This is a genomic window from Tateyamaria sp. 7Alg 36 (genome assembly GCF_059882455.1).
The window spans coordinates 170,999-283,262 of the sequence record NZ_CM187613.1 but is presented as its reverse complement, the minus strand read 5'-3'; the positions used below and the strand labels follow the sequence as shown (position 1 = coordinate 283,262).

The following is a 112,264-nucleotide window of genomic DNA, read 5'->3' as shown; positions in this document are numbered from 1 at the left end:
GATGGCGCTGCTCGGGAATTTTCAGATCACGCATGGGGGCCTGCCAAATAAATTCGCTTCATGTTCACCGTAACATAAGCAGATGCACAATGAACACCATGGGACGCAAGGCAGCTATGCGCCGCACACCCTTCTTTTGGCCATAAATACTGCGGGGGAGTCCGAAGGACGGGGGCAGCGCCCCCTCATAAAAGCCCTCGCCCCATTCGCCACATACAAAAATGGCGCCGCGAGGGAGGGACCGCAGCGCCATTTCATCGCAACCGGAAAGGTTCAGCCGATGAGCCCGCCCCCCGGTCCCGTTGTCTCGTCATAATGTTGCTTCAGACGCATCAATGCGATGCGCAGCACGATCTTGCCCGACCGCGCCGACCAGCCCAGCCGCTTTTCGGCTGACTCAAGCCCCTCAAGGTAACAGCAACACCGCAGCACCACGTCCGACAGACCGGGCCCAAGGTCTTTGAGCGCGTCCGCCACACGGGCGCGGGCGCGTTCGGGGCCATTGCCCACGCCGCTGTCCTTGTTGAACCCGCCACGCCCACCGGCGGTCAGGAACCGGTCCCAGTTCTGCGCGACACGCGGTCCCATCTGGGCCAGTTCGAAATCCTCGCGCAATCGCTCGCCCGCGCTGACCAGATCGTCGGTCAGGAACACCGCACCATCCTTGTCGCGCCGGCGCGCAAGAGCAGTCAGCGGCGATTCCGCGAGGTTATAGCGTACTTTGCGCGGCTGCCCCGTCTCGTTGTCGCGCACAGTGCGTTCGCCCCAGACGCGGTGCTGGTCACCAAAGGCGGCGGGGGCTTCGGCCATACCGCGTGCGCCCTTCTCCTCTCCGGCCATCATGTCGCCAAGGGCCGTGCGCCCCGCTGCCGTAATCCGGTATCGCGTGATCCGCCCCGAGGTTTCGGCGCTGATCCAGTCCTGAAGGGCCATCGCCTCGGCCACCTTACGGTCCACCACGGCGGTGCGGGTGCTGGTGCCGGACACGCCATCGCGCACCACCACCGCCTTTTCCATATCGACCGCAACAGCCAGCACCGCACCGGTCTCGCACAGGCGGCGCAGAACGCGACGCGCATCTCGCGTCAAAGTGGATGTGTCGGGGCCATGATCCTTGATCGCAAATTGCATCGGATCGTCTTCCTTCTGTTGTTCAGGTCCAGCCGACGACCCTTTTCGAACCACAGATGCGCCCAGTTTGCGCAGAACCGCATCAATTAGCGGATCATCGCGGCGCGTTTCGAACCTGCGTATCTGACGCAGCACAGTTGACGCGTGACATCCTGACTTGCGGGCCAGTTCCCGAATGGGCAGGCCCGCCTCGGTATGGGCCAGATAGTGCACAGCAGCATCCGGCACCCAGCCGGGAAGCCCCGCGAGCACGGGAGGTGTTCTGTCAATCTGGCACATGGTCTGGTTTGTCCTCGCTGTCTGTGTGGAGAGGTCTCGGGCCCCGTTATCCACAATTTATCCACATCATATCCACACAACCTATGCGTGCATTAGTTCCCTGTTCGTTAACAATCGTCGGCATACGCAGCATTGTTTCTAAAAGATAAACAGTTGCTAAACGAACGAACGGCCCCCTTTGGCGCGGCGCAACACCCGCAAAAGTTGTGCAATGCTGAACCTGTCAGAACGATGGGGATCGGACTGGCACCCCTCAAAGGAGTACCGAAAATGCAAGATATACTGTCGATGCTGAACGCGCTGCACCGCCCGCGCCTTTTAATCCGCGCCGCACGGATCGGAGCCGAGGATTACCGCCGCACCGCCCATCTGCCCCGCCTTCTGGGCTATGGGAACCTGCCGCGCCACGGCAATGCGCTGATGCGCCTGATGGAGATCGAGGGGGAGTTGAACGAACTGCGGCTGGCCGAGGATTCAGCCTATAACCTGCTGCGCCACATTGACGTTCTGATCGCGATTGTCGGCGAAAGCCGCATCATGCGGGCGGCCCAGACCGCGCCAGAACCAGCGCCCGCCTGAAACCGCCTGCCAAGCCCCGGCCCTACAGGAAACTGTCGGGCTCGGCCTCTTTCTTCTGTGCCACATAGGCGTCCAGCGCCTCACGCGTGGCAGGGTCCATGGCGGGTTGCTGGTAATCGCCCAGCATCTTTGCCACCCGAGCCGTTGCAAGCGCCTGCGTGTCCCGCGCGCCTTCATCCGCCCATGTCTCAAAGGGTTTGTAGTCCAGCAGATCCGACTTCCAGAACGCATCCTTGAAGTTGGCCTGCGTGTGCGCGCATCCAAGGTAGTGGCCACCCGGACCGACTTCGCGGATCGCATCCATGGCTTGGGCGTTCTCGTCGATCTGCACCCCAGCCGCCAGATGGTGCAACGTGCCCAACTGATCCGCATCCATCACGAACTTCTCATAGGAACTGACCAGCCCGCCTTCGAGCCAGCCACAGGCGTGCAGCATAAAGTTCACCCCCGACAGCAGCCCCATATTCAGCGAATTCGACGTCTCGTAAGCCGCCTGCGCATCCGGCAGCTTCGAGCCGCAGAACGACCCCGCCGACCGGAAGGGCAAGCCCAAGCGCCGCGCAAGCTGCCCTGCCCCATAAGTAATGTGCGCCGCTTCCGGCGTGCCAAAGGTAGGCGCGCCCGAATTCATGTCGATCGAGGTCACAAAGGCACCAAAGATGACCGGCGCACCGGCACGGCACAGCTGGGAATAGGCGATGCCGGCCAGAACTTCGGCCATCACTTGCGTCAACGTACCCGCTACTGACACAGGTGCCATCGCCCCGCCCACGATAAACGGCGAGATGATGCAGGCCTGTCCGGCTTGGGCATAGACCTCAAGCGATCCCATCATTACGTCGTCAAACGTCATCGGCGAGTTGATGTTGATAAGGCTGGTCATCACCGTGTTCTCGGCGACAAACTCTTTGCCGAACAGGATCTCCGACATCTCGACCGAATCGCGCGCCCGCGACGGCTCGGTCACCGACCCCATATAGGGCTTGTCCGACAGGGTCATATGCGCGTGCAGCATGTCCAGATGGCGCTTGTTCACCGCAATATCTGTCGGCTCGCAAACCGTACCGCCCGAATGGTGCAGCCACTTGGACATATAGCCGAGCTTAACGAAATTGCGGAAATCCTCCATCGTGGCATAGCGGCGACCGCCATCGGCATCGCGCACAAAGGGCGGCCCGTAGACAGGGGCCAACACAAGGTTATTGCCACCCACAACCACATTGCGCTCCGGATTGCGCGCATGCTGGGTATAGCTTGACGGGGCCGTGGCACACAGTTTGCGCGCCAGACCGCGTGGAATACGCACCCGCTCGCCCTCGATATCTGCGCCCGCATCGGCCCAGCGTTTTAACGCCGCCGGATTGTCGGGAAAGTTCACGCCGATCTCTTCCAGAATCACCTCGGCATTGTGCTCGATCAGCTCCAGCGCCTCTTCGGTCAGAACCTCGTAATTCGGGATATTGCGCTCGATATAGCGCGCTGTTTCAAAAGAAACGGCCGTGCGCGCAGCCCGACGCGCCGCGCCGCCTCCACCACGGGCCCGTCTTGTCGGTGCGGTTGCGTCGGCCATGGCTCGTCCCCTTAAACTTCTAACTTGCGTAAGGCTGATTACCCGATTGCGCCCGCACAGGTGCGCAATAAGCGCCCCACATGGGAAAAAAGCGACATAGAACCTTCTCTGTTCCAAAAAATCCCGGGGGTTCGGGGGCTGGCCCCCGTCCGACGCTTGCCTCTGGCACGCGGCGCGCATATTGCACGTTCATGACAGACCTGAACCACGACCGCCTCCTCATCATCGACTTCGGCAGCCAGGTGACGCAGCTTATCGCGCGCCGCCTGCGCGAACTGGATGTCTATTGCGAAATCCACCCCTACCAAAACGTGACGCTCGACTTTGTCACCGACATGGACCCGCGTGCGGTGATCCTGTCCGGTGGCCCCGACAGCGTGACACGCGAAGGATCGCCAAGGGTGCCCGAAGGTCTGTTCGACCTCGGCCTGCCGATCCTTGGCATCTGCTATGGCCAGCAGGTCATGATGCAGCAACTGGGCGGCATGGTGCATGGCGGCAAGATTTCCGGCGGCGGCGGCACAGCCGAATTCGGGCGCGCTTTCGTGACCCCTGCAGGGCCGCTTGATCTGCTGGACGGCTGGTTCGCCACCGGCCCCGAACAGGTCTGGATGAGCCACGGCGACCACGTCGCCAAACTCGCCCCCGGTTTCGAAGTGTACGGCACCTCACCCAATGCGCCTTTTGCCATCACGGCGGACACAGAACGCAAGTTCTACGCGGTGCAGTTCCACCCCGAGGTGCACCACACCCCTCAAGGGGCCAAACTGTTTGAAAACTTTGTGAAAATCGCAGGTTTCACCGGCGATTGGACCATGGGTGCCTACCGCGAGGAAGCGATCCAGAAACTGCGAGATCAGGTCGGCGACAAGAAGGTGATCTGCGCCCTGTCCGGCGGCGTCGACAGTTCGGTCGCGGCGGCACTGCTGCACGAGGCAATTGGCGATCAGCTTACCTGCGTCTTTGTCGATCACGGCCTGCTGCGCAAGAACGAGGCCGAAGAGGTCGTCGGCATGTTCCGCGACCACATGAACCTGTCGGTGATCCACGCGGACGAAGCGGACCTGTTTCTTGGCGAACTCGACGGCGTGAGCGATCCTGAAACCAAACGCAAAATCATTGGCCGTTTGTTCATCGACGTCTTCCAGAAATACGCCGACGAGATCGAAGGCGCAGAGTTCCTTGCCCAAGGCACACTTTATCCCGACGTGATCGAATCGGTCTCCTTCTCGGGCGGCCCGTCGGTCACGATCAAATCGCACCACAATGTGGGCGGCCTGCCTGAAAAGATGGGTCTGAAACTGGTCGAACCGCTGCGCGAGTTGTTCAAGGACGAGGTCCGCGCCTTGGGTCACGAACTGGGCCTGCCCGCCAGCTTTATCGGACGCCACCCCTTCCCCGGTCCCGGCCTTGCCATCCGCTGCCCCGGAGAGATCACGCGCGCCAAGCTGGAAATCCTGCGCGAAGCGGACGCGGTCTATATCGACCAGATTCGCAAGCACGGTCTCTATGACGATATCTGGCAGGCCTTCGTAGCGATCCTGCCCGTGCGCACCGTTGGTGTGATGGGCGACGGGCGCACCTATGATTACGCCTGTGCCCTGCGCGCGGTGACATCCGTAGACGGGATGACGGCGGATTATTATCCCTTCACCCACGAATTCCTTGGCGAGACCGCGACGCGGATCATCAACGAAGTGGCCGGTATCAACCGCGTGACCTACGACATTACCTCGAAACCTCCGGGCACCATCGAGTGGGAATGATCTGCGCAGCCCCAAGGGCCGACACCGCACAGCAGTAACCAAACGCGCCGGTCTCACCCTTCGGCGCGTTTTGCGTTTGGCGCTTGCAGCTTTCCGCGCGCGCCATGTGTTGCGGTTTAGCGTCGCACGCGCCAATGTCGCGCCACGGGCGCCACATCCGCGCCGCCGTCAAGTTCAGGAACGCCTCATGTCACACACTGCCGACGCCACCCCCGCCACAGGCGCGGATATTCTGAAGGCCGCGCTGTGGATGTCAGGCTCCATCGGTTCGTTCTCCTTGATGGCCGTGGCGGGGCGCGAGGTTGCCTATCGCCTCGATACGTTCGAGATCATGATGTATCGCAGTGTGGTCGGCGTGCTGATCGTCTGCCTGCTGGCCGGACTGACGGGCGCGTGGCGGCAGATCAAAACCGAACGCCTATCCACCCACCTGTTCCGCAACGTGGCGCATTTCACGGGGCAAAACCTGTGGTTTTATGCGGTCACGGTGATTCCGCTGGCACAGGTCTTCGCGCTCGAATTCACCTCGCCCATTTGGGTCATCGTACTGTCGCCCCTGATCCTTGGCGAACGGCTGACGCTGGTGCGCGGCGTTGCCGCCCTGATGGGCTTTGCCGGTATCCTGATCGTGGCACGGCCCGACATGGCCGGATTGAACGCGGGGGTTATCAGTGCTGCGTCCTGCGCCATCTTCTTTGCCCTGACCATCATGCTGACCAAACGCCTGACGCGGTCCGAGGGAATCACCTCGATCCTGTTCTGGCTGACAACGATGCAACTGGTGATGGGGCTGATCATGGCGGGATATGACGGCGATATCACCCTGCCCGACCTGCATACCGGCCCGTGGATCTTTCTGATCGGCTGTGCCGGACTGATGGCGCATTTCTGCCTGACCAACGCCCTGTCCATCGCGCCCGCGACCGTCGTGGTGCCCATCGACTTTATCCGCCTGCCCACTATCGCTGTGGTGGGAATGCTCGCCTATGGCGAGGTTGTGGACATCTGGGTCTTTGTCGGCGCGCTGGTGATTTTCGCAGGCAATTACCTCAATATCTGGACCGAAACGCGACGTCGCGCGGGTACCTGACCCGAACGGCCCCAAAACGGCTGACGGCCAAATGTGGTCGCAGATCGCCCCCCGACCCCACAGGCACAAATCCGCCTGTGACACCAAAGTCACAAAACAGTGACGCTCCGTCACATGATTTCAGATGCCCTAGGGTCAATATTGACGCATGCCCCTTGAAAGTCGCTTATTTAACCCCAAGGCGCGGGCGTTACTCATTTCCGACCGCGCATTCTGGGAGGAAGAAAAATGTACAATCGCGCGCTTGCCGCGGCTCTGGCCGTTGTCGTCGCACCAACCGCACATGCGGCTGGTCTCGACCGCTCCGGTCAACCGACGACTTTCATGTTCGACGAGTCCGAAACTCTGAGCTTTTCGATCGCCACCGTTAAACCGAGCGTCACAGGGACGGATGCACTGGGGGCGCAGTATGACGTCGCCCAATCCTACCAAAGCGCCGTTCTGGCCTACAAGATGGACTTGAACGACAAGTTCTCCTTCGGCTTCAGCGCCGACCAGCCTTACGGCGTCGACGTCCGCTATGGCACCAACCCGTTTGCCAGCACGCTAGGTGGCACTGCGGCCGACCTGTCGAGCGAGGCATATTCGCTGCTGGGCAAATACCAGTTCACCCCACGCGTCAGCGTCTATGGCGGGCTCAAGGCCCAGACCGTGCGCGCCAGCGTGAACCTGAACGGTCTGGCCTATCGCACCGCCATTCCGGCGGCAGGTGTGGTCCGCGTGTTCAACGCCGGTCTGCCCACAGGCGCCCCACCGCTGAGCACCGCCCTTCTGGGCGCGGCAGCCAACCCGAACCCCGCTGTGGCCGGTCCCGCAGCCGCCGCAATCGACGGCACCTATGGCGCAGGAACAACTGCTGCACTCGGCGCACAGGTGGCCGGTCTGCAAACACAGTTTGACGCCGATGGCGGCTATGCGTTCAACATGGATGCCTCCAGCGATTATGGCTGGATCCTCGGTGCCGCTTACGAAATCCCCGACATCGCGCTGCGTCTGGCCGTAACCTACCATTCCGAGATCGAGCACACATCCTCGACCACCGAACAGATCCTTGGCAACGCCGTGCCCGGATCGGTCACCTACGTGACCCCACAAGCGATCAACGTCGACTTCCAGACCGGTATCGCGAAAGACACGCTGCTTCTGGCCAGCTACCGCTGGGCGGAATACTCGGCCACCGACGTTGTGCCAACGGCGCTTGGTTCCGATCTGGTGAACCTCGACGATGCACAGCGTTTCACGCTGGGTGTCGGTCGCCGCTTCTCCGACACGTTCTCCGGCTCGCTCATCCTGTCTTACGAGCCCAAGGGCGATGACGACCTCGTGTCGCCACTGGGGCCGACCGACGGGCTGATCGGCATCTCGCTGGGCGGTCGCTATGCCAAGGACAACATCGTTGTCTCGGGCGGCATCAACTACTCCAAGCTGGGCGACGCGCGTCCCGAAGTGGGCGGCCAGCCGGTTGCATCCTTCTCGGGCAACTCCTCGGTCGCAATTGGCTTCAAGGTCGCGATCACTTTCTGATCCCGCAGCCTTTAGCACCTGACATGAACCCCGCCCCCTCAACTGGGCGGGGTTTTTCGTTTGCGCAACAAACGGGTGGCACGCCCCTGCCCGCCCTGCCATTGGTTTTCCCATGACCGATACGACCCTGATGCAGAAAACCATGTCCAGCCGTGCATGGGCCGAGATGATCCTGCTGGCCACCATCTGGGGCGGCTCCTTTCTCGCGATCCGCACGGCGCTGGATGAAATATCGCCCCTGACCTCGGTGGCGCATCGCACCTTCTGGGCGATGATCGTGCTGTGGGGCGTCGTCGCGCTGATGCGCCTGCCCGTGCCACGCGATCCCCGCATCTGGCTGGCCTTTCTGGGAATGGGGGTGCTTAACAACGTGATCCCCTTCGCGTTGATGGCATGGGGGCAGCTTTATGCGGAAACCGGCCTGACCTCGATCCTCAACGCCTCCACAGCCGTCTTCGGTGTCATCGCTGCCGCCCTGTTCCTCGCTGATGAGCGTATGACATGGCGCAAAAGCATCGGCGTCACCGTGGGCTTTATCGGTGTCGCAACGGCCATCGGCCTCGACAAGGTGCGCAGCTTTGATCTGCGCAGCCTCGCACAGTTGGCGATCATCGCGGGCACGCTGTCCTACGCGCTTGCTGGTGTCTGGGCGCGCCGCTTTCTTGGCGGGCTGGCCCCACAGGTGGCGGCGGCGGGTATGCTGACGGGGGCGACACTGGTTGCGGTTCCACTGGCGTGGCACGTTGACGGTCCGATCAGCTTCGATTTGCAGGGCACGACAATCGCCGCCATCGCCTACTACGCAATCGTGGCCACGGCAGGGGCTTATCTCCTTTATTACCGCGTGCTGGCGATGGCCGGATCGGGCAATCTGATGCTCGTTACCCTGCTGATCGCGCCCGTCGCCATCACACTCGGCGCGCTGGTGCGTAGTGAGGCACTCGCCCCCAATGCGTTCGCCGGATTTGCCCTGCTGGCCCTCGGTCTGGCGATCCTCGACGGACGGATATGGCGCGCCCTGCGGCCCAAGCGTTGACCGGAACCGCCGCCAAGGCTAGGAAACCCCTCAGGATTTCGCCCAACGCGACTTCGCCCCAAAGACCACGCAATGACAGGACCCAACGGGATGCTTTACCGCGACGCCAGCGACTGGCGCAAAGCCGCACAAAAACGGGTTCTCGTCTATGGCATGTCCGGACTGGGAAAAACCCACATGTCCACCCTGCTGCGCGGGTCTGGCCACTGGTTCCACTACTCGATCGATTACCGGATCGGCACGCGCTATATGGGCGAACTGATCGCCGACAATGCCAAGGCCGAGGCGATGAAAGTGCCGTTTCTGCGCGAACTTCTCATGTCCGACAGCATCTATATCGGCTCCAACATCACTTTCGACAACCTCACGCCGGTCTCGACCTATCTCGGCAAGCCGGGCGATCCGGAACGCGGCGGCGTGCCGATTGATGAATACCGCCGCCGTCAGGAACAGTTCCGCCAATCCGAACTCGCCGCCCTGCGCGACACCGCCCATTTCGCGGACCGCGCACAGCGCCTCTATGGCTATCCGCATTTCATCTGCGACACAGGCGGGTCGATCTGCGAATGGGTCGATGCCGAAGACGACACAGACCCTCTGATGTCGGACCTGTCGGCCACCTGCCTGCCAATCTGGATCAAGGGCAGCGACGCCCACACCCAGAAACTCATCGCCCGCTTTGACAAAGCGCCCAAACCCATGGCCTACCAGCCGCAATTCCTGCTCGACTGCTGGTCGCAATACCTTGCCGAAACCGGCCAAAGCGATGCAGACGTCGACCCCGACGCCTTCGTGCGCTGGACCTATGCGCGCGCCCTTGCCCACCGCCAGCCGCGCTATCAGGCCATGTCCCGCTGGGGCGTGACCGTCACCGCTGACGAGGTCGCTGCCCTCGGTAACGAAAGCGATTTCATAGATCTTATCGCCACCGCCCTTGAGAGACGCACCCCCTAAGGCTATCTGACACACCCTAACGCATCATTGTTCTTCAAATATGCACATGCGACGGCTCGCAACGGGCCGCGCGACCGGAAAGACGCACATGCCGATCAAATTGCCCAGCACCCTGCCCGCCTATGCCACCCTCACCAAAGAGGGCGTGATGGTGATGGACGAGGAACTGGCCGCCCATCAGGACATCCGCCCGCTGAAAATCGGTCTGCTGAACCTGATGCCGAAAAAGATCCAGACCGAGACGCAGTTCGCCCGCCTGATCGGGGCAACGCCCTTGCAGATCGAACTGTCGCTGATCCGCATGTCCGACCACACGACCAAGAACACCGCCGCCGAACATATGGAAAGCTTCTATCGCCCGTTTTCCGAGGTGATGGACGAAAAGTTCGACGGTTTGATCATCACCGGCGCGCCCATCGAACATCTGGATTTCGAGGATGTGAGTTACTGGGACGAACTCAAGACCGTGATGGACTGGACGCAAACCAATGTGCACTCCACCTTTGGCGTGTGCTGGGGCGGCATGGCGATGCTGCACCATTTCCATGGCGTGCCCAAACATCTGCTCTCCGAAAAGCTGTTCGGCACCTACCGCCACAGCAATCTGGCCCCTGCCTCGCCCTATCTCCGCGGTTTTTCGGATGATTGCGTGGTGCCTGTCAGCCGCTGGACCGAAGTGCGCCGCGACGAGGTCGAGGCGGCGGGCCTGCCTGTTCTGCTCGGCTCGGACGTGACCGGCCCCTGTCTGATCGAGGATCCGGATCATCGCGCGCTCTATATCCTGAACCATTTCGAATATGACAGCGACACGCTGAAACAGGAATATGACCGCGATCTGGCCAGCGTGCAGGTGCAAGGGGCCAAGATCGCGCTGCCTGTGGGCTATTTCCCCGACAACGACCCCACACAGCGCCCGCTAAACCGCTGGCGCGGCCATGCGCATCTTCTCTATGGAAACTGGCTTTCCGAGATTTATCTGACTACCCCATACGAGATGGACCGGATCGGACAGGACCGGACCGACCTGCGGGGATAGAAGATGAAAACCACGTTGCTTGTGATCCTGTGCCTTGCGCTTGTCTGCGTGGGACTGGTCCAGCTGTTTGCCTATAAACGCGAACGTCACGCCGCCGAACATTACCCCCCTGCGGGCCAGTTTCTGGATGTGGACGGTGTGCGGGTGCATGCGCTGCAGATGGGGCAAGGCCCCGATCTGGTGCTGCTGCACGGCGCGTCCGGCAACACGCGCGATTTCACCTTCGCCTTTGCCGACATGCTTAAGGACCGCTACCGGATCACCCTGCTTGACCGTCCCGGACTGGGGTGGAGCGAACAGATCGACCCGTCGCACAAACGCGCCTTTTCCACCAAACATGCCAGCCCGCGCCAGCAGGCGCGCCTGTTGCACGCGGCGGCCACCCAACTGGGTGTGAATACGCCCATCGTGGCAGGCCATTCCTTTGGCGGGATCGTCGCCTTCGCTTGGGCCCTTGAATTTCCCGACACGGCCGGAATCGTGTCGATTGCAGGCGTCGCCAACCCGTGGCCCGGTGATCTGGGCTGGACCTATACGGTGAATGGCTCGGCTTGGGGGGGCGCACTGGTGGTGCCTGTGCTGTCGGCCTTTGTGCCGCAAACCTATATCGACAACGCCGTGGCCAGCATTTTCGAGCCGCAAAGCGCCCCCGAGGGCTATCTTGACCATATCGGCCCCGAACTTTCCCTGCGCCGCAACACGATGCGCGCCAACGCCCGTCAGGTGAACTGGCTGCGCCCCTATGTGGTCGAGATGTCGGAACAATACGGCACGATCAAGATGCCGGTCGAGGTCGTGCACGGCACCGCCGACACCATCGTGCCCGCCACGGTGCACTCGTTGAAGCTGCCCGACCAGATCGAAGGCGCGAATGTCACCCTGCTGGACGGCATCGGACACATGCCCCAGCACGCCGCCCCGCAGGCCGTGATCGACGCCATCGACCGCGTGTCACAGCGCGCGCAATTGCGTTGATCCGCATCCTCCCCCATATAGGATGTTAACAGCAGTAACTTGGAAATCCCTATGACCCTCCCCTTTGACGGCGCGATCACGGCTTTTTTCGAGAACGAAGCCCCTGCCGACATCCGCAACGCGATCAAGCGTGCGGACAAGGATGACATCCTCTCCGACAGCTATCCCCATGACGAACGCATGAAGGGCAAGCAGTATGACCGCGACATGGAGGCGTTGCAGATCGAACTGGTCAAGATGCAGGCATGGGTGAACGAGACCGGCGCGCGGATTGCTTGCGTGTTCGAAGGGCGCGATGCCGCCGGCAAAGGCGGCACAATCAAGCGCTTCCGCGAGAACCTGAACCCGCGTGGCGCGCGCGTTGTGGCCCTGCCCAAACCGACCGAGACCGAAAGCACCGAGTGGTATTTCCAGCGCTATATCCGGCAGTTGCCCGCAGGCGGCCAGATCGCCCTGTTCGACCGCAGCTGGTACAATCGCGGCGTGGTCGAACATGTTTTCGGCTTTTGCACGCCCGAGGAACGCACGCATTTCTTTGCCCAAGTGAACCCGTTCGAACAGATGCTGGTCGATGACGGTATCCATGTGTTCAAGTTCTGGCTGAATGTGGGGCGCGCCGAACAATTGCGCCGCATCATGGCTCGTGAACGCGATCCGCTGAAGCAATGGAAACTCAGCTGGATCGACGTGGAAGGCTTGCAGAAATGGGACGCCTATAGCGACGCGATCCGCGAGACGCTTGCCACCACCCATACCGCCCACGCGCCATGGACCATCGTGCGCTCGGATGACAAGAAACGCGCCCGTCTGAACGCGATCCGCACTGTGCTGCACGGGCTGGATTATACAAACAAAGACCCCAAGGCGATTGGCAAGATCGACACGGATATCTGTGGCGGGCCGGACATCTGGGATGCCTAAACGGGGCTATCACCACGGCAACCTGCGGCAGGCGCTGATCGAAGCCGCGCTTGTCCTGATCGAGGATAAGGGCCCCACAGGCTTTACCCTGTCCGAGGCGGCCAAGCAGGCGGGTGTCACCCCTGCCGCCGTGTACCGTCATTACGAGGGGCGCGAGGATCTAATCGCGGAATGCGCGCGCCAAGGCTATGGCATCTTTGCCGACCTGATGGAGCACGCGTATCAATCCGGTCAGCCATCCGCACTGGCGGCGTTCGAGGCAACGGGCCGCGCCTATCTTGCCTTTGCCCGCCGCTTTCCGGGCCACTATATCGCGATGTTCGAAAGCGGCATTTCCGTCAACCGCACGCCGGAACTGGCCGAGGTGGCAAACCGCGCCAACGGGGTGCTGGAACGCGCCGCAGGCGATCTGAGCCAGCATATTCCCGAAGACAAACGCCCGCCCGCCTCCATGTTCTCGGCCCATATCTGGGCGATGAGCCATGGTGTCGTGGAACTGTTTGCGCGCAATTCACCCGGGCGGGCGTCGCCCTTCCCGCCCGAGGATCTGCTGGAAACCGGTATCGGCATCTATCTGCGCGGTCTGGGCCTGATTGCGCCGGACAGCTGAGCCGCCTTAGTCGGGCGTGGTCATGCGCGCCGTGATCCCCACTGCCACGCGCGCCGTCAGCGCGGCTACCGAACTACGCTCAAGCACCATCGGCCCCTCAAGGCTTGCAGGGGGGAACAACAGCCATGTCTCGTCCGCCTCGTTGGTCATGACGCTGATAGGCTCAACATCCTGCACGGCGTTCATGGCGCAGTAAAACACGTTGAGCACACCCGCCTTGGCAGGGGCCGACAGCGCCTGCATGGCCGATTGCGCCGCGCCATCCTCCAGCCCCAGTTTAGTCAGGGCCGCAACCACGTCAACCGGGCGCGCCTCGGCGGCATTGAACAGCGTTTCCAGTACCTTATGCGTGGTATCCACCCGCGCCTCGGTCTCAAGACGTGCAAAGCTTGCCCCCAGAAATCCGGCGCAGGCACCGGCGGCTGCGGTCAGATCGGCATAGCGCGTAAGGACAAACAGCCCGTCCGCCCCGCGGATCAGCCCCACAAACCGCGCGCCTGTCGCATGCACCGTCAATTTGCGCACGCCCGCGCCATCCTTGCGTTCGGCCATCAGCACCACATTGGGATCGACCAGTGTCAGGATGTCCGCCGTCACCTCGGGCGTGAAATCCAGCCCCGCCTCCGGTGTACCGGTCAGACGGCCCGCTGCGCGCAAGCGGCGCTCGCCCTCGGCGTACAAGCCCGCCGGATCGTTGGCATAGGCGTCCGATGGTTCGAACGGCGCTTTGCCCCAGCCGATGATCTCGTCGACTTTGGCATAGGCCATCGCATAGGCCAGTTCGCAGGCATGCATCTCAATTCCGGCCATTCATCGTCTCCAGATAAACTTGGACATGGCGTCCATCTTTTTGCCTGCCTCTTCGGACAGCGTGTCGGTCACAGCGTCGCTGGCCGTATCGTAGGCTTCGGTCGTGGCGTCCTTGGCCTTGTTGGCCGCATCTGCGATGGCTTCGGCCACATCCAGTTCCTTGTCGCCCGCCTCAATCACGTTGTCGCCCTGACCGGCTTTGGACAGGAATTCGGCGAGCATGTTGTCGATCACGCCGGTGACTGCGTCGCGCACGGATTTCAGCGCCTTTTCGACTTCGATCACGGCCGCATCGACGCGTGTGACCACATATTCCGGCCCTGCCTGCGCGGTCCAATAGGCGATGCCGCTGATCTGACCGGCCAGCGGGTTGTTCGTGCCGAACGGTTCGACCCAACTGTCGCGGTAGTTATAGCCGGGCCCCTCTTCGTGATAGTTCAGCATATAGCCCGCCGCGTCATGCACGGTGCCGTGCAGCGCGATCGGGTTGTCCGCAGACAGGTGGAACGCGTCAATCGGCCCTGCGAACTTATTCCCCGGCCCGACCAGCCCGCCCGTCGGACTAAGCAGCGAGGCAAAGACCTCGTGGATGCCGAACGCATCGCCCAGCACCTTGCCGAACATCAACTGCCCGCGCGAGGCCATGAAGTCCGGATGCTTGTCCTCGTCCAGCGGCGGCACCTCTTCGCAATCCTTGCCAATCGCCTCTTGCTGTTTGCGCACCACGAGAAAACGTTCGTAATCCACCTCAAGACGTTCGGCAGTGGGCGGGATGCCGACAATGCCCGCCAGTCCGATCATGGTTTGGGTACATTCCGCGCCCGCAACGCCTTTGACGATGACGCGCATCAGATCCTTCAGCTTGGGATCGCCCTCGCCCCTGAACTCGGCGGTTCTGAGGCCCTGCATATAGTCGTGTTTGAACAAGTCTTTGACGTCGCACTGGGTCAGCTTGGTCGTGGCAAGCTCTTCCGCGCTCAACGCTGCTAGTCGCGCGTTTTCCTCTGGTGTTACGGGCACAACACGCGGCGCGCCGTCGTCAGGCGGGACCGGCGGGGTACCAAGGAAAGATGTCAGGAAATCCGATTGCTGCGCCGTCAGTTGTGGCAAAGGTCATCTCCGAAAACAGTCTTTAATCTCAACGCCCTGAATTGCTAGCACGCTGTGGCGCAAAGCCGAAGCACTACCTGCCCGCGCCCGCCCGGAAATTGCGCGCGTGTTCCCGCGCCCAGTCGACGGCCCCAGAAACGCGAAAAGGCCGCCCGTGTTCTGGGCGGCCTTTTGCATGGATATGGTGTGCAGCTTAACGCTTGGAGAACTGGAAGCTCTTACGCGCTTTGGCTTTACCGTATTTCTTACGTTCCACAACGCGGCTGTCGCGGGTCAGGAAGCCTGCGGCTTTCAATGCGCCACGCAAGGACGGATCGTAGAGTTGCAGCGCCTTGGACACGCCGTGCTTGACCGCACCGGCTTGACCGGACAGACCGCCGCCCTTGACGGTGGCAACCACGTCGAACTGGCCTTCGACACCGGCAACCGTGAACGGCTGTGCCAGAATCATTTGCAGCACGGGGCGGGCAAAATAGGTGTTCATCTCTTTGCCGTTGACAGTGACCTTGCCCGAACCGGGTTTGATCCAGACGCGGGCAACCGCATCTTTACGTTTGCCAGTGGCATAGGCGCGGCCCAGTTCGTCACGGACAGGTTCGCGCGAGATGGTTTCAACAGCAGCGGGGGCGGCGTCGCCAGCCACAGCTTGCAGGTCTTCGAGTGTGTTGATTTCGTCGGACATACTCATGCGCTCCGCGTGTTTTTCTTGTTCATCGCCTTAAGGTCGAGAACTTCGGGGCTTTGCGCCTCGTGGGGGTGATCACCGCCTGCATAGACGCGCAGGTTGGTCATAATCTGACGGCTCAGCTTGTTGCCGGGCAGCATACGCTTGACCGCTTGGACCACAACGCGCTCGGGGTGCGCGCCCTCAAGGATTTGCTCCTTGGTGCGGCTCTTGATCCCGCCGGGGTGGCCGGTGTGCCAGTAGAAGTGCTCTTGGCGCTTGTTGCCCGTCATCTGGACCTTCTCGGCATTGATGATGATGACGTTGTCACCACAATCCATGTGAGGAGTGAAAGACGGCTTGTGCTTGCCACGCAGGCGCATGGCGACGATCGAGGCAAGACGGCCCAGCACGATGCCTTCGGCGTCGATGATGATCCATTTCTTGTCGATGTCCGCAGGTGTCGCGGTATAGGTTTTCATGTGTCGCATCCCTTAGGGGGCTCGAATTTCGGATTGGGCGGGTATAGGCGGGTCTCAAATGCAGGTCAACGGGCTTGATCAAGAATAAATCGTTCAAAATCAGCGGCTTGAAATTAAGGTATTATAATACCCCACAATTCCGAACTGTTCTGCCCTTGCATCTTGACCTGCATGTCCCTCAGGTGGGACCACATGCCATGAACAGACCTGTTTTACCACGATTTGAATGACCTTTGCCCTTATCATCCCGACCCTTGGCACCATGATCCCCCCTGCCCTCGCCACGCTGGCGCTGATTGCCCTGTCGACGGCCATCGGCATGGGCGCGGTGCGCAAGTTGATCGTGGTTTACGAGGCCAAGCACGAATTGCGCCGCGGCTCGACCGGTTTCCTGCGCAGCATTTCGGGCTGGTCGATGATTGCCTTCTGGCTGCTGGCCACGTGGTTTGTGGCCACTATCGTCGGGGATTGGGGGATGACGGGCGACCTTGACGGCGCGGTGGCGCGGTCTTGGAACCGGCTGCGCATCCTTTTGGAAATCGCCGCCGCCATTGCGGAGTCGGACAATTGATCGACGCCAGCGCCATTCAGTCCGAGTTGCAGTGCCCCTCTTGCGCTGGTCAGTGCCTTTATGATCCGGCGCAGCAGGCGCTGTGCTGTGACAGTTGCGGCAACGTCCAGCGGCTTGAGGGAGACGACGACGCGCAGGCGCGGGCCGAGTTTCCCTATGATCCCGACACGCCCGCACCCGAGGAGACATCGACCTTCAACGACCGTGTGCACCGCTGCGAGACTTGCGGCGGCACGGTGACGCTGGTCGCCAAATCCCTCAGCACGCGCTGCGCCTATTGCGACGGGCCGGTGGTGGCCGCCGCGTCGGACAACGCCTATGACCCGATGGCGCTGATCCCGTTCCGCATTCCCGAACGCGACGCGCAACGCTTTGCCCTGAACTGGGTGGGCAAACGGCTGGCCGCGCCCTCGGATCTTGCGGGGATTGTGGCGCGGGGGCGCGTGGCGGGCATCTATGTGCCGTTCTGGACCTTCGACAGCGAAGAGGCGGTGAACTATTGGGCCAAATACACGGTGCGCCGCAACAAGCGGAGCATTGTGAAGAAGGTGAAAGGTCATATGCGGATCAGCTTTGACGATATGCTTGCGCCCGCATCGCACCATGTGACGCCCCTGATCCGTGACGGCATCCTGCACGACTTCGACCCCGAGCGTCTGCGCCCCTATCGCGCGGGCTACCTGTCCGGCTTTGCCGCCGAACGCCACCACCAGACCGTGGCCGAGGGGCTGGAGGCGAACGAGGACGACAAGAGGTTGCTGATCCGCAACCACATCCGGCAAAAGATCGCGAAACGCGCGGTGCACGATATCGGCTATCGCACCGACACAACCGGAATCCATTACCGCCGCATCCTGCTGCCGGTCTGGATTTTGCACTACCAGTACAAGGGCACGCCGATGCGGGTTGTCGTCTGCGGTATTCAGGGGCGCACCTATGGGATGCGCCCGTTCTCGAACTGGAAACTGGCGGGATATGCCGCGCTTTTGTCCGCCCTCACCGTGGCCATCGGGCTGGTGTGGGGCGCCACGGGCATCTTCTAGACGCTGATTGACTCGGGCGGGTTGTCCAGCAGGTCGCGCAAACGCATCACCGCGTTTTCGAAACTGGCCAGCCCGACCCCTGCATTCACCGCGAAACGCACCGCGTGGGGCGCACGGGAATCGCGGCCCGCATATTCCTCGGCGGCGCGGATGCGCACGCCTTTCGCCTCTGCCGCCTGCACGAATGCACCGGCGCGCCACCCTTCGGGCAGGCGCAGCCACAGGAACGGCACATCAGTGCGCCATGTCAGGTCATAGCCGCCCAACACATTCACCGCGCTGTGCACATAGGTGCCGATCCCCTCGCGTGCCTTGGCCATGAGGTCGGGCAGATCGGGATGGACCAGCAGTTTCGCCGCCAGATCGGTCAGCGGTGTGGCCAGCCCGAAAAAGGAATATTCTGCCGTACGCCGAAGCAGCGCCGACCGCCCCTTGGGCGCGACCGCAATGCCAAAGCGCAAGGCAGGCGTGACCGATTTCGAGATGGAAGAGATGTACCAGCTGCGTTCGGGGGCGAGCATCCGGTAGCTGGGCGCCTGCGCCGCGCCAAGGCGGTAACAGTCGTCTTCGAGGATTTGCAGATCATGGCGGCGGATCACCTCGGCCACCGCGACACGGCGCGTTTCTGGGGTAAAGCCGCAGGTGGGATTGTGCACCTCGGGCGATGTGCAGAACACCTGCGCGTCATGGGCCTTGATCGCGTGTTCCAGCGCATCGGGCAGCACGCCATCGCGGTCCATCGCCACGGGGATCACATCGGCGCGCAACAACTCGGCAGCACGGCGGAACCCCGGATAGGCGAGTTCCTCGACCAGAATGGCCGGGCGCCGCCCGCGCAACAACGCCTGCAAGATCAACAGGATCGCGTTCTGTCCGCCATGGGACAGCTGGATATCCCCCTCGGTCACGGAACCGAGCGCGGTCGATTCCAGCCACTCTGCCGCTGCAACCCGCGCCGCCCGCGCCCCTGCCCGCGTCGGATAGTGCATCATGCCCGAGGGCGGATCCTGTGCCACTTCGGCCAGCAACTTGCGGATCAGCCCCGCTTGCCCGACCGATGGTAAATGCGGCGAGAACAGGTTGACCTGACGAGTCTGGTATTCGGCGTTATGGGTGGCGGAGTCTTCTTCGATCGGCACCTCGACCAGCAGCGGCGTTTTCACATCCGGCTTGGCAACAAAGGTGCCGCGCCCCACCTCGGCCTTGAGGGTGCCGTCATCGGTCAGCAGCGTATAGGCGCGCGCCACAGTACCCGGCGTAATGCCGAGCGACCATGCAAGATCACGTACCGGCGGCAGCTTGTCCCCAGCATCTAGGGTCCGGTCCGCAATCCGTTCGCGGATCAATTGCATTACCGCTTTGTACTTGGCGACGGTGCCGTCCAGCACCTCTGGCGTCCAAATTGTACTCATTACAATATTTCCATAGCGCGTCACAAACTCTCATTGTACCCTAACATCATGGCAAATACGTCATATTGTGTCAATACAATTACAGGAGATTCCCAATGACACTCCACCCGCAGACCCCCGTCCAACACCTCGCTTATCTGTCGGCGCAATCCGCCATGCCAGCGGCCTCGGTGATTGCGGTGCGCGTCGCGGTGGTGATGTCAAAATGGGCCACACGCCGCCGCACGCGGGCAGCACTCAAACAACTGACGAAGGATCAGTTGCGCGATGTGGGACTGACACCCGCCGAGGCTTTCACAGAAGCGCGGCGTGTGTTCTGGCGGGCGTAACATCCCCGTAATGACCGCCAGACCTCTTCCTTTACGGCCGGGTTCGCCCCGGCCGTTTTTTTGTGCGTGCCGTCAGATTTCGACGCCCTTGGGCGGTATGGCATAGGTCAGGCTGGCCCGCGCCACTGGTTTTTCCTGTCCTTCGGAATGTATCAATACATCTGATACGGACAGCTGCTTGCCCAACTTCAACAACCGTGTCTGCGCGATCAGATCGACGCCTGCTGCCGGTTTGCGCATGAAATCTATCGAACAATTCGTCGTCACGGCCAAGGCACGCGGCCCGATATGCGCCAGCGTCACCATATAGGCAGCCACATCGGCCAGCGCGAACATGGATGGCCCCGACACAGTACCACCCGGGCGCAGGTGCCGGTCCTGCACCAGTAACCGCACGGTCACCTCGCCCTCGCGCGCGGCCTCAACATGGAAATCTCCGGCAACTTCCTGAAATACCTGCACCAGAAACCCGTTCATCTGGTCGACGCTCATCACCAATGGCATACTTTTCCTCTCTCCCTCTTTCCCCTAGGCTTTGCGTCAAACGGGAGGGGACGCAAGATGGCAATTCTGGAACAAGAGGCGAAAGGCGCGGTGATGCATCTGCGCATGAACGCGCCCGAGCGGCTGAATGCGCTGAGTGACGAGATGATCGCGGCGCTGCACGGCGCGCTGGACGACATCGCGCAGGATCAAAGCGTACGTGCGGTGATCCTGTCCGGTGCGGGCAAGGCGTTTTGCGCGGGTCACGACCTGAAACAGATGACCGCAGGTCGCCAAAGCGCCGATGGCGGCAGCGCCTATTTCAAAGACCTTTTTGACCGCTGCGCCGCCCTGATGGCCCGCATCCAGTCCCTGCCCCAGCCCGTGATCGCCCAAGTGCACGGCATCGCCACCGCCGCTGGCTGCCAACTGGTGGCGACCTGCGATCTGGCCGTCGCCGCGCAGGGCACGCGGTTCGGGGTCAACGGCGTCAATATTGGGTTGTTCTGTTCGACCCCCATGGTCGCCCTCAGCCGCAATATCCCCCGCAAACAGGCGTTCGAGATGCTGACCACAGGCGACTTCATCGACGCCGAGCGCGCCACCGACCTTGGCCTGATCAATCGCGCCGTGGCCCCCGACGCCCTCGTCGCCGAGGCAGAGGCGCTGGCCACACAGATCGCATCCAAGCTGGGATCCGCCGTGCGCATCGGCAAAGAGGCATTTTACGAGCAACTTCAGATGCCTGTGGCGGACGCCTATGCCTATGCCGGAGAGGTCATGGTCAAAAATATGGCGCATCCCGACACAATTGAGGGCATCGATGCGTTCATCAAAAAGCGTGCGCCAGAGTGGTCGCAATAGGCCTAACCACTTGCATTCTAATTAAATTTTCTACTGTTTCCGAATAGGTGACGCATTATTTCCAAAGAAACACTGGCAACCGTTGCGCGAATAAGGCACAAATAAGACATCGGTACACACCGACAGACGATTTTGGGTCGCCGAATGGCGGAAGGTCCCTCCAGGTCAGATCTCTCTCCTGACCGACCATACCTGCCACGGCGACCCCAAAACGTTCCCCTTTCCCTGACATCCCACCCGACTGCGGCACATGCGCCCGACGCTTTGGCACGCTTGCGCGCTGGCTATGCGTGCACTACATCCGCGCCATGACAGAACAATTACACATCGTCGGCGGCGGCATGGCCGGATCCGAAGCAGCATGGCAAGCCGCCAATATGGGCGTGCAGGTTGTCATCCACGAAATGCGTCCCAAGGTCGGCACCTTTGCCCACCAGACCGGATTGCTGGGCGAGATGGTGTGTTCCAACTCGTTCCGCTCGGACGACAGTGAACAGAATGCCGTGGGGCTGCTGCATTGGGAAATGCGTGCGGCCAACGGGCTGATCATGCAGACGGCGGACAAACACCGCCTGCCTGCCGGTGGCGCACTGGCCGTGGACCGCGACCCCTTTGCCCAGTCGGTGACCGATACGCTGATGGCACACCCAAATATCACCGTCGAATACGGCGAGATCACCGCCCTGCCCGACGATGGCCACTGGATCATCGCAACCGGCCCGCTAACATCCTCTGCCTTGGGGCAGGCGATTGCCGCCGAAACCGGTGCCGAGGCGCTGGCCTTTTTCGACGCCATCGCGCCCATCGTCTATTTCGACAGCATCGACATGAGCAAGGCGTGGATGCAATCGCGCTATGACAAGGGCGAGACCGAGGAAGAGCGCACCGCCTACCTCAACTGCCCGATGGACCGCGACCAATACGAGGCGTTCATCGAAGCGCTGCTGGCTGCGGATAAAACCGAGTTCCACGAGGGCGAAACCGCAGGCTATTTCGACGGCTGCCTGCCGATCGAAGTGATGGCCGAACGAGGGCGCGAAACGCTGCGTTTTGGCCCGATGAAGCCGGTCGGCCTGACCAACCCGCATGCGCCTGACGTGAAACCCCATGCAGTGGTGCAGTTGCGCCGCGACAACAAGCTGGGCACGCTCTATAACATCGTCGGATTCCAAACCAAGATGAAGTATGGCGCGCAAGCTGATGTTTTCAAATCCATTCCTGGACTTGAAAATGCCCGCTTTGCACGTCTGGGTGGCATTCACCGCAACACATTCCTCAACTCGCCAACCCTGCTGACTGGCGACATGCGGCTCAAGTCCCGCCCCAATGTGCGCTTCGCGGGACAGATCACTGGCGTCGAAGGATATGTTGAATCCGCCGCGATGGGCCTGCTTGCGGGCCGGATGGCGGCGACCGAGATCTTGGGCGGCACGCTGGACACCCCACCCGACACCACCGCCATGGGCGCGCTTATCACGCACATCACCGGCGGCGCCGATGCCAAGACTTTCCAGCCCATGAATGTGAATTTCGGCTTGTTCCCTCCGGTCGAGGGCCTCAAGGGCGGACGGCGCGGGCGCAAGGATCGCTACAAAGCCTATACCGACCGCGCTAAGGGCGATTGGCAGGCATGGCTCGCCCCGCAAGCCACCGCCGCCTAAGCGCGCCTCTGGACGCGCGGGGCCACCCCGCGCTACCTTGGGGCCATGACGCAGTTTCTGGATAAGGTCTACAAGGCCCGCGATGCCGCCCAAACCCGCGCCCTCTATGACGATTGGGCAGGCAGCTACGATGCCGAGGTGGACGCCCAAGGTTATGTTACACCGCACCGCTGCGCCGAGGCGCTAAGGAAATACGCGGGCGATCTGACGCTGCCGGTGCTTGATTTCGGCTGCGGCACAGGACTGTCAGGGGTCGCTTTGAAACAGGCGGGTTTCGAGGTGATCGACGGCGTGGACCTTTCGACAGAAATGCTGGCACAAGCGCGCGACAAAGACGTCTATCGCCATCTCGACCGGATTGAGGCTGGCGGCCCGCTGCCCCGCCGCGACTACCGCTTGTGCGCGGCAATCGGTGTGATCGGCGCTGGCGCGGCACCGATCTCGGTCTTCCACGACCTGATGCGTGCCTTGCCCAAGGGCGGAAAGCTGGTGTTTTCCTTCAACGACCACGCCCTTGCCGACCCCGCGAACGAGGCTGCGCTCTCCGAATGGACCGACTGCGGCGCGGCGCATCTGCTGTTCCGCGAAAACGGGGAACACCTGCCAAAAATGAACATGAACGCCACCGTCTATGTGATTGAAAAAGCGTGACCTTCATAACACGCTTCGCGCCTTCCCCGACCGGCCCGCTGCATCTGGGCCACGCCTATTCCGCCGCGCTTGCCTACGACATGGCGCAGGCCGCAGGCGGCACCTTCCTGCTGCGGATCGAGGACATTGACCAAAGCCGCGCGCGCCCCGAATGGGAGGCGCAGATTTACGACGATCTGCTCTGGTTGGGCCTTACTTGGCCCACCCCCGTGCTGCGCCAGTCAGACAACATGAAGGTCTACGCCCAAGCCCTTGATAAATTGTGGAACCTCGGCGTTCTATATCCCTGCACCTGCACACGTCACGATATCAAATCTGCCCTCAGCGCGCCGCAGGAAGGGGCACCGCTACACGGCCCCGACGGGGTGATCTACCCCGGCACCTGTCGCCGCCTCCACCCGCGCACAGGCCCGCGCCCGCCAGACGCGGTGCTGCGCCTCGACATGCGCGCGGCCCTCGCCCTGTGCGTCCGACCGCTCAGCTATACGGAAACCGGCGTAGACCCCGGCCTGATGCACATCACCGACGCAGACACCACAATCGGCGACGTGGTGCTCGCACGCAAAACCATGGGCACGTCCTATCACCTGTCCGTGGTGCTCGACGACGCAGGCCAGAACATCACCCACGTGGTGCGCGGCGCCGACCTCTCGGACGCCACCGGCATTCACGTGATCCTGCAACAGCTGCTTGGCCTGCCCACACCGGTCTACCACCACCACAGGCTGATCCGCGACGGGGCAGGCAAGCGCCTTGCCAAACGCGACGACGCCCGCGCCATCGCCAAATACCGCGCCGAAGGGGTGACACCGGACGATATTCGCGCACGTGCCGGCCTTCCCCCTTCTCTGTTCCAGAAAAATCCTCGGGGGTGAGCGCGCCAGCGCGAGGGGGCAGACAGCCCCCTTACACCATCGGCGCCATCAGCTCGACCTCGGTCCCCTCGGTCACGTCCATATAAAAGCAACTGCGCCGTCCCGTGTGACAGGCCGGTCCGGTCTGGCGCACCTGCATCAGCAGACAATCGCGGTCACAATCGACGCGCAAGGACACCAGTTCCTGCACATGGCCCGAGGTTTCCCCCTTCACCCAATAGGACTGGCGCGAGCGGGACCAATATGTGACGCGCCCCGTTTCCAGCGTGCGTGCGACGGCCTGCGCGTTCATCCACGCCATCATCAGAACCTCGCCACTGTCGCAATCCTGCGCAATGGCGGGGATCAGACCCTGATCGTTATAGTGCAAAGTCGATGGATCAAACGGGGCAGTCATAACAAAACCTTTTTGCATCTTGGGCATGCAGGTTTATGTAAGTCACGAACGCACTCCACACCAGAGCGGAGGGGCCATGCCCGCCGATACCGACCTGATAAAGCTTTACTCGACGCGCATCCTCGCGCTGGCAGCGGACATGCCCCACACCACGCGCCTGTCCGATCCGGATGCCACGGTCAAAAAACGCTCGCCCCTGTGCGGATCAACCGTGACGGTGGATATTGCCGTGGATGACGGGCGCGTCTCGGCCTTCGGGCAGGATGTAAAGGCCTGCGCTTTGGGTCAGGCAGCTGCGGCCGTGACCGGCGATGCGATCATCGGGCGGACCCTCAGCGAAGTTACTCAGGCGCGCGATGCACTGACAGAAATGCTGAAATCCGACGGGCCGGTGCCTGCCGCGCCCTTTGACGGGTTCGAGGTTCTGGAACCCGCGCGCGCGTTCAAGAACCGCCATGCCTCGATCCTGCTGGCGATCGAAGCGACCGCCGAGGCGATGGAACAGGCGCTGCAATCGGATTGCGCATAGCCATTAAACTTTCCTGAAGTTTTCGGTTCTAGGGATAGGCAACCTTCCCTGTCGAAAGCCTCAACATGACGGTACTGCCCCAGTTTGCTGAAAAGCCGGAACTGAACGCGTTGGCGCGTGCGGCATCGAACCTTGGCTATGAAATCGTGGACATTGCCGGTTTTCTTGATCTGGTCGAGGCGCAGGCCCGCGACCAGCGTAACGCCTTGGCCAGCGTGGATCGCGGTGCGTGCGAGATCCAGACCGCCAGCGTAGCGGTACAAACCGCCGCTGCCGACCTTGGCCAAAGCGTCGAGCGTACGGCGCAGGATGTCGACCAGTCCGCCACCTTGGTGCGCGCGCTTGGCGAACAGTCCAACGGCGTGGCGACCTGGGTGCAGGCATTGTCCGAGCGCAGTGGCGAGATTGGCGAGACGCTGCGCGCGGTTAAGGACAACAACGCGCAGATCGCCGCTATTTCGATGCAGGTCAACACATTGGCCATCAATGCCAAAATCGAAGCCGCCCGCGCGGGGGATGCGGGGCGCGGCTTTGCCGTTGTCGCCGAGGCGATTAACGAACTGTCGCGCAAAACCAAGGACGCAGCCAGTCAGATTTCATCGAACATTCAGGCGCTTACCGACTGGATTTCCCTTATGGGGACCGAGGCGCAGGATGTGGCGCTGTCAGCGGCCAACCTGATCGCGCACAGCAAGGATACCGACGACGCCCTGCACCGGATGGAGGCGTCGATCACCCATACCAAGGCCCAAGCGGGCCGGATCACCACCCATTCCGGCACGGTCAGCAACGCAATCAAGGGGTTCACCCCCAGCGTCAAAGGCATCGAAACCAGTATCGAGGAAACGACAAGCGGTATCCAGCAGACGCACAAACGGATCGACCGGCTGATCGACACCTCGGAAACCATCGTGCAAAGCAGTGCAGCATTGGGCGGCATGACCGAGGACGCGCCCTTTATCGCCTATGCCCACGACCGCGCCGCCAGCATCGCCACCGCGATGGAACATGCCGTCGACAGGGGCCAGATCGGCATCGACGCGCTGTTCGACCGCAATTACGTGCCGGTCAAAGGCAGCAATCCGGAACAGTTCACCACCGCCTATTCCGACCTGCTGGACCGGCTGTTGCCGCCCTTGCAGGAACCGGCCCTGTCCTTTGATCCCAAAGTGGTGTTCTGCGCCTGTGTGGATGTGAACGGCTATCTGCCCACGCATAATTTGGTCTTTGCCCAACCGCAGGGGCGCGATCCGGTGTGGAACACGGCAAACTGCCGCAACAGACGGATTTTCAACGACCGTGTGGGCCTGAAGGCGGGACGCAACACTGCGCCTTTCCTCTTACAGGTTTACCGCCGCGACATGGGCGGCGGCGCGTTCAAAATGATGAAAGACATCTCTGCCCCCGTCGTGGTGCACGGGCGCCATTGGGGTGGCTTGCGACTAGCTTACGCGTTTTAGGGCGCAGCCAAAAAAAACGCCGCACATCCAAAAGGATGGCGGCGCAAGGGAACTGTATCTTGCTGGGGACAGACCCTGATCCCCCTAGGCAAAGGGGGCCGTGAGGCGGCAGGCAGAGCCGGTCACGAATGCGCCAATTGGGACGGGCGCGAGGCAGAGGGTCACAGCGAGATCGCAGGCAGAACTCAGATCAGGGCAGGCAGGTGAAGTCCGACAATCAACATCACCGCCAAAGCCGCAGCGCCCACCGCATCTTGAAGCAAGGTCGCTTCGGCGCGGGTGGCAATCGTTTTGATGGTGCGTAAGGTTGTCATCTTGTGTCCTTCCGTTCCTGAGTTGCCTCTTTGTTCTCATATTCTTTATGATCCGTAAAGAACTTTTTAAGAACATTTGTGAACTTATCGGAACAGAACCGCTAACCCACTGAAATCAAACGGATCGCCTCGTCCTGCCGCATGAGCCACAGAAGAACACGGGCGGCCTCGCCCCGCGGGGTGGTCAGGGCCGGATCGTCATTCAGCAGCTTGCGCGCATCACTCTGGGCAATGGCCATCAGGCTCGACTGCCGCTCAAGATCGGCGATGCGAAACCGCGGTACGCCGGATTGCGCCGTGCCGATCAGATCGCCATAGCCGCGCATCTGCAAATCCGTCTCGGCGATGACAAACCCGTCTTCGGTTTCGCGCAGCACCTCAAGCCGCTTCTGACCCGTTTCCGACAGCGGCGCCTGATACATCAGCAAACAGGTCGAGGCCGCATCCCCGCGCCCGACCCGCCCGCGCAACTGGTGCAATTGCGCAAGACCAAAGGTCTCCGCCCGCTCGATCACCATGATCGTGGCGTTGGGCACGTTCACCCCGACTTCGATCACGGTTGTCGCCACCAGCACGCCAGTCTCGCCCGCCTGAAACCGCGCCATCGCGGCGTCCTTTTCCGCCGGTGGCATCTGCCCGTGCACCAGCCCGACGCGCCCCTCGCCCAGCACGGCGCGCAACCGTTTGAACCTGTCCTCGGCTGCCGTCAGATCGACCGCCTCGCTTTCCTCGACCAAGGGGCACACCCAATAGCACTGCCGCCCCTCGTCCATCACAGCGCGCAACCGCGCGACCACCTCGTCCATCCGCCCCGTGCTGACCAGTGCGGTTTTGATCGGTTTCCGACCTGGCGGCTTTTCGTCCAGCACGGACACATCCATGTCGCCATATTGCGCAAGGGCAAGGCTGCGCGGGATCGGCGTGGCGGTCATCACCAGCACATCCGCCGCCGCCCCTTTCTTGCCCAAGGCCATACGCTGCCGCACGCCAAAGCGGTGCTGTTCATCCACGATGGCGAGGCGCAGATCGTGGAATTGCACATCGTCCTGAAACACCGCATGGGTGCCGACCAGAATTTGAATGTCACCACGGGCCAGCGCGGCGAGTTTCGCGCGCCGCTCGGCCCCCTTGTCACGTCCAGTCAACAGTTCCAGCACAACGCCCGCGCTTTCGGCCAAGGGCTGCAACCCTTCCAAATGCTGGCGCGCCAGAATTTCCGTGGGCGCCATCATCACGCCCTGCCCGCCTGCCTCAACCGCGACCAGCAAGGCCATGAACGCGACCAGTGTTTTGCCCGCCCCTACATCGCCCTGCAACAGCCGGTTCATCCGGCGCGGGCGCGCCATATCCGCCGCAATCTCGGCAATGGCACGGTCCTGCGCGCCGGTCGGCTGATAGGGCAAACCGGCGCGCACCTTGGCCTGCAGCAGGCCCGTCGCAACCGACTCGCGCCCTGCCGTTTGCCGTTCGGACGCGCGCGCCAAGGCCAGCGTTAACTGATGCGCTAGAAGTTCATCATACGCCAGCCGCGTGCGCGCCGCGCTGGTTGCGGCCAGATCCTGCTGCCCCTCGGGGGCGTGCGCCTGCGCCATCGCATCGGCAAAACCCGGCCATTCAGCCTGCGCCATCTGGTTCGGATCAATCCATTCGGCACAATCGGGCACACGGGTCAGGGCCGAGCGGGTCGCCTTGAACATCGTCTTCTGCGTGACCCCGCCGGTCAACGGATAAACGGGTTCAAACGGCGGGATCTGGTCGGCATCCTCGACCGGCAGGATATGATCGGGATGGACCATGTTGGCGATGCCATCGAACAGCTCGACCCGCCCCGACACCACCCGTTCGGCCCCCGTTGGCAACACTTTGTTCAGGTAGTCACTGCGCCCGTGAAAGAACACGAGCTGGAACGAGGTCGCGCTGTCCTCCACATGAATGCGGTAGGCCCCGCCCCGCGAGCGTGCGGGATGATGCGCACCGACCGTGATCCGGACCGTGACCGTCGCAGGCAGAGCGGCCCCGTCAATCGTGTCGCGCAAGGTCCGGTCGATGCCGGTATGGGGCAGCGTGTACAGCAGATCGCGCGGCGTGGTGACGCCGATCTGGCCCAGATTCTGCGCTGTTTTCGGGCCGACGCCATCCAGCGTTTCTAGGTCGGCAAACAGCGGAAACAGGATTTCCGGCCGGCTCATGACGCGCCGATCAGGTCCAGCCAGCCATCCTCATCCAGTGTTTCGATGCCCAGCTCGGCCGCCTTTTTGGCTTTGGACCCCGCGCCGGGACCGGCGATCAGGATGTCGGTCTTGGCACTGACCGAGCCGGAGACTTTTGCCCCCAAGGCTTCGGCGCGCGCCTTGGCTTCGGCGCGGGTCATTTTTTCGAGCGTGCCGGTGAACACCACCGTCTTGCCCGCGACGGGGCTGTCAGACGTGTCGGGCGCGGCCACCTCTTCGATGTCGAGATGCGCGACCAGCCGGTCGATGCCGTCGATTTCGCGCGATTGGTTAAACGTGGTTGCGAGCGAGCGCGCCATGACAGCCCCGACACCGTCGATGCCAGTCAGGTCATTCCACGCGGCGTTGCCTTCTTCGGCGGCGCGCATGGCGGTGCTGAACGCGTCCCAACTGCCGTAGTGGCCCGCCAAAAGGTTCGCGCCCGCTTCGCCCACGTGGCGGATGCCGAGGGCGAAAATGACGCGGCCAAGGCCGATGTTGCGGCGCTGGTCGATGGCATCAAACAGGTTGGCGGCGGATTTCTCGCCCCAGCCCTCGCGGTTTTTCAACTGCTGCATGCCGCTGCCGAACCGGTCGCGCAGGGTAAAAATGTCGGCAGGCTCTGCGATCCAGCCGTCGCCGTAGAATTGTTCGACCTGCTTTGCGCCAAGCCCGTCGATATCAAAGGCCGAGCGTCCGACAAAATATTTCAACTTCTCAACAGCTTGCGCGGGGCAAATCAGGCCGCCGGTACAGCGGCGCACTGCATCACCCGCCTCGCGCACTGCGTCGCTGCCGCATTCGGGGCATTCGCGGGGCATTTCGAACGGGACGGACCCTTCGGGGCGTTTGGTCAGATCGACATCCGCGACCTTCGGAATGACGTCGCCCGCACGATAGACCTGCACCCAGTCGCCGACGCGGATGTCCTTGCCGTCGCGGATCGCCTCGCCCTTGTTATCGCGCCCCGCGATGTAATCCTCGTTGTGCAAGGTGGCGTTCGACACCACCACGCCGCCGACTGTCACCGGCGTCAGACGGGCCACTGGAGACAAGGCGCCGGTGCGGCCGACCTGAATGTCGATGGCTTCGAGGTGGGTCCATGCCAGTTCGGCGGGGAATTTATGCGCAATCGCCCATCGCGGCGTGGTCGATCGGAAGCCGAGACGTCCCTGCAGGGCAAGGTTGTTCACCTTGTAGACGACGCCGTCGATGTCATAGCCGAGGTCGGCGCGCTGCTGTTCGATGGTACGGTAATGAGCGACCATTTCTTCGGGTCCGTCGCACAGGCGGGTCAGCGGATTGGTCTGAAAGCCGAGCGTTTCCAGCCGGTTGATCGCGCCCATCTGCGTATCGGCCAGCGGCTCGGACAAGGCACCCCACGCATATGCGAAGAACCGCAGAGGACGTGCGCGGGTGATTTCGGCATCGAGTTGGCGCAGCGATCCCGCCGCCGCATTGCGCGGGTTGGCAAAGGGTTTCTGCCCATGCGCCTCTTGCCGCGCGTTCAGGGCGGCGAAATCGGCGTGGGACATGTAGACCTCGCCGCGCACTTCGAGGATCTCGGGCGCACCGGTAATGGTCTGAGGAATGTCGTCGATGGTGCGCGCGTTGGCGGTTACGTTCTCGCCCACCGCACCATCACCACGGGTGGCAGCCTGCACCAGCGTGCCGTTTTCATAGCGCAGGGACAGGGACAGCCCGTCAATCTTGGGCTCGGCCGTATAGTTCAGCGCGGCATCAGCGCCAAGGCCCAGATATTTGCGGATGCGCCCGTCGAAATCGGTGACATCCTCATCCGCGAACGCATTGGCCAACGACAGCATCGCGACCGCGTGGGTGGTTTTGGAAAACCCTTCGGCGGGTGCAGCGCCCACCTGATCGGACGGGCTGTCCTCGCGCTTGAGGTCTGGGAAGCGCGCTTCGATCTCGGCATTGCGCCGTTTGGCGGAGTCATAGTCCGCATCCGACATGTCGGGGGCATCGTCGGTGTGATAGGCGCGGTTTGCCCGCGCAAGCACCTCGGCCAGACGCTCAAGCTCTTTTGCCGCTTCGGCCGGTGACAAATCTGCAATGGCTGTATTGGCGCTCACGTTCATCCCCGTGTTGATCTGTCAAAGAGATAAAAGCGTACCCGCGCAGGGTCCACCCATAGATCGCATTGATGCGCGCAATGTTTGGTGACCGGACAGTAAAAAGCCGACGCGGCACAGGGCAGCGTCGGCTTTTTCAAAGTGGAGAGTATCAGGCCCGCTCAGGCGCCGATGGCCAGCCGTTCCGGATCGCTTTGCTGCATCGGTTCGGGATCGCGCAGCACATATCCCCGCCCCCAGACGGTTTCGATATGGTTCTGGCCGCCGGTGGCATTGCTAAGCTTTTTACGCAGCTTGCAGATAAATACATCGATGATTTTCAATTCGGGTTCGTCCATGCCGCCATAAAGATGGTTGAGGAACATTTCCTTTGTCAACGTGGTGCCTTTGCGCAGGGAAAGCAGTTCAAGCATCTGGTATTCCTTGCCCGTCAGATGCACCGTCTTTTTGTCAACGCTAACGGTTTTGGCATCCAGATTGACAGAAACCGAACCGGTATTGATGACCGATTGCGAATGCCCTTTTGACCGGCGGATGATTGCGTGGATGCGGGCCACCAGTTCCTCGCGATGGAACGGTTTGGTCAGGTAGTCGTCCGCGCCGAAACCGAAGCCCTTGATCTTGTTTTCAGTGTCATCCGCGCCAGAGAGGATCAGGATGGGCGTTTCCACCCGAGCCAGCCTCAATTGGCGCAGCACCTCGTGCCCGTTCATATCCGGCAGGTCGAGGTCCAGCAGGATCAGATCGTAATCATAGAGTTTCGCCAGATCGATGCCTTCTTCCCCCAAATCTGTCGCATATACGTTCAGATTCGCATGGGTCAGCATTAATTCGATACTTTTGGATGTCGTCGGATCGTCTTCTACAAGCAGCACACGCATTAAATCGCTCTCCACATTCAAATAGTCTGGTTAAATTAAACGTGAACGGAAAAGGTTAACCACACGTTACCCGTGACACTTTAATAGGTGAACAACCTAAAGTTGTCTATATCTTTGCACGGCTGTCGCCTTTAATGCGTCCTCTCCGTGATCGGAGACCGCCCGCGTCCATGCCAGAAACTCCTCTTCGCTTAACCCATAGCGGTCAAGCGCCTCTTCCTGCGACAGCAGGCCATATAGCACACCGCGCACCACTGCCGCCTTGCGCGAGGCGACCCACCTTCGCGTCGTGGCAGGCGGCAAATCGGCCCGCGTCAACACCGTGCCATCCGGCAAAGTGACCGCGCGCGGACCATCCACTTTCTTCAGATACATCGCACCGCTCTTCATATAGTTGCACGGTCAACATCGCTGGGGGCCTTTAATGACGGGTTAAACCGCCCCTTGAGACTATTTCGCATTTTCATATATATGCGTTGATCCTGCCATCGGAGATGCCCCCATGCTTGACCATTCCGGTCCGCTCAATTCGCTCGGCTTTGCAAAAGCCCCAGAAGACACACGCGTGGTCGTTGCCATGTCCGGCGGCGTCGACAGCTCGGTTGTGGCGGCCGAATTGAAGGCGCAAGGCTATGACGTGGTGGGCGTGACGCTCCAGCTCTATGACCACGGCGCGGCCTTGGCCAAAAAGGGCGCGTGCTGTGCGGGGATCGACATCCATGATGCGCGCCGCGTGGCCGAGGAAATGGGCTTTCCCCATTACGTCCTCGACTATGAAAATGTGTTCAAGGACGCGGTGATAGACGAATTTGCCGACAGCTATCTGGGGGGCGCGACCCCCGTGCCCTGCATCCGCTGCAACGAGCGGGTGAAGTTCAAGGATCTGCTTGAAACCGCCAAGGATCTTGAGGCGGATTGCATGGCCACGGGCCACTATATCCAGCGCAAGACCGGCGAATTCGGCCCTGAACTACACAGCGCCGCCGACGCCAACCGCGACCAGAGCTATTTCCTGTTCTCGACCACGCCGGACCAGCTGGACTATCTGCGATTCCCTCTGGGCCATTTGCCGTCCAAGGACGACACGCGCGCCCTCGCGGCGAAATACGGGCTGAGCGTGGCGGACAAGCCCGACAGTCAGGACATCTGCTTTGTGCCCAATGGCGATTATGCCGCCGTGATCCGCAAATTGCGCCCCGAGGCCGCGGCCCCCGGTGACATCGTGGACACCGAAGGGCGTGTGCTGGCGCAGCATGATGGCGTGATCAACTATACCATCGGGCAGCGGCGCGGGCTGGGCATCGGCGGGCTGGCCGATCCGCTCTATGTGGTCAAGCTGGACGCGGATGCGCGGCAGGTCATTGTCGGCCCCAAGGACATGCTGGCCACCCGCACCGTGCCGGTGCGCGAGGTTAACTGGCTGGGCGATGCCCCCTTCGACAGCCGTGACGAGTGGCATGTCGCGGTCAAGGTCCGCTCGACCCGCCCGCCGACCGACGCCGTGATTCGTCCGATCAGCGCGACCGAAGCCACGGTCGAACTGGTCGCTGCCGAGGCGGGCGTTTCCCCCGGACAGGCGTGCGTCTTTTATGACCGCGACAGCAGCCGCATCTATGGCGGCGGGTGGATCCACAAGGGGTAACCACCCCCGCCCACACGCCCTGCCCCGTGGCTGGTCCCGCGCCTTGCCATGCGCCGCGCCCTAGGCTTAGGTGTCGCGGAACAAAGCAATCGCACAGGGCCATACCAATGAAACTCAACACAACTCTAGCGGTCGTTACAGGCGCGGCCTCCGGCTTGGGCGAGGCAACGGCCCGCCATTTCGCGTCCCAAGGGGCGACGGTCACAATTCTGGACCGCGATGCGACACGCGGCCCGCAGGTTGCCGCCGAGATCGGCGGTCACTTTGCCGAAACGGACGTAACGGACGAGGCATCGGTACAGGCCGCCATCGACCTCGCGGTCGAGAAGATGGGCGGGATTAACGCGGCAGTTAACTGTGCAGGTATCGCGCTCGGCATCAAGACCGTGGGCCGCGACGGCCCGCACCCCCTGTCAGCGTTCCAAAAAACCATCGATATCAACCTTGTGGGCAGTTTCAACGTCGCACGCCTTGCCGCGGCGGCCATGGGCGCAAACGCCCCCGAACCCGATGGCGCACGCGGTGTCATCATCAACACGGCCTCGGTCGCAGCCTTTGACGGGCAAAAGGGGCAAGCGGCCTATGCAGCCTCCAAAGGCGGGATCGTGGGTATGACCCTGCCCATGGCCCGCGATCTGGCCAGCACCGGCGTGCGAGTCATGACCATCGCGCCCGGTATTTTCCGCACGCCGATGCTTGCGGGCCTGTCCGAAGAGATCCAAGCCCAACTGGCCGCAGATGTACCCAACCCGCCACGGCTTGGCGATCCTGACGAATACGCGCGCCTAGCGGGCTTCATCGTCGAGATGGGATATCTGAATGGCGAGGTTATCCGCCTCGACGGCGCGCTGCGCATGCGCTGAGTTTTGGGGTGATCCGCGCCGCTAGGAAAGCGCGCCGATCACCTCGTCCCACTGATCGACCATGCCGAAATGCGACCGCGCCGCGCAGGCATTGGCGAACTGGACCGCGTATTTCTTGCGGATTTCCGCCATCATCTCGTCATTGGCCGTGTAGAAATTTAGGAACATATTGGCGCGCATCATATCCGCCGTGTCCGCGCCGAACAGCCGCTCCAGATCGGGCGAGACGTCGTTGTCCAGATAGGTGATGGCCCCGCGATAATCGCCATAGTCTTCCACGTTGCCCATCTCGCCCGCATATTCGATGGGCTGCACCCCGACCGACGCGACGGCATAGCGCCCGACGCCGCGCTTTTCGATCCGGTCCGCTTCCTCCATCACATAGCGATAGGCGTGCAATTGTGTGGGCGACAGGTCTTGGATCCGCGCCACGATACGATCCACAATCTCGGTCTTGGCCGCATCACTTGCCCCGTCCCCGTCAAAGCGGATGCCGCCCACCTGAATGGTTTTCGCCGCCTGCGTCTTATCGGGTTTCGGTCGCGCGGTCTTGGCCTTGGGTGTCACGCGGCGCGGCGCGACCTTGGCACCGGAGATTGCGGTATCGACCACATTGTTCAACTGTTCTTCGAAAGACGCACGCCAGCCCTCAGTGTCCGACGCGATCTTCAGGTCGCGGATCAAAACGGCAGTGCCGCCATCGGACATCTTCGCGAAGAACACGGAATAGGACACCCCGTTCACCAGAACATGGGTCGAGGCCGCCGCTGCATCGGTCGCCTGTGCACCTTTGGCCACGCAATAGGATCGCGCCGCCTCGAAATACAACTCGGGGAACTTCGCGCTTTCCCGTCCCGCAGCCACCATCGCCGCCACACGGCTTTCCACCGCATCGGCGCGGCGGCTCTTGCGCGAGGCGATCAGATAGATCCCAAGCCCCAGCAGACCCAGCCACGCCACCGGAAAGATAAAGCCGACGATCAGCAGAATAACGGCAATGATAAGCATGGAAAAAACCTTAAGAAATCGGATGAAGCAGCGTGCCTACCCGCCCGCTTTTTCTTCAAGCGCGATCCATTCTTCTTCGGCATCATCCAGTCGGGCCTGCCGTTCAATCAGCGCATCGGTGGCTTTCTGGAACTTCACCGGATTCTCGGTGAACAGATCCGGATCGCTCATCAACTCCTGAAGCTTTACAATCTCCGCCTCAAGCCGTTCCATCACCGATGGAAGCTCTTCCAAACGGTGTTTTTCGGTAAATGACAGGCCAGTTTTGCTGTTGGACTGGGGCTTTGACTTCCCACTGGAAGCCTTTGATTTCGCAGCCTCTTCCTTCACCGAATCGGGACGGCGTTGGGATTGGTAATCGCTCCACCCGCCCGCATAGGCCGTGGCGCGCCCGTCACCTTCCATGGCGATGGTGGTCACGGTCACACGGTCCAGAAAGTCACGGTCGTGGCTCACCAGCATCACGGTCCCATCATACTGGTCGATCAGATCCTGCAACAGGTCCAGCGTTTCCACATCCAGATCGTTGGTCGGTTCGTCCAGCACCAGAAGGTTGGAAGGCTTGGCCATGATCTTGGCCAGCAGCAACCGCGCCTTTTCCCCGCCCGACAGCGACCGGATCGGCGCGCGCGCCTGCGCTTCGTCAAACAGGAATTCCTTGAGGTATCCGACAACATGTTTGGGCATGCCGCGCACCATGACCTGATCGGCCTTGCCGCTGACCCGCATGTCCGGATCGCCGGTCAGGCTGTCCCAAAGCGTCATGTCGGGATCAAGCTGCGCACGCGTCTGGTCAAACAGCGCGATTTCCAGATTGGTGCCAAGGGTCACGTTCCCACTATCCGGTGCCTCGCGCCCGATCAGCATGTTCAGCAGCGTCGTCTTGCCCACCCCGTTCGGCCCGACAAAGGCGATGCGGTCACCGCGCTGGATGGTCAGGGAAAACGGCTCGACAATCACCTTGTCGCCAAATGCCTTGGCGACGTCCTTGACCTCGATCACCTTGCGGCCCGATTTGGGCCCCTGCTCGAACGCCATGGCGGCAGTGCCCTGACGGCTGATTTGGGCCGAGCGTTCGGCGCGCAACTCTTGCAAAGCGCGCACGCGGCCTTGGTTGCGCTTGCGCCGTGCACTGATCCCCTCGACCGCCCAACGGGCCTCGGCCTTGATCTTGCGGTTCAGCTTGTGGCGCTGCATGTCCTCTTCGTCCCACGTGGCATCGCGCCACGCTTCGAAGGCCTCGAACCCCTTGTCCTGACGGCGCACCATGCCACGGTCGATCCACAAGGTCGCCCGCGCCAGCGCGCGCAAGAAGGCGCGGTCGTGGCTGATCAGCACAAAACCGGCACGGGTAGATTTCAACTCCGATTCCAGCCAGCCGATCGCCTCGATATCCAGATGGTTCGTCGGCTCGTCCAGCAACATCAGATCAGGTGCCTGCGCCATTAACCGCGCAAGGGCCGCACGGCGGCGCTCGCCGCCGGATGCGGTCGAAACAAGCCGCGCAGGATCGAATTTCAACCCCTCGCCCGCGCGCTCGACCTTGTACTGGTCCGACGCGTCCAACCCGTGCAGCGCGAAATCCCCAAGCGTCGCAAACCCCTTCATATCAGGGTCTTGCTCCATATAGCCGACGGACACACCCGGCCCCGCGACAACCTCGCCGCTGTCGGCCTCGACCAGTCCGGCCATCACCTTCATTAAGGTGGACTTGCCCGACCCGTTACGCCCCACAAGGGCCACGCGGTCGCTGGGCTGGACCACCAAAGACAGGTCGTCAAAAACAGGATCTCCCCCGAAGGTGAGGGAGATATCGGAAAGCTGCAAAAGGGGTATACGTGCCATGAACGCCAGCTATGCGCTTGCCCGCACGGCGTCAACTACGCGCGCTTGCCCCACCCTTCTTTTGGCTAAAAATACTGCGGGGAGCCCGAGGGGCTGGCCCCTCGGTCCCGTCCTATCCGGCCACGGCCCTGAGCAGCCGCTTGCGCGCTGGCGGAATGGCCCCGATCTCGACCCCCGTAAACACATGCAGCGTGTTCATCTGGGCATCCACCACCGCATGGTCGCTGACCCAGCCGCCCATCATCAGATAGGTGCGCAGCAGCGGCGGCATGCGCATCATGGCCTTCTTGGCATCCGGCTTGCGACGCAGGCGGGCGGCGAACTTGAACACATGGGGCGACTTGATCTGCGGCAACCAGCGTTTCGGCGCCAGATGGCGCGCCTTGAGCATGGCGAACGCGTCCAGATACTCGCGCGTTTCAGTCCCTGCGAAGGACGAACAGCCAAACAGTAATGCGACGTCGTTCTCGTCCACATAGGCGGTCATGGCCCCCCACGCGACACGCAGGATGTCGGGATCGCTAGCCTCGGGGTCCACGCAGAAACGGCCCATCTCGACCATATTGCCGTCATAGCCCGCCAGCGCATCAAGGGCGTAATACTGCGCGGAATAGCTGCGAGAAATCTCGCCCCCCGACAAGGGCATCATGCGAAAACAACACACCAGCACATCGTCATCGCGCCGGTGCACGAGGATATGATCGCATAAAGGGTCAAATGCATCCCCGTCACGGGATAGTCCGAAACAGCGTGCGCGCAGGCGCAGCGCTGTTTCGATATCTTCAGGTGTCTGGGCAACGCTGGCCCTGTACCGCCCGCGCTCAAGACCGATCATCTCAACATTCCTTGCACGGCGACGGGCCCTCTCGCACTGGAAACTGTCACAGCACTAGCACACCTGATGTGACGCGCCTGTGACGATCAACCGCCGCCAAAGTCGGGACCGATGCGCCCGATATTGCCCAACAGTTGCTTGAGGAAGCTCACATTGGCAACATTGCTGTCGGTGACACGACGCGACAGGGTTACAACGCGGCCATCTTCCAGCCCGAAGCTTTCGATGTTGCTCAGCACCCCTTGGCTGTCAAAGCTGATGGCCAGTACCTGACGGTCGATTACTTGCGGGCGACGCGGCCCAAAGCTTTTGACCACGCTGCGCACATAATAATAATCGCCACCTTCCAGCACACCACCGGCGGTGGGCGGGCCGACGACATCCTCGACGCTGGCGCGCGTATCGATTCCGACGACGAGTTCCTGTAGGTCTTCCTCGGGCGGGATATAGCCGTGATTGCGGAATGTCGGCGTACAGGCTGTCGCCGCAAAGGCGCAAAACGCCACGATTGTTAATGCCAAGGTCCGCATTCGGCCCCCCTTTTATGCGCCGCCCCTTGCTGTTGGAGCGTGGTGCTTTTATCTCGACTTACTCAAGGTTTGCCCTCGGTTCAAGAAACGAAAGCAAAAGCTATGTCCAAGACACGTCCCTCCCGATCCGCATTTCGGGTTGCCGACCTCGCTCAGAATGCGTCGACGGGCTTTGAAATAACGCCCGACCAGTCGACAATGCAGGCGATTGCGCAGGAACTCGACCTCACAGGGCTGCGCAAGTTGCGCTTTGTCGGAGAGGTGCGCGCCCATGGCCGCGCCGACTGGATCCTGCTCGGAGAGTTGGGCGCGACTGTGACCCAGCCGTGCAGCGTGACACTACAACCTGTCACCACGCGCATTGATGTGCCGGTGCGGCGCGTCTTTGTGCGCGATTTTGTGCAGGACTTTGACGAACCCGAGATCGAGATGCCCGAGGATGACGAGGTCGAACCGCTTGGCGCATGGATCGACCCCGACGCCGTGATGATCGAGGCGCTGTCGCTGGCCACGCCCGACTATCCCCGCGCCGAAGGCGTGTCGCTTGGCGAAACCGTGCTGACCGAACCGGGCAAGGCGGCAATGACCGCCGAGGCCGCCCGCCCCTTTGCAGGGCTTGCGGACCTCAAGCAAAAGCTCGAAGATGGGGATGACGATTAACAGCGGATGTGATTTGCGCTTGCGCAGCGAATTGTTTTGCGTATTTTGCCGCTTTCACGTCATTTTGGGTTGGACATAGCGCAGGCCATTGCCTAAACGCTCGTCACGCCCGATGCAGGACGATATCCACCTCGCCCTTTCCGGGTGATCCGAACACCGCCCGGCTGCCGGGCAACTTGAAACACGCATCCGCGCAAGAGCGCGGCCCTGCCCGAAACGCAAAGGCCCATTCTAATGGCTGTGCAACAGAATAAAGTGTCGAAATCGCGCCGCAACAACCGTCGCGCCCACGACAGCCTGACCGCCGCGAACCCTAACGAGTGCCCCAACTGTGGTGAGCTGAAACGCCCACACCACATCTGTGCGGCCTGCGGTCACTATGACGACAACGAAATCGTCGCCCTGACCGAAGAAGTCGATCTCGAAGACGACGCGGCATAAACCAACCGAAAAACGAAGGCGGCAGAGCTAGATAGCACCCTATGACGGCCCACACACCTGAACAGGCCGAAAAAGACGCCGCCCTCGCGTTTCCCATTGTACTATCTGTTGACGCCATGGGCGGGGACGAGGGCCCTGCCACTGTCATCGCAGGCTGCGCTGAATCAGCGAAGAAGAACCCCGATATCGGGTTCATCCTGCACGGACCGGCGGATCAGTTGGAAACTCTCGTCGCCCGCCGCAAGCAATTGCGCGGGCGATGTGTGATTCGTGACGCCCAAGGCGTCGTGACCATGGAAGACAAACCCAGCCACGTTGTCCGCAACGGCAAGGGCACGTCGATGTGGTCCACCGTCGAATCCGTCCGCAATGGCGAGGCCGAAGTGGCCGTAAGCTGCGGCAACACCGGCGCGCTGATGGCTGTGTCGATGATCCGCCTGCGCAAATTGCCCGGCGTGAATCGCCCCGCCATCGCTGTCCTGTGGCCCAGCCGCAATCCCCAAGGCTTTAACGTGATGCTCGACGTGGGTGCGGATGTGCGCGCCGATGCCGATGACCTGCTGCGCTTTGCGCTGATGGGCGCCTCTTATGCGCGCAACGGGATGGGCCTTGCCCGCCCCCGTATCGGCCTGCTGAACGTCGGCACCGAAGAACACAAGGGCCGCGCCGAACTGAAAGAGGCGTATGAGCTGATCGGTGACCACGCGGACGCGGCCGAATTCGACTTTGTCGGCTTTGTCGAAGGCGGCGATATTCCGGGCGATGTGGCGGATGTGATCGTCACAGACGGCTTTACCGGCAACGTCGCCATCAAGACAGGCGAAGGCACCGCAGGGCTGATCGGCGAATTGTTGCGCGAGGCATTCAAGTTCTCGCCCCTGTCGCGACTCGCCTATCTGCTGGCCTTTACCTCAATGAATCGCTTAAAAAAGCGGATTGATCCGCGCCGTGTGAACGGTGGCGTGTTTCTGGGCCTGAACGGCACGGTTGTGAAATCTCATGGCGGTGCGGACGCAACGGGTGTATCAGCAGCTATCAAGCTGGCCGCCCAACTGGCCGAGCTGCGCTTTGGCGACAAACTTGCCGCCCGCGTCGCTGCCGCGACCCTACACGCCGAGGAGAGCGAGAAATGACCACACGTGCCGTGATCAAAGGAGCAGGACACTACCTGCCCGCCCGCGTTGTGGAAAATGCCGAATTCGAAGCGACGCTGGACACCACGGACGAGTGGATCAAATCCCGTTCGGGGATCGAACGCCGCCACTTCGCCACCGAAGGCGACACAACCTCGACCATGGCGACAGCCGCCGCGCAGGCCGCACTCGATGATGCGGGCATGAAGGCGGATGATATCGACGCCATCGTGCTGGCCACATCCACCGCCGATTTCACGTTCCCGTCCGCCGCCACCATGGTGCAAAGCCAGTTGGGCATGACGCGCGGTTTTGCCTTTGATGTGCAGGCCGTTTGCGCGGGTTTCATCTATGCGCTCAGCAATGCCAACGCGCTGATCATTTCGGGTCAGGCCAAGCGCGTATTGGTCATCGGTGCCGAAACATTTTCCAAGATCATGGACTGGACCGACCGCAGCACCTGCGTGCTGTTCGGGGATGGCGCGGGCGCGATTGTGCTTGAGGCCGAGGAAGGTGACGGCACCGCCGCGGACCGCGGGATTCTCGCCACCGACCTCAATTCCGACGGGCGGCACCGCGAGTTGTTGTATGTCGATGGTGGCATCAGCACCGGCACCAGCGGTTATTTGCGCATGCAGGGCAATCAGGTGTTCCGCCACGCCGTCGAGAAACTGGCCGCCACGGCGACAACTGCGATGGATGCCGCTGGCGTGACCGCGCAGGATGTTGACTGGATCGTGCCCCATCAGGCCAATATCCGCATCATCCAAGGTACCGCCAAGAAGATGGGCGTGCCGATGGAAAACGTTGTCGTGACCGTTCAGGACCATGGCAACACCTCGGCGGCGTCGATTCCGCTGGCCCTGTCGGTGGGGCGCAAACGCGGCCAGATCAAGGATGGCGACCTGATTGTCACCGAAGCCATCGGTGGCGGTCTGGCATGGGGCGCGGTCGTCCTGCGCTGGTAAATCCGCGCTTAGGGCCGATAAACACCCGTTTTAGTTGCAGATTCTGGCAAATGCGCAAGCCATTGATATTGACTCGGAATTTGCCCTCAAACTATGCTCTGACAAAGGGGATCGCATATGACCGACAAGACTTTGACGCGCATGGACCTAAGCGAAGCCGTTTTCCGTGAGGTCGGATTGTCGCGAAACGAGAGCGCACAACTGGTTGAAACCGTGCTGGAACACATGTCTGACGCCCTTGTAAAAGGCGAGCAGGTCAAGATTTCTTCGTTCGGCACATTCTCGGTACGGGACAAGTCGGCCCGCGTGGGTCGCAACCCGAAGACCGGAGAAGAAGTGCCGATCAACCCGCGCCGCGTTCTGACATTCCGCCCATCCCACCTGATGAAAGACCGCGTCGCCGAAGGCAACAAGTCTTGATCCGATGAGCAAATCCGCCGACGCCTTTCGCACCATTTCCGAAGTGGCCGACTGGCTCGGTGTCCAGACCCATGTGCTGCGGTTCTGGGAAAGCAAGTTCACCCAAGTGAAACCCGTGAAACGGGCTGGCGGGCGGCGCTATTACCGCCCTGCCGATATGCTGCTGTTGGGTGGCATCCGGAAATTGCTGCATGATGACGGGCTGACCATCAAGGGCGTGCAAAAGATCCTGCGCGAGGAAGGGATGGCGCATGTCTCTGACATGTCCCGCCCGCTGGATGATGAAACCTCGGCCATTGTGGACACGAACCTTGCCTCCAAACCGGATGGCGCAGATGTGCAGGCCCCGCCAGCGGTGCCCGTGGAAAAGGCGCCGTTCGACAGTGCCGCTTCGGGGCTGGATCAGTCGCCCATTCCATCCTCGGATCGCGGGCCCTTCGCGGACGCGGATGCACAGGACGACAGCGCACCCAGCACGTCGGGCCTTGATGCGGACAACGTGATCCCTGTGCGCCCGTCCCAGCCCAAGGCCCCTGCCCCAACCGTGCCCACCATCATGCGCGAGGCCGATCCGACGCCGACCGCAGAAGGCAACAGGGACGCCGAGGCCCCCGACATCACATCGGATGCTGGCCCGTTCAGCGACCCTGACGCCGGCCCCGCCGTGAACTATGTCGATCCCGATCCCGCCGGTTTGCCCACTCAGAACGCCGACGGTCCCTTTGGCACGTCCGAGGAACAGGATGCTTCGTCCGGCGATGACCGGCCCAAAGCGTCCGATCTGGACGCCGCCCCGATCCCGAAACTCGCCCCCGAAGATGACGGTGACACCGAACGCGACCCCGACGCGCCGTTTGGCACCGATGCAGCCCCCGCGCCCGACATGGGTGCCGTGGCAGAACAGCCACAGCACATCGCCCCCGCGCCCGATGATGCGTTGCCGTTCGAAGCGTCAGAGGCCACAGAGGCCGAAAGCGCGCAGGATGCCGACGGCACCGTGCAGGACGAGGACGAGACATCGACAAAAGAATCACTGCAAGCCAGCCTGTTTCAGGACTTTGACGCCCCGGAAGAGGCGACGCCAAAAGCGGACGAACCAGCACAGGCGTCCGAACCGGACACCGCACAGGCCGAAGAACAGGACGAAAGCGCAAAGACTGCTACCGAAACCGTGGAAGACACGGTCGAGGCGGCAGAAGAACCCGCTGACACCGCAGCGGATGAGCCTGTCGCCGAGGCCACAGAATCGCAAACCCCGCGCCCGCGCATTGTTGATGCGCCGGATGATGTGGATATCGACTTTACCGTCGCCCCTTCGGTTCTGTCCAAACTCGGCAAACTGCGCCGTGTTACACCGGAACAGGCCGCCGAATTGCGCCCCCTACTGGCGCAATTGACCGCTGTGCGCGACCAGATGGCCAGTGCGCGACGCGATCCGCGCTAAGATACGCGTGCAAGTGCGAATTCTCCCTTGCCCTCGGCCACAGATCGGGTATGAGACCCCACAAGTCGGGCTATGGCGCAGCCTGGTAGCGCGTCCGTCTGGGGGACGGAAGGTCGCAGGTTCGAGTCCTGCTAGCCCGACCAAAAACACCCGCCCTAGCGCTACGGGGCATTGCACTGTTTTCGCCCTGACGCATTTGGGCCAAGGGGGAACAGGATGACCGGTGTTATTTCCGACAGTCAACTGAACGACATGATCCAGACCGGCGTGATTTCTGCACGCCCCGCGATCACCCCTGCCCAGATCCAACCCGCCAGCCTCGATCTCCGCCTTGGCCAAGTCGCCTATCGCGTGCGCGCCTCGTTCCTTGCCGGACATGGGCGCACGGTCTCCGAGCGTCTGGAAGAGTTCGAGATGCACCGCGTCGATCTGACGGATGGTGCGGTTCTGGAAAAGGGCTGTGTCTATGTCGTGCCGCTGATGGAACGGCTCGACCTGCCCCGCGATGTGCAGGCGGTCGCCAATGCCAAAAGCTCGACCGGACGGCTGGATTTGCTGACACGCACGATCTGCGATGGCGGGACCGAATTTGACCGCATCACCGCAGGCTATTCCGGCCCGCTATTTGCCGAAATTTGCCCCCGCTCCTTCTCTGTTCTTGTGCGCCCCGGTATGCGGCTGAACCAGATCCGGTTCCGGCAGGGTCAGGCCGTGCTGGACGATGACGCCCTGCGCAGCCTGCACGACCAGACGCCGCTGGTCGACGGCACCGCGGTGATTGACGAAGGGCTCGGCTTTTCCGTGGACCTGCGGCTGGGGGGCTCCACCCTTGTCGGCTACCGTGCCAAGCCGCACACAGGCGTGATCGATCTGGATCGAATCGGGTTCTACAATCCGGCGGAGTTCTGGGAAGAAGTGCACGGCAACGACGGCCAGATCATTCTGGACCCCGGTGCGTTCTATATTCTGGTCAGCCGCGAGGCGGTACATATCCCGCCCGACTATGCCGCTGAAATGGCGCCCTATCTTGCGATGGTCGGGGAATTCCGCGTGCATTACGCGGGCTTTTTCGACCCCGGCTTTGGCCATGATGCGGCGGGCGGGATCGGCTCGCGCGGGGTGCTTGAGGTCCGCTGCCACGAGGCACCTTTTGTGCTGGAACACGGTCAGATCGTCGGCCGCCTGATCTACGAAAAAATGGCGCAGCGCCCTGCACAGCTTTATGGCGCGGGCATCGCGTCAAACTATCAGGGTCAGGGCCTGAAACTCTCCAAACATTTCGCCGCCCCTTAGGACGCGCCCTTGGCCTCTGCCTGCGCCACCAAGGCGCGCGCTTCGGCCAATATCTCCTCTTTATCCTTGTCCTCGGTGTTGAAAATTCGCTTGCCCGCCGCTTGGATCGAGGCAAAGGCGTCTTCGGCCATGAACCCAGACAGAAAGGCGACAAAGGCCACCGTATAGGGGCTGAGTTCGACGTCATTGATCGCCCCGCCCCCTTGGGTCAGCGCCAGCATTCCCGCGCCGGAAAACAGGAAAATCGCGATGGCCGCCGCGATCCCTTCGCCTACATTCACGAACAGGCGCGACAGGGTCAGGTCTTCGGCATTGGCGGCAGAGTAGTAGCGGCGCGAGAACGCAACCACCGTGCCCAAGCCCCCCGCCGCGATGGTCACGATCAGCGTCAGGAAAATGGTCGGAAAACTGACCAGCCGCGTCAGCAGGTCGGGAAAGTACGGAATTGCGACCGTCAGCGCCGCCAGCCGCGCACGGGCCACGGAACCGGCAGGCAGCGTCTGGCGCAGACCCGCAATCGTTTCGTCATGCGCGGCGCGCTGGTCCTTGATCCCTTGGATGCGCGCCTGCACCACCACCAACTCGGCCTGTACGTCATGGGAGGCGGCGTTGATGGATTTCAGATTGGCCACCAGCGCGTCGAACTTGTCCTCGGTATCCTTACGAAAGGCGGCAAAGGCATCGCGGGCAACGGTATCAAAGCTGTCATCCTGAAACCCGACCTCGACCACATCCAGCAACGCCAGAACCTTGTGATCGGGCGCGAGGGCGTCGTTGATGGCCAGATTTTCGTATTTGTTCCGCGCCTCACCGGGCAAGGCGTATTGGTAATCCGTCATATCGCTAAGGGTAACGGTTGCCTGCACCGCGATGGCATTGCGGGCGCGCGCGATCTCGGCAAAGGACTGGTCGATGCGCGACTGCACGGTCCCTGCCTCGACCTGCAAGGCGTTGATATCCTCGGCCAGCGCTTGTTTGGCGCGTTCAATCGCCTGTTCGCTTTTGAGGATATGCAGCAGATTGTCGATGTCAGAGCCGTGTTCCGCCCCCGTATCGACCGCCCCGCCCGAGGCCGCTTCGATCTGCCAACCGGTGCGGTAGATGTAGCTGCCAAAGCCGAAGGTCACCAGCGACACAAACATCGCATAAAGAAGGATCACCGTGATCCCCAAAGAAAACGAGGACGCATGCGCGCCAATATTCTTGTCGGCCATTTCTAAAATCCCCATGCTTAAATCAATGGGGAAAGGCTAGATCACCGCCCTTGCGCAATCAACGGTGGTATTCCTGACCGGATTTCGGGGCCTATTCGCCGCCCGCTTTCTTGGCCTGACGGGCCTGCCGTGCGGCGCGTTTTGCTTGGCGCAACTGGCGGATTTCGGCCTTGGTGGGCGGCGCGTCATCGTCTAGATCGTCGAAATGGGCGTGCTGTTGCGGCGCGTTTTGGCGTGGTGCATTGCGGCCACGCGACACTTTCTTGACCCCAGCATTGATGCCGGAATTGATCGCCTTACGCATGATGATACGCATGATCATATTGATGATCTGGTTCATCCCCATGGGATACCTCCTGCCTGCTGCTCGTTTTGTGCAGTTATAGCGTGAAATGCGGCGATTATCAGGTCAATCTTCAAAAAGTTCGCTTTGGCCTTCGACGTCTTCGCCTTCGTCCTCGCTCTCGGGTCCGGGTATCACACCGGGTGGCGGACGGTTCTCAAGCAGGCCAGCGGCGCGCAGTTCCTTCAGGCCGGGCAAATCGCGGGCGTTTTCGAGGCCGAAGTGGTCAAGGAAGGATTGCGTCACCACAAAGGTCACAGGCCGCCCCGGTGTCATCTTGCGCCGCCCGAAACGGATCCACTCCATCTCTAGCAACTGATCGACGGTGCCACGGCTAACGCTGACGCCGCGGATTTCTTCGATCTCGGCGCGGGTGACGGGTTGGTGATAGGCGATGATGGCGAGCGTTTCGATGGCCGCGCGGGACAGTTTGCGCGTCTCGACCGTTTCGCGCTGCATGAGGAAACCGAGGTCGGGCGCGGTGCGGATCGCCCATGCGTCCCCCACCTTGACCACGCGCACCCCGCGCCCTTCATAGCGCTTGCGCAGATAGACAAGCGCCTCGGCAGGGTCGCAGCCGTGGGGCATCCGTGCGGCCAGTTCGCGCACGGTGATCGGTTCGGCGGTGGCGAACAGGATCGCTTCGATCATCCGCTCCTGCTCGGCCATCGGGGGGGCTTCGAACAGGCTTTCTTCTTTGTCTTCAGCCTCTTGCGTCACGTTCTACACCTTGCATCAATGCACATCGCGCGGCACGTCTCGCTTGCGCAACTGGATCGGCGCGAAGGATTCGGTCTGGCGGATTTCCAGATGCCCTTCCTTGACCAGTTCAAGCGAGGCGGCAAAGGTCGCCGCCGTGGCCGAGCGCCGCTTGATCGGGTCCGCCTCCCACCCTTCGGGCAGATAGGACAGGATATCGGTCCAGTCCCCCGCATAGCCGATCAATCCGCGCATCCTGTCCAGCGCCTGTTCCATTGTAAAGACCGCGTCACGATCCATTACAAAGGGGCGGAATTCGTCGCGCGTGCGGATACGGGCATAGCCCTGCATCAGGTCCAGAAGCGTGGCTGAATAGGTCACCTTGCGCACCCGCATCACCATCTCGGACTGGCCACGGGCAAAGAAATCGCGCCCCAGCCGGTCCCGCGCCATCAGGCGCGCAGCGGCATCGCGCATCGCCTGTAATCGTTCAAGCTGGAACGCCAGATGCGCGGCCAGTTCCTCGCCCGAGGGGCCTTCCTCGGTCGGGTCGGGCGGCAGCAGAAGGCGCGATTTGAGAAAGGCCAGCCACGCGGCCATCACCAGATAATCCGCCGCCAGTTCCAGCCGCAGCGCCTTGGCCCTTTCGACAAAGGCCAGATACTGGCGCGCCAGTTGCAACACGGAAATCTTGCGCAGATCGACCTTTTGCGTGCGCGACAGCGTCAGCAGCACATCCAGCGGCCCTTCATAGCCATCCACGTCGATGATCAGCGCCTCGGCGGCAAGGCGATCCGCGACGGACATCGTGTCTTCTTGAAAGGTGTCGTCAGCCATATGGTCGCCCGCTCAACAGCACCTCAAGTTCGGCGGTGAGCGCGGCAATGTCAATGTCATCGGGTTTTCTGCGGGCGTCCAGCGCGGCCAGTGCGCGGGCCTGTACGGCATCGGTCATCTGCCCTGCGGCGTTGGCACAGGTGATACGGTCGGCCAGCGGCGCGTTGCATTGCAGGATCACGTCGCAGCCTGCGGCCAGTGCTGTCTGGCTGATCTGGGCGATGCTGCCGGACAGGGCTTTCATCCCGATATCATCGGTCATGATCAGCCCGTCAAAGCCGATGTCGTTGCGCACCAGCCCCATCATGTCAGCAGACAGGGTGGCAGGTGCTTCGTCCACCGCCTCGTACACCACATGCGCCGTCATCCCCATGGGCAGGTCATTGAGGGCGCGGAAAGGGGTAAAGTCGGTCTCTCGCAGTTCGTCCAGTTCGGTGTGCACGCGGGGCAGATCGAAATGGCTGTCCAGATCGGTGCGCCCGTGTCCGGGGATGTGTTTCAGCACAGGCAGAACGCCGCCATCCAGCATCCCATTGGCCGCCGCACGGCCCAAGGCCGCCACATCCGCGACCGACGTGCCATAGCAGCGGTTGCGCAGGAAATCATGCGTGTCCTTGACGATCAGATCGACCATCGGCGCGCAGTTGCTGTCGATGGTCAACGCCTTCAACTCGTGCGCAATATGGCGATAGCGCAGGTACATCGCGCGCTCGGCCTCATCACCGGCAGCTTGGATGAAATCCAGTGGCGCGGCCCAATCGGTCCATGTCGGCGCGCGCAGGCGTTGGACACGCCCGCCTTCCTGATCAATGGTGATGGGGGCATCGCGCCCCACCGCCTCGCGGAAATCGCTGCACAGGGCATAGACCTGATCCGGCGTGTCGATATTGCGCCCGAACAGGATAAACCCGAACGGGTCAGCCTCGCGGAAGAACGCGATTTCGTCACGGCTGAGGCGCAGCCCATCCGCGTCCAGAATGGTCGCGCCGAAATTCATCGTGTCACAACCGGAATGCAATCGGCCCCTTCGGCCACAAGCGCCGAACAGAAACGGCGCGCATCGCTGAGGTCGGCAAAGCCATGAGCGCGCAGGCGGTAAAACGTACGCCCGCCGCTTTCAGCGGTTTGCACGATCCGGTCCTTACCTTGCAGATAGTCGCCAAAACGGTGTTCCATCTTTTGCCACTGGGCACGGGCAATCTCGGGGCTGTCAAAGGCACCAAGCTGCACCAGACGCGTGCCTGCGGGCAGGCTCGAGGCGTCAATCTCTTTGGTGGACGGCGCGGCGGTGGCGGTCACAGCGGCAGGCACCACAACGGCAGGCGCGCTTGCGGGGCGCAGTTGCGGGCGGCGCGACTGTTTCGGGCCCGGCCCTTTGACCAGAACGGCGTTTGTCACCGTGGCGGGCACATCTGCGGCCGACAGGCTCGCCAGCACGGGCGTCGCTTCGTCAATTTCTGCGTCAATCGTGTCGACCCCTTGGGTCAACTGACGGACCAGATCATCCACCTCACCGCTTTGCAGCGCGGCAGAGACATCGACAGGCTCGGACAGGCTGGCCGAGACATTGAGCGGCGCGGGCTGTTGCACAGGTGCCACCATTGCGGCGGTCATGGGCTGGTCTTCGTCGCTCAGATCGACGGGTTTGGGGGCCAGAACCACGCGATCCACGGGGCCAGCGGCCTGCCCTGCACCAGCGACTTCGTTCACGGCAAGGCCGGTGTTGCGGGCCAGCTGTCCACCCGGATCGGTGGGGCGCACACGCATGTCACCGGACATGGCGCGCACCACAGGAATGCCCGACACATCGCGCACGATCAGCTTGTAACCCCAGACCCCAACACCGGCGATCAGCGCCAGCGACACAGCCGCGCCCGCCAGATTAGCGCCTAGTTTCAAAGGGTTGGAGGGCCTAACAGGGTCGTGGTGCGCGTCGTCATAGCCCACATACCCCATATCATGGGTGTAATTCATATCTGCCATCTTTGCCTCATCGTCCGCGCCGATACGTGCCAGCGCAGATCATCTATTTGTCAAAAGCACCCGTAACGGGAGCGTTGGGAAGTTGTGCCTGTGGTGCCCCTTTGGCGGGGCCTAGCGCAGCTCTTCGGCTGGTTGCACGCCAAGAATACCAAGGCCCGCCGCAATTACAACGCCGCAGGCACGCGCGAGGGCAATTTTTGCCTGAGTCGCCGCTGCGTCGTCCTGCACAAAGCGCAAACTGGGCACGTCATTGCCGCGGTTCCACAGCCCGTGGAAGGCCGCCGCCAGATCGTTGAGGTAGAATGCGATCCGGTGGGGTTCATTGCTGCGCGCGGCGGTTTCAACCATGCGCGGCCATTCCGCCAGCTTGCCCGCGAGCGCCAGTTCGGCCTCGTGATCCAGCCGTGACAGATCGGCGCTGGCCAGTGCGGTGTCATCCACATCAATCCCCGCCTCGCGCGCCTTGCGCAGGACGGATGCCACACGTGCGTGGGCGTATTGTACGTAGAAGACAGGGTTGTCGCGGCTTTGTTCCAGCACCTTGTCGAAATCGAAATCCAGCGGCGCGTCGTTCTTGCGCGTCAGCATGTGGAAACGGGTAACTCCGGGGCCGACCTGATCCACCACATCGCGCAGGGTCACGAACGTCCCTGCCCGCTTGGACATCTTGAACGGCTCGCCGTTCTTGTACAGCTTCACCAGCTGCGTCAGCTTGATATCCAGCGGCACCGAACCGCCCGACAGCGCACTGACAGCCGCCTTCATCCGTTTGACATAGCCGCCGTGATCCGCACCGAACACGTCGATCAGCGCATCATAGCCGCGCTGCACCTTATCGAAGTGATAGGCGATATCGGGCGCGAAATAGGTCCAGCCGCCGTCGGATTTCTTCACCGGACGGTCCACATCGTCGCCATGTTCTGTCGATTTGAACAGGGTCTGCACGCGGGGTTCCCAATCTTCGGGGACTTTGCCCTTGGGCGGCTCAAGCGTGCCTTCATAGATCAGGCCCTTGGACTTCAGATCCTCGATCGCGGATTCGATCAGGCCCGTGCCATAAAGCGACTTTTCCGAATAGAACCGGTCCATCTCGACCCCGAGGGAGGCGAGATCGGCGCGGATCAGGTCCATCATGGCTTGGGTCGCGAAGGTCCGCACATCCTCAAGCCAGACGGATTCATCGGCATCCAGATAGGCCACGCCAACCTTGTTTTTCAGCGCCTCGCCCACTTCGACCAGATAGTCGCCCGGATAGGTGCCATCGGGGAACACGACCTCTTGGCCGTGCGCCTCGAGATAGCGCAGGTAGACCGACCGCGCGAGCACATCGACCTGCGCGCCGCCATCGTTGATGTAATATTCGCGGGTGACGTCGAAACCGGCAAAGTCCAGCAGCGAGGCCAGCGCATCACCAAAGACCGCGCCCCGTGTGTGGCCCACATGCAGGGGGCCGGTCGGGTTGGCCGACACATATTCCACGTTCACCTTCTTGCCCGCCCCAAGGTCGGAGCGGCCAAAGTCAGTACCAGAGGCCAGAACCGCGCCCACGACGCCCTGCCACTGGGACGGGGCCAGCCGCAGGTTCAGGAACCCCGGGCCTGCGACCTCGGCGCTGGCGATGCGCGCATCCTGCGTCAGACGCTCGGCCAGTTGCTCGGCAATGTCGCGTGGCTTCAGACCCGCAGGCTTGGCCAGCACCATCGCCGCATTGGTCGCCATATCGCCATGCGCCGCATCTCGCGGGGGTTCGACAGTCACGTTGTCAAAGGACAGTCCGGCGGGCAGTTGCCCCGCTTCGGTCATTGCATCAAGCGTGTCGTGTACGAGGCCACGGATATCGGCGAAAAGGTTCATGTGTATTGCCTGTTGTCTGAGGTTTCGCGGGTGTACCAGAGATGCCCTTTGCGTCAAGGCATGGCGGGTCGTTGTCAGGAAAACAGACGGTCATGTTCCTGAAAGGCAAAGCGGTCGGTCATGCCTGCAATATAGTCCGCCGTCAGCCGCGCCAGAACCGTTGTGTCACCCTTGGCCTCGCGCACCTGCCCCTGCCAGCGCTCGGGCAGGAGTTCGGGGCGCGCTAGAAAGGCAGGAAACAGGTCCATGACGACTTTGGACACTTCCTCGCGCTTGAGCATCACGGACGGCGCACGATACATATTGTTGAACAGATAGGCGCGGATCACCTGCAGATCGGCCCACATCGCATCCGAGAACCGGATGACGGGACGGCCCAAATGGCGGATATCCTCGACCGATTGCGCCCCGCTTTGCGCCAGCAACCCGCGCGACGTGTTGATCACATCGCTTACCATTGCGCCGAACACCTGCCGCAATGCCTCGTGACGGCGGCGGATCGGGTCCAAGCCGGGATAGGCCGCGTCGACCTCGCGATAGGCGTCGCAAGCAATGGGCAGCGCCTCCACATCCTTTTCGTCCAGCAATCCGGCGCGCAGACCGTCGTGCAAATCGTGGTTGTTATAGGCGATGTCGTCCGACAATGCGGCCACCTGTGCCTCGGCACTGGCGTGGGTCGACAGTTCCAGATCATGTTCAGCGTCATATTCGGCCAGCGCGAACGGCAGATCGCCCACCACGGGGCCGTTATGTTTCGCAATGCCTTCAAGGGTTTCCCATGTCAGGTTCAACCCGTCAAAGGCCGCGTAATGGCATTCAAGCCGCGTGACGATCTTGACCGCTTGGGCATTGTGATCAAAGCCGCCATAGGGGGCCATCAGATCATGCAGCGCGTCCTCGCCCGTGTGACCGAAGGGCGGGTGGCCAAGGTCATGCGCCAGCGCCACGGCCTCCGTCAGCTCTCCGTTCAGGCCCAAAGCGCCCGCGATGGTGCGCGCCACCTGCGCCACCTCGATGGAATGGGTCAGGCGCGTACGAAAGTAGTCGCCTTCGTGTTCAACGAAGACCTGCGTCTTGTGTTTCAACCGCCGGAAGGCCGAGGCATGGATGATGCGGTCGCGGTCGCGCTGAAAGCACGAGCGAAAATCGGATTCTTCCTCGGGCCAGCGCCGTCCTCGGGCGCGGGCGGGATCGGATGCAAAGGGCGCGGACATCTGCCTTATCCTTGTCGCCAGTTCTTTGCGCCCATATATTGCAATTGCGGCGCAGATGAAACGCGCCTTTTCGGAGAGTTTGCCATGCAATTGCCCCCCACCGTCACGCCCCGCGCTTTTGAACGCCTTGCCGAGATCGGCGCGGCCGATCAGGGACAGGCCCTGCGCGTCGCCGTGGAAGGGGGCGGATGTTCGGGATTCCAGTATGAAATCGCGCTGGATGAACCCAAAAGCGACGATCTGGTGCTGGAAGGCGCGGGTCAGAAGGTTGTGGTCGATTCGATCAGCCTGCCCTTCCTGTCCAACGCCGTCATCGACTTTTCCGAGGAACTGATCGGCGCACGTTTCGTGATCGAGAACCCGAACGCGACCAGTTCTTGCGGCTGCGGTACGTCGTTTTCGATGTGATCTAGCGCGCCTGCGCACTGGCGCGGGCGAATGTTTCGAAGAATTCTGGGAATTGCGGCGCGCTGGCGGCGCAGTCCGATAACAGCGCGGCGGCATGATCGTCGAGGGCGGCATATAATATGTGCTGCATACTGCCCCAATCGCCGCTTCGCGCCCCTTCAAAGGACAGCAGTGCACCGGACACGGCGCGCAATGCCCCCGAAGCCGCATGCCCGCGCCTGAAGGTACAGCGCCCGTCGGGGATGGCCGCGCCGATGTCGTCCGCGCCCATTTCACAGGCGGCCCAAGTCGACACTAGGTATTCGTGATAGGCGTCGCCCTGCGGGCTGTCCCCGCCTGCGACCACCTCGAATGCATTCAGATTGGCGCGCACTGCATCCCCCCACAGGGTCGGCACGGGACATCCCGCTTGCACCAGCGCCACGCATATCTCGGCCAGCAGGTCAAAATCCTGATCCAGATAGGCGATGATGCCCGCATAGTGCAGGCTGGTGCGCGCCGCCGCGTCCAGTTTCGGGTCACGCCGCCCGTATTCCGACAGGTAGAACACGATATGGGTCAGCTCGTACGCGGCCTTTTTGTTGGGCAGCGCGAAGGTCGCCGTGCGGTTGATAAAGGCGTGCAACCGATCACCCAGCCCCGCATCCGATCCATCGCTGACCCCGCGACGGGCCAGCAACCGGCGCGCTTCGGCGCGTTGCAGATCGCTCAACTCCGCCTGCGGCAGACCTTGGGTGGCGGCAAAGGCGCACAAACGCTCCATCTGCCCATTGCCTGCGCCGAGGTCTTCGAGGTCGAGGCCGATGGACAGCAGGAAACGGTAATATTGCGGAAAAAACGCCAATCGTTCGGGCAAGGCGTCATAGAACCCCGCCAGTGGTGCCAGCGCCTGCTGCGAGGTGTGTTGGCCGGTACATTCCAGAATGTTCAGCAGTTCGGCAATTTCCTTCAGCCAGAACACATCTTCTTCGATGCGGCGATGGCGGGCAAAGCAGGCCAGCAACGGCCCGACCCGATCGGTCAGGCGCTGACGGCGCGGCGGGATGTTGAGGGCAATGATATTCGACATGACGTGCGTCCTTTCAATGCGTGCACAAACACCCCGCCGCGAACGGCTCAGGAACCGGAGGAGAACAGGCCCGTCAGACCGCCTGTCGTGGTGGTCCCGCATGTGGGCGCCGATCCGGAGGAGAACATGGACACGCCCTGCCCCGCGTCCATCCCGCCCATCACCGGTGCAGAGCCGGAGGAGAACATCTCCACCCCGTCACCCGCCATGCCATCAGCGAGCGCCACGGGGGCCGATCCCGAGGAGAACATCCCCGTCGCGTCCCCGCTGTGCAGGGCGGCGGAAGGGGCGATTTCACGAGCAATAGTGATCTTACGAAGTGCAGACATAGCGGTCTCTTTCTTTCTGTATTTCAATTCAGGGTTGCAGTGTTTTGACGATGCGCGAGAAATATCGCGCCTGAAAAGTGTTTTCTCGTTAAGCGGGAATTTGTAAAAACTTATCCACATTAACAACACCTTAGAACCACCTGACCGCCGCGACATCCGGCTGCAAATGCTAAGGCGAAAAAACTTTTGTCCACAGGCCGGTTTGGCGCGTCAAATGCGGCCTCAAGGATGCAATGGGCTCCGTTAACCTCTCGAATCGCCACCACGAGGGCCCGCCAAAGCCCCCTTGCGATCCCGCACCACATCGTTCAAACCTCAACCCGTCCCAGCCGAAAGGTCATCCCATGAAAATCGCCACGTTCAACATCAACGGCATCAAGGCACGGATTGACGCCCTGCCCCGCTGGCTGGATGACGCGCAGCCTGATGTGGTCCTGCTGCAAGAGATCAAGTCGGTGGACGAGAATTTCCCGCGCGAGCTGTTCGAGGATCGCGGCTATAACGTGGAAACCCATGGTCAGAAGTCGTTCAATGGCGTCGCCATCCTGTCCAAGCTGCCGCTTGAGGATGTGACCCGCGGCCTGCCCGGTGACGACAGTGACGAACAGGCCCGCTATATCGAGGCGACGGTGATGGGCGAGCGTGAGGCCGTGCGCATATGCGGGCTGTACCTGCCCAACGGCAATCCTGTGCCGGGACCGAAGTATGATTACAAACTGGCATGGATGGAGCGTTTGCGCGCCCGCGCTATTGCCTTGTTGGCCGAGGAAACGCCGTTCCTGATGGCAGGCGACTACAACATCATCCCGCAGGCCGAAGACGCCGCCCGCCCTGACGCGTGGCGCGAGGATGCACTGTTCCGGCTTGAATCCCGCACCGCGTTCCGCCGCCTGCTGAACCTTGGCCTGACCGAAGCGTTCCGCGTACGCACCCACGGGCCCGGTCACTATTCATTCTGGGATTATCAGGCGGGGGCGTGGAACCGCGACGATGGCATCCGCATCGACCATTTCCTGATGTCGCCTGCCTGTGCGGACATGATGACCGACTGCCAGATCGACAAACAGGTGCGGGGCGAGGAAAAACCGTCGGATCACGTGCCGGTCTGGGTCGACCTCGCCGCGTAACAGCTAGGTTTCGCAAGGGGTGCAGCGCGGCAAGGGGGTCCCTGCCGCGCCGCCTGTTCAGTGAGCGATCATAACGTGACGCACGGCTGTGTAATCTTCCAGCGCGTACATCGACATATCCTTGCCATAGCCGGACTGTTTCAGTCCGCCATGGGGCATTTCGTTTACCAGCATGAAGTGCGTGTTCACCCATGTGCAGCCGTAGCGCATGCGGCTCGACACATCCATCGCGCGGCCCACATCCTGCGTCCAGATGGATGAGGCGAGGCCATAGTCGCTGTCGTTGGCCCATTCCACTGCCTGTTCCGCCTCGGTAAAGCGGGTGACGGACACGACGGGGCCAAAGACCTCGCGTTGCACAATCTCGTCGCTTTGCAGCGCGCCTGCGATCACGGTGGGCTGGTAGTAGAACCCGTTGCCCTCGTGCAGTTTGCCACCTGTGGTCACTTCCATATGGGCGTGTTCGCGGGTGCGTTCGACAAAGCTTGCCACGCGGTCGCGTTGACGGACCGAGATCAGCGGCGGGATTTCGTTCAGCGTGTCATCGGCATTGTCATAGACGATAGTGGACACGGCAGAGGACAGTTCCGCCACCAGCTTTTCATAGATTTTCGGCCCCGCGTAGATGCGGCAGGCGGCAGTACAGTCCTGACCGGCGTTGTAATAGCCAAAGGCTTTCAAGCCCTCGACCACACGGCCCAGATCGGCATCATCAAAAACGATGACAGGGGCCTTGCCGCCCAGTTCCAGATGGGTGCGTTTGACGGTTTTCGACGCGGCCTGCATCACCTTCTTGCCCGTGGCCACATCGCCCGTGATCGAAACCATATCGACGTCAGGGTGGCTGATCAGTGTGTTACCCACGCTCGCCCCCTGCCCCACGACCACGTTCACCACCCCTTCGGGCAGGATGTCGGCCATTAGCTTGGCCAGCTTCATCGCCGTAAGCGGTGTCTGTTCGGACGGTTTCAGCACGACCGTGTTGCCCCCTGCCAAGGCCGGTGCGAGTTTCCACGCCATCATCATCAGCGGGTAGTTCCACGGCGCAATCGACACCACCACACCGATGGCATCGCGGCGCAGCATGGATGTGTGCCCTTCCATATACTCGCCCGCAGCCGCCGTGTGCATGTTGCGCACCGCGCCCGCGAAATAGCGGAAGCAATCGGCCACGGCGGGCACTTCCTCGTTGCGGACCTCGTTGATCGGCTTGCCGCAGTTCAGCGCCTCAAGCTGTGCGAGTTCCTCAAGGTTGGCCTCGATCGCGTCCGCAATGGCCAGCAGTTTGGACGACCTTTCGGACGGGGTGGTGCGCGACCAGTGGCCAAAGGCCGCCCGCGCCGCCGCCACCGCGCGGTCGATCTGGCCCGCATTCGCTTCGGGCAGGTTGAGGATCAGCTCTCCGGTGCGTGGGTTCAGCACCGTTTCCTCTACATCGGTGCCTGCCTCGAAAGCGCCGCCGATCAGCATATTGGTTTCCATCAGAACTCTCCTGTTTGTTTACTTGCCCTGACCGGCAACCGTGTCGGTGCCGCGCGTCAGGTAATATGCGCCGAGGATCGGCAGGAATGTAACCAGCACCACGACCATGGCCACCACATTGGTGACGGGGCGTTCGCGCGGGCGGACCAGCTCTTCGAGCATCCAGATCGGCAGCGTCTGCTGCTGTCCGGCGGTGAATGTCGTCACGATCACCTCGTCAAAAGACAGGGCAAAGGCCAGCATCCCCCCCGCCAGAAGCGCGGTCGAGATATTGGGCAGGATGACATAGCGGAACGTCTGGAAACTGTTCGCGCCAAGGTCCATCGACGCCTCGACAAGGCTGCCCGACACACGCCGGAACCGCGCCACCGCGTTGTTATAGACAACGACAACGCAAAAGGTCGCGTGGCCCAGAACGATGGTCCAAAAGCTGAACGGAATGTCCGCCAGATTGAAGGCCGAGCGCAGCGAGATGCCCGTGATGATCCCTGGCAAGGCAATCGGCAGGATCACCATCAGGGAAATCGCCTCGCGTCCGAAGAACTTCGTCCGGCTGACGGCGGCGGCGCACAACGTGCCCAGCACCAGCGCGATAACGGTCGAGATCGCGGCGACCTTGATGGACAGCTGCAATGCCTCCCACACGTCCGAGCGGCCCCAAGTGACGGCGAACCATTTCACCGTGAACCCCGGGGGTGGCCACTGGTAGGATTTGTCTTCGGTCGTGAACGCATAGACAAAGATCAGCAAGATCGGCAGGTGCATGAAGGCCAGCCCGAAGGCGGCGGCGAGTTTGAGGCCAAGAGGCGCGCGATCAGAGTGCATCGAAAGCCCCCTGACGTTTTGCGATCCACAGATACACCGCCATCAACAGGATCGGCACCACGGCAAAGGCGGCGGCGAGCGGGATGTTTCCGGCCGTGCCCTGATAGGCATAGACCGCCTGCCCGATAAACCGGCGCGACGTGCCGACGATCTGGGGAATGATGTAATCCCCCAAGGTCAGCGAGAAGGTAAAGATCGACCCTGCAATCACCCCCGGCAAGGCCAGCGGAAACAGCACATGGCGGAAGGTCTGCGCCGGATGCGCGCCCAGATCGCCGGACGCTTCGAGCATGGAATGCGGCACCCGTTCGAGCGAGGCCTGAATGGGAAGGATCATGAAAGGCAGCCATACATAGAGAAAGACAAGGAAGGTGCCGGTGGTGCTGACCGACAAGGAATTGCCCCCGATCACCGGAATCGACAGATAGGCATTCAGCAGCCAGCCCAGATGCAAGGTCTCGAACAGCCAGTTCAGAATGCCCTCTTTGGCAAGGATCAGCTTCCATGAATAGACCTTGACCAGATAGCTGGACCACAGCGGCATCATCACCCCGAGGTAGAAGATAGCCTTCCATTTCCCCTTGGCATAGCGCGCCGCATAATAGGCCACCGGAAAGCCGAGGATCGCCGCCCCGATGGTGACCGCGGCAGACATCACAACCGTGCGGATGATGATGTCGAAATTCGACGGGCGGAACAGCTCGCCATAGGTTTTGAGGGTGAATTCGTACTGGATGATGCCCGTGAACTCGTCGATCGAGAAAAAGCTTTGCGCCAGCAGCGCGAACAGCGACCCGAGGTAGATGATGCCCAGCCACAGCGCGGGCGGCAGGATCAGCAGGAAGACCAACAGCTTTGGCTTGCGCCATAGCGTGTCGGACAGGCGGGTCAGAACCCCGCCGCCATGGGGGGATGCGGTATCGGTCATTGCGCGGCCATCACGTGCAGATCCTCTGCCGCCCAATCCACAGTGATCGTGTCGCCCGCCTTGGGCACGTTGCCGCCCTTGGGCAGCAGCATGGTCATCGGCACGTCCCCCACGGACATGTTCACGCGGGTCGCCGCGCCAAGGAAGCTGGCGCTGCGCACGACCGCGCTTTGCCCCTGTTCGGCCAGCCGCACCGCTTCGGGGCGCACCGCGCCATAGGCACGCTGTCCGGTCAGTTGGTGCACAAACTCAGGCGGCAACACGTTGGAAGAGCCGACAAAATCCGCCACGAACGGGGTTTCGGGGCGGTAATAGATATCCTCGGGCGCGCCGATCTGCACGACCTGCCCTTCGTTGAACACCGCCACGCGGTCGGCCATGGACAGCGCCTCGCCCTGATCATGGGTGACGAAGATAAAGGTGATGCCAAGGCTGCGCTGAAGGGTCTTGAGTTCCTCTTGCATCTGTTCGCGCAGCTTCAGGTCCAGCGCGCCAAGCGGTTCGTCCAGCAACAGCGCCTTGGGCTCGTTCACCAGCGCACGCGCGAGGGCCACGCGCTGGCGTTGCCCGCCCGACAGTTCGGACGGTTTGCGGCTGCCATAGCCGCCAAGGGCGACCATCTCCAACGCGGCATCCGCCGCTTTCAGCCGCGCGCGCTTGGGCTGGCCCGCGATCATCAGCCCATAGGCGACGTTGTCGCGCACGTTTAGATGCGGAAACAGGGCATAGTCCTGAAACACCGTGTTCACATTACGCTTATAGGGCGGGATGCCCTGCGCCACCTGCCCGAAAATGCGGATTTCACCCGCTGTGGGCTGTTCGAACCCCGCGATCAGCCGCAGGCTTGTGGTCTTACCGGAACCGGACGGCCCCAGCATGGCAAAGAATTCGCCTTCGGCGATATCCAGATTGAGATTATCAACAGCACGCACGTCGCCATAGTGGCGCGACACGCCGGAAAAACCGATTGCAGAAGTCATGATATTACCAGTTCTGGTCCCGCCACCACAGGGCGGCGGCGGGACGGGGGATGTGAGGGATTAACGGCCGCCGATGACGCCGATATAGTCCGATACCCAGCGGTAGTAGGGCACGCAGCTTTCCTGACTTTCACAGGAGGACACCGGCGTGGTCCAGAACTTGATCCGCTCGAAATCATCCATGCCGTTGGTGGTGCAGCCTTCGGCGGTTTGCATGCCGCGCCCGTCTGTACAGGCCGCAGGCACCGCAGGGTTCGCACCGAACCAGACCGACAGGTCCGATTGCAGGTTCGAGGCCAGAGAATGTTCCATCCACATATAGCTGCAATTGGGGTTCTCGGCGTCCGCATGCATCATGGTGGAATCGGCCCAGCCTGTGGCCCCTTCCTGCGGGATGGTCGACTCGACAGGCGCGCCACCGGCTTTCAGCAGGTTCACCTGAAACGGCCAAGTGCCAGAGGCGGCCATGCCTTCGTTCTTGAAGTCGTCGATCTGGATGAACGCATCATGCCAGTAACGGCCCACCAGCTTGCGCTGGCCGCGCAGCAGGTCGAGGGCGGCGGCATATTGTTCGTCGTTCAGCTCGTACGGGGAAGTGATGCCCAGTTCGGGCTGGTTGAACATCAGGTAGTTGGCGGCGTCCGCGATGTGGATCGGGCCGTCATAGGCCTGCACGCGGCCTTCGTTCGGCTTCCCATCGGGCAGGTCCATCGGCTTGAACACCACGTCCCAGCTTGTCGGCGCCTCGTCGAAGACCTCGGTCGAGTACATCAAAACGTTCGGCCCCCACATGTAGGGAACGCCGTAATGGGTGCCGTCCACATAGTGCCAAGGCGCTTCTTTCAGGCGGTCATCCACGGTCGACCAGCTTGGGATCAGGTCCACGTTGATCGGCTGGACGCGCTTGCCCGCCACCATGCGCAGCGACGCATCGCCCGACGCGGTGACAAGGTCGAACCCGCCTTCGTTCATCAGGGCGACCATCTCGTCGCTGGTGTTGGCGTTCTTGATGTTGACCATGCAACCGGTCGCTTCTTCGAAACCGGTGATCCAGTCAAAGTTCGGGTCGGTTTCACCGCGCTCAAGATAGCCTGGCCAAGCGACGATGTTCACCTGACCTTCGCCTTCGCCGAGTTCCGTGATCATTGTTTGTGCCGTAGCTTGCGCCGCAAACGACAGCGTCAGCACCAGTGCGGTTCCTGATTTCAATACCGTTTTCATTGAAGTTTTCCCTCTTGGAGTCATCCGGCAGGTTTGCCCTACTCCCGCAAACAGTGCGGCAGCGCCTCGCCCATCGCAAATTCTATATTGAGAAACCCCCTATCGGTTTTTCCGATAGCTGGACGCGACCCGCCTAAACCAGCTTGTGGGCCTGCGCGACCTCGACAAATTCGCGCGCCGCGACGGACAGGTCGGACCCTTTGCGCCAGACCAGACCCACCTGCACCACCGGCAAAGACCCCGACACATCGCGCGCTTCGATCCGGTCCCCTTCCAGCGACCAGGGGCGGTAAACAAGGTCGGGCAGCAGGGCGACCCCCGCCCCCGTTGCCACAAGCGAGCGCACCGCCTCGACCGAACGGGTGCGGAAGGCGATCTTGGGCCGCGTGCCCAGAACCGACAACAGGCTGACGGTCTCGCGCTCCATCTCGTCAATGTTGAGGATAATCAGCGGTTCGTCCTTCAGGTCCGACAGGCTGATGATGTCCTGACTGGCCAAGGGGTGGCCGATGGGCATCCACAGCCGGTAGGGCGACACATCCAGCGTTTCGGCGTGCAGCGCATAGCGGTCCGCCACCCGCGTCGTCATCATGATCGCCACGTCCAGCTCGCCGCCGATCAAAAGGTGCTCCAGATACTCGCTGCTTTCCTCGATCGCGCTGATTTCCACCTTGGGATTGGCCCTGCGGTATTTCGCCAGCAGGTCCGAAATAACATAGCCCGCGACAAGCGAGGTCATCCCCAGTTGCAACTTGCCGCGTGCCGCCTTCGCCTCGTCACTGAAAGCGCGGCGCGCGCCCGAGATTTCGGTGAGGATCGTGGTGGCATGGCGCAGGAACTGGTGGCCGCGATGGGTGATGCGCAGCCCGCGCGAATGGCGGTCGAACAGGGTCACGCCCAGATCGGCCTCAAGAAACTTGATCGCCTCGGTCACCGCACTTTGCGAGATATTCAGCGAATGCGCCGCCGCGCTGACCGACCCGTATTCGGCGACCGCAACAAAGTAGTTCAACTGGCGGATGGTAAAGGACACGGGCGGCGGCAGACCTGTTTGCAAGGGGTGACAAGGCGCAGGCATCGCCGCGCATATGACAGGGCACAGTCCGGCAATCCCTGCAAGATCGGTAGCGTACAGGCCACAAAATGACCAGCCAAGCGCGCCTGCCCGTGCCGCATTATCCGCGCATTGCCTGCCGGAACGTCGTTGGTGTCATTTTGCGCGCCTTACGAAAGCGGCGGGCGAAATCCGCCGCATCGGAAAAACCGCATTCGGTCGCGATCAGCCCCACGGGGCGGTCGGTCTGCATCAGCATCTGGCACGCCGCCCCCAGCCGCAATTGGAGGACATAGGCGCTGATCGACATGCGCGCACTGCGCTTGAAGATACGCTGAAGCTGGCTTTCCGTCAGGTGGACCAGATCACATAGCGGCGCGAGGCGCAGCGGTTCGTCGTAATGGGCGTGCAGGTGGTCCAGCACTTTTTCAAGGCGCGCGCGGTCGCGGGGCATCTCGCTGACCGAGATCGCGCCACTGGCAAGGGGCGTGCGGTCGCGCGCCGTGGCGAGGGTGGCAAGGATGGATTGCAGGCACAGCACCTGTTCCAGCCCGCCCATCTGCCCCATATCCAGCATCCGGTCACGCAGCCGCGCCGTCGTGTCGGGGCCAAAGCGCAAACCGCGCCGCGCCTGCGCCAGCAGTGGCGTCACCGCCGACAGTTCCGGCACCAATCCGGTCAGCCCCGTGATCCATTCCTGCGTGAACCAGCACACCACCGCATGGTGATACTCCGCCCTGTCGATCAGCGCCTGCGACTGGAACGCATGGGGCACATTGGGCGCGATCAGCACCAGATCGCCATCGCCATAAGGGCCGACATGATCCCCGACGAAGGATAGGCCGCTGCCATTCACCGTCAGCGTCAGTTCGAATTCGGGATGGTAATGCCAGTTGAACGGAAACTCCGGCAGGCGGCGGTCAAACACCTGCAAGCTGCGCTCGGGCGGGATGGTGACCGTTTCGAAATAGGGGCGCATTATGGGCATTACATCGTCATATCCAACCAAGATGCGGCAATCATACAAAACCCTGCGGCATTAGTGAATGGCGCGGTTTTGCGCGCCATGCCATCCGAAAGGCGGTGACGGAGGGCGCAAATGCAGACGGTTAAGGCGGATATCGTGATCATCGGCTCCGGTGTGGGCGGCACTGCCGTGGCGCATCAACTGGCGGGGTCCGATGCGAAGATTATGATCCTCGAACGGGGCGATTTCCTGCCGAACGAGGCGCAGAACAGCGACGCGGACGCCGTGTTCGTGCAGGAACGCTACAAGACCAAGGAACGGTGGCTGGATGCCAAGGGCACGCCCTTCCGGCCGGGGCAGTATTACTATGTCGGCGGGCATACGAAATTCTACGGCACCGCCATGTTCCGCTTTCGGCAAAGCGATTTCGCGCAGTCCGAGATTGATGGCGCACCATCGCCCGCATGGCCGGTCCGCTATGACGATCTTGCGCCCTTCTATGCCAAGGCCGAACAGCTTTACGGCGTGCGCGGCACGGCGGGATGTGACCCGACCGAGCCACCGCGCGAAGCCTTCCCCCACCCCGCCATCCCGCATGAGCCGGTGATCCAGACCCTGTCCGACCGGATGCGCGCCCAAGGGCTGCACCCCTTTCCCATGCCCGCAGCGGTGGATTTCGGCGCGGGGGGCACCTGTCAGCGGTGTGGCACCTGCGACGCCTTTGCCTGCCGCTTTGACGCCAAGGGCGATGCGGACACCCGCGTGCTGCGCCCGCTGCTGGCACGGCAGAACGTGGACCTGATGCGCAACACCAAGGTCACGCGCCTGATCGCGGATGACAAAGGTCACCGCATCATCGCGGCAGAGGCACAGCAAGGCACACGACGGCTGCGCATTGAGGCCCCGATATTTGTGCTCAGCGCGGGCGCAATCAATTCGGCGGCCATATTGCTACGCTCCACCAGCGCGGCGACGCCGCACGGTCTGGCCAACCGTTCGGGCGTTGTGGGGCGGTACCTGATGAACCACCACCTGACCGGATTGATGGGCGTACGCCCGTTCGCCGTCAATTCAACAAAGTTCCCCAAGACATTGTCAGTAAACGATTTCTACAACGGCACCCCCGATGATGATGACGCGCGCGGTAATGTGCAGATGCTCGGCAATATCCAAGGGTCGATGATCCGCGCCACTTATCCGCGCACGCCGCGAAGGATTGCGGACTGGCTGGGGCGGCACTCGGTCGATGTGCTTGCCATGGGAGAAGACCTGCCCAACCCCGACAGCCGCGTGCAGCTTACGCGGGACGGACAGGTGCAGATCGACTACCGCCCCCTTGGTACGCAGGCCCATGACCGCTTTGTCCGCCATGTAAGGCGCGTGCTGCGGCAGGCCGGTTTCCCGATTGTGCTGCGCCACAGCTTTGGCATTCACGCCCCGTCACACCAATGCGGCACCGTCCGGATGGGCGATGACCCTGCGCACTCGGCGCTGAACGCTCTGTGCCGCGCCCATGACCACCCGAACCTCTATGTGGTGGATGCGGGGTTTTTCCCCTCTTCCGCCGCGCTGAACCCCGCCCTAACCGTTGCCGCACAGGCGCTGCGGGTCGGCGCGCATCTGCGTGACACACTTGATGAAAGGATGAACCCATGAACTTCCTGCTGCCCCTGACCGGATCTTTTGCCCAGCCCGCTGCCGAAAACCCGACCGTCGCGATGATCGAAGCCGCGTACCGCCATCACGGCCTCGACTGGCGCTATATCAACGTCGAGGTCGCGCCCGACGATCTGGCCGATGCGGTGCGTGGTGCGCGGGCGATGGGCTGGCGCGGATTCAACTGTTCAATCCCGCATAAGGTGGCGGTGATCGAACATCTGGACAGCTTGGGGACATCGGCCGAGATCATTGGCGCGGTGAACACGATTGTGCGCGATGGCGACAGGCTGATCGGGGAAAATACCGACGGGCGCGGCTTTGTCGCGGCACTGCGCACGGTGGTGGATCCGGCGGTCAAATCCGTGGTCCTGTTCGGCGCAGGCGGTGCCGCGCGCGCAGTGGCGGTCGAAATGGCGCTGGCGGGTGCTGCGCAGATCACCATCGTCAACCGCAGTGCCGAGCGCGGTCAGGCGCTTAGCGATCTGGTAAATACCCGCACCGACGCGCAGGCGACCTATGCCCCGTGGGAAGGGACATTTGCCGTTCCCCCCGCCACCGACATCGTGATCCAAGCCACGTCCCAAGGGCTGTATCCTGATGTGGACACTATGCCCGACATCGACACTGAAACCCTGCTGCCTGAAATGGTCGTGGCCGATGGCATCCATAATCCGCCCCTCACCCGACTGCTGAAGGCCGCACAGGCACGCGGTTGTCAAACCGTGGACGGGCTGGGCATGCTGGTGCAGCAAGGGGTAATCGGCGTGAAATACTGGACCGGCGTCGATGTAGACCCGCAGGTGATGCGGCAGGCCCTGTTGGACCTGGACCTGTAAGGCGCAAAGGCAGCGCGCTTACGCCTCCAGTTCGGCATCCCAATAGAGGAAATCCATCCAGCTGTCGTGCAGGTGGTTGGGCGGGAACTTGCGGCCCATATTGCGCAACTCTTCGGCGCGGGGCTGACGTGGCGGTTTGCGCAGCGCCATGCCCGTGCGGTGCAGCGGTTTTGACCCCTTGTGCAGATTGCACGGGCTACAGGCGGCCACCACGTTTTGCCAACTGGTGACGCCCCCGCTGGCCCGTGGCACCACGTGGTCAAAGGTCAGATCCCCCTTCGCCCCGCAATACTGGCAGCGGAATTCGTCCCTTAAAAATAAATTAAAGCGCGTGAAGGCCACGCGCTTTTGAGGTTTGACATAATCTTTGAGGACAACAACCGACGGTATCCTGATTTCCGTGCTCGGGCTTCGGACGACCTCGTCATATTCGGCAACGATATCAACCCGATCCAGCCATGCCGCCTTGACCGCCTCCTGCCATGGCCACAGCGACAGCGGGTAATAGCTTAACGGTCGGTAATCGGCATTCAGCACCAAGGCAGGGTGCTGTTTCAACGCAGTCGGGCTGCGTACAAACTCAGTTCTGAAATCGGCATTCATCAAACCATGCTCCGTCCGCTACGGTCTGCCCCAAGGCACCAGAGCGGGGGACCCGCCCCAGATTTAACAGCGACTATATCTAGTGGAATGCGTTCTGCAAGACTTGTTGGCGCCACGATATGTCGCGTGCAGTTTAATTACGCTTTGTGACCCTCATATGACGCATTCCGCATCAGTCAGCGCCCTTGGGCCGCATGGACGGGTCGCGGGCAAAGGTAAGGAATACATCACTCGACGCAAATGGCAGGCGGGTGCAGTATCACGGCATAATTCAAGTCACAGTTTATGTTCCAATACCGCATCCCAGCGGCTCATTCATCCCAGAACCGGAGGCCATCATGCCCGCCCTTCCCACACCCGCCCCAGCCCCCGTCCCGCACCGCCGCGCGGCGATGTTCGAGGCGCTGGCAGGCGAAAGGCCGGATGCGCAAGGCTATGATCCCGAGGCCGACGCCTTTGTCTATGTGGATCGCACATGGGTGACGCTTTGGTATGACCCCGATCACAGTGTGCGGTCCCAATGTGGCGGCATGATCGCCTATCGTGCCATCACCACCACGGGCGATCTGCTGTGGTATGTGGCCCCTGCGGGCGAGGCACCCGTGTACCACGCCCAATGCGCCGACCCTTACGAGGCGATTGAACACGCCACTGTCGCCCTTGGGGCGCAAGGTGATCTGAACCGTCGCTGGATGCATATCGAACGTGTGGCACAGGATTTGCGTGCAGGCCGTGCGCGGTTCGACGTGACATGGGCCGATGCCCGCACGGCGCAGGTGGCCCCTGTCGGGTTTCGCGCATTGATGGCTCTTACGGGGGTCTGCGGCACACCGCGCCTGTCGGGCCGTGTGGCAGCGATGTTGATGAAACTGGACCCGTCAATGGGCCACATCATCTATGCGGCATGGTTGCGCGCCCAGGGCGTCGATACACCGACCATCACCGCGACACAGCCCAAAGCGCCCCGCGCGCCCTACGCCGCCATTTGTTAGGTCAGGGCTGCTCGGCCATGTCCGCGACGCTGGTCCAGCCCTTGGCCTTGCACTGCTTCCACCGTGCATCCTCGCGCGCATTGGCGTCTTGGAAGGCCTTCCCGTTATGGGCAAAGCGCGCCAGATCATGCACCGTCATGGCAAAACAGAACGGCCCCAGCGTGTCCAACGCGGCCTGCGTGGCCAGCACGACCAGCACTTTGTTCTGCGCACCGTCCGAGGCGGACAGGTCCGCCTCAAACCACGTGGCGCTGGTCAGGTCGGTCTTCGTCTCGGTCTGTTTGCGGATCACGGGCGCAAGGTCATGATTGTCGAGCGTGCGGAACGCATCCCAATCCTTGCGCACCATCACATAGGAATCAAGGTCCACCAGCCTGCGCGGCGTGGCCCCTTTGTCCAAGGCGCCAACCCCAGTATCCAGCGCATCCAGCGACTGGCGGAACGTATCAGGCACCTGCCCGTCCACATAAAGAACGATGGGCCGGTCCAGCGTACTTTCCAGCGCGACCAGCGTTGGTGGTGGATTGAAATACGCGTCGGCACGGTCACGGGTCAGCAAAAACGCCGATCCCGCCAGCCCCGCAGCCACAGCCCCGAAAATCAAAAACGACCGCAAATTATCAAAGTCCCAATTTATCTCGCATAAATGCCAGCGCAACGCTCAGCCCGTCTTGTGCAATACCGTGGGCTGTGCCTTCCATAACGTGCGCGTAAACGTCTTTCCAGCCCGCCTCTTGCAGGGCCTCTGCGGCCTGCGGCAGGGATTGCGGCGGCACCACATCGTCCTGATCGCCGTGGATCAACAGAACCGGCGGGCGGCTGACCACTTCGTCGGCCAGAACTTCTGGGTTCAGCAGACGGCCCGAGAACGCGACGATACCCGCCAGTTCGTCCTCACGACGCGGGGCCACATGCAGCGCCATCATCGTGCCTTGGGAAAAGCCCAGCAACACAACCTGTTCGGGCAGCACGTCCTCGTCCACCATCAGCGCATCAAGGAAGGCGTTCAGATCCTCGGCTGCCGCGTTCAAGCCGCGCTCGGCCTCTTCCTCGCTGCTACCGTCGATCCACGGGATCGGGAACCACTGATAGCCCCCCGCATAGCCCGGGATCGCCTCGGGCGCGTCGGGGGCTACGAACAGCGTGTCAGGCAGGTGTTCGGCCAGCGGATCGGCCAGCCCCAACAGGTCCGCGCCATTCGCGCCATAGCCGTGCAACAGCACCACGATAGAGCGGAGTTCGCCCGAATGCGGCTCAACCCGACCTGCTTGCAAAACCCGTGTCATAAAATCCCCTCTCGCCCTTTGTTCAGGCGGTAATAGGTAAAGAAAAGCCGCGCCGCAACTGCCCGCCACGGGCGCCAGTCCTGTGCCATTTCGCGCAGGGCCTTTTCCTTGGGCCGCTCGGGCAGATCAAAGATCAATTTCGCCGCCTCTTGCAATGCCAGATCACCCGGTGCGAACACATCCGCCCGCCCGAGCGCGAACATTGCATAAATTTCCGCCGTCCAGACGCCGATGCCTTTGACGGCTGTCAGGGTGGCGATGATCTCGGCGTCAGGGGCGAGGCGCAGGGCGTCGTAATCAATGCCCGCCTGGGCCAGTGCCAGCGCATAGGCGATCTTTTGACGGCTGAGGCCCGCGGCGCGCAAACCGTCTTCTCCGGCTTGCAGGACGGGGTCCGGCGCGGTCAGGCCCGCGCTTTCCAGCCGCGCCCAGATGGCCGCGGCAGAGGCAGTGCTGACCTGCTGGCCGATAATCGCGTTGAGCAGCGCGGCAAACCCGTCCGGTCGACGGCGCAGCGGCAATGGCCCCGTCTGCGCCACAGCACGTGCAAGGGCCGGATCGCGTGCGGCCAGCCATGCGGCGCCTTCGGCCACATCCGCCTCCGTCTGGATGATCCGCCCGACGCTCACAATCCGCTGACCCAGCGTGCCACATCCCGTTCATCGCGCAGCAGCGTTGCCTCGGGTCGCTGTGGCGGGCGCACCAGAACCGCTGGCAGGCCAAGCATCCGCGCCGCCGCGAGTTTGGGAAAGCTGCCCGTGCCTCCGATATTGCGCGCAAGGATCACGTCGATGCGCAGGTCTTGGAACAGGGCCGCTTCCTCCACCGGATCAAACGGCGCATCACCAAAGACAAAGCGGCAATTGTCATGGCCCGTGGGATCGTCATGGCGGCTAAGCTGGCGCAGAAAGACCGGCCCGTCATGGCGCGCCAGCACCGGCAGGCTGTCCCGCCCCGTGGCGGCAAACACCCGCGCCCCTGCGGGCAAGGCCATCAATGCTTCCTCGACACTGTCGACCTCCTCCCATCTGTCACCACCCTGTGCGACCCATGGGGCACGAGCCACCCGCGCCAGCGGCACCTGCGGGCAGCGTACCACCGCCTGCGCGCAGGTTTCAGTGTCAAAGGCGTGGGTCACATCCAGCAGCCCGTCGATGTCACGCGGCACTGCGTCCACCTGTGCGATCCCCATTGCCATCGCCTCATGGCCGCGCGCCCAATAGATCACGGGCCGCGCCGGTGTCTGCGCCAGCCAGCGCACCGCCTCGCGGGTTTCGCGTGCGCCTGCCAGTATTGCGATGCGGGGACCGGTTTTCATGCACGCACACTACCCTGCCCCGCGCCTCGCGCAACCGCTTGTGCAGGAATGCAGAATAGACGCGCTTGTCTCGTCCCCGCCTTCGGGCTACGCCGCTGGGATGAGCGATATTGATGACAGCCGCGCCAAGCGCAACGTAGCCGTTCTGGTCATGGCCCAAGCCATTCTGGGCAGCCAGATGCCGATGATCTTTGTGATCGGAGGGCTGGCGGGGCAATCTCTCGCCTCCAACATCTGCTTTGCCACTTTGCCGATCTCGCTGATCGTGCTGGGGTCGATGATGTCGGCCACGCCGGTGTCGGCGCTGATGCAGCGTTATGGGCGGCGGGCGGGGTTCCTGCTGGGCACGGCAGGCGGGGCGATCGGCGGCGCGGTCGGGGCCTACGGGCTTTATGTGGCGTCGTTCCCGATCTTCCTGTTGGGCAGCTTCCTCACGGGTATCTATATGTCCGCGCAGGGGTTTTACCGGTTTGCCGCGGCCGATACCGCGTCTGACGCGTTCCGTCCCAAGGCGATTTCCTATGTGATGGCAGGTGGCCTTATGTCCGCCCTGATCGGGCCGCAACTGGTGAAATTCACCGCTGATGCCTATGTGATCCCGTTCCTTGGCACCTATCTGGCGGTGATCGCGCTGAACGTGGTCGGATCGCTGCTGTTCCTGTTTATCGACATTCCCAAACCCCCAGTTCCGGCTGTGGACGCGCCCAAGGGCCGCACGCGGTGGGAGCTGCTGACCACGCCGCGCATCGCGGTCGCGGTGATCTGCGCCATGGTGTCCTATGCGCTGATGAACCTCGTGATGACCTCGACCCCGCTGGCGGTTGTGGGCTGCGGCTTTGACAAGAATATCGCAGCCGATGTGGTCACGGGCCACGTGCTGGCGATGTTCGCGCCGTCCTTCTTTACCGGCCACCTGATTGCGCGTTTCGGGGTCGAGCGGATCATGGGCCTTGGCATTGCCATTCTTGGCCTTGCGGGCGCGGTCGCACTGGCGGGCGTGGCACTGCCGAACTTCTTTGTGGCGCTGGTCCTGCTGGGGCTGGGCTGGAACTTCGGCTTTATCGGCGCGACCACGATGCTGGCTGGCGCACACGCCCCGCACGAACGCGGGCGCATGCAGGGGCTGAACGATCTACTGGTATTTGGCGGCGTGACGCTGGCATCGCTGGCGTCAGGCGGGTTGATGAACTGTTCCGGCGGCTCGGCGGTACAGGGCTGGGCGGCGGTCAATATCGCCATGGTGCCCTTCCTGCTGCTCGCCGGTGGCGCGCTGTTCTGGCTGGTGCGGCGTGACCGCCGCGTCGCTTCCTAAAGCGCCAGTCGTCCCGTCAGCGCACTGGTGGCAAGGCGGAACGGCGTGAGCGTATTTGCAAGCCGCCCCTCGCCAACCGCACTTGGGTCGCGTATCACCTGATCCAGTGTTTTGCGCGCCCCGATGGCGGGCCACAGAGCGGCTCGCGCGGCCTTTGGCACCCGTGGCACCACAAGGCGCGCTTTGGCTTGCGCGGCAAGGGCCGCAACCCCCGCGTCCGTCCCGTCCAGCAGCGGAATACGCCCTGCCGAGACCAGCGCAGGCACCGCCCGCAAAAACGCCGCAACCCCTGCCCCATAGGCCAGATTGCGCACGTCAGCCTCACACGCCGCAGGCGCGCCAAGGGCCGCACAGGCGGTCCACATCAAATGCCCTGCCGTCTGGTCGATATAGGCATCCAGATGCGTGGCGTCCTCGAACGCATCGCGGTAAATGTCCCACCGCCGCGCCGCCACGCTTTCGTCAAGCTGCTCGGCCTGCGCGGTGCTCAGCACCTCGGCCAGCGGGGTTGTCACCTCGTGTTTGCGCACCGCTTTGCCCTGGGCGATTTCCTCAAGCGCGTCGCGCCACCATTGCAGGCGCATCTCTGCGATCATCGCCTCTTTGGTGACCCATGGCGCGCGCGAGACTTCGACATTCATCGCATAGATCGGGAACAGCACAGGGCGCGCCTCGACCGGCGCGGCCATCACCGTGCGAAACCGGTCGGGATCACCCTTTTCCACCAGCACGGCGCAGGCTGTCACCTCGGCGCTGAAACTCATGCGCAGCACCCGTGCAACGGACGCGCACGCATCAGCATGTCACACCGTCCTGCACCAACTTCCAGCGCACCGCATCCAGCAACGCCTCGAAACTCGCATCCACAAGGTTGGCCGACACGCCCACCGTGGACCAGCGCCGCCCCTGCCCGTCCTCACTGTCGATGATGACGCGGGTGACCGCCTCGGTCCCGCCTTGGGTGATCCGCACCTTGAAGTCGACCAGCCGGATATCCTCGACATTCTGCTGGTAGCGACCAAGATCCTTGGCCAGCGCCTTGGACAGCGCGTTGACGGGGCCGCGATCCGTGCCCTGTTCGTCCATAGATTCCGACACCGACAGGCGCTTTTCCCCATCCACCTTCAGAACCACAACCGCCTCGGACAGCGACACCATCTTGTTGCGCTTGTTTTTGCGCCGCTCGATCGTGACGCGATAACGTTTGACCTCGAAAAACTCGGGCAACAGCCCCAGTTCGGCCCGCGCCAGCAGTTCGAACGACGCCTGCGCGGTATCATAGCTATAGCCATCGGCCTCGCGCGCCTTGATCTGGTCCAGAATGCGGGCCAGCGCGGGATCCTTGGGCGCGACCTTGAGGCCCATTTCCACCAGACGCTTGCGCAGGTTCGACTGCCCCGCCTGATTGGACATGGGAATGATGCGCGCATTGCCCACCGCCGCAGGGTCGATATGTTCGTAGGTCGACGGATCCTTGAGGATCGCCGAGGCATGCAGCCCCGCCTTGTGCGCAAAGGCCGACGCCCCGACAAAACCCGCCTGCTTTTGCGGCACACGGTTCAGGATATCGTCCAGCATTCGCGACGTGCGCGTGAGGTTCTGCAACGCCTCGCGGGTCACCCCCGTCTGGAATTGCGACGCATAGGGTTCCTTGAGCAGCAGGATCGGGATCAGCGCCGTCAGGTTCGCATTGCCACAGCGTTCACCCAAACCGTTCAGCGTGCCCTGGATCTGGCGCGCGCCCGCATCGACCGCCGCCAAGGATCCGGCAACCGCCTGTTCAGTGTCGTTATGGGTGTGGATGCCAAGGCGCGTGCCATCAATCCCGCTGTCGATCACCGCGCGTGTGATCCGGTGGATATCGGCGGGCAAGGTGCCACCGTTGGTATCGCACAGCGCGATCCAGCGCGCCCCCGCGTCATAGGCCGCATGGATTGCCTGCAACGCATAGTCGGGGTTGGACGCATAACCGTCAAAGAAATGTTCGGCATCGAAAATCGCCTCGCGCCCCTGCGCCACGATATGGGCAAAGCTGGCCGCGATATTGTCGGTGTTCTGTTCCAGCTTGATGCCAAGGGCGGTCTTGACGTGGAATTCGTGCGTCTTGCCCACAAGGCAAACCGCAGGCGTACCCGCATTCAGCACCGCCGCCAGCACATCGTCATTCTCGGCACTGATACCGGCGCGCTTGGTCATACCAAAGGCGGTAAAGGTCGCGCGCATCGACGGCGCGTCCTCGAAAAAGGCGCTGTCGGTCGGGTTCGCCCCGGGCCAGCCGCCTTCGATATAGTCCACGCCAAGTGTGTCGAGCGCGGTCGCAATCTGCTGCTTGTCGCTGGTGGAAAACTGCACCCCTTGGGTCTGTTGCCCATCGCGCAGGGTCGTGTCGAATAGGCAAAGCGCTTCTTTAGTCATGCCGCACGTCCTTTGCAGAAGTCACGTCGGCCGTGGCGCGGACGGTCAGGCGTTGGCCCAGTGTTAGTGCAAGTCATCTAAGCGCCTCCAGTTTCGAAGGATCGAAATCCGGCCCCGGCACCCATGTCGCACCACCGCCCACATCCGTCACCTGCACACCAACGGCGTTCAGCACATCGCGCACGCGATCCGCCTCGCCCCAATCCTTGGCCGCACGCGCGGCCGAGCGTTGTTCAAGCAGCCCGTCAATCGCCGCGACAACCCAGTCTTCCAGCGCGTCGTTCTGCGCGGGGGACAGATCAAGACTGTCCCAATCGCTCACCAGCCCGAGGGTTTCCAGCGCATGGGCCATGGGGGCAAGCCCCTCTGCCGTGTGCGCCTTGGCCAGCACATGCAACCGCGCCAACGCCCCGGGCGTGTTCAGATCGTTGCCAAGCGCGCCCATGAACTCCGTGTCACCGGCCCATCGACCCGCGTCGCGCAGACGGTCCACCATCTTGGATGAATAGCCATGCTTTTGCAGGATCGTGAACCAGCCGGTCAGGGTCTTATCCGCCTCTGCCCGCTTCTTCTCCGTCCAGTCCATCGGCTTGCGGTAATGGGTGCTCAGCATCACGAAACGGATCACCTCGCCCGACACGCCCTGCTCCAGCAGGTCGCGCACGGTGAAGAAGTTGCCCAAGGACTTGGACATCTTCTTGCCCTCGACCTGCAACATCTCGTTATGCATCCACACATTCGCAAACCCATGTCCGGCACAGCGCGACTGGGCAATCTCGTTCTCGTGGTGGGGGAATTGCAGATCGTTGCCGCCGCCATGGATGTCGAACCGGTCGCCCAGCAATTCATAGGCCATGGCCGAGCATTCGATATGCCAGCCCGGCCGTCCCCGCCCCCAAGGCGACTCCCATCCCGGCAGGTCATCGTCCGACGGTTTCCATAGGACAAAATCCATCGGGTCTTCCTTGTACGGGGCCACCTCGACCCGCGCACCGGCGATCATGTCATCGACCGACCGCCCCGACAGCGCGCCATAGGCCTCGTATTCGCGCACCCGAAACAGGACATGGCCCGCATTCTCATAGGCAAAGCCCTTGTCGATCAGGTCCGAAATCATGTCGACCATCTGCGCAATATAGGCGGTCGCGCGCGGCATGGCGCGCTGGTGCGACCCGCCCTTGATCGACGGCTCAAGCGCGCCAATGGCGGCCATGTCGTCCAGAAACCACTGCGCGGTCTCGGTGGTGATCTCAGAAATCGACCGCCCGCTTTCAGCCGCCCGCGCGTTGATCTTGTCATCCACATCCGTGAAGTTGCGCACATAGGTGACATGCTCCGCCCCGTATTCATGGCGCAACAGGCGATAAAGCACATCAAACACCACCACAGGGCGCGCATTGCCCAGATGCGCACGGTCATAGACCGTAGGCCCGCAGACATACATGCGCACGTCCTGCGCATCGATGGGCGCAAAGGGCTCCTTGCGACGGGTGGCGGTGTTGTAAAGTGAGATGGTCATGGGGCAAGCCTCGCAAAGGGTTGGCGCGGGACTATCAATTCTGGGATGTCATGGAAACAAAGAACCGAACCGCGCAAAAGGGCGTTTCAGCAGATAATGCAGCCAATGATGCAAAGGATCCGGTTCATGCGTTACCGCTAGCGCGGAGTGACGCAGCGGGTCAAGCCACTTCGCCCCCGTCGCACCACCCCGTCCCCTTCTCTGTTCAAAAAAATCCCGGGGGAGGCGCAGCCGGGGGCAGAGCCCCCTCATCATCACAACCTGCACCTCCCCAGATTGACAAAGCACCATCGCTCTGCGCCCTTGACCCCGAAATCCGAATACCCAAGGACGAAAGCAGGAGGCCCGCGTGACCCTATCCACCCGCATCACAACCCTGACAGGCGGCGGCTCTGATGGCTGGGACGTGTTCCTCAAGGCGCGCCGCATGATCGCCGACGGCACGCCCGTGACCGAACTGACCATCGGCGAACACGATATCCGCACGGCCGCGCCTGTGTTGCAGGACATGCACCGCAGCGCCATGGGCGGGCATACGGGCTATGCCATGGTGCCGGGAACGGACGCATTGCGCGACACGGTTGCCGCGCGGGTGCAGGCGCGCACCGGCGTGCCGACCAGCCGCGACAACGTCCTGATCACGCCCGGTGGCCAATCGGCCCTGTTCGCTGCCCATGCCGCCGCCTGTGATCCCGGTGATACGGCGCTGTACGTTGATCCCTATTACGCCACCTACCCCGGAACGATCCGCGGCGTTTCGGCCATTCCGCTGGCGATCCCGACCCGCGCCGAGGATGCATTCCAGCCCCGCACCGCCGATATTGCCCGCGTCGCGGATGGGGCGCGCTCGCTCCTGATCAACACGCCCAACAACCCGACAGGCACGGTCTACGGGCGCGACACGCTGGATGGTATCGCGCAGGTCTGTCAGGATCACGACCTTTGGCTGATCTCGGACGAAGTCTATGACACGCAGGTCTGGGAGGGCGCGCACCTCAGCCCCCGCGCCCTGCCCGATATGGCACAGCGCACACTGGTGATCGGCTCCATGTCGAAAAGCCACGCGATGACCGGATCGCGCTGTGGCTGGGTCGTCGGCCCGCAGGACGCCATCGCCCATATGATCACCTTCGCCACCCACACAACCTATGGCGTGCCCGGCTTTATTCAGGATGCAAGCTGCTTTGCCCTGTCCCAAGGACCGGCGTTCGAGGCAGAGATCGCCGCCCCTTTCCAACGCCGCCGCGCCATCGCGCAGCAGGTGCTGGCCGCACAGAACGTGGTGAAGGCCATTCCGGCGCAGGGCGCCATGTATATCATGCTGGATATCCGTGCGACGGGCATGTCGGGCGATGATTTTGCCGACGCGCTGCTGGATGCGGAACATATCGCCGTGATGCCGGGGGAAAGCTTTGGCACGGCGGCAGCGGGCCATATCCGCGTCGCCATGACGATTGAGGACAGCGCCTTTGCGCGCGCACTGGAAACGCTGTGCCGGTTCGCTGCGGCACGGGCCGCCTAAAACAAAAATGGCGCGGGGCATCGCCATGCCCCGCGCCATCGTGACAGTCACCAACAGTGCTTAGAAGCGGACGGAACCGCGCACTGTCAGGGTTGTCGCATCCGCGTCTACACCGGAACCTGCAACGTTGTTGAAGTCATGCTCCAGCAATTCGGCACCGACGGTGTAACGCTCGTCGATCTTGTAGGTCGCACCGATACCGTAGAACCCGCCGGATTCGGACCCAAGCGATGTGTCCACTTCGGCCACACCGGCGGTGAAATAGGCCAGTGTCGGGCCGAAATCGTAACCGGCTTTCAGCTTCAGGCGTGCAACACTGTCGACATCTGCGGCACCGTTCAGGTCGATATTGGCGTCGTCATAGTCGATCTCGCCACCCAGCACGAAGGTGCCGAAGTCATAGTCGTAGCCCAAGTGGACACCGTAAAGTTCGCCGTCACCATCGGCGGCACCCGTGCCATTCACGTCGCCATAGCCCAGTTGAATACCGGCATAGCCGCCTGTCCAGTCATCGCCATAGGACACGATCGCAGGTGCTGGGGGTGCTGTTGGCGCAACCGGATCAGCGGCAGGCGCGTCCATGCTGCCGGCAAGGGCTGGCACACCGGCCAGTGCGATAAGGCTGGCACTCACGCTTGTACGTAGGAATGTCTTGGTCATTTGTCTGCTCCTTCATTTCATAGGCGCGGCAGTTCACGGGCCGCTTGGCAGAGAGGTGGGGCCGACACGCCCAACCTTCCAGACACGAAATTGTGCTTTCACTTCGACCGGCAAATCCTTGCCACCCCAGACAAATCCTTTGCGCGAGGCTCCGCTTGCGCGGAGTCGCAAATGGAACAGACAGGCTGAAACCGGCGCAGCACCATGGGCGATAGGAAAGGTTCCGCACATTGGGGAAGGTGTGCCTTGCAGGAAACGCGCAGCATAATCGCTCTGGTCACCCGCACCATCGGGGCAGAGCGCGGGCGCGCCGCGCGCGGGCGTCCTGACCGATTCCAGATCGCCGCCCGCCTGCCCTTTCCCTTCTGATCCGGAACCACGCCCATGAACGAACTTTCCCCCAAACCCCGCAGCGGCGGACGCGCAGCGCGCCGTGCCGCCCGTGCCGCGCCATTGGCCGCGCATCTGCGCCCGATCCGTGCAGGTATGACCGGCGGCACACTCAACCCGCTAAGTGCTGTGCAGGTCGAACAGTTGCACACCGCCGCACTGGACGCGCTGGAAACCATCGGCCTTGCCGACGCGCCCCCCAGCGGCATCGACTACCTGACCGGCGCGGGTGCGATATTGGGGGATGACGGGCGCATCCGTTTCCCCCGCGCCTTGGTCGAGGACACGATTGCGCGCGCCAACCGCTCGATGACCCTGTGCGCCCGCGATCCGGCCCATGATCTGGAACTGTCGGGCGCGCGCGTCCACTACGGCACCGCAGGCGCGGCGGTGAACCTGGTCGAAGTGGACGGCGCAACCTACCGCGAAAGCACCACGCAAGACCTGTTTGACGCCGCCCGCATTGCCGACACACTCGACAATATCCACTTTGTGCAGCGCCCCATGGTATGTCGCGATGTGACCGATCCGACCGAGCTTGATTACAATTCGATCTATGCCTGCGTGTCCGGTACCACGAAACATATCGGCACCAGCTTTTCCGGCCCCGAATGTGTCGCGCCGTCCATCGAGATGCTGCACATGATGGCAGGGGGCGAAGCCGCGTGGCGCGCCCGCCCTTTCGTGTCGAACTCGAACTGCTTTGTTGTTCCGCCGATGAAATTCGCCACCGAAAGCTGTCAGGTGATGGAGCTGTGCATCAAGGCAGGCATGCCCGTTCTGCTGCTGTCGGCGGGTATGGCGGGGGCCACTGCCCCGTCCACCATCGCAGGGGCCATCGTGCAGGCCACGGCGGAATGTCTGGCCGGATTGGTCTATGTGAACGCCGTCGAGGCCGGCGCGCCCGCCATTTTCGGCACATGGCCCTTCGGCCTTGATCTGCGCACGGGGGCCATGTCCATCGGATCGGGCGAACAGGCGCTGCTGACGGCGGGATGCGGGCAGATGCACCGTTTTTACGACCTGCCCGGTGGCGCGGCGGGCGGTGCATCCGACAGCAAGCTGCCTGACATGCAGGCCGGATGGGAACAGATGTGTTCGAACCTTGCGGCAGGCCTGTCGGGCGTCAACATGGTCTACGAGGCGGCAGGCATGCACGCGTCCCTTCTGGGGTTCTGTCACGAATCCCTGATCCTTGGCGACGACATCATCGGTCAGGCGCTGCGCTGTGTGCGCGGCATCGAAGTCAGCGATGACACCATCGCGCTCGACCAGATGGCGGATGTCTGCATGAACGGCCCCGGCCACTATCTGGGCACGGACCAGACCTTGGCGCGGATGCAAAGCGATTGCGTCTATCCCACCTATGGCAGTCGCACATCGCCAAAAGAATGGGTGGAATTGGGCAAGCCCGACCTGATCGCGCAGGCCACGGCCCGCAAGCTGGACATCCTGTCACAAAAGCCCGCCGCCGCCCTTGATCTGGCGCTGGACGCGGCGTTGCGCGCGCGGTTCAACATCCACCTGCCCCCTTGGGGCGGCTGACCGCCTAGGGTGACAAGCAGTGGCGCGGTCCGTGAGTGGTGCCCGCACGGTCCAGTATGCGCGCAAACCGCGCCCTGCATAGGGAAGAGGTGCAAAAGCGCGCAGTTCGGCAGGCCCTTGCCGATGGCGGGTCGGCGGGCGGGCGTCTTTGCCGAATGGCAAACAGTGCCGCCCGCCGCACCAGAACCATGCGATAAGGCGCGCAGCCTAACACGGAGTCAGCCATCAGATATCGCGGACATAAAAAAGGAGAGCGCGAACGCTCTCCGTTTAGTTTCGCCGTCCAAGCTCAATATGTTAACCGCCCGGTACTTTTTTGCCTGCGGCCTGAACGTCGTCAGGAGCGAACGCATCCGCCCCGGAATAGGTGGGGGAACATAAAGAACAGCCCCACCCGTCTCGTCGGGGACCGGCGTAAACCGGCCCCCTCGCGCCCCTTACCGGGACGCGTAACTCTTTAGCTACACCCAGACGTGCCGCCGCAGGTGTTGCACTTCATGCAGGTGCCGTTGCGCACCAGCGTGTAGTTGCCGCACTCGCCGCAGGCCTCGCCTTCATAGCCCTGCATCTTGGCCTTGGTGCGCGCATCCATGCTGACCGAGCCCGAGGACACAGCCGTGGTTGTGGTGCTGCTGACAGCGACGCCGCCGTTCACGGCCACATCCGGTGCCAGCCCCTGCAAGGACGCGCTTGCGGTGGCCACATCTGTCATACCGCCCTGAAGCACCACCAGATCCTGCGGCATCCGCTTGCGCAGATAGCCTGCCGAGCTGATCTGTTTCAGCACTTCCAGCGATTTCGACGCAGCGCTTTCGCTTAGCTCAGAAACGTTGGTGATGCCTTCCTCCACGCCGCGCCCGATGCTGTCGAACGTTTCGCCTTCGGGTTTGACATGGGCCAGATCGGTACGGTCCAGATAGCTGACGGCCAGTTCGCGGAACACGTAGTCAAGGATCGACGTCGCGTTCTTGATGCTGTCGTTGCCCTGCACCATGCCTGCGGGTTCGAACTTGGTGAAGGTGAACGCGTCCACGAATTCCTCAAGCGGCACGCCATATTGCAGACCAACCGACACCGCGATGGCGAAGTTGTTCATCATGGCGCGGAAACCGGCACCTTCCTTGTGCATGTCGATAAAGATTTCGCCAAGGTTGCCATCTTCGTATTCGCCGGTGCGCAGGTACACTTTGTGCCCGCCCACAATCGCCTTCTGGGTATAGCCCTTGCGGCGTTGCGGCATCTTCTCGCGGTGGCTCTTGATGATCTCCTTGACGATCACCTTTTCGACGATCTTCTCGGCCAGTACCGCCGCCTTTTCAACGGGCGAGCCGCTTTCCAGCACTTCTGCGGCATCGTCATCATCCTCGACCAGCGACGCGGCCAGAGGTTGCGACAGTTTGGAGCCGTCACGGTACAGCGCGTTCGCCTTCACCCCCAGCGACCACGACAGCTCATACGCCTTCTGGCAGTCCTCGATGGTGGCATCGTTGGGCATGTTGATCGTTTTGCTGATCGCACCCGAGATAAAGGACTGCGCAGCGGCCATCATGGTGATGTGGCTGTCAACCTTCAGGAAACGCTTGCCTTTCTTGCCGCACGGGTTGGCGCAGTCGAAGATGTGGTAATGCTCTTCCTTGAGGTGCGGCGCCCCTTCGAGGGTCATGGTGCCGCAGACGTGGTCGTTGGCAGCCTCGATATCGGCTTTCGAGAAGCCCAGCGATTTCAGCAGATCAAAGCTTGGATCGTTCAGCTTGGCGGACGGGATGCCCAGAACGCCGGTGCAGAAATCCTCGCCCAGTGTCCACTGGTTGAACACGAACCGGATATCGAAGGCCGATTCAAGCGCGGCATCGACCTTGGCCAGTTCGTTCGGGCCGAACCCGTGGCCTGCAAGCGATGTGTGGTTGATCGCAGGGCTGTTCCCAATAGAGCCGTGGCCGACAGCATAGCTGACGATCTCTTCGATCTGGGCCGAGCCATAGCCGAGGTTTTCCAGCGCGGCAGGAACCGAGCGGTTGATGATCTTGAAGTAGCCACCACCGGCGAGCTTTTTGAACTTCACGAGGGCGAAGTCAGGCTCGATTCCAGTTGTGTCGCAGTCCATTACCAGACCGATTGTGCCCGTGGGCGCGATCACAGACGTCTGTGCGTTGCGATAGCCGTTGGCCTCGCCCAGTTTCAACGCCTCGTCCCATGTGGATTTGGCAATGTCGACCAGACGCGCATCGGGGCAATTGGCGTGATCCAGCGGCACAGGCTTGACCGACAGTTCCTCGTACCCTTCCGAGCGGCCATAGGCGGCGGTGCGGTGGTTGCGCATCACCCGCAGCATGTGGTCGGCGTTCTTTTTGTAGCCGGGGAATGGACCCAACTCGCCCGCCATCTCGGCAGAGGTGGCGTAGGCAACACCGGTCATGATCGCGGTCAGCGCACCACACAGGGCGCGGCCTTCGTCGCTGTCATAGCCGTGACCCATGTTCATCAGCAGGCCGCCGATGTTGGCATAACCCAGACCCAGCGTGCGGAAGTCATAGGACCGCTGCGCGATTTCCTTGGACGGGAACTGCGCCATCATCACGCTGATTTCCAGCGTCACGGTCCACAAACGGGCGGCGTGCATGTAGTCTTCGACCTGAAACTCGCCGTCCTTGAGGAAGGTCAGCAGGTTCATCGAGGCAAGGTTACAGGCCGTGTCGTCAAGGAACATGTATTCCGAGCACGGGTTAGAGCCGCGGATCGGGCCGTCTGCGGGGCATGTGTGCCAGTCGTTGACGGTGTCGTGGTACTGGATTCCCGGATCGGCGCAAGCCCATGCGGCGTGACCAACCTGTGCCCAAAGATCGCGTGCCTTGACGGTTTTGGTGACCGACCCGTCCACACGGCTGATCAGTTCCCAATCGGCGTCTTTTTCAACAGCCGTCAGGAACGCGTTTGTGACGCGGATCGAGTTGTTGGAGTTCTGGCCCGAGACCGAGTTGTAGGCTTCGGAATCCCAGTCGGTGTCATAGGTCGGGAATTCGATCGACGTGTGGCCCTGCTTGGCATAGTCGAGCACACGTTTCACATATGTTTCGGGAATGGCGACGCGTTTGGCGGCTTTGACCGCCTCTTTCAGTGCGTCGTTCTTCTTGGGGTCATAGGCGTCGTCTTCGGAGCCGTCCCATGCCTTGATCGCGGCGAACAGACCGTTGAGTTTCTCTTCGTGCATCTTGGAACCGGCGACGATGGACGCCACTTTCTGCTCCTCGATCACCTTCCAGTTGATGAAGTCCTCGATATCGGGGTGGTCCGCATCGACGATCACCATCTTGGCCGCACGGCGCGTGGTGCCGCCCGACTTGATCGCGCCCGCCGCGCGGTCACCGATTTTCAGGAAGCCCATCAGGCCCGAGGACTTGCCGCCACCGGACAGCTTTTCGCCCTCGCCGCGCAGGGACGAGAAGTTCGTGCCCGTGCCGGAGCCGTATTTGAACAGGCGCGCCTCGCGGACCCACAGGTCCATGATGCCGCCGTCGTTCACCAGATCGTCGGACACGGACTGGATAAAGCAGGCGTGCGGCTGCGGGTGCTCGTAGGAGGATTTGGATTTGGTCAGCTTGCCGGATTTGTAATCGACATAGTGGTGGCCCTGTGCGGGGCCATCGATGCCATAGGCCCAGTGCAGGCCGGTGTTGAACCACTGCGGGCTGTTGGGTGCGGCGCGCTGTGTCGCCAGCATGTGGCGCATTTCGTCGTAATAGGCTTTGGCGTCTTCTTCGGTGGTGAAATAGCCACCTTTCCAACCCCAATAGGCCCATGCACCAGCCAGTCGGTCAAATACCTGCTTGGAAGACGTCTCGCCCCCCATTTCGGCGTCTGGCGCGGCCTTGGAGCGCCACAGGAACTCGGGAACGTCGGCTTCCTTGATCTTGACCAGCTTGGAGGGCACGCCCGCCTTGCGGAAGTATTTCTGCGCGATGACGTCGCTGGCAACCTGGCTCCACTTGGCGGGAACCTCGACGTTATCAAGACGGAACACGATGGTGCCATCCGGATTGCGGATCTCGGACACGGTGGTCACGAAGTTCAGATCCGCGTAGGCGTCCTGATCGGCTTTGGTGAACTGTCTTTCAATTTTCATCGCGCTGCCTCGTTATTCAGCATGTTTATCGTGTCAGACCCGCCCGACGTTGCGGGGGCCCAAATGGCGTGCTGCACAAGGGGTCAAATACGTCTTCATCGGTCCGGTAAACGCGTTGTCTACCGTGCAAGCGCAAGGTGAATTGCGCCCGATCAATGATGCTAGTCTGTCCCTTGTGCCCGGTCTCTCGCCCCTTAGCGTTAACCACTACATATTGTGTTGAGTGACCCAGCCCGCACAAACTGGCGTATTTGGACCGCCTTCGTCAACGCAATTTTAAAACTTTTTGGGCAACTTTTGCCTTGACCGGCTGCTGGCGCGGGGGCCGCACGGCACCGTACCGATTCAATTGGTTAACGCCGCTTTTTTGGTCAGAAATTTCATCCCGAGGCAGGGGCGGAAATTTGCTTTGAATCGGGCCGACTTACAGCGATCTGTGGATGCTTCGCCTTAAGTTATCCACAGGCTCCACCCGCCCAGATAGAAAGGTTTTGCTGCTATGCGGAAAATGTGGTCCTGTGTGGCATTCTTGAAACGAGGCCCCTATGCGACCCATTTTTACCGCTTTGCTGGTCGCCCTTGGCGCCTGCGCACCACAATATGTAGAAACAATAGCCACCTCGGAACAAGATTTGCCTGTTCGACGGGCAGTTTTCGCAGAAACCCCTGCCCCGCTAGATGTGGCGTTCCGCTCTTCCTGCGACTCACCGGGGGATGAACTGCGCATTGTTTCGCGCTCGGTTCTGCAATGCCGCATCCTGCCGCCGCCGGATCTGGCCGCGTTTCTGGTGCTGCAATATGATGGTGCGCTGCAAGCGCCGACACTGGTTGTGCAAAAGAAGACAGCGATGGATGCCGACGACTTTGTGGTCGAGCTATCCTACTTCGCCGAGGTCGTGCAGAAATCCGGCAACCCGCGCCGCATCTATTTTAAACAGCGCGATCTGGATTCTCTGATGGATCAACTGCTGGCCGCCACAGGCGGTGTCAGCCGCAACTAGGCAGATACGTTGGCGGTACGGCCCAAGCCGTATCGCGTCAGGCCCAAGGCCCAACCAGCAAGTTCAGCTATTTTTGGAAATGGTCGGAGCGAGAGGATTCGAACCTCCGACCCCCTGTACCCAAAACAGGTGCGCTACCAGGCTGCGCCACGCTCCGACCGTGCGGCTCTCTTAAATGGTGTTTGCGGGATTGAAAAGACCTAACAGGGCCAAGATGCCACGTCTTTTTCAAAGCTCGGGTGCCGAAGCGCGTCTCCGACGGAAATCCCGATGTTTTTTGCCAGTCCACCGTTGATTTCGAGCACATGGGTCAGCCCCGTGCCGCCATGAATCGGTGTCTCGTCGAGGGGAATCGCGCGGTGATGGATGTTTTGAATCACCCCTGCCGAATCTACGAACAACATGTCGAGTTCGATCAGCGTGTTGCGCATCCAGAAGGACAGACGGCTGGGGCGGTCATAGATGAACAACATGCCCGCCAATGTGGGCATTGAGGCGCGGTTCATCAGGCCGATGGCGCGCTCCTGTTCGTCATCCGCGATCTCCACGGTGAACCGCGCCTGCCCGAACGCGCCTTTGATCCAGACTGTATCTTCGCGGCATTCCGACGCCACCGCGACGGCAGGTGCCAGACAAAACGACATCACCCCGAAGACACAGCGCCACAGAACGGCGCGGGTTCGGGCGTGAGGCGTTTTACCCATCACGCTCGCCCGTGTTGCCCGCTTCCCATGGCATGACTTCCGCCGCCATGCGCCCGCGTTTGCCGTCGATCACCCGAAGGGCCAGCGCCTCACCCGGGGCAAGGTCGCTGAGACCGGAACGACGCAACACTTCGACATGCAGGAACACATCCTCGGGCGAACCGAAGATATTGGCAAAGCCAAAGCCCTTGCCCTTGTCGAACCATTTCACCCGTCCCGGTTCCAGCGGCGCCTGCGCCAGTGTTTCGGGGTCCACCTCGGCAAAGTCGCTGAGTGTAGAGCCGTCACCGGATGCGGGGGGATGGATGCTCAGCACCTCAACCGCCTGCACGCCGCGCTCCGTCTTTTGGGTGCGCACGGTCAATACTGTGCCGTCTGCCACCGACGATTGGCCGAAGTTTCGCAACACGTTGATATGCAGCAAGATATCAACGCCGCCATCGTCGGCTACGACAAAGCCAAACCCTTTGACCGGGTCAAACCATTTAACGGTTCCCGATACGTCTTGTGTCTGGTCTGCTGCGTCCTGCACGAGGTTTCTTTCTGTTGCGAAAACAATTTCTGCTTTCATGTGCACCGAATTTGATGTCCGGCTCAAGTTAAATAGTTGTGTCCGCCCAAAGGCTTGCATTTCACGTAACGTGAAATCACGGGTTCAGTCGCACGATTTCCCATGCATCATCCCGCGCATTACGGGTCCAGCGAAAGCGGTCATGCAACCGGAATGCACCATCCGCCCAAAATTCGATCTCGGTCGGAATAATGCGGTATCCGCCCCAGAACGGGGGGCGTTTCGGGTTGGTGCCATGCTGCGCCGTGACCTTTGCCACTTTTGCCATCAGCGTCGCCCGCCCGTCCAAGGGCTGGCTTTGATCCGACGCCCACGCCCCAAGGCGGGATTTGAGGGAGCGCGAGGCATAATACTCATCCGCCTGCGGACCGTCCTCTTTCTCGACATGGCCGCGCACACGGATCTGGCGCCGCAGCGATTTCCAGTGCATCACGAATGCCGCCTTCCGCGCCCCGTCCAGCTCGGCCGCTTTGGCGCTGCCATAGTTGGTATAAAAGACAAAGGCGTCATCCTCGACATCCTTCAGCAGCACCATGCGCGCATTAGGCATCCCGCTGTCATCCACCGTTGAAAGTGCGATGGCATTGGGATCGTTCAGTTCCTGAGCTTCTGCTTCGGACATCCACGCACGTACGATTTCGAACGGGTCGTCACCTGCAAATTTGCCGTCACGGTCGGCCATGGTCGCCTCCTTGCGCCTGTCTTAAAGAGCTATCCCCGCTATACAGGGCGCGCAACTACCCCGTAAGTATAGGTCATCGTGCGCGAATGCAGAGGTATACTGCATGTGCGCACTCTCTTGATGCGGTGGGGTTGATGGCCTAAAGCTGAACGCCAGTAACTAAGCGACGGGTGGGCATATTCATGGCAACAGACCTTATGGCAGGCAAGCGAGGTCTCATCATGGGCCTTGCCAACGACAAATCCATTGCATGGGGCATTGCGCGTGCGCTGGCCGATGCGGGTGCAGAGTTGGCCTTTTCCTATCAGGGCGAAGCGTTGAAAAAGCGTGTCGATCCGCTGGCCGCCCAATTGGGCAGTGACATCGTGCTGCCCTGCGATGTGGGCGACGAGGCGTCGATGGACGCGCTGTTTGCCGACCTGAAGGAACGCTGGGGTTCCCTGGATTTTCTGGTCCACGCCATTGGCTTTTCCGATAAAAACGAACTGCGTGGCCGCTATGTCGATACCAGCCGCGACAACTTTACCATGACCATGGATATCTCCGTCTATTCCTTTACGGCTGTGATGGCGCGCGCGGAAAAGATGATGAACCCGGGCGGCAGTGCGGTCACCCTCACCTATTACGGGGCCGAACAGGTCATGCCGCACTACAACGTGATGGGTGTTGCCAAGGCCGCGCTTGAGGCGTCGGTAAAATATCTGGCCGAAGATCTGGGCAAGGACGGTATCCGCGTGAACGCGATCAGCGCCGGTCCGATCAAGACGCTCGCCGCCTCCGGCATCGGCGACTTCCGCTACATCATGAAGTGGAACGAATACAACTCGCCCCTGCGCCGCAATGTGACAATCGAGGACGTGGGCAAATCCGCACTCTATCTTCTGTCCGATCTGTCCAGCGGCACCACGGGCGAGAACCTGCACGTGGACGCCGGATACCATGTGGTCGGTATGAAGGCCGTGGACGCGCCGGACATCTCCAAGGGCTGAGGGCGCGCCATGACCCTGACCCTCGCCGACTTGCTGCTGTTCAACGGGGTGCTGCTCGCCGCGATTGCGGCCCCGGGGGCGGCGCTGCTCTACTTCATGAAGACAACTGTGGCCGCAGGGCGCAGCGCGGGCATTCTGACGGGGCTCGGCCTAGGCACTGCCGCCGCCGCATGGACATTGGCGGCCCTACTGGGGCTTGAGGCAGTGTTTACCCTGTTTCCATGGACCTATGCCGCGCTGAAACTGGCGGGCGCTGCCTATCTGATCTGGATCGCGATCCAGACATGGCGTCACGCGACCGATCCGTTGGGCAAAGCCGCGATGCCGCGCGGCAAGGCCGTACTGTCGGGTATGTTGGTGAACTTCGCCAACCCCAAATCCATGCTGTTTGCCGCCGCCGTGATCGTTGTAGTGTTCCCTAACGCCCTGACAGCCACCGACATCGCCGTGATCGTCGCGAACCACTGGCTGCTGGAAATTGCGTTCTACACTGTTTTTGCACTCTGCCTCGGCGCGCCGCCCGCGCAGCGTGCCTATACCCGCCTCAAACCTGCCCTTAACCGCATCGCCGCCACCCTTCTGGGGGCCTTGGGCCTGCGACTGATACTGGAGAAATAGCATGTCCGCCAAAGACCCAAGCCGCCTGCCCCACGAAAAAGGCTTTCACATCAGCTGGGACCAGATCCATCGCGACAGCCGCGCATTGGCATGGCGTCTCGACGGCAAAGGCCCCGAAGACGGCGGATGGAAGGCCATCGTTGCCATCACTCGCGGCGGCATGGCCCCCGCGATGATCGTCGCGCGCGAACTCGACATCCGCACTGTGGACACGATCAGCGTCAAATCCTACAGCCACCAGAACCAAGGCGAGGCACAAGTGCTTAAGGCCCCCGATGCCGAACTGATGGGCGACGGCACCGGCATACTCGTGCTCGACGATCTGGTGGATTCCGGCAAAACGTTGGAACTTGTGCGCCAGCTCTATCCCAACGCCCACTTCGCCACCGTCTATGCCAAACCCAAAGGCGAACCGATGGTCGACACGTTCATCACCGGCGTCAGTCAGGACACGTGGATCTTCTTCCCGTGGGACATGGCCCTGCAATATGTCGAACCTTATCGCGGCACTGACTGATCAGATTTCATGCCTCCGGCGGGCATATTTGAAGAACAATGATGGGGAGGCCTCTGCCTCCATCATTGTTCCGATAAATATGCAAAATCCCACAGATGAAAGCAGAGTATCCCAATGACACTGTCCCGTACCGCCGCCACTTTCGCCCCGCCAGTGATGGAATCACGCCGCTGGCTGGAGGGCGTGACCTTTGGCGCGGATCGCCCGTTGATCAATGTCAGTCAGGCGGCACCGGTTGACCCACCTCCCCCAGCATTGCGGCAGGCCATGGCGGATGCGGCCCTGTCGCGGGATGACGCGCACCTGTACGGGCCAGTTCTGGGGATGCCCGCGTTGCGGGACGCGCTGAGCGCGCAGATCAACACGCATTATGGTGCGGAGACGCGTGGCGAGAATGTCTGTATCACCTCTGGCTGCAATCAGGCCTTTGCAGCGGCAATTGCGACATTGTGCGCCGAGGGGGATGAGGTCATTCTACCAACCCCTTGGTATTTCAACCACAAAATGTGGCTGGATATGGCAGGCGTGCGCTCGGTTGCCCTGCCGGTAGGTGCGCAGATGCTGCCGGATGTCGATGCAGCAGCGGCCCTGATCACCGACCGCACCCGTGCGATTGCGCTGGTGACGCCTAACAACCCCGCGGGCGTTGAGTATCCGGCAGAGCTTGTGCTCGCCTTTTACGAGTTGGCGCGGGCGCGTGGCATTGCGTTGATTGTTGATGAAACTTACCGCGATTTTGACAGCCGCTCCGGCGTGCCGCATCCCCTGTTCCAGATGGATGGTTGGGACGAGACGTTCATCCACCTGTATTCCTTCTCCAAGACCTACCGCCTGACGGGGCATCGTGTGGGGGCTTTGATATCCTCGCCCGCGCGCTTGGCCGAGGCCGAGAAGTTCCTTGATACGGTGGCCATCTGCCCAGGCCAGATCGGGCAATACGCCGCCCTGTGGGGGCTCGAGAACCTTGGCCAGTGGGTCGCAGGCGAGCGGGCAGAAATCCTTGGGCGACGCGCAGCAATCACAGCGGGCTTTCCGGCGCTTGAGGCCAAAGGCTGGAAGCTGTTGGGACTGGGCGCGTATTTCGCCTATTTCGAGCATCCGTTCGCCATGTCCTCGGCCGATCTTGCGCCACTGATGGTGAAAGAGGCGGGCGTTCTGTGCCTGCCCGGCACGATGTTCAACCCCGAGGGCGCGACAGAGGGCGCGCGTCAATTGCGCATCGCGTTCGCCAATCTTGACGCCGAGGGCATCGCGACCCTGTACGACAGGCTGGGCGCGCTGGACCTTTAGCGGCCAACCGCCCTTGCCCGCCACCGCGCGCCCCGATAGACATCGCGACAACATTCCGTAACCCCAGAAGAGGGCGCACATGGCCAAGGGCTCAAACACCGTTTCGAAAACCGCAGTCTGGGTCCTTATGGGCCTGCTGATCCTTGGCCTTGGCGGCTTTGGGGCAACCAACCTGTCGGGCACGCTGCGCACCATCGGCAGCGTCGGGGACAAGCACATTGATATCCAGACCTATGCGCGCAACCTGCAACAGGAAATCCAGTCCGCCAGCCGCCAGACCGGCTCGCAGCTGACCTTTGCCCAAGCGCAGGAACTGAGCTTGGATCAGGCGGTTCTGGCCCGTCTTGTGCGTGCCCGTGCGCTGGACCACGAAACAGAGATGATGGGCCTGAGCGTCGGGGACGAGACCCTGCGCGATGAAATCCTGAACATTCCCGCCTTTCAGGGGCTGGACGGCAGCTTTGACCGCGACGCCTATCGCTTTGCGCTGGAACAAAGCGGCAGCAGCGAGGCCGAGTTCGAAACGCAACTGCGCGAGGAAGTGTCACGTTCGTTGTTGCAAGGGGCGATCATGTCCGGCGTGACCATGCCCGACACCTATGCCAAGGCGCTCGTGTCCTTCCTTGGCGAGACACGGGATTTCACATGGGTGCGTCTCGGCCAGTCCGATCTGGCCGAACCGCTGCCCGAGGTGACCGAAGACGAATTGCGCGCCTATTACGAGGCAAACCTTGACGACTACCAACTGCCCGAGACCAAGCGCATCACCTATGCGGTGCTGCTGCCCGATATGATCCAAGACAGCATGACGATCGAGGAAGCGACCCTGCGCGCCGAATATGACGCCCGCGCGGACGAGTTCAACACGCCCGAGCGTCGCCTTGTCGAACGCCTTGTCTATCTGGACCCCGAATCCGCAGACCGCGCCGCCGCGCAGCTTGAGGTAAATGGTGCCACTTTCGAAACCCTTGTGCAGGACCGTGGCCTGACCTTGCAGGATGTCGATCTGGGCGATGTATCCCGCCTTGAACTCGATGCCGCTGGCGAGGCTGTATTCAACGCCGAAGTGGGCGATGTTGTCGGCCCGTTGCCCTCGGCGCTTGGCCCTGCCCTGTTCCGTGTGAACGGCATTCTGCCCGCGCAGAACACCTCGTTTGAGGACGCATCGGTGCAACTGCGCGAGCGGTTGTCGCTGGACGCTGCCCGCCGTCAGGTGAACGTGCTGGCAAGCGACATCGACGACATGCTCGCCGGTGGTGCCACGCTTGAGGAACTCGACAGCGAAACTGACATGAAGCTGGGCACCATCGACTGGTTCGAGGCCCAGGGCGAAGGCATCGGGGCCTATGACGGGTTCCGCGACGCCGCCCAGAAACTGACCGAGGATGATTTCCCGGAAATTGTATCGCTGGACGACGGCGGCATCGTCGCCATGCGTCTGGACGAAACCCTTGCCCCGCGCCCTGCCCCGTTCGAAGAGGCCAAGCAGAACGTGCAGGCCAACTGGGAAGCCGAGCAGACCGAAGCGCGCCTGACCGCACAGGCCGAAGCCGCCCTGCCCGCGCTTGAGGCTGGCGAAAGCTTTGCTGATCAGGGTTTTGACGCGATTGCCGAACTGGACCTTGACCGCAGCGCCTTTGTGCAAGGCACGCCGCCTGCCTTCATGCCCGCCGTCTTCGAGATGGAGACCGGCGAGGTGCGCATCATCCAAGGCTTTGGCTCGGTGCTGATCGTCCGTGTGGATGCGATCAACCCGATTGGCGACAGCGAAGAAGCGACCGCCGAAACCGAAACCCTGAGCAGGGAAATCGGCCAGACTGTGGCCGCCGAACTGTTCAACGTGTTTGGCGAGGATGTCGTCATGCGCGCCGGTCCGCAAATCAATCAACAGGCACTGGACGCGGTCCACGTGAATTTCCCCTGATGGCTCTGATACCTGAATTCGACGATTTCGCCCGCCGCTTCGAGGCCGGTGAAAACCAGTTGGTGTATACCCGCCTTGCGGCGGACCTCGACACGCCTGTGTCGCTGATGTTGAAACTGACAGGCGCACAGAAAGACGCGTTTGTGCTGGAATCCGTGACCGGCGGCGAAGTGCGCGGGCGCTATTCCATTGTCGGGATGAAGCCGGACCTGATCTGGCGCTGCAATGGCACCTCGTCTGAGATCAACCGCCGCTGCCGCTTTGACCCCGACGCGTTCGAGGATGCGCCGGGCAATCCGCTGGATGTGCTGCGCGACCTGATCGCGGAAAGCCGCATCGACCTGCCCGAGGATCTGCCGCAAGCGGCGGCGGGGCTATTCGGTTATCTGGGCTATGACATGATCCGGCTGGTGGAACATCTGCCCGATGTGAACCCCGATGTGCTGGGCGTGCCGGATGCGATCATGCTGCGCCCGTCGGTCGTGGCGGTGCTGGACGGGGTCAAGGGCGAGGTCACCGTGGTGTCCCCTGCGTGGGTCAATGACGGGCAATCCGCACGCGCCGCCTATGCCCAAGCGGCCGAGCGTGTGATGGACGCGGTGCGCGATCTGGACCGCGCCATGCCGATGGAGACACGCAACCTTGGCGCCTCCAGCCCTATTGCCGAACCTGTGTCGAACTTTACCAAGTCCGGCTACAAAGAGGCGGTCGAGAAGGCCCGCGAATATATCAAGGCGGGCGATATCTTTCAGGTCGTGCCTGCACAGCGCTGGACGCAAGAGTTCAAGGAACCGCCCTTCTCGCTGTATCGCAGTTTGCGCCGCACCAACCCGTCGCCCTTCATGTTCTATTTCAACTTCGGCGACTTTCAGGTGATCGGGGCCAGCCCCGAAATCCTTGTCCGCGTGTTCGGCAACGAGATCACGATCCGCCCCGTGGCAGGCACCCGCCCCCGTGGCGCGACCCCTGCCGAAGACAACGCACTGGAGGCGGATCTGCTGGCCGACAAGAAGGAACTTGCCGAGCATCTGATGCTGCTGGATCTGGGGCGCAACGATGTGGGCCGTGTCGCCAAGATCGGCACCGTGCGCCCGACCGAGGAATTCATCGTCGAACGCTATTCCCACGTGATGCACATCGTGTCGAACGTGGTGGGCGAACTGGCCGAGGGCAAGGATGCGCTCGATGCGTTCTTTGCCGGTATGCCAGCGGGCACTGTGTCCGGCGCGCCCAAAGTGCGCGCGATGGAGATCATCGACGAGTTGGAGCCGGAAAAGCGCGGCGTCTATGGCGGCGGTGTCGGGTATTTCAGTGCGGGCGGCGATATGGACATGTGTATTGCCCTGCGTACCGCGGTGCTGCGGGACGAGAAGCTTTATATCCAGGCCGGTGGCGGCGTTGTCTATGACAGCGATGCCGAGGCCGAGTATATGGAGACTGTGCACAAATCCGGCGCGATCCGGCGGGCGGCAGAAGATGCTGCACGGTTCGGCGGTGGCAACTCGTGATCCTTTTCTGACCATGGGCAGCGCCTGTGGCCATCCGGCCCTTCGGGGAGGATTTTTTAAGAACAGAGAAGCAGGGGGGCGCTGATGCCACGCGCGGCTTTCGAAATCGGCGGGACGACCGTGGCGGCGGGGACGCGCGCCAGTGTGACACTGCCAGTGTCGGCCCTGCCCGATCACACCCCTGTCGGTCTGACGGTTCAAGTGCTGCATGGCAAGCGCGAGGGGCCGACCATGTTTGTCAGCGCCGCCGTGCATGGCGACGAGGTGATCGGGGTCGAGATCGTGCGCCGCCTGTTGCGCACGCCGCAACTGGCCAATCTGCGCGGCACCTTGCTGGTGGTGCCGGTGGTGAACAGTTTCGGGTTTCTGGCGCGCTCGCGTTATTTGCCGGACCGACGCGATTTGAACCGCTGCTTTCCGGGCAGTGTGCGCGGATCACTGGGATCGCGGCTGGCGCATATCTTTCTGAACGAGGTGGTGCTGCGCTGTGATTTCGGGATCGATCTGCATTCGGCGGCCGAGCATCGCACCAACCTGCCGCAAATCCGTGTGACACCGCGCGACACCACCACGGCGCGTATGGCCCGTGCCTTTGGCGCGCCTGTAATCCTGACGTCGCCCCTGCGCGACGGATCGCTGCGCGGGGAATCGGCGGCGCGGGGCACGCCTGTGCTGCTTTATGAGGCGGGTGAGGGTTTGCGCTTTGACGAGTTTGCGGTGCGCGTGGGTGTGGCCGGTATTCTGCGTGTCATGCGCGACGCCGACATGCTGGCCGCCAAGGGCATAGCCAAGGCGCGCACGCCCTCGCTGGTCTGTCGCGCGTCCACATGGTTGCGCGCCCCTGTGGGCGGGCTGCTGCGTACCTTCCGCGCCGAGGGCGAGATCGTCGAAAAGGGCGATGTGCTGGCCGCCGTGTCCGACCCTGCGGGCGATGTGGAGACGGAACTGCTGGCCCCCGAAGCGGGCATCCTGATCGGGCGCGCTGTGCTGCCCGTGGTGAACGAAGGCGACGCGGTGTTCCATCTGGCCGAACTCAGCCCCGCCGCGAACGAGGACACGGTGGACGATCTGACGGCGCAGCTTGAGGTCGATCCGCTGTTTGACGAAGACGAGATTATCTGACGTCCGGTTACGGATCGGACGTCAGCGTTTCCAGCACAGCCGAGATCGGCGCAAGCGCCACACGTTCGGCCCGATCCTGCAAGCCCCACAGCAACAGCGCCGAGATCGTATCGGGGCGCACGCGACCGACCATGATCACCCCGCCCTCTTGTCCCGCACGGAACGCGGCCTGATCCAGAAAGCGGCGGATCACGGTGGGCGATTGCCCCGCGCTGTCGAAATCGCGAAAGATCAGCCCCGCTGGCACGCCTTCACGCGCGGCGAGTTTCTGCGCCGTGTTCAGTCCCTTGGATTGCAGCACCAGCCCGTGGCCCGTGGCCAGCAGCGCCTGTGTGATCTGGTCCGAAGCATCGCGGCTTTCCTGCAGGCCGGTTTCCGTCCCTTCAATCACCGCCACCGCTTCGGGCAGTTTGTCGAGCGTGGCGGAAAGCGCGACCTCGGCATCCGAAGCGGTTGCACCGGCGGGCAGGTCCATAAGGGCCATCACTTCGAACCCTTGGGCGCGGTATTCGGCCATGCGCGCGGTCGCATCAGGCAGGTTGGCCTTAACCGCAAAGGTCAGCGGATAAGGAAAGCTTTGCAGCGCAGCCAGCCCCACGGGGCCACCTGTCAGATCCACACCACTGTCGATCAGCACAATGGACATCAGCGGCTTGTCCCCGGCGTTTTCAAACGGTGCGGCGTGGGCGACGATGGCGCGTGTATCCACGGGCGCTGCACTATCCCCCTCGGGCGCGGTCGGTTCGGGCGAGCGGTCCACCAGCGATACAGCAGGGCGTCCGATCTGCGGGCGGTCGGTGGTTTCCGCATCCTGCTGGGGCAACGCGGCAATCTGCGCGCCGCTGTCTTCGGGCGCGTCCGTGACATCCGGTTGCGCAGGAGTTTCCGGCGCTTCCGCCACGTCCGAGGCAATGGGAGCAGGGCCTTCGGCCTCTGGCGCTTCGGGCGCGGCATCGGGTTCGGGTTCGGGTTCAGGGGCAAAGGCACCTGCAACGTCAGGCACTTCGGGGGCCATGGGTTGCGCCGGATCGGTCGAGATTGACAGCTCCGTTTCCACAGAAGGCGCAGCAGGCGCGTCCGAGGCACTGCCAGATTGCACAGGTGCGGACGGGTCTACTGCGACGCTGCCTGCCGCATCCCCTTCGACAGGGTCGGTCAACCCCTCGGCCTGACCGGTCTGCGGCACCGTAGGCGTGTCCGCCCCTGCGGCTGTCGCGGCCTCGACCGTGTCTGCCTCGGGCGTGGGCACAGGCGCGGCCTCGCCCTCGCGCACCAGATCGGCGTCGGTCTTGTCCATCGGCGTGGCGGGGTCACCCGCCTGCGGGGCCGCGACGCTGGCGGGGGCCGTTACCCCTGCATCCGGCCCCGACGGATCGTTCGCCACCACGGAAACAACGCCCGCGCCGGCAACGCTGACGACGCTTCCCCAGAAAATGCCGCTCAGAAAACCTCTGGCCATGTGTCTTGTCCTTACTTCCCGTCCGGTTGCGGCCCCGCTTTGCGATGTGCCGTGCCGGTCTGCTATACCTCTTGCCTCAGGCGCACCCGTCCTCTTGACGCGGGCGTGCGAGCCTGAGCATGTATGCCCGCAACTATAAGGGCCAATGCCCCCCCTTTGGAACACGAGATTTTGCGATGCTGCTGCTGATCGACAATTACGACAGTTTTACCTACAACCTCGTCCACTATCTGGGCGAGCTTGGCGCCGACGTTGTGGTGCGCCGCAACGATGCGCTGAACGTGCAAGAGGCGATGGCGATGCGCCCTGCGGGCATTCTGCTGTCCCCCGGCCCCTGCGATCCCGATCAGGCGGGCATCTGTCTTGCGCTGACCCATGCGGCGGCGGAAACCGGCACGCCGCTGATGGGCGTGTGCCTTGGGCACCAGACCATCGGGCAGGTATTCGGCGGCAAGGTCGTGCGCGCACCGGACATCGTCCATGGCAAGATGGGTACGATGCACCATACGGGCAAAGGCCTGTTTGCGGGCCTGCCGACACCGTTCGAGGCGACGCGCTATCACTCCCTCACGGTCGAACGTGAGTCCCTGCCCGACTGTCTGGAAATCACCGCCGAGGTCGAGGACGGCACCATCATGGGCCTGTCACACAAGACGCTGCCAATCCATGGCGTGCAGTTCCACCCCGAATCCATCCGCTCCGAACACGGGCACGCGCTGCTGCGCAACTTCACCGATATGCTTCCGGTGCCGGCATGAGTGACGCAATCAAACCGCTCATCGACGCCGCCGCAAACGGCCCGCTGACCCGCGATCAGGCCGAGGCCGCCTTCCAGATCCTGTTCGAGGGCGAGGCAACGCCGTCGCAAATCGGCGGCCTGCTGATGGCCCTGCGTACACGCGGCGAAACCGTGGACGAATATGCCGCCGCCGCCGCCGTGATGCGCGCCAAATGCAAACCCGTGACCGCGCCCGACGGGGCGATGGACATTGTCGGCACGGGCGGCGACGGCAAGGGCACGCTGAACATCTCGACCGCGACTGCCTTCGTGGTGGCCGGTGCCGGTGTCTGCGTCGCCAAACACGGCAACCGCAACCTGTCGTCAAAATCCGGCGCGGCGGATGCGCTGACCCAGATGGGCATCAACGTGATGGTCGGCCCCGACGTGGTCGAAAAATCCCTGCGCGAGGCCGGCATCGGCTTTATGATGGCGCCCATGCACCACCCCGCCATTGCCCATGTGATGCCAACACGCACCGAACTGGGCACGCGCACCATCTTCAACATTCTCGGCCCGCTCACTAACCCCGCAGGGGTCAAGCGGCAACTGACCGGCGCTTTTGACCGCGCCCTGATCCGCCCCATGGCCGAAACGCTGGGGCAACTGGGGTCCGAAACCGCATGGCTGGTGCACGGTTCGGACGGAACGGACGAATTGACCATCTGCGGCACGTCTTGGGTCGCAGCGCTGGAAAACGGCACCGTCACCGATTTCGAGGTCCACCCCGAAGACGCTGGCCTGCCCGTGCACCCGTTCGAGGATATCCTCGGCGGCACACCCGAAGACAACGCCAAAGCCTTCCGCGCCCTGCTCGACGGGCAAACCGGGGCCTATCGCGACGCGGTCTTGCTGAACGCTGCCGCTGCCCTCAAGGTCGCAGGCAAGGCCGCAACCCTGCGCGACGGTGTCGCCATGGCACAGACCAGCATCGACAGCGGCGCCGCCAAGGCTAAGATCAAAGCCGTGGCAGACATCACACAGAGCGCAGGGTAACCCCTTCTCTGTTCCAAAAAATCCCGGGGGTCCGGGGGCTGGCCCCCGTTTCCCCGCTCTGACAAAAGAGCCGAGCTATGACAGACACGCCACCTTCCGGCACCATCCTCGACAAGATCAAGGCCTACAAACTCGAAGAGGTCGCCGCCGACAAAGCCGCCAAACCGCTTGAGGCGGTCGAGGCCGAGGCGCAGGCCGCGCCGCCTGTCCGCCCCTTCGCCGACGCACTCCAGCGGGCCAACCGCGAGGCCTATGCCCTGATCGCCGAGATCAAGAAGGCCAGCCCCTCCAAAGGTCTGATCCGCGCCGATTTCGACCCCGCCGCGCTGGCCAAAGCCTATGAGGAAGGTGGCGCAACCTGCCTGTCCGTCCTCACCGACACGCCCAGTTTCCAAGGGGCCAAAGAGTTCCTGACCGAGGCCCGCGCCGCCTGCGAACTGCCTGCCCTGCGCAAGGATTTCATGTACGACACCTATCAGGTCGCCGAGGCGCGCGCGCTCGGGGCCGACTGCATCCTGATCATCATGGCCTCGGTCAGCGATACGCAGGCTCGCGAACTCGAAGACGCCGCCCATGGCTGGGGCATGGATGTGCTGATCGAAGTGCACGATGCCGAGGAACTGGAACGTGCCGCCCTGCTCAACAGCCCGCTGATCGGCATTAACAACCGCAACCTCAAGACCTTCGAAACCTCGCTCGACACCACGCGCACCCTGTCGAAACTGGTACCTGCGGACCGCACCATCGTGGCCGAAAGCGGCCTTAACACCCCCGCCGATCTGGCAGATCTGGCGATGTATGGCGCGCGCACCTTCCTGATCGGGGAAAGCCTGATGCGGCAGGACGACGTGACAGGCGCGACGCGCACTTTGCTGGCCAATCCGCTCACCGCTGCCGGAGGGATGTAAGATGGCGCTCACCCATTTCGACGCATCCGGCGCGGCCCATATGGTCGATGTGTCGGACAAGGCCGTCACCGACCGCATCGCCGTGGCCGTGGCTTGGGTGAAGATGCTGCCCGAAACCTTTGATATCATTACCGAAGGCCGCACCAAGAAAGGCGATGTAATCTCGGTCGCGCGCCTTGCTGGCATCATGGGGGCCAAGAAAACCCCCGACCTGATCCCGCTGTGCCACCCGCTGCCCATCACGAAGGTGGCCGTGGAACTCGTGCCCGATCCGGACCTGCCCGGTCTGCGCATCACCGCCACGGTCAAGACCACGGGCCAGACCGGCGTCGAGATGGAAGCCCTGACCGCCGCCTCCACCGCCGCACTCACCGTCTATGACATGGCCAAGGCCGTGGACAAGGGGATGGAGATTGGCGGGTTGCGGGTGAAACTGAAAGACGGCGGCAAATCAGGCCGTTACGAGGCGTCTTGATGCTGTACGGACGGTCAGGCCGGCGGGCAAACCGCCCCGCAATTATATCGACCGTCTGTTCCCTCTGCGCCAACGCGCCACGACACTCCAACCCGAAGGTGCGCGCCCTATGATCCCCGTCGCAACGGCTCTGAACCACCTGTTCGAACTGGCCGACCTCTTGCCGGTGGAAACCGTGCCCCTGCGCGCGGCAGCGGGCCGAGTGTTGGCCGAGACCGTTCACGCGCAGCGCACCCAACCGCCCTTTCCCGCGTCCTCCATGGATGGCTATGCCCTCAAAGGGGTCGAGGCCGATCTGCACGCACAGCTCAAAGTCGTAGGCGAAGCGGCGGCAGGCCATCGCTGGCACGGGACACTCAAGGCCGGACAGGCGGTGCGCATCTTTACCGGCGCGCCGGTGCCGGACGGGGCGGACAAGGTGGTCATTCAGGAAGATGTCTCACGCAGCGGTGACATGATCTCGATCACCGACGATCCTGGCCCCAAGGACAATATCCGCCCCGCTGGCGTGGATTTCATGCAAGGCACGCAGATGGAGGCCCCACGCCGCTTGTCTGCGCAGGACATTGCATTGCTGGCGTCGATGAACGTCGCACAAGTGCCGGTGCGCCGCGCCCCCGTGGTCGCGCTCATCTCGACGGGGGATGAGCTTGTCGCGCCGGGCGAAGCGCCCAATGATGACCAGATTATCGCGTCCAATACTTACGGGCTGGCGGCGATGCTGGAACAGTCCGGCATGCAGGCGCGCATTCTGCCGATTGCCAAGGACACGCCCGCCTCTCTGCGCACCGTGTTCGGGCTGGCCCAAGGGGCCGACCTGATCGTCACCATCGGCGGGGCCTCCGTCGGGGATCACGATCTGGTGGCGCAGGTGGCTGCCGATCTGGGGATGGAGCAATCATTCTACAAAGTCGCCATGCGTCCGGGCAAGCCGCTGATGGCGGGGCGGATCAACGGCACGCCGATGGTGGGCCTGCCCGGAAATCCGGTATCGGCCATGGTGTGCGGGACGATCTTTCTGCTGCCGATGTTGCACGCGATGCAGGGCTTGGGCCGTGCGCCTGCCCGCCGCATTACGCTGCCCCTGTCCGCGCCTCTTGGCGCAAATGGCCCGCGCGAACACTATATGCGCGGCATTATCGAAGATGGCAGCGTGCGCGATGCGGGGCCGCAGGACAGTTCCTTGCTGTCGGTGCTGGCCCAAGCCAACGCGCTGATCGTGCGCCCGCCCCATGACCCCGAGCGCGCCGCTGGTGCGCAGGTCGATGCGATCCCCCTGCCGTAACGCAGTTGACACAAAACAGGAACGTCCGTAGAACAAACGCAAACCACCCGACCAAGGCGCGTCACGTTCGGAGGACAGAGCATGTTAACCAAGAAGCAACTGGATCTGCTGGAATTCATCCACAAGCGCGTGCAGCGCGATGGCGTTCCGCCCAGCTTTGACGAGATGAAAGAGGCGCTGGACCTGCGCTCCAAATCCGGCATCCACCGTTTAATCACGGCGCTTGAGGAACGCGGCTTTATCCGCCGCCTTGCCCACCGCGCCCGCGCGATCGAAGTGGTCAAACTGCCTGAAAGCCTTGGCGGTGCCAGCACGGCGGGCTTCACCCCGCGGGTGATTGATGGCGACAAACCCGATATGCCGCCGCCATCCTCGGCCATGGGGGTCGAAACCGCCCATGCGGTCGAACTGCCCGTCATGGGCCGGATCGCGGCGGGTGTCCCGATCTCTGCCATTTCCGAAGTGTCCCATTCCGTCGCTGTGCCCGGGCAGATGCTGTCGGGCAAGGGTGACCACTATGCGCTTGAAGTCAAAGGCGATTCGATGATCGAGGCGGGGATCAATGACGGCGATGTGGTCGTGATCCGCGAAACCTTGGTGGCCGAGAATGGCGATATCGTTGTTGCACTGGTCGAGGATCACGAGGCCACGTTGAAACGCTACAAGCGCACCGGCGACATGATCGCGCTTGAGGCCGCAAACCCTGCCTATGAAACCCGCGTATTCCCCGTCGGGCAGGTCAAGGTACAGGGCAAACTGGTGGGCCTGATCCGCACCTATTGATCATATCGGTCCTGCACGGTCGCCTGTTGCGGCGTCGTGCGGGCCAAACGCTTGCCCCTGTCCGGCAGGGCAAGCGCCATCGGGGCATAGCGTGACCAGCCGGACCACATCCGGTCCCCCGCCCTGTCCCGTGCTGTGACGATCCGCGCCGCCGCGCCCTGTCCCACAATCGCAACGGCACCTGTGGCGCGCAGGCGTTTGGGGTCAAGGATCAGGCAGGCATCCGATCTGGTGCCATCAGGCATTGCGCCATTCATCACAACAATCTCACCTGCGAAGCAGCCTTCGAACGCTGCAATGGCGCGCTTGCCGCTGATATGGCGCAGGCCGAAAGGTGCCACGCCGATCTGCGCCCACCGCTGCGCTGCGCGGTCTTGTGGCACGCCGTCGCCATCATTCTCCAGCCAGTTGCGGGCGACAAAGCTCGCACCCTTCTCGCGGCTCAGCGCGCGCCCCTGCACCGTCATCACCCCGACCAAACCGCCCGTATCCGCGATCAGGACCGTCGGGCGCGCGCCGGTCTGCCACAGCAGCACGCCAAGGGCGACCGCAAGCAGCCCCGCATAGCGCCCGCGCCCCTGCCACAGGATGACAAACAGCGCGCCTGACGCCATGAGCGGCAGCACCCACGGCGCTGGCCCTGCCACGAAACCGCGCGCGCCGTCCAGATTGGCGACCAGATCCGCCACCCATAGAATCCAGCGCAGGCCCAGCCCCATCAGCCACAACCCGATCCAGTCGAGGCCGAAGGGCGCAAGCACCAGTGCGAGCACTGCCGCCGGAATGACCAGCACCCCCATCAACGGGACCGAGGCGAGGTTCGCGATCAGCCCGTAATGCGCCACTGTGTTGAAATGCGCCGCCCCGATGGGCGCTGTGGCCAGCCCCGCCACAACTGAAGAAATCACAACGGCCACAACAGGTTGCAGCCATTTCGGGCCCAAGGACACGGCGCCATCGCGGATCCAGCCGAACACCGCCACCAGTGCGGTCGTTGCGGCGAAAGACATCTGGAACCCCGGCCCCATCAACGCCTCGGGGCGCAGGGCCAGCACGATCATCGCCGCAATCGCCACTGCCCGCAGGCTGAAGGCGCGGCGGTTAATCAACACCGCGCACAGCGCCACGGCGACCATGACAAAAGCACGCTCGGTCGCGACATTGCCGCCCGATAGTGCCAGATAGACTGCCGCCGCAATCAGCGCGCCAACGGCTGCCATCTTGCGCGCAGGCCGGCGCAGCGCGATGACGGGGATCAGTGCAAAAATCAGACGCAAAAGCGAGAAAACAAACCCCGACAAAAGCCCCATATGTAATCCAGAAATCGCCAGCAGATGCGCCGTGTTCGACCCGCGTAACGCGTCCAGCGCCTGCTGACTGATGCCGCTGCGATCCCCCGTGGTGACGGCGGCGGCAAACCCGCCCGTATCGCCCGCCAGCACGCTGCGCACGCGTTCCGATACGCTCATCCGCAGGCGGAACACGCTTTGGCGCAGATCGAATTGCGCGGCGGAAATGGCCAACAGCGGCACCCGCGTGTAGCCCACAGCGCCGAGCCGCGAAAACCACGCATGGCGCTGGAAATCAAAGCCGCCCGGCTCTACCGGACCGCCGGGCGGGCTGAGATGCACGGTGGTCATCACCCGCAATCCGGGTTCGGGCGCAACACCAACGCTCGCATCGCCATGCAGGGAAATACGCACGCGGTGCGGCGTGTCCTGCGGCGCAACGCGGTCCAGTTTCACCCGATCCAGCGTCAGGCGCACCGCGTCCGAGCCGCTGCGATCCATGCCGACGATCCGCCCCTCGACCGGCCCGTAATAGCGCCAGTCGATCACGGGCCCCGCCACGCTGTGCGCGCGCAGGGCGGCCAGCGTGAACCCCAGTGCGACCACGGCGAGGAACACAGGGAACGGTGCAAAAGCCTCCTCCATCCGCATGGCCAGAACAGACAGTACAAGTCCCGCCACAGCCACAGCCCCGATCATCACAAAGGACGGTTCGAACCGCAGCCCGAAGAACAGCGCGATGCCGCAGGCCAGCGCCACGGGCAACCAGCCGAACAGGTTGCCCCGCTGAAACAACATCGCCGCGCCGAAACGTGCCGTCAGGCCCATGCTTGCCCCTGTCGCCCATGGTGAGTATCAGGAGCGCAAACCGTAGACCCTACATGGTTAAGCAAAGGTAAATTGACCCCCTATGTCTCAAGCTGTTGTCACCCGCTTCGCCCCTTCGCCCACGGGCTATCTGCATATCGGCGGCGCACGCACGGCGCTGTTCAACTGGCTGTTTGCGCGCCATCACGGCGGCACCTTCCAGTTGCGCATCGAGGACACCGATCGCGCCCGTTCAACCCCCGAGGCCACGCAGGCCATTCTGGACGGGCTGAACTGGCTGGGTCTGGACCACGACGGCGACGTGGTCAGCCAGTTTGACCGTGCCGACCGTCACGTCGAGGTCGCACAGCAGCTTCTGGCCGAGGGCAAGGCGTATAAGTGTTTCTCCACTCAGGACGAAATCGCCGCCTTCCGCGAAGCTGCACGGGCCGAGGGCAAATCGACGCTGTTCCGTTCCCCATGGCGGGACGCAGCAGAGGACACGCACCCCGACGCGCCTTTCGTAATCCGCATCAAGGCCCCGCAAGAGGGCGAAACCGTCATCCGCGATCAGGTGCAAGGAGATGTGACCATCCGCAACGACCAGCTTGACGATATGGTCCTGCTGCGCGGCGATGGCACCCCTGTCTATATGCTGGCCGTGGTGGTGGACGACCACGACATGGGCGTGACCCATGTGATCCGCGGTGACGACCACCTCAACAACGCCGCGCGCCAGATGATGATCTATACCGCGATGGGCTGGGACGTGCCGGTCTGGGCGCATATCCCGCTGATCCACGGCGCGGATGGCAAGAAACTGTCCAAGCGCCACGGTGCCTTGGGCGCGCAGGAATATCAGGTCATGGGCTTTCCGGCCGCTGGCATGCGCAACTACCTTGCCCGTCTGGGCTGGAGCCACGGGGACGACGAGTTCTTTACCGACGCGCAAGCACAGGAATGGTTCGACCTTGACGGCATCGGTAAAAGCCCCGCCCGTTTCGATCTGAAGAAACTGGAACACCTGTGTGGCCAGCATATGGCGCAAAGCGATGACGCCGCGTTGCAGCACGAGATTGCCGCCTATTTGAGCGCTGCGGGATTGCCCGCTTTGACGCCCGCGCAGTCCGCAGGGCTAATAAAGGCGATGCCATTCGTCAAAGAGCGGTCCAAGACCTTCCCCGAACTGCTTGAGAAAGCGCAGTTTATTTTGGCTGAACGTCCCGTCACTCCGGACGAAAAAGCGCAAAAAGCCTTGGATTCGGTATCCCGTGGTATGCTGGGACAATTGACGCCGCAGTTGCAAAGCGTTACTTGGGATCGTGACAGTTTGGAGGTAGTCCTGAACGACTTTGCTGCGTCTCAGGACACAAAATTCGGCAAGCTTGCTGGCCCTCTCAGAGCGGCCCTTGCTGGCCGGGCCGTAACGCCTTCGGTTTTTGACATGATGCTGGTGCTGGGGCGCGATGAAACCCTTGCCCGGCTTGAGGATGCTGCCGCCTGACGCGCGTTACACATCGTTTACGGTTGGCAGTCTATTGATGAGGCGATGTATTGACAGCGCCCGGTGGTGGCACATGCCGCCCTGCGACGAAAGGAACGACCCCGATGGCTGACACTGATAAAACCGCGAAGTTGACCATAGGCGACGATGTCTATGAGCTGCCGATCCATTCGCCCACCGCGGGCCCTGACGTTCTGGATATCCGCAAGTTGTACGGACAGGCGGGCGTCTTTACCTACGACCCCGGCTTTACCTCGACGGCAAGCTGCGACAGCACCATCACCTTCATCGACGGCGATGAAGGTGTGCTGTTGCACCGTGGCTATCCGATTGGGCAACTGGCGGAAAAATCCCACTTCCTCGAAGTGTGCTATCTGCTGCTGTACGGAGAGCTGCCGGACGCCAAGACACTGGAGAAGTTCGAAAACAACATCACCATGCACACGATGCTGCATGAGCAGATGCAGAACTTTTTCCGCGGGTTCCGCCGCGATGCGCACCCGATGGCCGTCATGGTCGGTGTGGTCGGCGCGATGTCTGCCTTCTACCACGACAGCACCGACATTTCGGACGAGCGTCAGCGCGAGATTGCCAGCCACCGTCTGATCGCCAAGATGCCAACGATTGCGGCTTGGGCCTATAAATACTCGATCGGCCAGCCCTTCGTGTATCCCCGCAACGACGAGGATTACGCCTCCAACTTCCTGCGCATGTGCTTTGCCGTCCCTGCCGAGGACTACGTGGTTAACCCGATCCTCAGCCGTGCGATGGACCGCATCTTTACGCTGCATGCGGATCACGAACAGAACGCGTCGACCTCGACCGTGCGTCTGGCGTCCAGCTCGGGTGCGAACCCGTTTGCCTGTATCGCTGCGGGCATTGCCTGCCTTTGGGGTCCGGCGCATGGTGGTGCGAACCAAGCCTGCCTTGAGATGCTCAAGGAAATCGGCACCGTGGATCGCATCCCCGAGTTCATTGCCCGCGCCAAGGACAAGAACGACCCGTTCCGCCTGATGGGCTTCGGCCACCGCGTCTACAAAAACTTCGACCCGCGCGCGACTGTGATGAAACAGTCCGCCGACGAGGTGCTGGAACTGCTGGGCGTCGAAGACAACCCGATCCTCGCCGTGGCCAAGGAACTGGAAGCCGCCGCTTTGGCCGACCCCTATTTCGCCGAGAAAAAGCTGTTCCCGAACGTGGACTTCTATTCCGGTGTGATCCTTGAGGCGATGGGCTTCCCGACGTCGATGTTCACGCCCATCTTCGCGGTATCGCGGACAGTGGGCTGGATCTCGCAGTGGAAAGAGATGATTGGCGATCCGCAGAACAAGATCGGTCGCCCGCGCCAGCTCTATCTGGGCGAAACGCTGCGCGACTACGTCGACATCGAAAACCGCTGAACACCAAAACGCCCCCTGTAAAACGGGGGCGTTTTTGTAGGTAATCCGGCGCGTTAGCGGCAACTGTGCATTCCGGTGCAACAGTCTGCGAATATCTTTGACCGATCATAAATCTTGGTATCTCTGTCGATGTGTAAACCCTTTTCTAGGACATCGACATGTTGGGATTCGCACTGCTTGGACTGCTTGGGATCGGTCTGATTTTCGGGTTGTCAGACAGTGACGACGACGCGCCCGCCGAAAACGAAAACGCGCGCATCGAAGGCACGGATGGCGACGATCTTATCGACGCAGGCCCCGGCAACGACACCGTGTTCGCCGGCCCCGGCGACGATTTTGTCGATGCCGGCCCCGGCGATGACCGCGTGTTTGGTGGTGACGACGACGATCTGATCGTCGGTGCGGCGGGCGACGATTTCCTGCGCGGCGGCAGCGGCGACGATATGATGTTCGGCGGCGCGGGAACGGACGAATTGAACGGTGATGTGGGCGATGACGTACTGGCAGGGGCCGATATCATCGACGCCGAAGGGCTGGTTGCGGCAGGCATGGCCGCGGCGCAAAACGGCCAGACCGTTAACGATGTAGATCTGTCGCAATTCATCGACCTCGACGCCGACCCGCTTGAGGCCGATACGTTGAATGGCGGTGTGGGCGACGATATCATCATCGCGGGCAGCAATGACTTGGTGGACACCGGATCAGGGTCGGATGTGGTCAACGTGGGCGAATGGGTGGTCGAAGGGCAACCGGTGAACATCGTCGGCTTCAACCCCGCCAAAGACGCGATTGTCTATTCCTATAGCGGTCCGACCACGCCGTCCGTCAGCTTTGGCGAAGACGATGACGGCACCGCGACGCTGAACGCGGACGGGCAGATCGTGGCCTATTTCCCGAATGTCGATTTCTTCGACCTGACCGCACAATCCGGCATCCTGCTGGAACGGGTCGCCTGACCGGCCCGAGGGGTTCACCCGTAAACCGGCCCCGCCCTGCGATCTGCGGCGGGGTTGTTTTCTTGTGCCGCGCAGGGAAGCCTAGCGCCCCTCGAACCCCGGTTTGCGCTTTTCGATAAAGGCCATGACCCCTTCCTGAAAGTCGCGGGACTGGCCGCAATCGCCCTGCTCGGACGCTTCCAGTGCGATCTGGTCCTCGAAATCATTGTCCCAGCTGGCGCGGATCACTTTCTTGACCGATGCAAAGGCGCGGGTCGGTCCATTGGCAAGGTGGGCCGCGCGGGCGCGCCACTGCGCGTCAAAAGCGTCGTCCGCCACAGCTTCCCAGATCATGCCCCACTGGTCGGCCTGCTGTGCGGTGATCTTGTCGGCAAACAGTGCCGCCCCCATCGCCTTGGCCATCCCCATACTACGCGGCAGCACATAGGTGCCGCCCGCATCCGGTATCAGCCCGATCCGCGTAAAGGCTTGGAGGAAATAGGCACTTTCGGCCGCAATCACCACGTCAAAGGCCAACGCAAGGTTGGCCCCCGCCCCCGCCGCCGCCCCATTCACCGCAGCGATGGTCGGCACAGGGCAGTCGATGATCGCGCGCAACATCGGCGCGTATTCGTCGCGCAACGTCCGTTCCAGATCAAGGGTCGCGGCATTGGCGCGATCCCCAAGGTCTTGCCCCGAACAAAAGGCGCGCCCCGCCCCCGTCATCACGACAACCCGCGCCGCCTTGCCCCCCGCCGTCACGGCGTGCTGGATTTCGGCGCGCATCTGCGTGCTCAGCGCATTCATCACTTCAGGTCGGTTCAAAGTGATCAGCGCAACGCCATCCTCGACCGTATATGTCAGGGTTTCGTATTTCATCGCTGTCACTCCGCTATGGGGCCCGTTCGGGGTATCCCCATGCATAGCAAACCAAATGGTTTAGAAAAGCCCCGACGCGCCGTCAGTCCTTGAGTATTTCGGCCAGCCGTCTGGATTCATCCTCGGTCAGGGTTTCATCGGTGGCCGCAGGGGCCGTGGCACGCCCGCGCAGGTAGAAGACGCCGATCCCTGCCGCCAGCAGGAACATCAGCGGCCCCGCCGCCCAAAGCAGCCAGTTCGACCCTGTCGAGCGCGGCGTCATCAATACAAACTCGCCATAGCGTTCGACAAAGAAATCCACGATCTGCGCATCGCTTTGCCCCGCCACGACCTGCTCGCGGATCACGCGCCGCGTCTCCACCGCCCAATCCGCGTTGGAGGACGCCACAGATTCCGACTGGCACACCACGCAGCGCAACGCATGGTCCAGCCCCCGCGCTCGCGCCTCTAGCGCCGGATCGTCCAGCATTTCCGTCGGATCAAGCGCCAGCGCCGCCGAACACATCACAAACCAAAGGGCGAGGCTCAGACGTTTCATTCTGCAGGCACCGTTTGCGTTTTGCGCGCCCCTGCAGCCACGCGGAACCGCCGGTCGCTTAGCGACAGGAAACCGCCCAAGGCCATCAGCGCGCAGCCGATCCAGATCCAGTTCGTCAGCGGCTTGATATAGGTGCGCACAGCCCAGCCGCCATTATCCTGCGCATCACCGATCACCACATAGACGTCGCGCGCGAGGTTATAGTCGATTGCCGCCTCGGTCGTCGGCATTTGCGCCACGGGATAAATACGCTTTTCCGGCTCCATCAGCGCGATCTGCCGCCCGTTCTTGGCCAGCGTCACAAAGCCCTTGGTGAACAGATAATTCGGCCCCTGCCCCTCTTCGACCTTGTCGAGGGTCAGCGTATAGCCTGCCACCTCGAACGGCGCACCGATCTGTGCCACGCGAATATCCTCGGACTGCCAAGAGGTCAGCCCCGCAATCCCCAGCATCGTAATGCCAAGCCCTGCATGCGCCACCGCTTTGCCCCAGTCCGACCGTGGCAGACGCAGCAGCCGCGCTGCGTTGAACCGCTGACCGGTACGGCTCGCAATATCGACCATGGCCCCCATGACAAGCCAAGCGCCCAGAAACGCCCCCATGGGCCCGATCAGACTGCGCCCCGTCTGCAAGGCCCATGCTAGCCCGCCAATCGCGACAGCCAGCACAAAGACATAGCGCAGCGGCCATGCCGCCTTTGCCAAACTGCCGCGCTTCCACGGCATCATCGCGCCGACCGGCAGGATCAGCCCCAACAGAACCATGAAAGGCGTAAAGGCGAGGTTAAAGAATGGCGGCCCGACACTCAGTTTCCGGTCAAAGAACATCTCGGCCACAAGCGGCCACATCGTGCCGACAAACACCACGAAACAGGACACCGCCAGCAGCACATTATTGGCCACCAGCGCGCTTTCGCGGCTGACCATGCCAAAGACACCCCGCGCCTCCATCGCGCCCGCGCGTAGGGCAAACAACACCAGTGCCCCGCCCATGAAAAAGCCCATGATCATCAGGATGAACACGCCACGTTCGGGATCATTGGCAAAGGCATGCACCGAGGTCAGCAGCCCCGAGCGCACGATAAACGTCCCGATCAGCGAAAAGCCGAAGGCCAGAATGGCGAGCAGAATGGTCCACGATTTCAGGCTTTCCCGCTTTTCCACCACGATGGCCGAATGCACAAGCGCTGCTGCCAGCAGCCATGGCATGAACGATGCGTTTTCCACCGGATCCCAGAACCAGAACCCGCCCCAGCCAAGCTCGTAATAGGCCCACCACGACCCCAAGGCGATGCCGATGGTCAAAAACACCCACGCAGCCAATGTCCAAGGACGCACCCAACGCCCCCATGCCGCATCCACGCGCCCTTCGATCAGGGCCGCAACGGCAAAGGAAAACGCCATGCTTAATCCAACATAGCCCAGATACAGAAACGGCGGATGGAACGCCAAACCGGGGTCTTGCAACAGCGGGTTCAAATCCTGCCCGTCAAAGGGCGGCACGGCAAGGCGCATAAACGGGTTCGAGGTGAACAGGATAAAGGCCAAAAACGCCACGCCGATCGCCCCCTGAACGGCCAACACACGTGCGCGCAGCGAGGGCGGCAAGTTCGAACCGAACCACGCCGCCGTGGCCCCGAACAGCGCCACGATCAACACCCACAGCAGCATCGACCCCTCGTGGTTCCCCCATGTGCCGGAAATCTTGTACAGCATCGGCTTGGCCGAATGGCTGTTCAACACCACCAATCGCAGCGAAAAATCCGACACGACAAAAGCATACATCAACGCGCCAAAGGCAAAGGCGATCAACAGGAATTGCGTGCTCGCCGCAGGTTCGGCAACCGCCATCAACCGCGCATCCCGACGCCACGCGCCATAAAGCGGCACGAGGGCCTGAACCAAAGCCACCAGAAAGGCGAGGATAAGGGCGAAATGTCCGAGTTCTGTAATCATACCGATGTGATAGACCAAACCATCCAGCCCGCCAATGCGACAAAGAAGAAGGGCGCATCACAACCGCGACACGCCCCTTCTTCTCTGTTCCAAAAAATCCCGGGGGAGGCCGAAGGCCGGGGGCAGCGCCCCCAACACCGCCGCCGTTCCCCGCACCGACATCACGCCACGCGGCGCCACTCCTCCAACGCGGGGTTCCCGTCCGGCAGGATCGCCGCCGCCGTCAGCCGCACGTCCTCGCCTGTATCCGCCGCGCCGACACTACTCGCGCGCAGTTTGCGCAGCGCTGCCACGTTCTCCATGACCTGCGGCACATGTTTCATGGTCCCGACAATCTCGCGTTGGAACTGTTGCGATTTCACCTGATGACGCGCCCCGAAATAGAAGGACACAATCACCCCCAACAGCCACCAAAGCGGCTCTGGCACCAGCGCGATGCCCTGCATCCGCTCGGCAAACCACAAGGGCGCCACCATCGCCGACACGAACAGCCCCAGCGTTCCAAGCGCCAGCGCAGGACGCGGCAGACGGTTCAGCCCGTCCATAAAGCGATCAAACGATCCCTGCCGTGGCACCAGAAACTCCGCACCATATTCCTGCATTGCCTGCGTCTGGATCTCGGTGGCACGCACCGATCCGGCTTCGGCGTTCTCGCGAAACACTTCTGCGGTTTCGCGCACCACATTCACGCCGCCCCCGAACAGCAGCCCCAGCACCCGTTCCATCATCCCCATGCCGCAACCCTTTCCTGAAACTGCGCCGCGCTCAGGTGGAAACGCGGTGCAATGAACTCCTCGGCCCGTTTGATCCAGCCGCCCTTGTTGCGCGCGCGGGTCATCGCATATTTGCGGCTCGCGGGGCGGCGGTCGGCAATACGGAAGTAATAGTTGCGCCGCGCGATCCCGTAGGCGTCCACCAGATGGCGCGGCGCGGCATCGAACGCGGCGCGGGCGGCGGCAATCGACTGCGGTCCCAATGCCCCGTCCACCACACAGGCATAGCCCATCTCGCCCAACAACCGTTGCAGGATTTTCACCGCATTGCCCCCCGCATTCACGTACATATCAAACACCGTGGGTTGGAGAGGTTCCGGCAATTCCGCGATTAACGGTCGCTCGAAATAATGGGTCACAAAGATATCGACGGCCTGCGCGCGTGTCAGGCGCCGCACGTCGTAAGCGTCAATGTCCCCGTCGCGATCCAAATCAAGGCCAAGGCGGCGCATCGTGTGGATCGTCACGCCA

Annotated in this window: 108 protein-coding genes, 2 tRNA genes and 1 pseudogene (2 of these 111 cut by a window edge); 54 read left to right on the top strand and 57 right to left on the bottom strand. The window is 62.2% G+C overall.

Features of this window, described 5'->3' with window-relative positions; translation table 11 throughout:
- Positions 1–34, bottom strand: the 5' portion of a protein-coding gene (gene lipA, locus AC6GQJ_RS01370) for a lipoyl synthase (RefSeq protein WP_500771020.1). Its footprint begins 920 nt before the window's first position; only the first 34 of its 954 coding nucleotides appear in the window; it begins with the start codon at positions 32–34; its stop codon lies off the left edge, out of view.
- A gap of 239 nt (positions 35–273) precedes the next feature.
- On the bottom strand, positions 274–1,410 hold the full coding sequence (locus tag AC6GQJ_RS01365; RefSeq protein ID WP_500771017.1) for a DUF6456 domain-containing protein: 1,137 nt from the start codon (positions 1,408–1,410) through the stop codon (positions 274–276).
- A 270-nt stretch (positions 1,411–1,680) separates the two neighbouring features.
- Between AC6GQJ_RS01365 and AC6GQJ_RS01360 the strand changes: the two genes are divergently transcribed.
- Positions 1,681–1,989: a DUF6477 family protein gene (locus AC6GQJ_RS01360; RefSeq protein ID WP_500771015.1), complete on the top strand. Its 309-nt coding sequence runs from the start codon at positions 1,681–1,683 to the stop codon at positions 1,987–1,989.
- A 22-nt stretch (positions 1,990–2,011) separates the two neighbouring features.
- On the opposite strand, the gene AC6GQJ_RS01355 is transcribed toward AC6GQJ_RS01360, so the two are convergent.
- Positions 2,012–3,559 (bottom strand): trimethylamine methyltransferase family protein, encoded by a 1,548-nt coding sequence (locus AC6GQJ_RS01355; RefSeq protein ID WP_500771013.1) that lies wholly within the window; start codon positions 3,557–3,559, stop codon positions 2,012–2,014.
- Positions 3,560–3,750: 191 nt separating this feature from the next.
- Here AC6GQJ_RS01355 and guaA point away from each other — a divergent pair, with 191 nt between their 5' ends.
- The 9 genes from guaA to AC6GQJ_RS01310 all read left to right on the top strand — a co-directional run bounded on the left by guaA (position 3,751) and on the right by AC6GQJ_RS01310 (position 13,471).
- Positions 3,751–5,325, top strand: coding sequence for a glutamine-hydrolyzing GMP synthase (gene guaA / locus AC6GQJ_RS01350; RefSeq protein WP_500771011.1), 1,575 nt, complete (start codon positions 3,751–3,753; stop codon positions 5,323–5,325).
- A 187-nt stretch (positions 5,326–5,512) separates the two neighbouring features.
- Positions 5,513–6,415: a DMT family transporter gene (locus AC6GQJ_RS01345; RefSeq protein ID WP_500771009.1), complete on the top strand. Its 903-nt coding sequence runs from the start codon at positions 5,513–5,515 to the stop codon at positions 6,413–6,415.
- Positions 6,416–6,643: 228 nt separating this feature from the next.
- Positions 6,644–7,939 (top strand): outer membrane protein transport protein, encoded by a 1,296-nt coding sequence (locus AC6GQJ_RS01340; protein ID WP_500771007.1) that lies wholly within the window; start codon positions 6,644–6,646, stop codon positions 7,937–7,939.
- Between the two features lie 112 nt (positions 7,940–8,051).
- On the top strand, positions 8,052–8,975 hold the full coding sequence (locus AC6GQJ_RS01335; RefSeq protein ID WP_500771005.1) for a DMT family transporter: 924 nt from the start codon (positions 8,052–8,054) through the stop codon (positions 8,973–8,975).
- Positions 8,976–9,065: 90 nt separating this feature from the next.
- On the top strand, positions 9,066–9,929 hold the full coding sequence (locus AC6GQJ_RS01330) for an ATPase (protein ID WP_500773996.1): 864 nt from the start codon (positions 9,066–9,068) through the stop codon (positions 9,927–9,929).
- An 88-nt stretch (positions 9,930–10,017) separates the two neighbouring features.
- On the top strand, positions 10,018–10,965 hold the full coding sequence (locus AC6GQJ_RS01325) for a homoserine O-succinyltransferase (RefSeq protein WP_500771003.1): 948 nt from the start codon (positions 10,018–10,020) through the stop codon (positions 10,963–10,965).
- A 3-nt stretch (positions 10,966–10,968) separates the two neighbouring features.
- The gene (locus AC6GQJ_RS01320) at positions 10,969–11,940 is read left to right on the top strand and encodes an alpha/beta fold hydrolase (RefSeq protein WP_500771001.1); all 972 of its coding nucleotides are present in this window, start codon (positions 10,969–10,971) and stop codon (positions 11,938–11,940) included.
- A 51-nt stretch (positions 11,941–11,991) separates the two neighbouring features.
- Positions 11,992–12,861, top strand: a complete 870-nt coding sequence (gene ppk2 / locus AC6GQJ_RS01315) for a polyphosphate kinase 2 (protein ID WP_500770999.1) — start codon at positions 11,992–11,994, stop codon at positions 12,859–12,861.
- Positions 12,854–13,471: a TetR/AcrR family transcriptional regulator gene (locus AC6GQJ_RS01310; RefSeq protein WP_500770997.1), complete on the top strand. Its 618-nt coding sequence runs from the start codon at positions 12,854–12,856 to the stop codon at positions 13,469–13,471. The genes ppk2 and AC6GQJ_RS01310 overlap by 8 nt, the downstream gene beginning before the upstream one ends.
- 6 nt (positions 13,472–13,477) lie before the next feature.
- On the opposite strand, the gene AC6GQJ_RS01305 is transcribed toward AC6GQJ_RS01310, so the two are convergent.
- From AC6GQJ_RS01305 to rplM, 4 genes are all read right to left on the bottom strand, one after another.
- Positions 13,478–14,281, bottom strand: a complete 804-nt coding sequence (locus AC6GQJ_RS01305; RefSeq protein WP_500770995.1) for a hypothetical protein — start codon at positions 14,279–14,281, stop codon at positions 13,478–13,480.
- Positions 14,282–15,391, bottom strand: a complete 1,110-nt coding sequence (locus AC6GQJ_RS01300; protein WP_500770993.1) for a hypothetical protein — start codon at positions 15,389–15,391, stop codon at positions 14,282–14,284.
- A 193-nt stretch (positions 15,392–15,584) separates the two neighbouring features.
- The gene (gene rpsI, locus AC6GQJ_RS01295; protein ID WP_500773994.1) at positions 15,585–16,073 is read right to left on the bottom strand and encodes a 30S ribosomal protein S9; all 489 of its coding nucleotides are present in this window, start codon (positions 16,071–16,073) and stop codon (positions 15,585–15,587) included.
- 2 nt (positions 16,074–16,075) lie between these two features.
- On the bottom strand, positions 16,076–16,537 hold the full coding sequence (rplM, locus tag AC6GQJ_RS01290) for a 50S ribosomal protein L13 (RefSeq protein ID WP_500770991.1): 462 nt from the start codon (positions 16,535–16,537) through the stop codon (positions 16,076–16,078).
- A gap of 226 nt (positions 16,538–16,763) precedes the next feature.
- Here rplM and AC6GQJ_RS01285 point away from each other — a divergent pair, with 226 nt between their 5' ends.
- Complete coding sequence (locus tag AC6GQJ_RS01285; RefSeq protein WP_500770989.1) at positions 16,764–17,108, top strand: hypothetical protein; 345 nt, start codon at positions 16,764–16,766, stop codon at positions 17,106–17,108.
- Positions 17,105–18,151, top strand: coding sequence for a hypothetical protein (locus tag AC6GQJ_RS01280; protein ID WP_500770987.1), 1,047 nt, complete (start codon positions 17,105–17,107; stop codon positions 18,149–18,151). Before AC6GQJ_RS01285 ends, AC6GQJ_RS01280 begins: the two co-directional genes overlap by 4 nt.
- Here AC6GQJ_RS01280 and AC6GQJ_RS01275 read toward each other — a convergent pair.
- The gene (locus AC6GQJ_RS01275; RefSeq protein WP_500770986.1) at positions 18,148–19,563 is read right to left on the bottom strand and encodes an aminotransferase-like domain-containing protein; all 1,416 of its coding nucleotides are present in this window, start codon (positions 19,561–19,563) and stop codon (positions 18,148–18,150) included. The genes AC6GQJ_RS01280 and AC6GQJ_RS01275 overlap by 4 nt on opposite strands.
- 95 nt (positions 19,564–19,658) lie before the next feature.
- Between AC6GQJ_RS01275 and AC6GQJ_RS01270 the strand changes: the two genes are divergently transcribed.
- A complete protein-coding gene (locus AC6GQJ_RS01270; protein WP_500770985.1) occupies positions 19,659–19,892 on the top strand; it encodes a DUF1127 domain-containing protein in 234 nt (77 codons plus the stop codon).
- A gap of 72 nt (positions 19,893–19,964) precedes the next feature.
- On the opposite strand, the gene AC6GQJ_RS01265 is transcribed toward AC6GQJ_RS01270, so the two are convergent.
- Positions 19,965–20,396 (bottom strand): PaaI family thioesterase, encoded by a 432-nt coding sequence (locus AC6GQJ_RS01265; protein ID WP_500770984.1) that lies wholly within the window; start codon positions 20,394–20,396, stop codon positions 19,965–19,967.
- A gap of 57 nt (positions 20,397–20,453) precedes the next feature.
- Between AC6GQJ_RS01265 and AC6GQJ_RS01260 the strand changes: the two genes are divergently transcribed.
- The 4 genes from AC6GQJ_RS01260 to gluQRS all read left to right on the top strand — a co-directional run bounded on the left by AC6GQJ_RS01260 (position 20,454) and on the right by gluQRS (position 24,426).
- On the top strand, positions 20,454–21,239 hold the full coding sequence (locus AC6GQJ_RS01260; RefSeq protein ID WP_500770982.1) for an enoyl-CoA hydratase: 786 nt from the start codon (positions 20,454–20,456) through the stop codon (positions 21,237–21,239).
- 308 nt (positions 21,240–21,547) lie between these two features.
- Positions 21,548–22,900: a methylenetetrahydrofolate--tRNA-(uracil(54)-C(5))-methyltransferase (FADH(2)-oxidizing) TrmFO gene (gene trmFO / locus AC6GQJ_RS01255; protein ID WP_500770980.1), complete on the top strand. Its 1,353-nt coding sequence runs from the start codon at positions 21,548–21,550 to the stop codon at positions 22,898–22,900.
- 45 nt (positions 22,901–22,945) lie between these two features.
- Positions 22,946–23,551: a class I SAM-dependent DNA methyltransferase gene (locus tag AC6GQJ_RS01250; protein WP_500770978.1), complete on the top strand. Its 606-nt coding sequence runs from the start codon at positions 22,946–22,948 to the stop codon at positions 23,549–23,551.
- The gene (gene gluQRS, locus AC6GQJ_RS01245; protein WP_500770976.1) at positions 23,548–24,426 is read left to right on the top strand and encodes a tRNA glutamyl-Q(34) synthetase GluQRS; all 879 of its coding nucleotides are present in this window, start codon (positions 23,548–23,550) and stop codon (positions 24,424–24,426) included. Before AC6GQJ_RS01250 ends, gluQRS begins: the two co-directional genes overlap by 4 nt.
- Positions 24,427–24,457: 31 nt before the next feature.
- Here gluQRS and hisI read toward each other — a convergent pair whose 3' ends face one another.
- Complete coding sequence (gene hisI / locus AC6GQJ_RS01240) at positions 24,458–24,841, bottom strand: phosphoribosyl-AMP cyclohydrolase (RefSeq protein WP_500773992.1); 384 nt, start codon at positions 24,839–24,841, stop codon at positions 24,458–24,460.
- A 58-nt stretch (positions 24,842–24,899) separates the two neighbouring features.
- Between hisI and AC6GQJ_RS01235 the strand changes: the two genes are divergently transcribed.
- Entirely contained in the window at positions 24,900–25,352 is a 453-nt protein-coding gene (locus AC6GQJ_RS01235) for an iron-sulfur cluster assembly scaffold protein (RefSeq protein ID WP_500770974.1), read from the top strand.
- Between the two features lie 65 nt (positions 25,353–25,417).
- On the top strand, positions 25,418–26,812 hold the full coding sequence (locus tag AC6GQJ_RS01230; RefSeq protein ID WP_500770972.1) for a methyl-accepting chemotaxis protein: 1,395 nt from the start codon (positions 25,418–25,420) through the stop codon (positions 26,810–26,812).
- 185 nt (positions 26,813–26,997) lie between these two features.
- On the opposite strand, the gene AC6GQJ_RS01225 is transcribed toward AC6GQJ_RS01230, so the two are convergent.
- The 5 genes from AC6GQJ_RS01225 to sciP all read right to left on the bottom strand — a co-directional run bounded on the left by AC6GQJ_RS01225 (position 26,998) and on the right by sciP (position 32,685).
- Positions 26,998–27,126 carry a hypothetical protein gene (locus tag AC6GQJ_RS01225; RefSeq protein ID WP_500770970.1) on the bottom strand — a complete coding sequence of 43 codons (129 nt, stop codon included), beginning with the start codon at positions 27,124–27,126 and terminating at the stop codon, positions 26,998–27,000.
- Between the two features lie 101 nt (positions 27,127–27,227).
- Entirely contained in the window at positions 27,228–29,315 is a 2,088-nt protein-coding gene (gene recG / locus AC6GQJ_RS01220) for an ATP-dependent DNA helicase RecG (protein ID WP_500770968.1), read from the bottom strand.
- Positions 29,312–31,435 (bottom strand): NAD-dependent DNA ligase LigA, encoded by a 2,124-nt coding sequence (gene ligA, locus AC6GQJ_RS01215; RefSeq protein WP_500770966.1) that lies wholly within the window; start codon positions 31,433–31,435, stop codon positions 29,312–29,314. The genes recG and ligA overlap by 4 nt, the downstream gene beginning before the upstream one ends.
- Positions 31,436–31,590: 155 nt before the next feature.
- Positions 31,591–32,310, bottom strand: a complete 720-nt coding sequence (gene ctrA / locus AC6GQJ_RS01210; protein WP_500770964.1) for a response regulator transcription factor CtrA — start codon at positions 32,308–32,310, stop codon at positions 31,591–31,593.
- Positions 32,311–32,406: 96 nt separating this feature from the next.
- Positions 32,407–32,685, bottom strand: a complete 279-nt coding sequence (gene sciP / locus AC6GQJ_RS01205) for a CtrA inhibitor SciP (protein WP_500770962.1) — start codon at positions 32,683–32,685, stop codon at positions 32,407–32,409.
- 127 nt (positions 32,686–32,812) lie between these two features.
- On the opposite strand from sciP, the gene mnmA reads away from it, so the two are divergent.
- Positions 32,813–33,952 (top strand): tRNA 2-thiouridine(34) synthase MnmA, encoded by a 1,140-nt coding sequence (mnmA, locus tag AC6GQJ_RS01200; RefSeq protein ID WP_500770960.1) that lies wholly within the window; start codon positions 32,813–32,815, stop codon positions 33,950–33,952.
- A gap of 107 nt (positions 33,953–34,059) precedes the next feature.
- A complete protein-coding gene (locus AC6GQJ_RS01195; protein ID WP_500770958.1) occupies positions 34,060–34,815 on the top strand; it encodes an SDR family NAD(P)-dependent oxidoreductase in 756 nt (251 codons plus the stop codon).
- A gap of 21 nt (positions 34,816–34,836) precedes the next feature.
- On the opposite strand, the gene AC6GQJ_RS01190 is transcribed toward AC6GQJ_RS01195, so the two are convergent.
- The 4 genes from AC6GQJ_RS01190 to AC6GQJ_RS01175 all read right to left on the bottom strand — a co-directional run bounded on the left by AC6GQJ_RS01190 (position 34,837) and on the right by AC6GQJ_RS01175 (position 39,033).
- Positions 34,837–35,823, bottom strand: a complete 987-nt coding sequence (locus AC6GQJ_RS01190) for a hypothetical protein (protein WP_500770956.1) — start codon at positions 35,821–35,823, stop codon at positions 34,837–34,839.
- 36 nt (positions 35,824–35,859) lie between these two features.
- The gene (locus AC6GQJ_RS01185; RefSeq protein ID WP_500770954.1) at positions 35,860–37,668 is read right to left on the bottom strand and encodes an ABC-F family ATP-binding cassette domain-containing protein; all 1,809 of its coding nucleotides are present in this window, start codon (positions 37,666–37,668) and stop codon (positions 35,860–35,862) included.
- A gap of 112 nt (positions 37,669–37,780) precedes the next feature.
- Positions 37,781–38,503, bottom strand: a complete 723-nt coding sequence (locus AC6GQJ_RS01180; RefSeq protein ID WP_500770952.1) for a GNAT family N-acetyltransferase — start codon at positions 38,501–38,503, stop codon at positions 37,781–37,783.
- An 86-nt stretch (positions 38,504–38,589) separates the two neighbouring features.
- Positions 38,590–39,033, bottom strand: coding sequence for an outer membrane protein assembly factor BamE (locus AC6GQJ_RS01175; RefSeq protein ID WP_500770950.1), 444 nt, complete (start codon positions 39,031–39,033; stop codon positions 38,590–38,592).
- 102 nt (positions 39,034–39,135) lie between these two features.
- Here AC6GQJ_RS01175 and AC6GQJ_RS01170 point away from each other — a divergent pair, with 102 nt between their 5' ends.
- The 8 genes from AC6GQJ_RS01170 (at position 39,136) to AC6GQJ_RS01135 (ending at position 45,392) form a co-directional block, all read left to right on the top strand.
- Positions 39,136–39,693 (top strand): YceD family protein, encoded by a 558-nt coding sequence (locus AC6GQJ_RS01170; protein ID WP_500770948.1) that lies wholly within the window; start codon positions 39,136–39,138, stop codon positions 39,691–39,693.
- 234 nt (positions 39,694–39,927) lie between these two features.
- Positions 39,928–40,134, top strand: a complete 207-nt coding sequence (gene rpmF / locus AC6GQJ_RS01165) for a 50S ribosomal protein L32 (RefSeq protein WP_299369965.1) — start codon at positions 39,928–39,930, stop codon at positions 40,132–40,134.
- Positions 40,135–40,175: 41 nt separating this feature from the next.
- The gene (gene plsX, locus AC6GQJ_RS01160; RefSeq protein WP_500770945.1) at positions 40,176–41,267 is read left to right on the top strand and encodes a phosphate acyltransferase PlsX; all 1,092 of its coding nucleotides are present in this window, start codon (positions 40,176–40,178) and stop codon (positions 41,265–41,267) included.
- Entirely contained in the window at positions 41,264–42,235 is a 972-nt protein-coding gene (locus tag AC6GQJ_RS01155; RefSeq protein WP_500770943.1) for a beta-ketoacyl-ACP synthase III, read from the top strand. Before plsX ends, AC6GQJ_RS01155 begins: the two co-directional genes overlap by 4 nt.
- A 117-nt stretch (positions 42,236–42,352) precedes the next feature.
- Entirely contained in the window at positions 42,353–42,655 is a 303-nt protein-coding gene (ihfA, locus tag AC6GQJ_RS01150; RefSeq protein WP_500770941.1) for an integration host factor subunit alpha, read from the top strand.
- A 4-nt stretch (positions 42,656–42,659) separates the two neighbouring features.
- Entirely contained in the window at positions 42,660–44,099 is a 1,440-nt protein-coding gene (locus tag AC6GQJ_RS01145) for a MerR family transcriptional regulator (RefSeq protein WP_500770939.1), read from the top strand.
- 66 nt (positions 44,100–44,165) lie between these two features.
- A tRNA-Pro gene (locus AC6GQJ_RS01140) sits at positions 44,166–44,242 on the top strand.
- A gap of 73 nt (positions 44,243–44,315) precedes the next feature.
- On the top strand, positions 44,316–45,392 hold the full coding sequence (locus AC6GQJ_RS01135) for a 2'-deoxycytidine 5'-triphosphate deaminase (protein ID WP_500770937.1): 1,077 nt from the start codon (positions 44,316–44,318) through the stop codon (positions 45,390–45,392).
- On the opposite strand, the gene AC6GQJ_RS01130 is transcribed toward AC6GQJ_RS01135, so the two are convergent.
- From AC6GQJ_RS01130 to AC6GQJ_RS01095, 8 genes are all read right to left on the bottom strand, one after another.
- Positions 45,389–46,606 (bottom strand): hypothetical protein, encoded by a 1,218-nt coding sequence (locus AC6GQJ_RS01130; RefSeq protein WP_500770935.1) that lies wholly within the window; start codon positions 46,604–46,606, stop codon positions 45,389–45,391. The genes AC6GQJ_RS01135 and AC6GQJ_RS01130 overlap by 4 nt on opposite strands.
- 91 nt (positions 46,607–46,697) lie before the next feature.
- Positions 46,698–46,952 (bottom strand): hypothetical protein, encoded by a 255-nt coding sequence (locus tag AC6GQJ_RS01125; protein ID WP_500770933.1) that lies wholly within the window; start codon positions 46,950–46,952, stop codon positions 46,698–46,700.
- A 63-nt stretch (positions 46,953–47,015) separates the two neighbouring features.
- Positions 47,016–47,618: an SMC-Scp complex subunit ScpB gene (gene scpB / locus AC6GQJ_RS01120; protein ID WP_500773990.1), complete on the bottom strand. Its 603-nt coding sequence runs from the start codon at positions 47,616–47,618 to the stop codon at positions 47,016–47,018.
- A gap of 66 nt (positions 47,619–47,684) precedes the next feature.
- Positions 47,685–48,485 carry a segregation and condensation protein A gene (locus AC6GQJ_RS01115; RefSeq protein WP_500770931.1) on the bottom strand — a complete coding sequence of 267 codons (801 nt, stop codon included), beginning with the start codon at positions 48,483–48,485 and terminating at the stop codon, positions 47,685–47,687.
- Complete coding sequence (gene nagZ, locus AC6GQJ_RS01110) at positions 48,478–49,482, bottom strand: beta-N-acetylhexosaminidase (RefSeq protein ID WP_500773988.1); 1,005 nt, start codon at positions 49,480–49,482, stop codon at positions 48,478–48,480. Before nagZ ends, AC6GQJ_RS01115 begins: the two co-directional genes overlap by 8 nt.
- Positions 49,479–50,468 (bottom strand): SPOR domain-containing protein, encoded by a 990-nt coding sequence (locus tag AC6GQJ_RS01105; RefSeq protein WP_500770929.1) that lies wholly within the window; start codon positions 50,466–50,468, stop codon positions 49,479–49,481. Before AC6GQJ_RS01105 ends, nagZ begins: the two co-directional genes overlap by 4 nt.
- Before the next feature lie 111 nt (positions 50,469–50,579).
- Entirely contained in the window at positions 50,580–52,322 is a 1,743-nt protein-coding gene (gene argS / locus AC6GQJ_RS01100) for an arginine--tRNA ligase (RefSeq protein ID WP_500770927.1), read from the bottom strand.
- Between the two features lie 74 nt (positions 52,323–52,396).
- Complete coding sequence (locus AC6GQJ_RS01095; RefSeq protein WP_500770925.1) at positions 52,397–53,536, bottom strand: deoxyguanosinetriphosphate triphosphohydrolase; 1,140 nt, start codon at positions 53,534–53,536, stop codon at positions 52,397–52,399.
- An 84-nt stretch (positions 53,537–53,620) separates the two neighbouring features.
- Between AC6GQJ_RS01095 and AC6GQJ_RS01090 the strand changes: the two genes are divergently transcribed.
- Positions 53,621–53,944, top strand: a complete 324-nt coding sequence (locus AC6GQJ_RS01090; protein WP_500770923.1) for a HesB/IscA family protein — start codon at positions 53,621–53,623, stop codon at positions 53,942–53,944.
- 1 nt (position 53,945) lies between these two features.
- On the opposite strand, the gene AC6GQJ_RS01085 is transcribed toward AC6GQJ_RS01090, so the two are convergent.
- Positions 53,946–55,013 carry a DUF6902 family protein gene (locus AC6GQJ_RS01085; protein WP_500770921.1) on the bottom strand — a complete coding sequence of 356 codons (1,068 nt, stop codon included), beginning with the start codon at positions 55,011–55,013 and terminating at the stop codon, positions 53,946–53,948.
- A gap of 47 nt (positions 55,014–55,060) precedes the next feature.
- Complete coding sequence (locus AC6GQJ_RS01080) at positions 55,061–55,342, bottom strand: hypothetical protein (protein WP_500770919.1); 282 nt, start codon at positions 55,340–55,342, stop codon at positions 55,061–55,063.
- A gap of 344 nt (positions 55,343–55,686) precedes the next feature.
- Here AC6GQJ_RS01080 and xth point away from each other — a divergent pair, with 344 nt between their 5' ends.
- Complete coding sequence (gene xth, locus AC6GQJ_RS01075; RefSeq protein ID WP_500770917.1) at positions 55,687–56,469, top strand: exodeoxyribonuclease III; 783 nt, start codon at positions 55,687–55,689, stop codon at positions 56,467–56,469.
- Positions 56,470–56,526: 57 nt separating this feature from the next.
- Here the strand turns inward: xth and AC6GQJ_RS01070 are convergent, their stop codons facing one another.
- From AC6GQJ_RS01070 to AC6GQJ_RS01040, 7 genes are all read right to left on the bottom strand, one after another.
- Positions 56,527–57,951 carry a gamma-aminobutyraldehyde dehydrogenase gene (locus tag AC6GQJ_RS01070; RefSeq protein ID WP_500770915.1) on the bottom strand — a complete coding sequence of 475 codons (1,425 nt, stop codon included), beginning with the start codon at positions 57,949–57,951 and terminating at the stop codon, positions 56,527–56,529.
- An 18-nt stretch (positions 57,952–57,969) separates the two neighbouring features.
- Positions 57,970–58,776: an ABC transporter permease gene (locus AC6GQJ_RS01065; protein WP_500770913.1), complete on the bottom strand. Its 807-nt coding sequence runs from the start codon at positions 58,774–58,776 to the stop codon at positions 57,970–57,972.
- On the bottom strand, positions 58,766–59,704 hold the full coding sequence (locus AC6GQJ_RS01060) for an ABC transporter permease (protein WP_500770911.1): 939 nt from the start codon (positions 59,702–59,704) through the stop codon (positions 58,766–58,768). The genes AC6GQJ_RS01065 and AC6GQJ_RS01060 overlap by 11 nt, the downstream gene beginning before the upstream one ends.
- A complete protein-coding gene (locus AC6GQJ_RS01055) occupies positions 59,701–60,684 on the bottom strand; it encodes an ABC transporter ATP-binding protein (protein ID WP_500770909.1) in 984 nt (327 codons plus the stop codon). Before AC6GQJ_RS01055 ends, AC6GQJ_RS01060 begins: the two co-directional genes overlap by 4 nt.
- 60 nt (positions 60,685–60,744) lie before the next feature.
- On the bottom strand, positions 60,745–61,905 hold the full coding sequence (locus AC6GQJ_RS01050; RefSeq protein WP_500770907.1) for an ABC transporter substrate-binding protein: 1,161 nt from the start codon (positions 61,903–61,905) through the stop codon (positions 60,745–60,747).
- A gap of 133 nt (positions 61,906–62,038) precedes the next feature.
- Positions 62,039–62,938: a LysR family transcriptional regulator gene (locus tag AC6GQJ_RS01045; protein WP_500770905.1), complete on the bottom strand. Its 900-nt coding sequence runs from the start codon at positions 62,936–62,938 to the stop codon at positions 62,039–62,041.
- A gap of 142 nt (positions 62,939–63,080) precedes the next feature.
- Positions 63,081–63,947: a cupin domain-containing protein gene (locus tag AC6GQJ_RS01040; protein WP_500770903.1), complete on the bottom strand. Its 867-nt coding sequence runs from the start codon at positions 63,945–63,947 to the stop codon at positions 63,081–63,083.
- 111 nt (positions 63,948–64,058) lie between these two features.
- On the opposite strand from AC6GQJ_RS01040, the gene AC6GQJ_RS01035 reads away from it, so the two are divergent.
- On the top strand, positions 64,059–65,582 hold the full coding sequence (locus tag AC6GQJ_RS01035) for a GMC oxidoreductase (RefSeq protein ID WP_500770901.1): 1,524 nt from the start codon (positions 64,059–64,061) through the stop codon (positions 65,580–65,582).
- On the top strand, positions 65,579–66,421 hold the full coding sequence (gene aroE, locus AC6GQJ_RS01030) for a shikimate dehydrogenase (RefSeq protein ID WP_500770899.1): 843 nt from the start codon (positions 65,579–65,581) through the stop codon (positions 66,419–66,421). Before AC6GQJ_RS01035 ends, aroE begins: the two co-directional genes overlap by 4 nt.
- 18 nt (positions 66,422–66,439) lie before the next feature.
- Here aroE and AC6GQJ_RS01025 read toward each other — a convergent pair whose 3' ends face one another.
- Positions 66,440–67,024: an HNH endonuclease gene (locus AC6GQJ_RS01025; protein ID WP_500770897.1), complete on the bottom strand. Its 585-nt coding sequence runs from the start codon at positions 67,022–67,024 to the stop codon at positions 66,440–66,442.
- A 338-nt stretch (positions 67,025–67,362) separates the two neighbouring features.
- Here AC6GQJ_RS01025 and AC6GQJ_RS01020 point away from each other — a divergent pair, with 338 nt between their 5' ends.
- Positions 67,363–68,016: a hypothetical protein gene (locus tag AC6GQJ_RS01020; protein ID WP_500770895.1), complete on the top strand. Its 654-nt coding sequence runs from the start codon at positions 67,363–67,365 to the stop codon at positions 68,014–68,016.
- Between the two features lies 1 nt (position 68,017).
- On the opposite strand, the gene AC6GQJ_RS01015 is transcribed toward AC6GQJ_RS01020, so the two are convergent.
- The 4 genes from AC6GQJ_RS01015 to AC6GQJ_RS01000 are packed head-to-tail and all read right to left on the bottom strand — an operon-like array spanning position 68,018 to position 70,620.
- Positions 68,018–68,632: a hypothetical protein gene (locus AC6GQJ_RS01015; protein ID WP_500770893.1), complete on the bottom strand. Its 615-nt coding sequence runs from the start codon at positions 68,630–68,632 to the stop codon at positions 68,018–68,020.
- 4 nt (positions 68,633–68,636) lie between these two features.
- Positions 68,637–69,302 carry an alpha/beta hydrolase gene (locus tag AC6GQJ_RS01010; protein WP_500770891.1) on the bottom strand — a complete coding sequence of 222 codons (666 nt, stop codon included), beginning with the start codon at positions 69,300–69,302 and terminating at the stop codon, positions 68,637–68,639.
- Positions 69,299–69,931 carry a DNA-3-methyladenine glycosylase family protein gene (locus AC6GQJ_RS01005; protein ID WP_500770889.1) on the bottom strand — a complete coding sequence of 211 codons (633 nt, stop codon included), beginning with the start codon at positions 69,929–69,931 and terminating at the stop codon, positions 69,299–69,301. Before AC6GQJ_RS01005 ends, AC6GQJ_RS01010 begins: the two co-directional genes overlap by 4 nt.
- Positions 69,928–70,620, bottom strand: coding sequence for a precorrin-6A/cobalt-precorrin-6A reductase (locus tag AC6GQJ_RS01000; RefSeq protein WP_500770887.1), 693 nt, complete (start codon positions 70,618–70,620; stop codon positions 69,928–69,930). The genes AC6GQJ_RS01005 and AC6GQJ_RS01000 overlap by 4 nt, the downstream gene beginning before the upstream one ends.
- A 100-nt stretch (positions 70,621–70,720) precedes the next feature.
- Here AC6GQJ_RS01000 and AC6GQJ_RS00995 point away from each other — a divergent pair, with 100 nt between their 5' ends.
- Complete coding sequence (locus AC6GQJ_RS00995) at positions 70,721–71,932, top strand: MFS transporter (RefSeq protein ID WP_500773986.1); 1,212 nt, start codon at positions 70,721–70,723, stop codon at positions 71,930–71,932.
- Here AC6GQJ_RS00995 and AC6GQJ_RS00990 read toward each other — a convergent pair.
- The 3 genes from AC6GQJ_RS00990 to cysS all read right to left on the bottom strand — a co-directional run bounded on the left by AC6GQJ_RS00990 (position 71,929) and on the right by cysS (position 75,866).
- Entirely contained in the window at positions 71,929–72,696 is a 768-nt protein-coding gene (locus tag AC6GQJ_RS00990; RefSeq protein ID WP_500770885.1) for a squalene/phytoene synthase family protein, read from the bottom strand. The two genes, AC6GQJ_RS00995 and AC6GQJ_RS00990, sit on opposite strands and share 4 nt — an antisense overlap.
- Positions 72,697–72,727: 31 nt before the next feature.
- Entirely contained in the window at positions 72,728–74,347 is a 1,620-nt protein-coding gene (gene cimA, locus AC6GQJ_RS00985; protein WP_500770883.1) for a citramalate synthase, read from the bottom strand.
- Between the two features lie 73 nt (positions 74,348–74,420).
- Positions 74,421–75,866: a cysteine--tRNA ligase gene (gene cysS, locus AC6GQJ_RS00980; RefSeq protein ID WP_500770881.1), complete on the bottom strand. Its 1,446-nt coding sequence runs from the start codon at positions 75,864–75,866 to the stop codon at positions 74,421–74,423.
- Between the two features lie 349 nt (positions 75,867–76,215).
- On the opposite strand from cysS, the gene AC6GQJ_RS00975 reads away from it, so the two are divergent.
- Complete coding sequence (locus tag AC6GQJ_RS00975; protein WP_500770878.1) at positions 76,216–77,388, top strand: pyridoxal phosphate-dependent aminotransferase; 1,173 nt, start codon at positions 76,216–76,218, stop codon at positions 77,386–77,388.
- A 60-nt stretch (positions 77,389–77,448) separates the two neighbouring features.
- On the opposite strand, the gene AC6GQJ_RS00970 is transcribed toward AC6GQJ_RS00975, so the two are convergent.
- Entirely contained in the window at positions 77,449–78,048 is a 600-nt protein-coding gene (locus tag AC6GQJ_RS00970; RefSeq protein ID WP_500770876.1) for an outer membrane protein, read from the bottom strand.
- A gap of 384 nt (positions 78,049–78,432) precedes the next feature.
- Between AC6GQJ_RS00970 and AC6GQJ_RS00965 the strand changes: the two genes are divergently transcribed.
- Positions 78,433–79,983, top strand: coding sequence for a trimethylamine methyltransferase family protein (locus AC6GQJ_RS00965; RefSeq protein ID WP_500770874.1), 1,551 nt, complete (start codon positions 78,433–78,435; stop codon positions 79,981–79,983).
- Between the two features lie 457 nt (positions 79,984–80,440).
- On the opposite strand, the gene AC6GQJ_RS00960 is transcribed toward AC6GQJ_RS00965, so the two are convergent.
- Positions 80,441–84,103 carry a vitamin B12-dependent ribonucleotide reductase gene (locus tag AC6GQJ_RS00960; RefSeq protein WP_500770872.1) on the bottom strand — a complete coding sequence of 1,221 codons (3,663 nt, stop codon included), beginning with the start codon at positions 84,101–84,103 and terminating at the stop codon, positions 80,441–80,443.
- Between the two features lie 632 nt (positions 84,104–84,735).
- On the opposite strand from AC6GQJ_RS00960, the gene AC6GQJ_RS00955 reads away from it, so the two are divergent.
- On the top strand, positions 84,736–85,104 hold the full coding sequence (locus tag AC6GQJ_RS00955) for a hypothetical protein (protein WP_500770870.1): 369 nt from the start codon (positions 84,736–84,738) through the stop codon (positions 85,102–85,104).
- Positions 85,105–85,184: 80 nt separating this feature from the next.
- Here the strand turns inward: AC6GQJ_RS00955 and AC6GQJ_RS00950 are convergent.
- From AC6GQJ_RS00950 to pdxH, 4 genes and pseudogenes are all read right to left on the bottom strand, one after another.
- Positions 85,185–85,261: transfer RNA gene (locus AC6GQJ_RS00950), tRNA-Pro, on the bottom strand.
- A gap of 43 nt (positions 85,262–85,304) precedes the next feature.
- The gene (locus tag AC6GQJ_RS00945; protein ID WP_500773984.1) at positions 85,305–85,748 is read right to left on the bottom strand and encodes a DUF192 domain-containing protein; all 444 of its coding nucleotides are present in this window, start codon (positions 85,746–85,748) and stop codon (positions 85,305–85,307) included.
- Positions 85,749–85,800: 52 nt separating this feature from the next.
- The gene (locus AC6GQJ_RS00940) at positions 85,801–86,340 is read right to left on the bottom strand and encodes a cold-shock protein (RefSeq protein WP_500770868.1); all 540 of its coding nucleotides are present in this window, start codon (positions 86,338–86,340) and stop codon (positions 85,801–85,803) included.
- Positions 86,341–86,455: 115 nt separating this feature from the next.
- Positions 86,456–87,064: pseudogene (gene pdxH / locus AC6GQJ_RS00935) on the bottom strand (pyridoxamine 5'-phosphate oxidase); the annotation flags it as partial.
- A 179-nt stretch (positions 87,065–87,243) separates the two neighbouring features.
- Here pdxH and fabI point away from each other — a divergent pair.
- The 7 genes from fabI to AC6GQJ_RS00900 all read left to right on the top strand — a co-directional run bounded on the left by fabI (position 87,244) and on the right by AC6GQJ_RS00900 (position 95,029).
- Positions 87,244–88,050 carry an enoyl-ACP reductase FabI gene (gene fabI, locus AC6GQJ_RS00930; RefSeq protein WP_500770866.1) on the top strand — a complete coding sequence of 269 codons (807 nt, stop codon included), beginning with the start codon at positions 87,244–87,246 and terminating at the stop codon, positions 88,048–88,050.
- A gap of 9 nt (positions 88,051–88,059) precedes the next feature.
- The gene (locus AC6GQJ_RS00925; protein ID WP_500770864.1) at positions 88,060–88,668 is read left to right on the top strand and encodes a LysE family transporter; all 609 of its coding nucleotides are present in this window, start codon (positions 88,060–88,062) and stop codon (positions 88,666–88,668) included.
- A gap of 1 nt (position 88,669) precedes the next feature.
- Positions 88,670–89,185 carry a xanthine phosphoribosyltransferase gene (gpt, locus tag AC6GQJ_RS00920; RefSeq protein ID WP_500770862.1) on the top strand — a complete coding sequence of 172 codons (516 nt, stop codon included), beginning with the start codon at positions 88,670–88,672 and terminating at the stop codon, positions 89,183–89,185.
- Positions 89,186–89,299: 114 nt separating this feature from the next.
- Complete coding sequence (locus AC6GQJ_RS00915; protein WP_500770860.1) at positions 89,300–90,475, top strand: aminotransferase; 1,176 nt, start codon at positions 89,300–89,302, stop codon at positions 90,473–90,475.
- A gap of 79 nt (positions 90,476–90,554) precedes the next feature.
- Entirely contained in the window at positions 90,555–92,399 is a 1,845-nt protein-coding gene (locus tag AC6GQJ_RS00910) for a peptidyl-prolyl cis-trans isomerase (RefSeq protein ID WP_500770858.1), read from the top strand.
- Positions 92,399–93,907: an anthranilate synthase component I gene (gene trpE / locus AC6GQJ_RS00905; protein WP_500770856.1), complete on the top strand. Its 1,509-nt coding sequence runs from the start codon at positions 92,399–92,401 to the stop codon at positions 93,905–93,907. Before AC6GQJ_RS00910 ends, trpE begins: the two co-directional genes overlap by 1 nt.
- Positions 93,908–93,991: 84 nt before the next feature.
- Entirely contained in the window at positions 93,992–95,029 is a 1,038-nt protein-coding gene (locus AC6GQJ_RS00900; protein ID WP_500770854.1) for a succinylglutamate desuccinylase/aspartoacylase family protein, read from the top strand.
- A 7-nt stretch (positions 95,030–95,036) separates the two neighbouring features.
- Here AC6GQJ_RS00900 and AC6GQJ_RS00895 read toward each other — a convergent pair whose 3' ends face one another.
- Positions 95,037–96,488, bottom strand: a complete 1,452-nt coding sequence (locus AC6GQJ_RS00895) for a divergent polysaccharide deacetylase family protein (protein ID WP_500770852.1) — start codon at positions 96,486–96,488, stop codon at positions 95,037–95,039.
- A gap of 176 nt (positions 96,489–96,664) precedes the next feature.
- On the opposite strand from AC6GQJ_RS00895, the gene AC6GQJ_RS00890 reads away from it, so the two are divergent.
- The 6 genes from AC6GQJ_RS00890 to lexA all read left to right on the top strand — a co-directional run bounded on the left by AC6GQJ_RS00890 (position 96,665) and on the right by lexA (position 101,713).
- On the top strand, positions 96,665–97,246 hold the full coding sequence (locus AC6GQJ_RS00890) for an anthranilate synthase component II (RefSeq protein WP_500770850.1): 582 nt from the start codon (positions 96,665–96,667) through the stop codon (positions 97,244–97,246).
- Positions 97,243–98,262 carry an anthranilate phosphoribosyltransferase gene (trpD, locus tag AC6GQJ_RS00885; RefSeq protein WP_500770848.1) on the top strand — a complete coding sequence of 340 codons (1,020 nt, stop codon included), beginning with the start codon at positions 97,243–97,245 and terminating at the stop codon, positions 98,260–98,262. The genes AC6GQJ_RS00890 and trpD overlap by 4 nt, the downstream gene beginning before the upstream one ends.
- Before the next feature lie 77 nt (positions 98,263–98,339).
- Complete coding sequence (gene trpC, locus AC6GQJ_RS00880; protein ID WP_500770846.1) at positions 98,340–99,170, top strand: indole-3-glycerol phosphate synthase TrpC; 831 nt, start codon at positions 98,340–98,342, stop codon at positions 99,168–99,170.
- Position 99,171: 1 nt separating this feature from the next.
- Positions 99,172–99,645 (top strand): cyclic pyranopterin monophosphate synthase MoaC, encoded by a 474-nt coding sequence (gene moaC / locus AC6GQJ_RS00875; protein ID WP_500770844.1) that lies wholly within the window; start codon positions 99,172–99,174, stop codon positions 99,643–99,645.
- 109 nt (positions 99,646–99,754) lie between these two features.
- The gene (locus AC6GQJ_RS00870) at positions 99,755–100,930 is read left to right on the top strand and encodes a molybdopterin molybdotransferase MoeA (protein ID WP_500770842.1); all 1,176 of its coding nucleotides are present in this window, start codon (positions 99,755–99,757) and stop codon (positions 100,928–100,930) included.
- A gap of 81 nt (positions 100,931–101,011) precedes the next feature.
- Positions 101,012–101,713: a transcriptional repressor LexA gene (gene lexA / locus AC6GQJ_RS00865; protein ID WP_500770840.1), complete on the top strand. Its 702-nt coding sequence runs from the start codon at positions 101,012–101,014 to the stop codon at positions 101,711–101,713.
- Here the strand turns inward: lexA and AC6GQJ_RS00860 are convergent.
- The gene (locus AC6GQJ_RS00860) at positions 101,707–103,830 is read right to left on the bottom strand and encodes a ComEC/Rec2 family competence protein (protein ID WP_500770838.1); all 2,124 of its coding nucleotides are present in this window, start codon (positions 103,828–103,830) and stop codon (positions 101,707–101,709) included. The genes lexA and AC6GQJ_RS00860 overlap by 7 nt on opposite strands.
- 82 nt (positions 103,831–103,912) lie before the next feature.
- Here AC6GQJ_RS00860 and gltX point away from each other — a divergent pair, with 82 nt between their 5' ends.
- The 3 genes from gltX to AC6GQJ_RS00845 all read left to right on the top strand — a co-directional run bounded on the left by gltX (position 103,913) and on the right by AC6GQJ_RS00845 (position 107,669).
- Positions 103,913–105,313, top strand: a complete 1,401-nt coding sequence (gene gltX / locus AC6GQJ_RS00855; protein ID WP_500770836.1) for a glutamate--tRNA ligase — start codon at positions 103,913–103,915, stop codon at positions 105,311–105,313.
- A 104-nt stretch (positions 105,314–105,417) separates the two neighbouring features.
- Positions 105,418–106,713, top strand: a complete 1,296-nt coding sequence (gltA, locus tag AC6GQJ_RS00850; RefSeq protein WP_500770834.1) for a citrate synthase — start codon at positions 105,418–105,420, stop codon at positions 106,711–106,713.
- A gap of 158 nt (positions 106,714–106,871) precedes the next feature.
- Entirely contained in the window at positions 106,872–107,669 is a 798-nt protein-coding gene (locus AC6GQJ_RS00845) for a calcium-binding protein (protein WP_500770832.1), read from the top strand.
- Between the two features lie 81 nt (positions 107,670–107,750).
- Here the strand turns inward: AC6GQJ_RS00845 and AC6GQJ_RS00840 are convergent, their stop codons facing one another.
- The 5 genes from AC6GQJ_RS00840 to AC6GQJ_RS00820 all read right to left on the bottom strand — a co-directional run.
- On the bottom strand, positions 107,751–108,527 hold the full coding sequence (locus tag AC6GQJ_RS00840) for an enoyl-CoA hydratase-related protein (protein ID WP_500770830.1): 777 nt from the start codon (positions 108,525–108,527) through the stop codon (positions 107,751–107,753).
- An 82-nt stretch (positions 108,528–108,609) separates the two neighbouring features.
- Complete coding sequence (locus AC6GQJ_RS00835; protein WP_500770828.1) at positions 108,610–109,065, bottom strand: cytochrome c-type biogenesis protein; 456 nt, start codon at positions 109,063–109,065, stop codon at positions 108,610–108,612.
- The gene (locus tag AC6GQJ_RS00830; RefSeq protein ID WP_500770826.1) at positions 109,062–111,020 is read right to left on the bottom strand and encodes a heme lyase CcmF/NrfE family subunit; all 1,959 of its coding nucleotides are present in this window, start codon (positions 111,018–111,020) and stop codon (positions 109,062–109,064) included. The genes AC6GQJ_RS00835 and AC6GQJ_RS00830 overlap by 4 nt, the downstream gene beginning before the upstream one ends.
- Positions 111,021–111,181: 161 nt before the next feature.
- Positions 111,182–111,754, bottom strand: a complete 573-nt coding sequence (locus tag AC6GQJ_RS00825; RefSeq protein WP_500770824.1) for a holin family protein — start codon at positions 111,752–111,754, stop codon at positions 111,182–111,184.
- On the bottom strand, positions 111,745–112,264 hold the 3' portion of the coding sequence (locus tag AC6GQJ_RS00820) for a holin-associated N-acetylmuramidase (RefSeq protein WP_500770822.1). 92 nt of this gene lie beyond the right edge of the window; 520 of the gene's 612 nt are visible here — the last part of the coding sequence; its start codon lies off the right edge, out of view; the stop codon is at positions 111,745–111,747. The genes AC6GQJ_RS00825 and AC6GQJ_RS00820 overlap by 10 nt, the downstream gene beginning before the upstream one ends.

Excerpts from the sequence above, each read along its gene's own strand:
- aroE (WP_500770899.1), top strand. The coding sequence starts at position 65,579 with ATGAACTTCCTGCTGCCCCTGACCGGATCTTTTGCCCAGCCCGCTGCC.
- AC6GQJ_RS00870 (WP_500770842.1), top strand. The coding sequence starts at position 99,755 with ATGATCCCCGTCGCAACGGCTCTGAACCACCTGTTCGAACTGGCCGAC.
- hisI (WP_500773992.1), bottom strand. The coding sequence starts at position 24,841 with ATGCAAAAAGGTTTTGTTATGACTGCCCCGTTTGATCCATCGACTTTG.
- AC6GQJ_RS00915 (WP_500770860.1), top strand. The coding sequence starts at position 89,300 with ATGACACTGTCCCGTACCGCCGCCACTTTCGCCCCGCCAGTGATGGAA.
- trmFO (WP_500770980.1), top strand. The coding sequence starts at position 21,548 with ATGACAGAACAATTACACATCGTCGGCGGCGGCATGGCCGGATCCGAA.
- gltX (WP_500770836.1), top strand. The coding sequence starts at position 103,913 with ATGTCTCAAGCTGTTGTCACCCGCTTCGCCCCTTCGCCCACGGGCTAT.
- ligA (WP_500770966.1), bottom strand. The coding sequence starts at position 31,435 with ATGAACGTGAGCGCCAATACAGCCATTGCAGATTTGTCACCGGCCGAA.
- cysS (WP_500770881.1), bottom strand. The coding sequence starts at position 75,866 with ATGACCATCTCACTTTACAACACCGCCACCCGTCGCAAGGAGCCCTTT.
- AC6GQJ_RS01155 (WP_500770943.1), top strand. The coding sequence starts at position 41,264 with ATGACCACACGTGCCGTGATCAAAGGAGCAGGACACTACCTGCCCGCC.
- AC6GQJ_RS01035 (WP_500770901.1), top strand. The coding sequence starts at position 64,059 with ATGCAGACGGTTAAGGCGGATATCGTGATCATCGGCTCCGGTGTGGGC.
- AC6GQJ_RS00860 (WP_500770838.1), bottom strand. The coding sequence starts at position 103,830 with ATGGGCCTGACGGCACGTTTCGGCGCGGCGATGTTGTTTCAGCGGGGC.
- lexA (WP_500770840.1), top strand. The coding sequence starts at position 101,012 with ATGTTAACCAAGAAGCAACTGGATCTGCTGGAATTCATCCACAAGCGC.
- xth (WP_500770917.1), top strand. The coding sequence starts at position 55,687 with ATGAAAATCGCCACGTTCAACATCAACGGCATCAAGGCACGGATTGAC.
- AC6GQJ_RS01285 (WP_500770989.1), top strand. The coding sequence starts at position 16,764 with ATGACCTTTGCCCTTATCATCCCGACCCTTGGCACCATGATCCCCCCT.
- ppk2 (WP_500770999.1), top strand. The coding sequence starts at position 11,992 with ATGACCCTCCCCTTTGACGGCGCGATCACGGCTTTTTTCGAGAACGAA.
- AC6GQJ_RS01360 (WP_500771015.1), top strand. The coding sequence starts at position 1,681 with ATGCAAGATATACTGTCGATGCTGAACGCGCTGCACCGCCCGCGCCTT.
- AC6GQJ_RS00910 (WP_500770858.1), top strand. The coding sequence starts at position 90,555 with ATGGCCAAGGGCTCAAACACCGTTTCGAAAACCGCAGTCTGGGTCCTT.
- AC6GQJ_RS01180 (WP_500770952.1), bottom strand. The coding sequence starts at position 38,503 with ATGATCGGTCTTGAGCGCGGGCGGTACAGGGCCAGCGTTGCCCAGACA.
- AC6GQJ_RS01330 (WP_500773996.1), top strand. The coding sequence starts at position 9,066 with ATGCTTTACCGCGACGCCAGCGACTGGCGCAAAGCCGCACAAAAACGG.
- AC6GQJ_RS00945 (WP_500773984.1), bottom strand. The coding sequence starts at position 85,748 with ATGTCGTTTTGTCTGGCACCTGCCGTCGCGGTGGCGTCGGAATGCCGC.
- trpC (WP_500770846.1), top strand. The coding sequence starts at position 98,340 with ATGACAGACACGCCACCTTCCGGCACCATCCTCGACAAGATCAAGGCC.
- AC6GQJ_RS01325 (WP_500771003.1), top strand. The coding sequence starts at position 10,018 with ATGCCGATCAAATTGCCCAGCACCCTGCCCGCCTATGCCACCCTCACC.
- gpt (WP_500770862.1), top strand. The coding sequence starts at position 88,670 with ATGTCCGCCAAAGACCCAAGCCGCCTGCCCCACGAAAAAGGCTTTCAC.
- AC6GQJ_RS01345 (WP_500771009.1), top strand. The coding sequence starts at position 5,513 with ATGTCACACACTGCCGACGCCACCCCCGCCACAGGCGCGGATATTCTG.
- AC6GQJ_RS01065 (WP_500770913.1), bottom strand. The coding sequence starts at position 58,776 with ATGCACTCTGATCGCGCGCCTCTTGGCCTCAAACTCGCCGCCGCCTTC.
- AC6GQJ_RS01080 (WP_500770919.1), bottom strand. The coding sequence starts at position 55,342 with ATGTCTGCACTTCGTAAGATCACTATTGCTCGTGAAATCGCCCCTTCC.
- AC6GQJ_RS01190 (WP_500770956.1), bottom strand. The coding sequence starts at position 35,823 with ATGCTTATCATTGCCGTTATTCTGCTGATCGTCGGCTTTATCTTTCCG.
- fabI (WP_500770866.1), top strand. The coding sequence starts at position 87,244 with ATGGCAACAGACCTTATGGCAGGCAAGCGAGGTCTCATCATGGGCCTT.
- AC6GQJ_RS01175 (WP_500770950.1), bottom strand. The coding sequence starts at position 39,033 with ATGCGGACCTTGGCATTAACAATCGTGGCGTTTTGCGCCTTTGCGGCG.
- guaA (WP_500771011.1), top strand. The coding sequence starts at position 3,751 with ATGACAGACCTGAACCACGACCGCCTCCTCATCATCGACTTCGGCAGC.
- scpB (WP_500773990.1), bottom strand. The coding sequence starts at position 47,618 with ATGGCCGAGCAGGAGCGGATGATCGAAGCGATCCTGTTCGCCACCGCC.
- AC6GQJ_RS01070 (WP_500770915.1), bottom strand. The coding sequence starts at position 57,951 with ATGGAAACCAATATGCTGATCGGCGGCGCTTTCGAGGCAGGCACCGAT.
- AC6GQJ_RS01060 (WP_500770911.1), bottom strand. The coding sequence starts at position 59,704 with ATGACCGATACCGCATCCCCCCATGGCGGCGGGGTTCTGACCCGCCTG.
- AC6GQJ_RS01105 (WP_500770929.1), bottom strand. The coding sequence starts at position 50,468 with ATGGCAGATATGAATTACACCCATGATATGGGGTATGTGGGCTATGAC.
- AC6GQJ_RS01270 (WP_500770985.1), top strand. The coding sequence starts at position 19,659 with ATGACACTCCACCCGCAGACCCCCGTCCAACACCTCGCTTATCTGTCG.
- AC6GQJ_RS01010 (WP_500770891.1), bottom strand. The coding sequence starts at position 69,302 with ATGACACGGGTTTTGCAAGCAGGTCGGGTTGAGCCGCATTCGGGCGAA.
- rpsI (WP_500773994.1), bottom strand. The coding sequence starts at position 16,073 with ATGTCCGACGAAATCAACACACTCGAAGACCTGCAAGCTGTGGCTGGC.
- AC6GQJ_RS00990 (WP_500770885.1), bottom strand. The coding sequence starts at position 72,696 with ATGAGTTTCAGCGCCGAGGTGACAGCCTGCGCCGTGCTGGTGGAAAAG.
- ctrA (WP_500770964.1), bottom strand. The coding sequence starts at position 32,310 with ATGCGTGTGCTGCTTGTAGAAGACGATCCGACGACATCCAAAAGTATC.
- AC6GQJ_RS01145 (WP_500770939.1), top strand. The coding sequence starts at position 42,660 with ATGAGCAAATCCGCCGACGCCTTTCGCACCATTTCCGAAGTGGCCGAC.
- AC6GQJ_RS01340 (WP_500771007.1), top strand. The coding sequence starts at position 6,644 with ATGTACAATCGCGCGCTTGCCGCGGCTCTGGCCGTTGTCGTCGCACCA.
- AC6GQJ_RS01025 (WP_500770897.1), bottom strand. The coding sequence starts at position 67,024 with ATGAATGCCGATTTCAGAACTGAGTTTGTACGCAGCCCGACTGCGTTG.
- AC6GQJ_RS01055 (WP_500770909.1), bottom strand. The coding sequence starts at position 60,684 with ATGACTTCTGCAATCGGTTTTTCCGGCGTGTCGCGCCACTATGGCGAC.
- AC6GQJ_RS00995 (WP_500773986.1), top strand. The coding sequence starts at position 70,721 with ATGAGCGATATTGATGACAGCCGCGCCAAGCGCAACGTAGCCGTTCTG.
- AC6GQJ_RS01250 (WP_500770978.1), top strand. The coding sequence starts at position 22,946 with ATGACGCAGTTTCTGGATAAGGTCTACAAGGCCCGCGATGCCGCCCAA.
- AC6GQJ_RS01115 (WP_500770931.1), bottom strand. The coding sequence starts at position 48,485 with ATGGCTGACGACACCTTTCAAGAAGACACGATGTCCGTCGCGGATCGC.
- cimA (WP_500770883.1), bottom strand. The coding sequence starts at position 74,347 with ATGACTAAAGAAGCGCTTTGCCTATTCGACACGACCCTGCGCGATGGG.
- sciP (WP_500770962.1), bottom strand. The coding sequence starts at position 32,685 with ATGTATCTGAAGAAAGTGGATGGTCCGCGCGCGGTCACTTTGCCGGAT.
- ihfA (WP_500770941.1), top strand. The coding sequence starts at position 42,353 with ATGACCGACAAGACTTTGACGCGCATGGACCTAAGCGAAGCCGTTTTC.
- AC6GQJ_RS01090 (WP_500770923.1), top strand. The coding sequence starts at position 53,621 with ATGCAATTGCCCCCCACCGTCACGCCCCGCGCTTTTGAACGCCTTGCC.
- AC6GQJ_RS00835 (WP_500770828.1), bottom strand. The coding sequence starts at position 109,065 with ATGAAACGTCTGAGCCTCGCCCTTTGGTTTGTGATGTGTTCGGCGGCG.
- AC6GQJ_RS01355 (WP_500771013.1), bottom strand. The coding sequence starts at position 3,559 with ATGGCCGACGCAACCGCACCGACAAGACGGGCCCGTGGTGGAGGCGGC.
- moaC (WP_500770844.1), top strand. The coding sequence starts at position 99,172 with ATGGCGCTCACCCATTTCGACGCATCCGGCGCGGCCCATATGGTCGAT.
- AC6GQJ_RS01305 (WP_500770995.1), bottom strand. The coding sequence starts at position 14,281 with ATGGCCGGAATTGAGATGCATGCCTGCGAACTGGCCTATGCGATGGCC.
- AC6GQJ_RS01335 (WP_500771005.1), top strand. The coding sequence starts at position 8,052 with ATGACCGATACGACCCTGATGCAGAAAACCATGTCCAGCCGTGCATGG.
- trpE (WP_500770856.1), top strand. The coding sequence starts at position 92,399 with ATGGCTCTGATACCTGAATTCGACGATTTCGCCCGCCGCTTCGAGGCC.
- AC6GQJ_RS01135 (WP_500770937.1), top strand. The coding sequence starts at position 44,316 with ATGACCGGTGTTATTTCCGACAGTCAACTGAACGACATGATCCAGACC.
- AC6GQJ_RS00900 (WP_500770854.1), top strand. The coding sequence starts at position 93,992 with ATGCCACGCGCGGCTTTCGAAATCGGCGGGACGACCGTGGCGGCGGGG.
- AC6GQJ_RS00895 (WP_500770852.1), bottom strand. The coding sequence starts at position 96,488 with ATGGCCAGAGGTTTTCTGAGCGGCATTTTCTGGGGAAGCGTCGTCAGC.
- gltA (WP_500770834.1), top strand. The coding sequence starts at position 105,418 with ATGGCTGACACTGATAAAACCGCGAAGTTGACCATAGGCGACGATGTC.
- recG (WP_500770968.1), bottom strand. The coding sequence starts at position 29,315 with ATGAGCCGGCCGGAAATCCTGTTTCCGCTGTTTGCCGACCTAGAAACG.
- AC6GQJ_RS01170 (WP_500770948.1), top strand. The coding sequence starts at position 39,136 with ATGTCCAAGACACGTCCCTCCCGATCCGCATTTCGGGTTGCCGACCTC.
- AC6GQJ_RS01365 (WP_500771017.1), bottom strand. The coding sequence starts at position 1,410 with ATGTGCCAGATTGACAGAACACCTCCCGTGCTCGCGGGGCTTCCCGGC.
- AC6GQJ_RS01195 (WP_500770958.1), top strand. The coding sequence starts at position 34,060 with ATGAAACTCAACACAACTCTAGCGGTCGTTACAGGCGCGGCCTCCGGC.
- AC6GQJ_RS01185 (WP_500770954.1), bottom strand. The coding sequence starts at position 37,668 with ATGGCACGTATACCCCTTTTGCAGCTTTCCGATATCTCCCTCACCTTC.
- nagZ (WP_500773988.1), bottom strand. The coding sequence starts at position 49,482 with ATGAATTTCGGCGCGACCATTCTGGACGCGGATGGGCTGCGCCTCAGC.
- AC6GQJ_RS01265 (WP_500770984.1), bottom strand. The coding sequence starts at position 20,396 with ATGCCATTGGTGATGAGCGTCGACCAGATGAACGGGTTTCTGGTGCAG.
- AC6GQJ_RS00840 (WP_500770830.1), bottom strand. The coding sequence starts at position 108,527 with ATGAAATACGAAACCCTGACATATACGGTCGAGGATGGCGTTGCGCTG.
- AC6GQJ_RS01225 (WP_500770970.1), bottom strand. The coding sequence starts at position 27,126 with ATGACAACCTTACGCACCATCAAAACGATTGCCACCCGCGCCGAAGCG.
- AC6GQJ_RS00960 (WP_500770872.1), bottom strand. The coding sequence starts at position 84,103 with ATGAAAATTGAAAGACAGTTCACCAAAGCCGATCAGGACGCCTACGCG.
- AC6GQJ_RS01320 (WP_500771001.1), top strand. The coding sequence starts at position 10,969 with ATGAAAACCACGTTGCTTGTGATCCTGTGCCTTGCGCTTGTCTGCGTG.
- rplM (WP_500770991.1), bottom strand. The coding sequence starts at position 16,537 with ATGAAAACCTATACCGCGACACCTGCGGACATCGACAAGAAATGGATC.
- trpD (WP_500770848.1), top strand. The coding sequence starts at position 97,243 with ATGAGTGACGCAATCAAACCGCTCATCGACGCCGCCGCAAACGGCCCG.
- AC6GQJ_RS00965 (WP_500770874.1), top strand. The coding sequence starts at position 78,433 with ATGAACGAACTTTCCCCCAAACCCCGCAGCGGCGGACGCGCAGCGCGC.
- AC6GQJ_RS01235 (WP_500770974.1), top strand. The coding sequence starts at position 24,900 with ATGCCCGCCGATACCGACCTGATAAAGCTTTACTCGACGCGCATCCTC.
- AC6GQJ_RS01125 (WP_500770933.1), bottom strand. The coding sequence starts at position 46,952 with ATGGGGATGAACCAGATCATCAATATGATCATGCGTATCATCATGCGT.
- AC6GQJ_RS01130 (WP_500770935.1), bottom strand. The coding sequence starts at position 46,606 with ATGGCCGACAAGAATATTGGCGCGCATGCGTCCTCGTTTTCTTTGGGG.
- mnmA (WP_500770960.1), top strand. The coding sequence starts at position 32,813 with ATGCTTGACCATTCCGGTCCGCTCAATTCGCTCGGCTTTGCAAAAGCC.
- AC6GQJ_RS00970 (WP_500770876.1), bottom strand. The coding sequence starts at position 78,048 with ATGACCAAGACATTCCTACGTACAAGCGTGAGTGCCAGCCTTATCGCA.
- AC6GQJ_RS01260 (WP_500770982.1), top strand. The coding sequence starts at position 20,454 with ATGGCAATTCTGGAACAAGAGGCGAAAGGCGCGGTGATGCATCTGCGC.
- plsX (WP_500770945.1), top strand. The coding sequence starts at position 40,176 with ATGACGGCCCACACACCTGAACAGGCCGAAAAAGACGCCGCCCTCGCG.
- AC6GQJ_RS01050 (WP_500770907.1), bottom strand. The coding sequence starts at position 61,905 with ATGAAAACGGTATTGAAATCAGGAACCGCACTGGTGCTGACGCTGTCG.
- AC6GQJ_RS01230 (WP_500770972.1), top strand. The coding sequence starts at position 25,418 with ATGACGGTACTGCCCCAGTTTGCTGAAAAGCCGGAACTGAACGCGTTG.
- AC6GQJ_RS00845 (WP_500770832.1), top strand. The coding sequence starts at position 106,872 with ATGTTGGGATTCGCACTGCTTGGACTGCTTGGGATCGGTCTGATTTTC.
- AC6GQJ_RS00830 (WP_500770826.1), bottom strand. The coding sequence starts at position 111,020 with ATGATTACAGAACTCGGACATTTCGCCCTTATCCTCGCCTTTCTGGTG.
- AC6GQJ_RS01020 (WP_500770895.1), top strand. The coding sequence starts at position 67,363 with ATGCCCGCCCTTCCCACACCCGCCCCAGCCCCCGTCCCGCACCGCCGC.
- AC6GQJ_RS00890 (WP_500770850.1), top strand. The coding sequence starts at position 96,665 with ATGCTGCTGCTGATCGACAATTACGACAGTTTTACCTACAACCTCGTC.
- AC6GQJ_RS01000 (WP_500770887.1), bottom strand. The coding sequence starts at position 70,620 with ATGAAAACCGGTCCCCGCATCGCAATACTGGCAGGCGCACGCGAAACC.
- rpmF (WP_299369965.1), top strand. The coding sequence starts at position 39,928 with ATGGCTGTGCAACAGAATAAAGTGTCGAAATCGCGCCGCAACAACCGT.
- AC6GQJ_RS01310 (WP_500770997.1), top strand. The coding sequence starts at position 12,854 with ATGCCTAAACGGGGCTATCACCACGGCAACCTGCGGCAGGCGCTGATC.
- AC6GQJ_RS01275 (WP_500770986.1), bottom strand. The coding sequence starts at position 19,563 with ATGAGTACAATTTGGACGCCAGAGGTGCTGGACGGCACCGTCGCCAAG.
- AC6GQJ_RS00825 (WP_500770824.1), bottom strand. The coding sequence starts at position 111,754 with ATGGGGATGATGGAACGGGTGCTGGGGCTGCTGTTCGGGGGCGGCGTG.
- AC6GQJ_RS01095 (WP_500770925.1), bottom strand. The coding sequence starts at position 53,536 with ATGTCCGCGCCCTTTGCATCCGATCCCGCCCGCGCCCGAGGACGGCGC.
- AC6GQJ_RS01040 (WP_500770903.1), bottom strand. The coding sequence starts at position 63,947 with ATGCCCATAATGCGCCCCTATTTCGAAACGGTCACCATCCCGCCCGAG.
- argS (WP_500770927.1), bottom strand. The coding sequence starts at position 52,322 with ATGAACCTTTTCGCCGATATCCGTGGCCTCGTACACGACACGCTTGAT.
- AC6GQJ_RS00925 (WP_500770864.1), top strand. The coding sequence starts at position 88,060 with ATGACCCTGACCCTCGCCGACTTGCTGCTGTTCAACGGGGTGCTGCTC.
- AC6GQJ_RS01085 (WP_500770921.1), bottom strand. The coding sequence starts at position 55,013 with ATGTCGAATATCATTGCCCTCAACATCCCGCCGCGCCGTCAGCGCCTG.